The sequence below is a fragment of the Myxococcus guangdongensis genome, from assembly GCF_024198255.1.
Taxonomy (GTDB): Bacteria; Myxococcota; Myxococcia; order Myxococcales; family Myxococcaceae; genus Myxococcus; species Myxococcus guangdongensis.
The window spans coordinates 172,110-286,820 of the sequence record NZ_JAJVKW010000008.1; the positions used below are offsets into that span (position 1 = coordinate 172,110).

97 protein-coding genes (2 of these 97 running past the window's edge) are annotated in these 114,711 nt (G+C 69.7%); 48 read left to right on the forward strand and 49 right to left on the reverse strand.

Features of this window, described 5'->3' with window-relative positions; translation table 11 throughout:
- Positions 1–790, forward strand: partial view of an aldo/keto reductase gene (locus tag LXT21_RS24630; protein ID WP_254040623.1) — the 3' portion only. It extends 101 nt beyond the left edge of the window; the window shows 790 of its 891 coding nt (coding positions 102–891); the start codon falls outside the window, past its left edge; its stop codon occupies positions 788–790.
- A gap of 9 nt (positions 791–799) precedes the next feature.
- Here LXT21_RS24630 and LXT21_RS24635 read toward each other — a convergent pair whose 3' ends face one another.
- Together LXT21_RS24635 and LXT21_RS24640 are read right to left on the reverse strand one after the other, a co-directional pair.
- Positions 800–1,987 carry a hypothetical protein gene (locus LXT21_RS24635; RefSeq protein ID WP_254040624.1) on the reverse strand — a complete coding sequence of 396 codons (1,188 nt, stop codon included), beginning with the start codon at positions 1,985–1,987 and terminating at the stop codon, positions 800–802.
- A complete protein-coding gene (locus LXT21_RS24640; protein WP_254040625.1) occupies positions 1,948–2,466 on the reverse strand; it encodes a hypothetical protein in 519 nt (172 codons plus the stop codon). The genes LXT21_RS24635 and LXT21_RS24640 overlap by 40 nt, the downstream gene beginning before the upstream one ends.
- Positions 2,467–2,620: 154 nt before the next feature.
- Between LXT21_RS24640 and sitA6 the strand changes: the two genes are divergently transcribed.
- Both sitA6 and sitI6 read left to right on the forward strand, forming a co-directional pair.
- Positions 2,621–3,292 (forward strand): SitA6 family polymorphic toxin lipoprotein, encoded by a 672-nt coding sequence (gene sitA6 / locus LXT21_RS24645; protein WP_254040626.1) that lies wholly within the window; start codon positions 2,621–2,623, stop codon positions 3,290–3,292.
- A gap of 6 nt (positions 3,293–3,298) precedes the next feature.
- A complete protein-coding gene (gene sitI6 / locus LXT21_RS24650) occupies positions 3,299–4,021 on the forward strand; it encodes a SitI6 family double-CXXCG motif immunity protein (RefSeq protein ID WP_254040627.1) in 723 nt (240 codons plus the stop codon).
- Positions 4,022–4,030: 9 nt separating this feature from the next.
- Here sitI6 and LXT21_RS24655 read toward each other — a convergent pair whose 3' ends face one another.
- The 4 genes from LXT21_RS24655 to LXT21_RS24670 all read right to left on the reverse strand — a co-directional run bounded on the left by LXT21_RS24655 (position 4,031) and on the right by LXT21_RS24670 (position 8,417).
- Complete coding sequence (locus LXT21_RS24655) at positions 4,031–5,242, reverse strand: substrate-binding domain-containing protein (RefSeq protein WP_254040628.1); 1,212 nt, start codon at positions 5,240–5,242, stop codon at positions 4,031–4,033.
- A gap of 37 nt (positions 5,243–5,279) precedes the next feature.
- Positions 5,280–6,137 carry a WGR domain-containing protein gene (locus LXT21_RS24660; protein WP_254040629.1) on the reverse strand — a complete coding sequence of 286 codons (858 nt, stop codon included), beginning with the start codon at positions 6,135–6,137 and terminating at the stop codon, positions 5,280–5,282.
- A 60-nt stretch (positions 6,138–6,197) separates the two neighbouring features.
- Positions 6,198–7,193: an NAD-dependent epimerase/dehydratase family protein gene (locus LXT21_RS24665; protein ID WP_254040630.1), complete on the reverse strand. Its 996-nt coding sequence runs from the start codon at positions 7,191–7,193 to the stop codon at positions 6,198–6,200.
- Between the two features lie 90 nt (positions 7,194–7,283).
- Positions 7,284–8,417 (reverse strand): GNAT family N-acetyltransferase, encoded by a 1,134-nt coding sequence (locus LXT21_RS24670; RefSeq protein ID WP_254040866.1) that lies wholly within the window; start codon positions 8,415–8,417, stop codon positions 7,284–7,286.
- Positions 8,418–8,605: 188 nt separating this feature from the next.
- On the opposite strand from LXT21_RS24670, the gene LXT21_RS24675 reads away from it, so the two are divergent.
- Positions 8,606–9,517, forward strand: a complete 912-nt coding sequence (locus LXT21_RS24675; protein WP_254040631.1) for a DUF6310 domain-containing protein — start codon at positions 8,606–8,608, stop codon at positions 9,515–9,517.
- Positions 9,514–10,269 carry a DUF5953 family protein gene (locus LXT21_RS24680; protein ID WP_254040632.1) on the forward strand — a complete coding sequence of 252 codons (756 nt, stop codon included), beginning with the start codon at positions 9,514–9,516 and terminating at the stop codon, positions 10,267–10,269. The genes LXT21_RS24675 and LXT21_RS24680 overlap by 4 nt, the downstream gene beginning before the upstream one ends.
- A 7-nt stretch (positions 10,270–10,276) precedes the next feature.
- Here LXT21_RS24680 and LXT21_RS24685 read toward each other — a convergent pair whose 3' ends face one another.
- From LXT21_RS24685 to LXT21_RS24700, 4 genes are all read right to left on the reverse strand, one after another.
- Positions 10,277–10,804 (reverse strand): FHA domain-containing protein, encoded by a 528-nt coding sequence (locus tag LXT21_RS24685; protein WP_254040633.1) that lies wholly within the window; start codon positions 10,802–10,804, stop codon positions 10,277–10,279.
- 48 nt (positions 10,805–10,852) lie between these two features.
- Positions 10,853–11,989, reverse strand: a complete 1,137-nt coding sequence (locus tag LXT21_RS24690; RefSeq protein WP_254040634.1) for a hypothetical protein — start codon at positions 11,987–11,989, stop codon at positions 10,853–10,855.
- Positions 11,990–12,097: 108 nt separating this feature from the next.
- Positions 12,098–13,651, reverse strand: coding sequence for a GspE/PulE family protein (locus LXT21_RS24695; RefSeq protein ID WP_254040635.1), 1,554 nt, complete (start codon positions 13,649–13,651; stop codon positions 12,098–12,100).
- Positions 13,652–13,701: 50 nt separating this feature from the next.
- On the reverse strand, positions 13,702–14,796 hold the full coding sequence (locus LXT21_RS24700) for a hypothetical protein (RefSeq protein ID WP_254040636.1): 1,095 nt from the start codon (positions 14,794–14,796) through the stop codon (positions 13,702–13,704).
- Between the two features lie 122 nt (positions 14,797–14,918).
- On the opposite strand from LXT21_RS24700, the gene LXT21_RS24705 reads away from it, so the two are divergent.
- The 7 genes from LXT21_RS24705 (at position 14,919) to LXT21_RS24735 (ending at position 24,696) form a co-directional block, all read left to right on the forward strand.
- On the forward strand, positions 14,919–15,119 hold the full coding sequence (locus LXT21_RS24705; protein WP_254040637.1) for a hypothetical protein: 201 nt from the start codon (positions 14,919–14,921) through the stop codon (positions 15,117–15,119).
- On the forward strand, positions 15,109–18,090 hold the full coding sequence (locus LXT21_RS24710) for an ATP-binding protein (protein WP_254040638.1): 2,982 nt from the start codon (positions 15,109–15,111) through the stop codon (positions 18,088–18,090). The genes LXT21_RS24705 and LXT21_RS24710 overlap by 11 nt, the downstream gene beginning before the upstream one ends.
- Positions 18,087–19,445 (forward strand): sigma-54-dependent transcriptional regulator, encoded by a 1,359-nt coding sequence (locus tag LXT21_RS24715; RefSeq protein ID WP_254040639.1) that lies wholly within the window; start codon positions 18,087–18,089, stop codon positions 19,443–19,445. The genes LXT21_RS24710 and LXT21_RS24715 overlap by 4 nt, the downstream gene beginning before the upstream one ends.
- Before the next feature lie 199 nt (positions 19,446–19,644).
- The gene (locus tag LXT21_RS24720) at positions 19,645–20,754 is read left to right on the forward strand and encodes a porin (protein WP_254040640.1); all 1,110 of its coding nucleotides are present in this window, start codon (positions 19,645–19,647) and stop codon (positions 20,752–20,754) included.
- Between the two features lie 26 nt (positions 20,755–20,780).
- Positions 20,781–22,745, forward strand: a complete 1,965-nt coding sequence (gene acs, locus LXT21_RS24725) for an acetate--CoA ligase (protein WP_254040641.1) — start codon at positions 20,781–20,783, stop codon at positions 22,743–22,745.
- Positions 22,746–22,772: 27 nt separating this feature from the next.
- Positions 22,773–23,051, forward strand: coding sequence for a DUF485 domain-containing protein (locus LXT21_RS24730; RefSeq protein ID WP_046715732.1), 279 nt, complete (start codon positions 22,773–22,775; stop codon positions 23,049–23,051).
- Positions 23,052–23,064: 13 nt separating this feature from the next.
- A complete protein-coding gene (locus LXT21_RS24735; RefSeq protein WP_254040642.1) occupies positions 23,065–24,696 on the forward strand; it encodes a sodium:solute symporter family transporter in 1,632 nt (543 codons plus the stop codon).
- Between the two features lie 95 nt (positions 24,697–24,791).
- Here LXT21_RS24735 and LXT21_RS24740 read toward each other — a convergent pair whose 3' ends face one another.
- Positions 24,792–25,376, reverse strand: coding sequence for an RNA polymerase sigma factor (locus LXT21_RS24740; protein ID WP_254040643.1), 585 nt, complete (start codon positions 25,374–25,376; stop codon positions 24,792–24,794).
- A gap of 201 nt (positions 25,377–25,577) precedes the next feature.
- Here LXT21_RS24740 and LXT21_RS24745 point away from each other — a divergent pair, with 201 nt between their 5' ends.
- The 4 genes from LXT21_RS24745 (at position 25,578) to LXT21_RS24760 (ending at position 28,876) form a co-directional block, all read left to right on the forward strand.
- Entirely contained in the window at positions 25,578–26,003 is a 426-nt protein-coding gene (locus LXT21_RS24745; protein WP_254040644.1) for a YeeE/YedE family protein, read from the forward strand.
- Entirely contained in the window at positions 26,000–26,419 is a 420-nt protein-coding gene (locus LXT21_RS24750; RefSeq protein WP_254040645.1) for a DUF6691 family protein, read from the forward strand. The genes LXT21_RS24745 and LXT21_RS24750 overlap by 4 nt, the downstream gene beginning before the upstream one ends.
- Positions 26,420–26,605: 186 nt before the next feature.
- Entirely contained in the window at positions 26,606–28,189 is a 1,584-nt protein-coding gene (locus LXT21_RS24755) for an HsdM family class I SAM-dependent methyltransferase (RefSeq protein ID WP_254040646.1), read from the forward strand.
- Positions 28,190–28,294: 105 nt separating this feature from the next.
- Positions 28,295–28,876 (forward strand): superoxide dismutase family protein, encoded by a 582-nt coding sequence (locus LXT21_RS24760; protein ID WP_254040647.1) that lies wholly within the window; start codon positions 28,295–28,297, stop codon positions 28,874–28,876.
- Positions 28,877–28,948: 72 nt separating this feature from the next.
- On the opposite strand, the gene LXT21_RS24765 is transcribed toward LXT21_RS24760, so the two are convergent.
- From LXT21_RS24765 to LXT21_RS24775, 3 genes are all read right to left on the reverse strand, one after another.
- Positions 28,949–30,541, reverse strand: coding sequence for a serine hydrolase (locus LXT21_RS24765; protein ID WP_254040648.1), 1,593 nt, complete (start codon positions 30,539–30,541; stop codon positions 28,949–28,951).
- A gap of 102 nt (positions 30,542–30,643) precedes the next feature.
- A complete protein-coding gene (locus LXT21_RS24770) occupies positions 30,644–32,923 on the reverse strand; it encodes a glutamine amidotransferase (RefSeq protein ID WP_254040649.1) in 2,280 nt (759 codons plus the stop codon).
- A 28-nt stretch (positions 32,924–32,951) separates the two neighbouring features.
- Positions 32,952–33,710, reverse strand: a complete 759-nt coding sequence (locus LXT21_RS24775) for a DUF4159 domain-containing protein (RefSeq protein ID WP_254040650.1) — start codon at positions 33,708–33,710, stop codon at positions 32,952–32,954.
- Between the two features lie 57 nt (positions 33,711–33,767).
- Between LXT21_RS24775 and LXT21_RS24780 the strand changes: the two genes are divergently transcribed.
- The 4 genes from LXT21_RS24780 (at position 33,768) to LXT21_RS24795 (ending at position 37,935) form a co-directional block, all read left to right on the forward strand.
- A complete protein-coding gene (locus LXT21_RS24780; RefSeq protein ID WP_254040651.1) occupies positions 33,768–34,031 on the forward strand; it encodes a DUF2379 family protein in 264 nt (87 codons plus the stop codon).
- Between the two features lie 71 nt (positions 34,032–34,102).
- Positions 34,103–34,813 (forward strand): hypothetical protein, encoded by a 711-nt coding sequence (locus tag LXT21_RS24785; protein WP_254040652.1) that lies wholly within the window; start codon positions 34,103–34,105, stop codon positions 34,811–34,813.
- A gap of 93 nt (positions 34,814–34,906) precedes the next feature.
- Complete coding sequence (locus LXT21_RS24790; RefSeq protein WP_254040653.1) at positions 34,907–36,346, forward strand: DUF6250 domain-containing protein; 1,440 nt, start codon at positions 34,907–34,909, stop codon at positions 36,344–36,346.
- A 20-nt stretch (positions 36,347–36,366) separates the two neighbouring features.
- Positions 36,367–37,935: a beta-ketoacyl synthase N-terminal-like domain-containing protein gene (locus tag LXT21_RS24795; RefSeq protein WP_254040654.1), complete on the forward strand. Its 1,569-nt coding sequence runs from the start codon at positions 36,367–36,369 to the stop codon at positions 37,933–37,935.
- Positions 37,936–37,966: 31 nt separating this feature from the next.
- On the opposite strand, the gene LXT21_RS24800 is transcribed toward LXT21_RS24795, so the two are convergent.
- Entirely contained in the window at positions 37,967–38,512 is a 546-nt protein-coding gene (locus tag LXT21_RS24800; RefSeq protein WP_254040655.1) for a hypothetical protein, read from the reverse strand.
- Positions 38,513–38,600: 88 nt separating this feature from the next.
- Positions 38,601–39,716, reverse strand: coding sequence for an RNA polymerase factor sigma-32 (locus LXT21_RS24805; RefSeq protein ID WP_254040656.1), 1,116 nt, complete (start codon positions 39,714–39,716; stop codon positions 38,601–38,603).
- Between the two features lie 68 nt (positions 39,717–39,784).
- Here LXT21_RS24805 and LXT21_RS24810 point away from each other — a divergent pair, with 68 nt between their 5' ends.
- A complete protein-coding gene (locus tag LXT21_RS24810; protein WP_254040657.1) occupies positions 39,785–42,214 on the forward strand; it encodes a DEAD/DEAH box helicase in 2,430 nt (809 codons plus the stop codon).
- Positions 42,215–42,409: 195 nt separating this feature from the next.
- On the opposite strand, the gene LXT21_RS24815 is transcribed toward LXT21_RS24810, so the two are convergent.
- On the reverse strand, positions 42,410–42,907 hold the full coding sequence (locus tag LXT21_RS24815) for a helix-turn-helix domain-containing protein (RefSeq protein WP_254040658.1): 498 nt from the start codon (positions 42,905–42,907) through the stop codon (positions 42,410–42,412).
- 93 nt (positions 42,908–43,000) lie between these two features.
- On the opposite strand from LXT21_RS24815, the gene LXT21_RS24820 reads away from it, so the two are divergent.
- The 4 genes from LXT21_RS24820 to LXT21_RS24835 all read left to right on the forward strand — a co-directional run bounded on the left by LXT21_RS24820 (position 43,001) and on the right by LXT21_RS24835 (position 53,551).
- A complete protein-coding gene (locus LXT21_RS24820) occupies positions 43,001–44,230 on the forward strand; it encodes a Glu/Leu/Phe/Val family dehydrogenase (RefSeq protein ID WP_254040659.1) in 1,230 nt (409 codons plus the stop codon).
- 131 nt (positions 44,231–44,361) lie between these two features.
- Complete coding sequence (ilvA, locus tag LXT21_RS24825; RefSeq protein WP_254040660.1) at positions 44,362–45,579, forward strand: threonine ammonia-lyase; 1,218 nt, start codon at positions 44,362–44,364, stop codon at positions 45,577–45,579.
- 49 nt (positions 45,580–45,628) lie between these two features.
- Complete coding sequence (locus LXT21_RS24830) at positions 45,629–47,068, forward strand: peptidase MA family metallohydrolase (RefSeq protein ID WP_254040661.1); 1,440 nt, start codon at positions 45,629–45,631, stop codon at positions 47,066–47,068.
- Between the two features lie 141 nt (positions 47,069–47,209).
- Complete coding sequence (locus LXT21_RS24835) at positions 47,210–53,551, forward strand: DUF6982 domain-containing protein (protein WP_254040662.1); 6,342 nt, start codon at positions 47,210–47,212, stop codon at positions 53,549–53,551.
- A gap of 169 nt (positions 53,552–53,720) precedes the next feature.
- Here the strand turns inward: LXT21_RS24835 and LXT21_RS24840 are convergent, their stop codons facing one another.
- Together LXT21_RS24840 and LXT21_RS24845 are read right to left on the reverse strand one after the other, a co-directional pair.
- Positions 53,721–54,344, reverse strand: a complete 624-nt coding sequence (locus LXT21_RS24840) for a YceI family protein (RefSeq protein ID WP_254040663.1) — start codon at positions 54,342–54,344, stop codon at positions 53,721–53,723.
- Between the two features lie 33 nt (positions 54,345–54,377).
- The gene (locus tag LXT21_RS24845) at positions 54,378–55,253 is read right to left on the reverse strand and encodes a dioxygenase family protein (RefSeq protein ID WP_254040664.1); all 876 of its coding nucleotides are present in this window, start codon (positions 55,251–55,253) and stop codon (positions 54,378–54,380) included.
- Between the two features lie 141 nt (positions 55,254–55,394).
- Here LXT21_RS24845 and LXT21_RS24850 point away from each other — a divergent pair, with 141 nt between their 5' ends.
- On the forward strand, positions 55,395–57,032 hold the full coding sequence (locus LXT21_RS24850) for a sigma 54-interacting transcriptional regulator (RefSeq protein WP_254040665.1): 1,638 nt from the start codon (positions 55,395–55,397) through the stop codon (positions 57,030–57,032).
- Positions 57,033–57,041: 9 nt separating this feature from the next.
- Here the strand turns inward: LXT21_RS24850 and LXT21_RS24855 are convergent, their stop codons facing one another.
- The 7 genes from LXT21_RS24855 to LXT21_RS24885 form a co-directional block, all read right to left on the reverse strand.
- Complete coding sequence (locus tag LXT21_RS24855; RefSeq protein WP_254040666.1) at positions 57,042–57,779, reverse strand: DUF1751 domain-containing protein; 738 nt, start codon at positions 57,777–57,779, stop codon at positions 57,042–57,044.
- 143 nt (positions 57,780–57,922) lie between these two features.
- A complete protein-coding gene (locus LXT21_RS24860; protein WP_254040667.1) occupies positions 57,923–58,126 on the reverse strand; it encodes a hypothetical protein in 204 nt (67 codons plus the stop codon).
- A 216-nt stretch (positions 58,127–58,342) separates the two neighbouring features.
- Entirely contained in the window at positions 58,343–58,561 is a 219-nt protein-coding gene (locus tag LXT21_RS24865; RefSeq protein WP_254040867.1) for a hypothetical protein, read from the reverse strand.
- Positions 58,562–58,593: 32 nt separating this feature from the next.
- Positions 58,594–59,790, reverse strand: a complete 1,197-nt coding sequence (locus LXT21_RS24870) for an acetyl-CoA C-acetyltransferase (RefSeq protein ID WP_254040668.1) — start codon at positions 59,788–59,790, stop codon at positions 58,594–58,596.
- 66 nt (positions 59,791–59,856) lie between these two features.
- Positions 59,857–60,504 (reverse strand): hypothetical protein, encoded by a 648-nt coding sequence (locus LXT21_RS24875; RefSeq protein ID WP_254040669.1) that lies wholly within the window; start codon positions 60,502–60,504, stop codon positions 59,857–59,859.
- Between the two features lie 93 nt (positions 60,505–60,597).
- Complete coding sequence (locus LXT21_RS24880; protein ID WP_254040670.1) at positions 60,598–61,254, reverse strand: 2-hydroxychromene-2-carboxylate isomerase; 657 nt, start codon at positions 61,252–61,254, stop codon at positions 60,598–60,600.
- A gap of 664 nt (positions 61,255–61,918) precedes the next feature.
- Positions 61,919–65,494 (reverse strand): protein kinase domain-containing protein, encoded by a 3,576-nt coding sequence (locus LXT21_RS24885; RefSeq protein WP_254040868.1) that lies wholly within the window; start codon positions 65,492–65,494, stop codon positions 61,919–61,921.
- A gap of 340 nt (positions 65,495–65,834) precedes the next feature.
- Between LXT21_RS24885 and LXT21_RS24890 the strand changes: the two genes are divergently transcribed.
- Positions 65,835–66,134 carry a hypothetical protein gene (locus tag LXT21_RS24890; RefSeq protein WP_254040671.1) on the forward strand — a complete coding sequence of 100 codons (300 nt, stop codon included), beginning with the start codon at positions 65,835–65,837 and terminating at the stop codon, positions 66,132–66,134.
- A 146-nt stretch (positions 66,135–66,280) separates the two neighbouring features.
- Positions 66,281–66,697: a response regulator gene (locus tag LXT21_RS24895; protein WP_254040672.1), complete on the forward strand. Its 417-nt coding sequence runs from the start codon at positions 66,281–66,283 to the stop codon at positions 66,695–66,697.
- 2 nt (positions 66,698–66,699) lie between these two features.
- Here LXT21_RS24895 and uraH read toward each other — a convergent pair whose 3' ends face one another.
- From uraH to LXT21_RS24920, 5 genes are read right to left on the reverse strand one after another with little or no spacing between them, the layout of a single operon-like run.
- Complete coding sequence (gene uraH, locus LXT21_RS24900) at positions 66,700–67,044, reverse strand: hydroxyisourate hydrolase (RefSeq protein WP_254040673.1); 345 nt, start codon at positions 67,042–67,044, stop codon at positions 66,700–66,702.
- Positions 67,041–67,550: a 2-oxo-4-hydroxy-4-carboxy-5-ureidoimidazoline decarboxylase gene (gene uraD, locus LXT21_RS24905; RefSeq protein ID WP_254040674.1), complete on the reverse strand. Its 510-nt coding sequence runs from the start codon at positions 67,548–67,550 to the stop codon at positions 67,041–67,043. Before uraD ends, uraH begins: the two co-directional genes overlap by 4 nt.
- Complete coding sequence (alc, locus tag LXT21_RS24910) at positions 67,547–68,569, reverse strand: allantoicase (protein WP_254040675.1); 1,023 nt, start codon at positions 68,567–68,569, stop codon at positions 67,547–67,549. The genes uraD and alc overlap by 4 nt, the downstream gene beginning before the upstream one ends.
- 27 nt (positions 68,570–68,596) lie before the next feature.
- Positions 68,597–69,964: an allantoinase AllB gene (gene allB / locus LXT21_RS24915; RefSeq protein ID WP_254040676.1), complete on the reverse strand. Its 1,368-nt coding sequence runs from the start codon at positions 69,962–69,964 to the stop codon at positions 68,597–68,599.
- Complete coding sequence (locus LXT21_RS24920; RefSeq protein ID WP_254040677.1) at positions 69,961–71,406, reverse strand: FAD/NAD(P)-binding protein; 1,446 nt, start codon at positions 71,404–71,406, stop codon at positions 69,961–69,963. The genes allB and LXT21_RS24920 overlap by 4 nt, the downstream gene beginning before the upstream one ends.
- A 212-nt stretch (positions 71,407–71,618) precedes the next feature.
- Here LXT21_RS24920 and pruA point away from each other — a divergent pair, with 212 nt between their 5' ends.
- Together pruA and LXT21_RS24930 are read left to right on the forward strand one after the other, a co-directional pair.
- Positions 71,619–73,274: an L-glutamate gamma-semialdehyde dehydrogenase gene (pruA, locus tag LXT21_RS24925; RefSeq protein ID WP_254040678.1), complete on the forward strand. Its 1,656-nt coding sequence runs from the start codon at positions 71,619–71,621 to the stop codon at positions 73,272–73,274.
- Positions 73,275–73,280: 6 nt separating this feature from the next.
- A complete protein-coding gene (locus LXT21_RS24930; RefSeq protein WP_254040679.1) occupies positions 73,281–74,129 on the forward strand; it encodes an aldose epimerase family protein in 849 nt (282 codons plus the stop codon).
- A 13-nt stretch (positions 74,130–74,142) separates the two neighbouring features.
- Here LXT21_RS24930 and LXT21_RS24935 read toward each other — a convergent pair whose 3' ends face one another.
- The 3 genes from LXT21_RS24935 to LXT21_RS24945 form a co-directional block, all read right to left on the reverse strand.
- On the reverse strand, positions 74,143–75,762 hold the full coding sequence (locus tag LXT21_RS24935; RefSeq protein ID WP_254040680.1) for a hypothetical protein: 1,620 nt from the start codon (positions 75,760–75,762) through the stop codon (positions 74,143–74,145).
- Positions 75,763–75,782: 20 nt separating this feature from the next.
- On the reverse strand, positions 75,783–76,247 hold the full coding sequence (locus LXT21_RS24940; protein WP_254040681.1) for an alpha/beta fold hydrolase: 465 nt from the start codon (positions 76,245–76,247) through the stop codon (positions 75,783–75,785).
- 264 nt (positions 76,248–76,511) lie between these two features.
- Positions 76,512–76,904 (reverse strand): hypothetical protein, encoded by a 393-nt coding sequence (locus LXT21_RS24945; protein ID WP_254040682.1) that lies wholly within the window; start codon positions 76,902–76,904, stop codon positions 76,512–76,514.
- Between the two features lie 314 nt (positions 76,905–77,218).
- On the opposite strand from LXT21_RS24945, the gene LXT21_RS24950 reads away from it, so the two are divergent.
- Positions 77,219–78,403 carry a hypothetical protein gene (locus tag LXT21_RS24950; protein ID WP_254040683.1) on the forward strand — a complete coding sequence of 395 codons (1,185 nt, stop codon included), beginning with the start codon at positions 77,219–77,221 and terminating at the stop codon, positions 78,401–78,403.
- Between the two features lie 72 nt (positions 78,404–78,475).
- Positions 78,476–79,756 carry a DUF1444 family protein gene (locus LXT21_RS24955; RefSeq protein ID WP_254040684.1) on the forward strand — a complete coding sequence of 427 codons (1,281 nt, stop codon included), beginning with the start codon at positions 78,476–78,478 and terminating at the stop codon, positions 79,754–79,756.
- 12 nt (positions 79,757–79,768) lie between these two features.
- On the opposite strand, the gene LXT21_RS24960 is transcribed toward LXT21_RS24955, so the two are convergent.
- Positions 79,769–80,710 carry a LysR family transcriptional regulator gene (locus LXT21_RS24960; RefSeq protein ID WP_254040685.1) on the reverse strand — a complete coding sequence of 314 codons (942 nt, stop codon included), beginning with the start codon at positions 80,708–80,710 and terminating at the stop codon, positions 79,769–79,771.
- An 82-nt stretch (positions 80,711–80,792) separates the two neighbouring features.
- Between LXT21_RS24960 and LXT21_RS24965 the strand changes: the two genes are divergently transcribed.
- From LXT21_RS24965 to LXT21_RS24990, 6 genes are all read left to right on the forward strand, one after another.
- A complete protein-coding gene (locus LXT21_RS24965) occupies positions 80,793–82,028 on the forward strand; it encodes an acyl-CoA dehydrogenase family protein (protein ID WP_254040686.1) in 1,236 nt (411 codons plus the stop codon).
- A 6-nt stretch (positions 82,029–82,034) separates the two neighbouring features.
- Positions 82,035–83,120, forward strand: a complete 1,086-nt coding sequence (locus LXT21_RS24970) for a phosphotransferase family protein (protein WP_254040687.1) — start codon at positions 82,035–82,037, stop codon at positions 83,118–83,120.
- The gene (locus LXT21_RS24975) at positions 83,120–83,812 is read left to right on the forward strand and encodes a histidine phosphatase family protein (protein WP_254040688.1); all 693 of its coding nucleotides are present in this window, start codon (positions 83,120–83,122) and stop codon (positions 83,810–83,812) included. The genes LXT21_RS24970 and LXT21_RS24975 overlap by 1 nt, the downstream gene beginning before the upstream one ends.
- A 14-nt stretch (positions 83,813–83,826) precedes the next feature.
- Complete coding sequence (locus tag LXT21_RS24980) at positions 83,827–84,573, forward strand: SDR family oxidoreductase (RefSeq protein ID WP_254040689.1); 747 nt, start codon at positions 83,827–83,829, stop codon at positions 84,571–84,573.
- A 244-nt stretch (positions 84,574–84,817) separates the two neighbouring features.
- Positions 84,818–85,192 (forward strand): hypothetical protein, encoded by a 375-nt coding sequence (locus LXT21_RS24985; RefSeq protein ID WP_254040690.1) that lies wholly within the window; start codon positions 84,818–84,820, stop codon positions 85,190–85,192.
- A 6-nt stretch (positions 85,193–85,198) separates the two neighbouring features.
- A complete protein-coding gene (locus LXT21_RS24990; RefSeq protein WP_254040691.1) occupies positions 85,199–86,779 on the forward strand; it encodes a hypothetical protein in 1,581 nt (526 codons plus the stop codon).
- Between the two features lie 6 nt (positions 86,780–86,785).
- Here LXT21_RS24990 and LXT21_RS24995 read toward each other — a convergent pair whose 3' ends face one another.
- Positions 86,786–87,664, reverse strand: a complete 879-nt coding sequence (locus tag LXT21_RS24995; protein WP_254040692.1) for a methylated-DNA--[protein]-cysteine S-methyltransferase — start codon at positions 87,662–87,664, stop codon at positions 86,786–86,788.
- Positions 87,665–87,806: 142 nt separating this feature from the next.
- On the opposite strand from LXT21_RS24995, the gene LXT21_RS25000 reads away from it, so the two are divergent.
- The 3 genes from LXT21_RS25000 (at position 87,807) to LXT21_RS25010 (ending at position 91,838) form a co-directional block, all read left to right on the forward strand.
- Positions 87,807–88,442 carry a glutathione S-transferase family protein gene (locus LXT21_RS25000; protein ID WP_254040693.1) on the forward strand — a complete coding sequence of 212 codons (636 nt, stop codon included), beginning with the start codon at positions 87,807–87,809 and terminating at the stop codon, positions 88,440–88,442.
- A 406-nt stretch (positions 88,443–88,848) separates the two neighbouring features.
- Positions 88,849–90,159: an alpha/beta fold hydrolase gene (locus tag LXT21_RS25005; RefSeq protein WP_254040694.1), complete on the forward strand. Its 1,311-nt coding sequence runs from the start codon at positions 88,849–88,851 to the stop codon at positions 90,157–90,159.
- Between the two features lie 140 nt (positions 90,160–90,299).
- Positions 90,300–91,838 carry a hypothetical protein gene (locus tag LXT21_RS25010; RefSeq protein ID WP_254040695.1) on the forward strand — a complete coding sequence of 513 codons (1,539 nt, stop codon included), beginning with the start codon at positions 90,300–90,302 and terminating at the stop codon, positions 91,836–91,838.
- A gap of 16 nt (positions 91,839–91,854) precedes the next feature.
- On the opposite strand, the gene LXT21_RS25015 is transcribed toward LXT21_RS25010, so the two are convergent.
- The 5 genes from LXT21_RS25015 to LXT21_RS25035 form a co-directional block, all read right to left on the reverse strand.
- Positions 91,855–92,946 (reverse strand): potassium channel family protein, encoded by a 1,092-nt coding sequence (locus LXT21_RS25015; RefSeq protein WP_254040696.1) that lies wholly within the window; start codon positions 92,944–92,946, stop codon positions 91,855–91,857.
- A 16-nt stretch (positions 92,947–92,962) separates the two neighbouring features.
- Positions 92,963–94,168 (reverse strand): twin-arginine translocase subunit TatC, encoded by a 1,206-nt coding sequence (locus tag LXT21_RS25020; RefSeq protein ID WP_254040697.1) that lies wholly within the window; start codon positions 94,166–94,168, stop codon positions 92,963–92,965.
- A 39-nt stretch (positions 94,169–94,207) separates the two neighbouring features.
- Positions 94,208–94,762, reverse strand: coding sequence for a twin-arginine translocase TatA/TatE family subunit (locus LXT21_RS25025; RefSeq protein WP_254040698.1), 555 nt, complete (start codon positions 94,760–94,762; stop codon positions 94,208–94,210).
- 132 nt (positions 94,763–94,894) lie between these two features.
- Positions 94,895–96,178: an MFS transporter gene (locus LXT21_RS25030; protein WP_254040699.1), complete on the reverse strand. Its 1,284-nt coding sequence runs from the start codon at positions 96,176–96,178 to the stop codon at positions 94,895–94,897.
- A 40-nt stretch (positions 96,179–96,218) separates the two neighbouring features.
- Positions 96,219–98,273, reverse strand: a complete 2,055-nt coding sequence (locus LXT21_RS25035; RefSeq protein WP_254040700.1) for a methyl-accepting chemotaxis protein — start codon at positions 98,271–98,273, stop codon at positions 96,219–96,221.
- Between the two features lie 122 nt (positions 98,274–98,395).
- On the opposite strand from LXT21_RS25035, the gene LXT21_RS25040 reads away from it, so the two are divergent.
- Positions 98,396–99,424, forward strand: a complete 1,029-nt coding sequence (locus LXT21_RS25040) for a histone deacetylase family protein (RefSeq protein ID WP_254040701.1) — start codon at positions 98,396–98,398, stop codon at positions 99,422–99,424.
- On the opposite strand, the gene LXT21_RS25045 is transcribed toward LXT21_RS25040, so the two are convergent.
- The gene (locus tag LXT21_RS25045; RefSeq protein WP_254040702.1) at positions 99,421–100,758 is read right to left on the reverse strand and encodes a threonine/serine exporter family protein; all 1,338 of its coding nucleotides are present in this window, start codon (positions 100,756–100,758) and stop codon (positions 99,421–99,423) included. The two genes, LXT21_RS25040 and LXT21_RS25045, sit on opposite strands and share 4 nt — an antisense overlap.
- 258 nt (positions 100,759–101,016) lie before the next feature.
- Here LXT21_RS25045 and LXT21_RS25050 point away from each other — a divergent pair, with 258 nt between their 5' ends.
- A complete protein-coding gene (locus tag LXT21_RS25050) occupies positions 101,017–102,513 on the forward strand; it encodes an arylsulfatase (protein WP_254040703.1) in 1,497 nt (498 codons plus the stop codon).
- Positions 102,514–102,560: 47 nt separating this feature from the next.
- Here the strand turns inward: LXT21_RS25050 and LXT21_RS25055 are convergent, their stop codons facing one another.
- A complete protein-coding gene (locus LXT21_RS25055) occupies positions 102,561–102,950 on the reverse strand; it encodes a response regulator (protein ID WP_254040704.1) in 390 nt (129 codons plus the stop codon).
- Positions 102,951–103,207: 257 nt separating this feature from the next.
- On the opposite strand from LXT21_RS25055, the gene LXT21_RS25060 reads away from it, so the two are divergent.
- The gene (locus LXT21_RS25060; protein WP_254040705.1) at positions 103,208–103,969 is read left to right on the forward strand and encodes an SDR family NAD(P)-dependent oxidoreductase; all 762 of its coding nucleotides are present in this window, start codon (positions 103,208–103,210) and stop codon (positions 103,967–103,969) included.
- Between the two features lie 6 nt (positions 103,970–103,975).
- A complete protein-coding gene (pyrF, locus tag LXT21_RS25065; RefSeq protein ID WP_254040706.1) occupies positions 103,976–104,836 on the forward strand; it encodes an orotidine-5'-phosphate decarboxylase in 861 nt (286 codons plus the stop codon).
- Positions 104,837–104,906: 70 nt separating this feature from the next.
- Here pyrF and LXT21_RS25070 read toward each other — a convergent pair whose 3' ends face one another.
- Positions 104,907–107,477: a penicillin-binding protein 1A gene (locus LXT21_RS25070; RefSeq protein WP_254040707.1), complete on the reverse strand. Its 2,571-nt coding sequence runs from the start codon at positions 107,475–107,477 to the stop codon at positions 104,907–104,909.
- Between the two features lie 33 nt (positions 107,478–107,510).
- Positions 107,511–108,467 (reverse strand): RluA family pseudouridine synthase, encoded by a 957-nt coding sequence (locus LXT21_RS25075; RefSeq protein WP_254040708.1) that lies wholly within the window; start codon positions 108,465–108,467, stop codon positions 107,511–107,513.
- Between the two features lie 44 nt (positions 108,468–108,511).
- Between LXT21_RS25075 and LXT21_RS25080 the strand changes: the two genes are divergently transcribed.
- From LXT21_RS25080 to LXT21_RS25090, 3 genes are all read left to right on the forward strand, one after another.
- Positions 108,512–109,978, forward strand: a complete 1,467-nt coding sequence (locus LXT21_RS25080) for a pentapeptide repeat-containing protein (protein ID WP_254040709.1) — start codon at positions 108,512–108,514, stop codon at positions 109,976–109,978.
- 89 nt (positions 109,979–110,067) lie between these two features.
- Positions 110,068–110,739 (forward strand): hypothetical protein, encoded by a 672-nt coding sequence (locus tag LXT21_RS25085; RefSeq protein WP_254040710.1) that lies wholly within the window; start codon positions 110,068–110,070, stop codon positions 110,737–110,739.
- A gap of 120 nt (positions 110,740–110,859) precedes the next feature.
- On the forward strand, positions 110,860–111,759 hold the full coding sequence (locus LXT21_RS25090) for an alpha/beta fold hydrolase (RefSeq protein WP_254040711.1): 900 nt from the start codon (positions 110,860–110,862) through the stop codon (positions 111,757–111,759).
- A 6-nt stretch (positions 111,760–111,765) separates the two neighbouring features.
- On the opposite strand, the gene LXT21_RS25095 is transcribed toward LXT21_RS25090, so the two are convergent.
- The 4 genes in view from LXT21_RS25095 to LXT21_RS25110 are tightly spaced (at most 51 nt apart) and all read right to left on the reverse strand, a layout consistent with a single transcriptional unit that may run on beyond the window.
- Positions 111,766–112,344, reverse strand: a complete 579-nt coding sequence (locus tag LXT21_RS25095) for an MOSC domain-containing protein (RefSeq protein ID WP_254040712.1) — start codon at positions 112,342–112,344, stop codon at positions 111,766–111,768.
- 30 nt (positions 112,345–112,374) lie between these two features.
- The gene (locus LXT21_RS25100) at positions 112,375–113,352 is read right to left on the reverse strand and encodes an MBL fold metallo-hydrolase (protein ID WP_254040713.1); all 978 of its coding nucleotides are present in this window, start codon (positions 113,350–113,352) and stop codon (positions 112,375–112,377) included.
- Entirely contained in the window at positions 113,349–114,293 is a 945-nt protein-coding gene (locus LXT21_RS25105) for a DMT family transporter (RefSeq protein WP_254040714.1), read from the reverse strand. Before LXT21_RS25105 ends, LXT21_RS25100 begins: the two co-directional genes overlap by 4 nt.
- 51 nt (positions 114,294–114,344) lie before the next feature.
- A protein-coding gene (locus LXT21_RS25110) for a GNAT family N-acetyltransferase (protein WP_254040715.1) crosses the window boundary here: on the reverse strand, positions 114,345–114,711 show its 3' portion. Its footprint extends 617 nt past the window's final position; 367 of the gene's 984 nt are visible here — the last part of the coding sequence; its start codon lies beyond the right edge, outside the window; its stop codon occupies positions 114,345–114,347.

The following is a 114,711-nucleotide window of genomic DNA, read 5'->3' on the forward strand; positions in this document are numbered from 1 at the left end:
GGCGGTGGAGGCACTGCTGCTCGGCGCGCTGGACGCGGGGGTGAACCTCATCGACACGGCGCCGAGCTATGGCGCGTCCGAGGAGCGCATCGGCCGGTTCCTCGGTGCGCGCCGGGGCGACTTCGTCCTGTCCACCAAGTGCGGCTACGGCGTGCCGGGAGTGGAGGACTGGACGCCCGAGTGCATCACGCGGGGCGTGGACCTGGCGCTGCGCCGGCTGCGCACGGACTACCTCGACGTGATGCACCTGCACTCGTGTCCCGAGGAGGTGCTGCGACGCACGGAGCTGGTGGATGCCCTGCGGCGCGCGGTGGCGCAGGGCAAGGTGCGCGTGGCGGCGTACTCGGGGGACAACGCCGCGCTCCAGTGCGCCCTGTCCAACGGAGCCTTCGGCTGCGTGCAGACGTCCGTGAATGTGTTCGACCAGCGAGCGCTGGAGGTGGCGGTGCCGCGCGCGGCGGGGATGGGCGTGGGAGTCATCGCCAAGCGCCCCCTGGGCAACGCGGCGTGGCGCCATGACACGCGCCCCGAGGCGCACGACGTGAGCCAGTACTGGGACAGGATGCGCGCCATGAACGTGGAGCTGGGCGGGCTCGAGTGGGACGAGCTGGCGCTGCGCTTCGCGGCCCATGCGCCCGGGGTGAGTTCGTGCATCGTCGGCACCACCCAGGCGTCACGACTGCGGCGCAACCTCGACATCCTGTCCAGGGGTCCGCTTGCCGAGTCGCAGGTCGCGGGTCTGCGCGAACTGTTCCGCCGGCATGACGTGGGGTGGGACGGGGTGATTTGAGGAGGCGCGTCAGGGCGTCCCCGGCGTGAAGAGCCAGAGCTGATAGCCCTTGTCGGTGATGACGCCGCGGACGTTGGGGTAGCCCATGATCTCCTCGGTCAACGTGAAGCGGCGCACCAGGGCGACACCTTGGGTGCCGCTGGGGCTCACCGAGGCCCTCATCGGGCAGAACGTCTTGCCCGTGTTGCCTCCCTCCAGACGGAAGACCTGCCACTCCCGGGTCGCATCCACGACCGAGCAGGAGGAGCGGTAGTTGTCCGAGCTGGGGCCGTCAGTGACGATGCGAACGGCGTGGCCTCGGTACGAGGTCTCCTCGTCGCTGATGAGGGTGCCGCTCACCCCATTCGCGGGCCGGGGCACCTTCGGCCCCCACGCCTTCTTCGCGGCGTCGTAGCAGCGGAAGCTCGAACCCGCGGCGTCCTGCGCCACGCACGGACGCTCGTCGCTCCAGACGAGGTCGCTGAGGTCCCCGATGGGCGTGGCGCCAATCGACCTGGGGGCGCCGAAGTAGAGCGGCGCGCTTCGAGCCCTGAACCGATTCACCTCTTGCGTGAGGCGCGCACCGCGCGGTGTGTTCGAGAATCCGCCATCCTCTGAGGGCCGGCTCCCCGTCACCGGCCAGCCTCCGCCCTGGGACCACCAGAGCTCTCGCGTCCAGAGGTCATCCACCTCCTCCAGGAGCGGCCTGACGAAATCCCATTGGGAGTCGACGAAGGCGTGGGCCACGTCGGTGAGCGCGTGGGCACGCCTGGACAGTTCGGCGGCCTGTTTCGTGAACGAGCCGGGGGCGCGCGAGGAGCCCTTCTCCGCCTCGCGGCGAATCTCCCGGACCTCCGTGTCCAGGGAGAGTCGCTCGCCATCCTCGATGAGGGAGAAGCGGACGGGGGCGGACTCCAGCTTCAGCGTCAACCCTCCCGGCGCGCACTCCAGCTGCGTGACGGGCCAGCGAGCGCTCGCCCAGAGCTCACGCAGGCGCGGACTGAGAATCCTCACGGTGGGCTGCCGCGAATCGTAGGAGAGCGGATTCGAGATGGCGACCCGAAGGAGGTGCTTGGTGCCGCCGGTTTGCACGGGGCACTCGAAGCCCACGGGCTCCACGCCAGAGCCCGCATCCTCCGCGAGACTCGGACAGGCAAGGATGGACAGCGTCATCCCCATCACTGCGCGGACCGTGCTCTGAATCCAAGGCGGGGACATGCGGTGGCTCCTGATGGCTCGCTGAATGCCCCAGACCTCCATCCAGGGGTGCAACAACGCACCACGCCGGACTTCCAGCACCAGTCTCCAGCTGACTCAACTCCAACAGCGCCGAGGCGACTGAAGCCCAGGTCGTGCGTGCGCCGGTTGGTCTTCTGGACCTCCAGGGCCCGCGTCCAGCGGTCGGCCTTGCTCTGCCACGAGGGCTCCAGCCCCACCTGGTAGAGCTGCCACAGGCCGCCAGGGAAGAAACCCTGCGTCCACGCGACCTCGTCCGTGTTGGCCACCGTCGTCCACGTCCCATCCGCGCGTGGCGCCTTCGGAGAGCGTGTCTCGTTCGGCATGGCGGACGCGGACTTCCGAAGCTGCGTCCTCGCGAAGCCCACCACCTTCAGCGCGTCAGCGTCATTGAACGCACGGGCCCCGCTTCCGCTCAGGAGCAACACCAACCCCAACACCTTCCAAGTCCACGATGCCAACGCCCTCATGCCCCTCCAATCGCCCGCGGCCAAGGTGGTCGCGAGCGCATCCGGAAGCCAGAGCGGCCAGCGGTTCGCTGGAGGGGCTGTGAAGCGCCGTGCGAGGTCCTCCTCCTGGAGGGCATGACAGAGGAGCCTCGTACCATCCCAATCCATGCGAACCCTGCACGCCCCTCTGGTTGCGTTGGTCCTCGCGTCATTGTCTGGCTGCACCACTCTCGGCAAACAACCCATGCAGCAGGCCTGGGACGCGGCAGAGGTCGAATGCCATACACCGGAGCAAGACCAGCGCGTCACCCTCCTGTGTCTGGGTGACGCCTGCGGCTTCTATCCCTGCGAACGTGCCCCGGAAGACATCGAGCTGGCGCGCTTCCCTCCAGCGAGGCCACCAGCGGCGAGCGCGGCTCCCGGCAGAGGTCCCAGACGGAACTGGGGTGGAGCCCAACAGCTCCCACCTGGCGCCGTCATGGTCTTCCCTCACTGGAATGGCGCTCCAGCGAAAGTCATTCCGCCGTCACGCCAGCTCACTCCGGGACGATGGGAGAAGCACCACATCTTCCCCCAGGCCCGAGACCTCGCGGACTGGTTCGAGCAACAAGGCGTCAAGATTCACAGCTACACGATGCCCATTCCGCTTCACGTCCACAGACGCATCCATGACGGCACGGGCCGAGGCGGAGCCTGGAATGAAGCGTGGCGCGACTTCATCCGAACCTCTCCCAGGGCAAGTCCCGAGGAGATCTTCCGGCATGCGGGAGAGCTGATTCACCGATTCGACCTCATCGGCGGCCCCGTCCAGCCCTACTATTCCCGCCCGGGAGCCTAGGCGAGCATGAGCCGTTACTTCTTGATGGGCGAGGACAGGGCGGCCACCGCGAAGCACGGCGGGGAGGTCGATGCGACACATCGGTGGCGACTTCCCGGCGTGAAGTGCCATGTGTGCGGCGCGACATGGAGCGACGTGGGGCATGACCATCCCTCCGTCGACCTCTCGGGCCTCGCCGAGCATCGCTCGTTCGAGAGGCCGCGACCGGAACCTCTCGCCGAGCTCAACCGACTGCGCGAGCTGGTACGCCCCTTGTTACCTCCTCAAGCAGAGCTTCCGCCTGGCACGCACTTCGGCCCGCTGGTGGGTCAGGCCTTCGGTTCCTTCGGCCCTCTTGCCTGGGTCGGAGGAATCAGACTCCTCCTCCGCACAGAAGTCCTGGAACAATTTCGCTCGGCCGGAGTCCACGGCCTCATCGGCTGCCGCACCGAGCTTCGACACCGGCAGAAGAACCCGCCCGAGCTGCTGGAGCTTCAGCTTCGGCCAACGGGCCGACTGCACCCGAGCAGCTTTCCCGTGGAGACGCCTCCGGCCTGCGCGACCTGTGGACGGCAGGCCCTCCGCTGGCCCGATGCGCCCATCCTGGACGCCACCCCTCTCCCCATCGCGGAGGACCTGTTCCGGTTGGGAGACTTCGCCACGATGGTCATCTGCACGGAGCGGTTTCGCGACGCAGTGGCTCGACTCGCGCTGGACGGACTCACCTTCCGCGAGCTGCCGACGCGGTAGACGCGGCCCCTACCGACCCGACGTCAGCACACGCGACCAGAGCATCAACAGGTCCCGGACCACGGGCCCCTCGGGCACCTCCGCCACGGGGGGCACGTCCACCTGGACACCATGGGACGCAAGCCGCGTGAACGGATTCGCCGGGTCATCGGTCTTCAACGGCACCGCGGGGTCCGCCGGCCGGAAGCCGAACTGAAGCGCCCGCTCCTGCACCGGCCGGCTGTGCAGATAGCGCAGCCACTCCAGCGCCGCCTCCTTCTGCGCGGGCGTCACCCAATCCCCCTGCAGCACCGCCGCCGGATGGTCGCTCCACAGGGTGAGCGCGGGATAGGACACCTTCAGCTCACCCCAGCGGCCCTGCGCCTGCGACACCTGCGCAATCGCCAGGTTCTCGTACACCACCGCGATGTCGTAACGCGAAGGCCCGAAGCGGACCATGTCCGCCATGAAGGTCCCCGTCGACGGCTCGAAGCGCGTGACACCTCGCTCCAAGGCCTTCATCCAATCCTGATACCCCGGGTCCAGCAGGTCCTCCACCGTGAGCCCGCCGCGCTTGCCGTAGTACTCCAGCGTCGCGAGCAACAACGCCTGCAGCCCCGAGTTCGAGCGCGTCGGGTCCGTGTGGCCCAGCTTCACCAGCCCCCACTCCCCCTTGCCTCCAATCGCCGGCCAGCCCCGGGGGCTCGTCACCGCCTTCTGGAGGACCTTCCACGACACCGCGCCGCCACCACTCGCCTTGCGCAGCACCTCCGCCCGGTCCGCCCACACCACGAACACCAGCGGCGTAATCACCAGCGGACGCGGCGCCTGCTCACCGGCTTCCGCGAACAGCGGCCCGCGCGAGGCATCCGTCGCCCAGTCCGACGCGAGCATGCGCAACACCGCGCTGTCCGCCGGACTCCACACCGTGGGCTGCTCCCGGCCGTCCAGGATGGCCTGCGCGGCCTCCAGCGAGCCGCGCCCCACCAACGTCAGACGGATGGACGGATGCTCGCGCTCGAAGTCCCGCGCCGCGGCCTCCACCCAGTCCTTCTTCTCCGTGCTGTAGAGGAAGGTGACGTCCACCACCTTGCCCGGCCTCGAGGGCCGGGACACGGCGGTGGGCAGCGGCGTCCCCGCCTCAGGGACCTCCGTCGACCGGGGACCTCGCTCCGAGGTCAGGTACAGAACCCCACCCAGCGCGGCGAGGAATCCGACGACGATGAGAACCCTGGGTGTCATGTGCCGCTGCATCCCCCTTCCAACAACATGTCCAGCCTCAGGCCTCCAGCCGAGAGAGTCGTCCCGCCAGCGGCGTCTCGCTCGCCGCGTTCACGCCCTTGACCCACTCGGACAGCGAGCCGCCGGACTCGGACAGCTTCTTCTCCACGTGCGGGCGCAGCTGGCCCCAGCGCTTCGCCCAGCCATCCTCGGAGGCGCTGCCCTTGAACCCGGGACGCTCCGCCAGGAGCAGGCCCAACCGCAGCGCGAGCTCCGGCTCACCCAGCGAGTCCGCGCGGCGCACCATGCCCAATTCGCCCGACTCCGGCGCGGCCCTCCACAGCTCCACCGCGCGGCTGAAGGCGGCCACGTCCAGCTCGCTCAACAACCCCAGCGCGTGACGCAGCGGCAGACGGCCCTCCTTGGGCGCGGCCACCACGCGCTTCATCAGCGCCTCGAAGACAGGCCCCAGCTGCGCGTGCGACGCCGGGTCCACGCCGCCCAGGGCCCGCAGCGCCCTGCGCGCGCGACGGGCGCGAGAGGTGACCTCCCAGCTGCGCCAGCCCAGACGGGCCCGGAGCCCCGCGAGCGCCTCGGCGGCGACGTCCAGCGTCGCCTGCGTCGGCGTGGCGACGGGCACGCGGCGCGGCAGCGGCGTCTCCTTCGGCGCGGCGGGCGGCGCGGCCACGGCGGCGGCGGGAGCGCCCCCTTCCGTCACCTCCTTGTAGCCCTCGCGCACCTTCTCGGCGACCTTCTTGTCGTACTCCTTCTGCGCGCCCGCGGCGTCGGCGAAGGCCTTCTCCTTGCGCTGCCCGGCGGTGCCGATGCGCCCGAAGGTGACGATGAAGACGTTGCCCTGAACCTCCGGCTGCCAGAACTTGGAGCTGGTTCCCTCGACGAACTCGAACCTACGCATGGCCCAACCTCCCGGTGCACTGGCCGCCCACAAGGCTACCGCACACGCTCCCGGCGCGCCTCAGGCGGCCTGTGACGATTTCTCCTGGAACGCCGCTTCCATCTCCTTCAGTCCCATGACGCGCGGCATCCGCCCCTCGTAGCCCAGCTCCTGGCGGGCCTTCTCGTCACTCACCGTCACCTCCCGGCCGATGAGCAACACCTCGGTGCGGCTGAGCGGCGGACGGCCCGGGAGCCCGAAGGTCCCCCACGCCAGGTCCCCCACCGTGGCCACCACCGCCGCCAGGCCGTACGGAATCGTGCTCGTGCCCGGGTCCACGCCCTGCGTCTTGAGCATCGCGGTGACGAAGTCCCGGAACACCACGGGCTCCCCGTCGGTGAGGAAATACGCCTCGCCGCCCCGCCCCTTCTCCGCGGCCAGCAGCATGCCCTCCACGCAGTTGACCACGTGGCAGGTGGAGCTCAGGTAGCGCCCGTCCCCCACCCACTTGAAGCGCCGGGTGCGCACCGCGTCCACCATCTGCGGCAGCACCGACGTGTCCCCGAGCCCCCACACCAACCGGGGCCGCACCGCCACGGTGGTGAAGTCCGGCGAGTTCACGCTCAGCACCCGGCGCTCGGACTCGTTCTTGGTGGACGGGTAGTCGCCGATGGGGCGCTCGGGCAGCGGCCAGGACTCGTTGGCCTTCACCAGCGGCGTGCCGTCCGCGAGCACCGCCTCCGTGCTGACGTGCACGAAGCGCTTCACGCCCGCGGCGCGGGCGGCCTCGAGGACCCGCTCCGTGCCGCGCACGTTGGCCTCGTAGTACTCCGCGCGCGGGGCCCACGACTTCACCAACGCGGCCGAGTGGAAGACGGTGTCGCAGCCCACCATGCCGCGCTTGAGGACCTCCACGTCGGACAGGTCCCCCTCGAAGGGCTCGCCTCCGGCGGCCGTCACGGTGGACATGGCCGCGGCGGAGCGCGCCAGGGCACGCGCCGGCGCACCGCGCGACTTGAGCGCCGCCAGGAGATACCTGCCCACGAAACCGGAACCGCCGGTGACGAACGCCCGCATGGACCGCTCCTCCACGAATGAGGTCCCGGGCTCCTACCACCTCCGGCCCTCGGGGCGGTAGCCACCCGGGCCCCGGAGGGAGTCCCGGCGTCAGAACATGTCGCGAAGGGACGGTTGGGGACCGCCGAAGAGGGCCATCGCCGAGCGCACCGAGGCGTCATCCGCCTCCAGGAGCCCCACCGAGCGCAGCGCGGCGGCGGACTGGAAGCCCGTGTACAGCGTCGCGAGCTGGCGGATGTCCAGCTTCAGCCGGCCCTCGCCCCCGCGCGTCACGCGGGCCACGCCATCCCGCACGTCGAGCACGAAGCGGCCCCGGTTCTCCTCGAACAGCTCGTCGGCCACGTCGAGGTGCAGCGAGCCCGACAGCCCCGGCGTCCAGCCGCGCGACTCGAGCGCGAGCTTCACGTCGAGCACACGCGCCATCCAGTGCATGTAGACCTTCACGGTGTACGACTGCTCGCGCAGGAGCAGGAGGAACGGGTCGTCCGGGCCGCCGTACCAGACGACCTCGGTGCCCAGCGAGTGGTGGTCGCCGAGGAAGCGCAGGAGCCTGCGCGCCGCCGCCGGAGTGCTGGCGACCAGGTCGGTCAGGGCCAATTCCTGGCGCAAATCCTTGAGCGGCCTGCGCGCGAGGTAGACGTAGCCCTCGATGCCGGAGGCGCCTTCGACGAGGTAGCCGTGGACCTGCTCGGAGCGGGGGTTGCGCACGCGGTTCCACGAGAACTCACTGCGATCCAACCAGCCCGGGCGAAGGCTCGCCTCGCGCCGGTAGCAGGCGGTGATGGCGGCCTCGTCGCGCGGCTCGATGGCGCGCAGCGACAGCGTGCGCTCGCCCATCTCGAGGGCGGCCATCTGCACGCGGATTTCGTAGCGGGCTCCGGCCTGTTCGTAACCGGCGCGCCGGTAGAGCGGCTGGGTGGCGGGGTACAGGATGGACAGCGCGGCGCCGGAGGCACGGGCCTCCTGGACGAGCCGGGTCATCAGGCGGCTGGCGGTGCCCTGTCCACGGTGCACGGGCGAGACGCCCACGCCGCCCACGCCGACGACGGGCACGCTGCGGCCACCGAACCACTGTCCCTTGCGGATGGAGACGAGGGTGCCAGCGACCTTGCCACCCTCGCGCAGCAGACGGAGGTCGTTCGAGTCCAGACGCTGTCGCCACGCGGCGCATTCCGCGGGCGTCATGGCGTAGGCATGCATCAAGATGTCTGACACGGCGGAGATTTCCTGCTCGTCTCTCGGCGGTCCAAAGTCGTCCGACGTCGCTTCCACGTCCGATGTCCTCCTGCCGGGCACATCCGCGAGCCCACGCGGCACTCTACCGGCGGTCCGCTCCCTCCTCACGAAACTGGCGCGAGGCGGCGGATGCTGGCGGTAGCATGGCTTCCCCCTGCCCCCGAAAGGACGTCGCCTTGCGATTCGGCGCATCCGCCGTGGTTCTGCTGCTCCTCTCGGCCTGCGCGACGTCGGCGCCTGAGACTCGGGGAGGCACGTCCCGGAACCCACGGCTCGCCAATCTCCAGAGAGCGGCCTCGCTGCCGTGGCTGGACGAGGGCCAGTGCGCCGTTCGCGAAGCCTCCCAGCCGTGGCCCGTGCTCGCGGAGCGGTGCTATCAGGTGCTCGACCATGACCGGCTCGAGTTCCGTGACACCACGGGGAGATGCTCGGTGGCCTCCGCTGGCGCCGCGGCGGTGGGGCTCGGGCTCTGTGTCCTGGCGGCTCCCGAAATCATCGTGGGCACCGTCGTCGTCCTGGGGGTCGTGGTGGTCGCCGCGGCCATTCACGATGCACTGGAGGCGCATGAGCTACGACGCCGCCATGCCGAGGAAGCGGGCGACACCGCCGGAACGACACAGACGATTGGAGCAGCCGAAGGCCACCGGAAGCCTGAGCGGGACCCCGCTGAACAAGGCTCACAACCGCCTGTGCCACCCCTGCCCGTGGGCAGCTCGCGCCATCCCCATTGCGAGCCTGTTCCGGTGCCGCGTGCGTCCAAGGATGTGGCCCATAACGCCTGTGCCGACAGGTTCCCGCCCAATCGGTACCCCGGCATGGACGTGAGTGTTAACGGGGTTCGCTTCGATGCACTGCAGGTCGGCGCGCGCGTGCTGTGGGAAATCAAGACCCACCGCTTCGATACGTACAATGGCTTCATCCAGGAACAGGAGCTCGAGAAAGAGCTCAAGCAGTTGAGCAAGGAGCGCGACACCGCCATCGAATGTGGCTACGACTTTGTCGTAGGCGTGAGCACCGAGGCGCACCGGGACGCGCTGTTCAAACAGGAATCCACCTTCACGGTCGTCGTCACGGGATGCCAGAGATGACTCCGCCGAGCCCCCTCATCCTCAATGTCTATGCGCCACCGCTCACGGGGTCCGACTCACGCCCGCTCGCCACCATCCAGGGGCTGGAGCGCGCCTTGCCCGGCTTGCGATTGGATTGGACCGGCACCGAAAGCCGACGACTCGCCGCTCTACCACGACGCGATGAGTGGGTGAGCGAGGAGAGCACGCGCGGCGAGTTCCCGTTCGTCTGCAACGGAGACGAGCGTCATCCCGTGATGATTTCGGGGCGCCTCCGCTCGGCGTACGTGAGCCCGGGGAGGCGGCCACAACTCCAGGTCCATGCAAAGCTCCCTCTGGATGCGACGGTCGTCATTGCCGCGTCGGCCGTGCTCGAAGCCGTCGCCGAGGGCTCACAGGCGTTCTGGGGTCACGCCACGCCGGACGACGCCACGCTGGACATCGCGTTCCAGACAGCCCCCACGCGGGAGGGACCACCCGCGCCTCGCCGGGGATTGCCTGCCCTGAAGCTCTTCCAGCACATCCGTCTGCCCGAGATTCCCTATCACCTGGGATGGTTGAACTACTGGTCCGCGGACTCAGCGCGAGCCCTCGGGTTCCCAGACGCGTCACTCGACGCCGAACTGCTGTCTCGAGCGCGTCGTACGGAGTCAGGCGGGTGGCTCGTGCAACTCACCCAGACCCCACTCGACCTGGACGACCCGGCCCACCTGGAGACCCTCCTGCGAACCTACGAGCGCTTCCCGGAGATCGGCGGCCGCGCGTCGCGTTGACTCCGCCTCAGGTCCCGACGCGCTTCATCTTCGCGTAGAAGGACGGCGCGAGCAGGTAGGCGAACGTCGCGTCGCCGAACCCCAGCAGGTCTCCGTCCCGCAGGTGCAGCTCGCCTCCGGACTCCACCTCCTTGGCGTTCACGAACGTGCCGTTGCTCGACTTGAGGTCCACCAGCGTGCAGCCCGCGGACGGCCCCCACCAACACAGCTTCGCGTGACGCTTGGACACCGAGGGCTCGTTGACCACCAGGTCGCAGTCCGGCTGTCGCCCCACCGTGAGCACGTCCTGCCCGCCCACCGGCGGCAGCGTGGCCACCGTGAGCGCGTCGAAGTGCAGCCACAGCGCCACCTGCTGTCGCTCCAGGCTGGGGATGTCCCGCGCCATCGTCGTGCGCGCCGCGCCCATCTTCAGCGCCAGCTGCGCCATCACCGGACTGGGCGGCTTCTGCACCAACACGAACGGCCCCACCTGCTTGCAGAAGAAGGCCTCGGTCAGCCGCGAGCTCAACGCGCGCAACTCCTGAACCGTCATCATCGCGACTCCCCCAGCTCTTTCACGCGCGCGATTCTGCGGGCGCCCCCGTCACGCGTCGAGTCTTCTCGTCACCGAATCCTCCCACCCCTCCCCCAACGCCTTGAGCCGCAGGGGCACGTCCAGCCGATGCGCCAGCCAGTGCCCCAGATGCGCCAACGGCCTCCGGTCCACCGTGTCGCGCATCAACTCGAACGAGCCCTCGGCGGAGCGCAGCCACAGCGAGAACACCACGTCCCCACCCTCCTCGGAGTCCTGACGGCGCCGCGTCACCTCGAGCTGTTCCACCGGATAGCGCACCGCGTGAATGCGTCCCAATCCTCGCGACCTGCGGACCAGCTCCCCCGGACGCACCTCCCAGGCATTGACGCCTCGCAGCGTCCACCTCGCGAACCGCAGCATCCACGCCGCCAGCACCGCCAACACCCCCAGCAGCAACAGGGCCACCACACTCGTCCCGTCGAAGAGCTGCCGCCACGCCAGGAGCAACATCGACAGCAGCAACACCATCCCCAACACCCCCTGCACCCAGGCCCAGCGAACCCGAGTCGTCCGCGCAGGCAGGACCCAGACGCCCCCCTCCCCCGGAACCACCTCCCGCCCCATCGGCACGACGTGCTTCAGCGCCGAGACGGGCCCACCCAGCCCCGTCAGCGCGCGCATCCGCGCCCACAACGCGTGATGCTGCTCGGCCGTCCCGCCCTGGGACAGGGCCACCTCTTCCCCCGTGTGCCGCAGCCCCATCACCGCCTGGCCTTCTCGTCGGAGATACACATCCGAGAGCTCGGAGAAGTCGACCCGCGTGGACCGACCCCAGGGACCCACCTTCGAGCGGCGCGTCACCCCTCGCGGGTCGACCGTCACCTCTTCCCGAACGAACATCGCCCACAGCAGGCCCACCTGCGCGACGAGTCCCACCGGAACCCAGACGAACAACCACAGCGCCAGGAACAGCACCGCCAGCACCGCGCCCCAGCTCGACGTGAAGCCTTGCGGCGCGTGGACCGCCAGCGGGACGGAGCGCAGCAGCGCGAACACCAGCCGTCCGAGCGCCGCGCCGGGCACCACCACCCCCGCGAACCACCCCACCGTCCAGAACACCCAGCCGAGCCCCATCATCACCCGTGAGTGGGCGGAGGGCCGGAACCTCGCCCGCCAGACCTCGCCTTCCTGGGTGAGCCACGTCACGCGATGCCTCCTGCTCCTGATGAACCCCGTGTGCCCCCGAACCAAGCGCCGTGAGGCCCGGTGGAAAGCCTGTCACGACGTTGTCACGCCCGCTCCCACAAACCGCCCTCAGGCCTGCTCGTCGGAGTCGTGGCCGTAGCGCTCGTCCCGCGTGGTGAGGATGTGGCGATAGGGCACCACGCGCACCAGCTCCGCCACCGTGGTGATGCCCGCGTCCACCTTGTCCAGCGCGTCCTCCACCAGCGTGCGCAGCCCGTGGGCCCGCGCGTGCCGGCGCAGGTGCACCGTGGGCTCGCCCCGGGCGATGAGGTCCTGCAGGTCCGGGTCCACCACCAGCAGCTCGAAGATGCCCAGCCGGCCCTTGTAGCCCGTGTGGTTGCACGCGGCGCAGCCCTGCCCCATCCGCGTGCGCACGCCGTCCAGCAGGCGGCCCAGCAACTTCGCCTGCTCGTCCGTGGGCCGCGTGTCCACCGTGCACTGCTCACAGATGCGACGCACCAGCCGCTGCGTCAGCACCGCCAGCAGCGAGTCCGCCACGTCCACGTCGTCGAGCCCCAGGCCGCGCAGGCGCGCCACCGCCCCCACCGCGTCCGCGGTGTGCAGCGTGCCCAGCACCACGTGCCCCGTGGCCGCGGCCGTCAGCGCCATGCTGCCCGTCTCCAGATCGCGCACCTCCCCCACCAGCATCACGTTGGGGTCCTGGCGCAGGAGCGCGCGCAGCAACGTCGCGTACGGCATCTGCGGCGTCACCTGCTTCTGGTTCACCTTGGGGACGTAGTACTCGATGGGGTCCTCGGCGGTGACGATCTTGCGCAGCCCGTCGTTCAACTGCGCCAGCGCCGAGTACAACGTCGTGGTCTTCCCGCTGCCCGTGGGCCCGGTGACGAGCACCAGGCCCTCCGGGTTGGCCAACAGTTGCAGGAAGACGGCCTGCATCGCGGGAGACATGCCCAGCTTCGCCACGGGCACCAGCCCCACGCTGGCGTCGAGGATGCGGATGACGATGTCCTCCCCCGCGGGGCTCGGCACCACGCTGACGCGGAAGTCCACCACCTTGCGGCCCTCGGGACGCTCGATGAGCGCGCGCAGCCGACCATCCTGGGGACGCCTGCGCTCCGTGATGTCCAGGCCCGCCAGCACCTTCACCCGACTGACGACGCCCGGCAGCGAGCGAGGGTCGATGTCCGTGTACGACTGGTGGAGGATGCCGTCGATGCGATAGCGCAGGTCCACGTCGTCGAAGTAGCTCTCCACGTGGATGTCGGAGGCCTTCAACTCCACGGCGCTCACGAGCACGTGCTCCACCAGCTCCACCGTGGTGGGCGGGCTCGACATGCGCGTGCCGGGAATCAGCACCACGTCCGCGGTGACACGAGGCCCCGCGCCGAAGCCCACCTCCAGCGCCGACTCGATTTCGTACGGGTTGAGCCGCACCACGCGCAGCGGCCGGCGCAGGAACTCGGTGATGAGCTCCAGCACGGAGGGCTGGTCGGGGTTCGTCATGCCCACCGTCACCGGCGCGCCGTCGGCCTGCGGGTCCACCTTGTCCAGCACCGCGACCTGGTTGCGACGGCAGAAGGACTCAGGGAGCCGTCGGAGCGAGGCGCGGTCCAGGGTGAACTGCGCGAGCTCGGCGAACGGAGCGGGGATGTCCTCGGCCATGTCCTGTCCGGCTTAGCAGTCTCGTCCCGGGGAGCGCCATCATCCCCGCGCTAATCCGGGCGCTGGTGCTCGAACGGGACATCGAGACGCCATGCGAGCCATTCGCCCAGATGCGCCCGGCTCACGCCCCCCACCTTGCCGCCCTCCAACAACATCGCGCCTCGGGACGTGAGCATCCACAGGGAGGTCTCCGTCCACGACCCATCCTCGGAGTCGGTGTACTCCTTCTGCCTCAACTCCAACCCTCGCACCCGATGACGCTCGCGCAGGCGAGGCCCCATGCCATACCAGACCTGGTCGAGCGTGGAGGGCCGCACCTCCCACTCACATCGCGACTGGAACCTGGGCAGCGCGCTCACGCCCACCCAGACCGCCAGGCCCAAGAGCAGCGTCGCGAGCAGGGTGTCGACCACCGTGAACCCATCGAGGCCCTGGCGCCAGGCCGCCATCGCCGCCGAGCCCGCGAGCAGCAGCGCCACCCCACCCCGGACCCACGCGCGTCCCTCCAAATCCCCTCGAGGACTGCGAAGCATCGTGCCACCGCCAGGAAGGTCCACGGCTTCCTTGTCCGCGGGGACACACTTCACCGGCTCACGGGGCCTCGACCCCACGTCCGCGCGCGAGGACAACAGGTTGCACAACTCCGAGTGCTCCGCCGAGGTCCCCAGCGAGGCGATGCGCACCGTGCGCCCCGAGGACAACAACAACTCCACCCCTCCCAGCGGCCTCGGCACGGCCGCCACCTCGGAGAAGGGCTGGTACTTCAGTTCGCTGCCCGGACCGAACCACCGCCGCCACGTCACGCCCGTGGCATCCACGAACACCTGGTCCTCGGCCCAGAGCGAGGGGAAGAGGTAGCGCGCGAAGAGGAAGCCCACCACCGCCCATCCCGACAGGAAGGAGATGAGCGCCAGGGCGCCGGACACGAGCCCCGCCGCCTGGATGTTCCGCATGTCCACGCGCTCGCCCATCGGCGTGGGGTCGAACAGCACCTGGAGCACCTCGATGAGGAACTCCAGCCCCGGCATGAAGATGATGAACCCCACGGCGCACCAGATGAACAGCGTGGCCCCATCCCTGAGCCGGCGCGGGTTGCCCGCCCTCAACCTTATCTGCCAGACGGGCACTGCCCTCGCTTCAGCCATCCTGTGACGCCCCCTCGATGCGCGACGCGCACGCGCTCCCTCCCCAGGCACACGGGCCGCGTGAGGAAAGCGAGTCACCGCATTGTCACCCATCCGCCGTCGCGCTGCTATCGTTGGACTTCATGAAGCGCCCCACGGAGCCAGACGCGCCCGCGATGCCGTCGCTGCTCGTCTTCGCCATCGCGGTGCTGCTCTTCGGCTCGCCGCTCAGGCGTCTGTGGTTGGCGGAGGATGCCCCCGGCTACGCCCCCTTCATCGTGTGGTTGGCCGTCATCGCCCTCGGCGGTTGGGCTGCGTACCGGGGCGGTGGCCATGACGCTTGAGCTGGGCTCGCTCGTCGCCGCGTCCGTCGTCTACCTGCTCGTGCTGTTCCTCGTCGCCTATGCGGCGGAGCGAGGCCTCATCTCCTCGCGCATCACCCAGCACCCGCTGGTGTACGCGCTCGCGCTGGGCGTCTACGCGACGTCCTGGTCCTACTTCGGCAGCGTGGGCTACGCGGCCCGGCACGGCTACCGCTACCTGGGCATCTACCTGGGCGTCACCCTGGCGTGCCTGCTCGTGCCCGTGTTGTGGCGTCCGCTCTTGCGGCTGACACGTGAACTGCAGCTCACGTCGCTCGCGGACCTGCTCGCCTTCCGCTACCCGGGCCAGACGACGGGCACGGCGGTGACGCTGTTCATGCTGGCCGGCAGCCTCCCCTACCTCGCGCTCCAGGTGCGCGCGGTGGTGGAGTCCGCGAAGGTGCTCAGCCCGTCGGCCTCGCCCACGCTCGTCGGCATGGGCTTCTGCGCGGTGCTCGTCGTCTTCTCCGTCCTCTTCGGCGCGCGCCACCTCACCCCGCGCGAGCGACACGAGGGGCTGATGCTGGCCATCGCCTTCGAGTCGGCCGTGAAGGTGGTGGCGCTCGTCGCCGTGGGCGCGTGGGCGGTGTCGCAGGTGTTCGGCGGCGTGGACGGATTGTGGAAGTGGCTGGAGGCGCACCCCGAGGCGGTGGAGCAACTCCAGCGCCCCGCGCGCGAGGCATCGTGGGCGCCCCTGCTGGTGCTCTCGTGCGCGGCGGCGTTCCTCACTCCGCGCAGCTACCACGTTGCCTTCACCGAGGCGCCCGAGAAGGACGCGCTGTCCACCGCGACGTGGGCCTTCCCGCTGGTGTTGCTGGTGATGAACCTGGCCGTCCCCGTCGTGCTGTGGAGTGGCGAGGCGCTGGGGCTGCCCTGGCCCGCGGACTTCCACCTGCTCGCGGTGCCCGCCTCGCGCGGCGCCACGGGACTGGCGCTGGTGGCCTTCCTGGGCGGCGTGTCCGCGTCCAGCGCGATGGTCATCGTCACCACGCTGGCCCTGGCGCCCATGTGCCTGACGCACCTGGTGCTGCCCTTGGGCTACGCGCGTGGACAACCGCACCTGTACGGCTGGCTGCTCTGGGCGCGCCGGCTGCTCATCGCGCTCATCATCCTGGCGGGCTACGGCTTCTACCGCCTGCTCGACACGCGGGGGATGGGGCTGGTGGACCTGGGCCTCGTGTCCTTCGTCGCGGTGGCGCAGTTCGCGCCCGGCGTGCTCGGGCTGCTCTTCTGGAAGCGGGCCACGCGCGCGGGGCTGCTCGCGGGGCTGGGCGCGGGCGCGGCGCTGTGGCTGGTGACATTGGTGGTGCCGCTGTGGGCCTCGCCGGGAGTTGTGGCGTGGACCCACCGCGTCTCGGCGCTGCTCGGCTTCCCCAGCGACGAGCCGTGGGGCTTCTCCACCTTCGCGTCGCTGACGCTCAACACGCTCGCCTTCGTGGGTGTGTCGCTGGCCACCCGGCAATCGCAGGCGGAGACCGAGGCCGCGCGGGCGTGCACGCGTGAAGGCCCCGGGCTCGTCTCCGGCGGCGTGGAGGCCAGCTCACCGCGCGAGTTCCGCGAGCGCCTGGTGCCGCTCCTGGGCGAGGAGGCCGCGTCGGCGGAGGTGGACCGCGCGCTGGAGTCCCTCGACATGTCCCCGAACGAGCGGCGTCCGTCCGAGCTGCGCCGCCTGCGCGATGGCGTGGAGCGCAACCTCTCGGGCCTCCTGGGCCCGGTGCTCGCGAGGCTCACCGTGCAGGAGGCGCTGCGACTGGAGCCCGGCACTCGCGCGGCATTGGCCGAGCAGCTGCGCTTCGTGGAGGAGCGCCTGCGCGACGCACGCGGCATGCAGGGCCCGGTGCGCGCGGTGGAGGCGGTGCGGCGCTATCTCAATCGCATCCTCGAGGACCTGCCCCTGGGCGTGTGCACCGTGGGGCCCGACGGGGAGGTCGTCATCTGGAACGCCGCGCTGGAGCGGCTGGCCGGAGTGCGGGAACACGCCGCGCGAGGCCACCCCCTGGCGGACCTGCCCGCGCCCTGGGGCTCACTCCTGTCCGCCTTCGCGGCCGGCGCGGAGGCCGACACCGAGACGCGCGTCGTCGTGGCCGGCGCCGAGCGCACGCTGCGGCTGCACCGCTCGCGGCTGACACCCGACGAGGAGGGCGGCGGCACCTCCGAGGGTATGGCGCTGCTGGTGGAGGACCTGACGGAGAAGAAGGCCGTGGACGCGAAGCTCGCGCACCAGGACCGGCTGGCCTCGCTCGGCCGCGTGGCGGCGGGCGTGGCGCACGAGATTGGCAATCCCCTGACGGCCATCGCCAGCCTCACGCAGAACCTCAAGTACGAGCTGGACGACGCGGAGGCCGTGAAGGAGCGCACCGCGCTCATCCTCCAGCAGTGCCGACGCATCGACGCCATCGTCCGCGCGCTGGTGGGCTTCAGTCACGCCGGCACCGTGGGTGGCGAGGCCCGGCCCTTCGCGCGCGTGGAGGTGGGGCCGCTCTTGACGGAGGCGCTCCAGCTCGCGCGGATGGCGCGCTCGGCGACGCGCTCCCGAGGGGTGAGCTTCGAGCACCGCGGCGCCGAGGGGCTGGTGGTCCTGGGCGACGCGCAGCGGCTGGAGCAGGTGCTCGTCAACCTGCTCACCAACGCGGTGGATGCCTCGCCCGAAGGTGGGCGCGTGGAGCTGGAGGCGCAGGCCCAGGAGGGCCGTATCCACCTGCGCGTGCTGGACCGGGGACACGGCATCGCCTCGGAGCTCACCCAGCGCGTCTTCGAGCCGTTCTTCACGACGAAGCAGCCGGGCGAGGGCACGGGCCTCGGGCTCGCATTGGTGGCGGGCATCGTCCGTGAGCACGGCGGCACCATCCAGGTGGACAACCGGCCCGGAGGAGGGACTAGCGTGACGGTGAGCCTGCCCGACGCACGAAGCCACACGACCACCGCACGTCCCGTCCCGGGAGCCACCGCATGAGCCGCATCCTGGTCATCGAGGACGAACCCATCATCCGCACGGAGTTGCGCCGGCTGCTCGTGCGCGCCGGGCATGACGTGTCCGAGGCGGGCGCGGTGCAGGAGGCCGCGAGCGATTACGCGCTCGACTCCTTTGATTTGGTGCTGTCGGACCTGCGGCTGCCGGGCGCGCCGGGCACGGACGTCATCGCGCTGTGTCCCGGGGTGCCGGTGCTCATCATGACCAGCTACGCCACCGTGAAGTCCGCGGTGGACGCGATGAAGCTGGGCGCGGTGGACTACATCGCCAAGCCGTTCGACCACGACGAGCTGCTCCTCCAGGTGGAGCGCGTGCTGCGCGAGGGCAAGCTCACGCGCCAGAACGCGGCCCTCAAGCGAGAGGTGGAGCAGTCCTACTCCGTGAGCGGCATGGTGGGCGGCTGCGCGCCGATGCGCGACGTCTTCGAGCGCCTGCGCAAGGTGGCCCCCTCCCCCGCCACCGTGCTGGTGCTGGGCGAGTCCGGCACCGGCAAGGAGCTGGTGGCGCGCGCCCTCCATGCGCAGAGCCCTCGCGCGGACGGGCCCCTCATCTCCGTCAACTGCGCGGCCATCCCCGAGGGCCTGCTGGAGAGCGAGCTGTTCGGCCACGAGAAGGGGGCCTTCACGGGCGCGCTCACCGCGCACGCGGGCCTGGTGGAGGCCGCGCACGGCGGCACCCTCTTCCTGGACGAGGTGGGCGAATTGCCCGCGCCCGCGCAGGCGCGCCTGCTGCGCATGCTCCAGGACGGAGAGGTGCGGCGCGTGGGCTCCACGCGCCCTCGCAAGGTGGACGTGCGCATCGTCGCCGCCACGCACCGCGACTTGCCCCGCCGCGTGCAAGAGGGCGCCTTCCGCCAGGACCTCTACTTCCGGCTGCGCGTGGTGGAGATCCGCCTGCCGCCCCTGCGCGAGCGCGGCGAGGACCTGCCCGTGCTGGCGAAGTACCTCCTGGAGAAGGCCTGCCGGAGAATAGGCCGCCCTCCCGCGACGCTGTCCCCCGAGTCCCTCCAGGCCCTGCTGACACACCCATGGCCCGGCAACGTGCGCGAGCTGGAGAACGCCCTCGAGCGCGCGGTCATCCTCTCCGAGGGGCCCGTCATCACCCCGGACCTGCTCGCGCTGGAGCTGCCCGGTGGCGAGCCGCTCGACGCCGCCGAGCCCGCCGAGTCGGAGCCCGAGGAGACGGGCGGCGGCTCGATGGAGGAGTACTTCCGCCGCTTCGTGCTCGAGAACCAGGAGCACATGGGCGAGACGGAGCTGGCCAAGCGTCTGGGCATCAGCCGCAAGGCCTTGTGGGAGAAGCGCCAGAAGCTCGGCCTCCCCCGCACCCGCGCATGACGCACCGCTGCAATTCCTGACGCACCGTCCTCGACGCGACAAGTCGCTTGTGCACGATTCGTTACGACGCATTGCGCGATTCGTTACCGAGGTAACGCACACGTCACCTTCCGTAACACCCTGACGCGCCGAGCCAACCTGCAACGTCCTGAATCTTCGCGAAGGCGGGGTTGGCCGAAGTGTTGCTCAAGGAGGGCGCATGCCCCACCCCTCCATGCGCTCGTCGCCGCTCCTGGTCGCGCTCGCTGTGGTCCTCCTCCCGCTGGGCTCCGCAATCGCAGGCAAAATCGCCATCAACGACGAAGCGAACCTCAACATCAACCTGCTGCTCCAATCGCAGGCACAGGTCATCAAGGACGGGGCGCCCAGTGGGAGTGTGGGCACGGACTTCTTCCTGCGCCGGGTGCGGCTGCTCGTCTATGGCAACGTGACGAAGCGCCTGTCCTTCTTCATGGAGACGGACCAGCCCAACTTCGGCAAGGACAACAACTACAACGTCGACTTCTTCGTCCAGGACGCGTTCGTGTCCTACGAGTTCGCGGAGAAGATCTGGGTGGACGTGGGCATGCTCATCGCCCCGTTCTCGCGCCACAACCTCCAGGGCGCCATCGCGCTCAACTCGGTGGACTACCACTCGAGCGTCATCCGCTTCACCGCGGGGGTGGGCAAAATCTGGCGCGACATGGGCGTGCAGCTGCGCGGCTTCGCGGGACCGGTGGGCTTCCGCGCCGCCATCATGAACGGCGCCGAAGGCACGAAGCGCGAGGACTTGCCCACCGTCAACCCGGATGACCTGCCACGCGGCGTGGCGATGGTGCGCTGGAACTTCCTCACGCGCGAGGAGGACCTCTTCTTCCAGGGCATCTACTTCACCGACAAGCCGCACCTGTCGGTGGGCGTGGGCGCGGACTACCAGCCCTCCGCCATCGCCACCGCGTCGGGCGTGCACGACTCGTTGGGCATCTCCGCGGACACCTTCCTGGACTGGCCCATGGGCAATGACCAGGAGCTGGTGTTCCAGACGGGCGTGTTCCACTACCGCCAGGGCATGGACAACCCGCAGAGCGGCACGGGCGTCCAGGCGGAGCTGGGCTACCGCATCGCCAAGGTGGAGCCCCTGGTGTCCGTCGAGTACTTCAACTCGCGCGTCACGAACCAGGACTCGCTCATCTTCCGGCCCGGCTTCAACGTCTGGTTCCAGAAGCACACGTTCAACCTGCGGACCGAGGTCGCCATCGCGCGCGTGGGCGACCTGTCCAACGCGGACACCGGCGTCACCGGCACCGCGCAGCTCCAGTTCTTCTACTAACCCCCTGCCCCCGTCGAGGACACCCGATGACTGCCCAGAAGGATTCGTTCGTCGCGCCCAAGGAGCACTTCTCCCGCGACGCGCACGTGAAGAGCATCGACGCGTACCGCGCGCTCCATGAGAAGAGCCTGCGCGAGCCCGAGGCGTTCTGGGGCGAGCAGGCCCAGCGGCTCACCTGGTTCCACCCGCCGGAGGCCATCCGCGAGGTGGACGCGGAGCAGGTGGACTTCTCGTGGTTCAGCGGCGGCAAGCTCAATGTGGCCTACAACTGCGTGGACCGCCACGCGCGCGAGCGCCCCGGCAAGGCCGCCATCATCTGGGCGAAGAACGAGCCGGGTGAGTACGAGACCATCACCTTCCGAGACCTGCAGCACCACGTCGGACGTGTGGCCAACGTGCTCAAGGCGCACGGCGTGAAGAAGGGCGACCGTGTCTGCATCTACCTGCCGATGATTCCGGAGCTGGCGTACACCATGCTCGCGTGCGCGCGCATCGGCGCGGTGCACTCGGTGGTGTTCGCGGGCTTCTCGTCGGAGTCGCTGCGCGAGCGCATCCTCGACTCGGGTGCGCGGGTGCTCGTCACCGCGAACGAGGGGCCGCGCGGGCCCAAGAGCGTGCCCACCAAGGCCATCGCCGACGAGGCGGTGGAGGGGCTCACCCAGGTGTCCTCCGTACTGGTGGTGCGGCGCACCTCGCGCGAGGTGCCCATGGTGGAGGGCCGTGACGCGTGGTTGGACCAGGAGATGTCGCGCCACCGCGGCGTGTGTCCGGCCGAGTGGATGGACGCGGAGGACCCGCTCTTCATCCTCTACACCTCCGGCTCCACCGGGAAGCCCAAGGGCGTGCTGCACACCACGGGCGGCTACCTGGTGTACGCGGCGACGACGCACCACTACGTCTTCGACGTGCGCCCCGACGACGTGCACTTCTGCACCGCGGACCTGGGCTGGGTGACGGGCCACAGCTATCTCTTGTACGGCCCGCTCACCAACGGCACCACCACGGTGCTCTTCGAGTCCACGCCGTCCTACCCGGACTCGGGCCGACTCTGGCAGGTGGTGGACGACGTGAAGGCCACCGTCCTCTACACGGCGCCCACCGCGCTGCGCGCGCTCATCAAGGAGGGCGACGGCTTCGTGAAGAAGTCCTCGCGCAAGTCGTTGCGGTTGCTCGGCAGCGTGGGCGAGCCCATCAACCCGGAGGTGTGGCGCTGGTACCACGACGTGGTGGGCGAGGGCCGCTGCCCCATCATCGACACGTGGTGGCAGACGGAGACGGGCGGCATCCTCATCTCCCCGCTGCCGGGCGCGACGCCGTGCAAGCCGGGAAGCGCCACCCTGCCCTTCTTCGGCGTGGAGCCGGTGCTGCTGGACGACGAGGGCCGCATCATCGAAGGCAACGGCGTCAGCGGCAACCTGTGCCTGGCGCGCTCGTGGCCGGGGCAGGCGCGCACGCTGTATGGCCACCACCAGCGCTTCGTGGAGACGTACTACTCGCGCTTCCCCAACCTGTACTTCACCGGCGACGGCTGCCGGCGCGACGAGGACGGGTACTACTGGATCACGGGCCGCGTGGACGACGTGCTCAACGTGTCCGGCCACCGGCTGGGGACGGCGGAGGTGGAGAGCGCGCTGGTGGCGCACGAGGCCGTGGCCGAGGCCGCCGTGGTGGGTTTCCCGCACGACATCAAGGGCACCGGCGTGTGCGCCTTCGTCACGGTGAAGCCCGACTGGCAGGAGACCTCCAGCGAGCAGATGGTGGGCGCGCTCAAGGAGCAGGTGCGTCACGTCATCGGCCCCATCGCCACGCCGGACCGCGTCGTGGTGGTCAACGGCCTGCCCAAGACGCGCTCGGGCAAGATTCTGCGCCGCATGCTGCGCAAGATTGCGTCCGGCGAGACGGAGAACCTGGGTGACTCCACCACCCTGGCGGACCCGTCCGTGCTGGACGAGCTGCTCACCAAGGCCACGCCCGTGCAGGCCCAGCGCTGATTCCACCCCCAACCAGGAGCTCAAGCGATGTCCTCCCCATCTCAAGAAGAGGCATTGGAAAGACTCGCGGCCGCGCGCTGGCGGGTGGCCGCCGTGCTCACCGTGGCCACGCTGGTGGCCTACTTCGGCTTCATCCTGCTGGTGGCCTTCAACAAGCCGTTGATGGGCCAGCAGCTCGTCCCCGGGTTGTCGGTGGGAATCCTGCTGGGCGCGCTCGTCATCGTGACGGCGTGGGCACTGACGGGCATCTACATGATCTGGGCGAACGGGAAGTACGACCGGGCCCTGCGCGAACTGCGTCGTTGAGAGGAAACCCCGCATGAATCCCCCTTCGGCAACGGGCACGCAGCTGGGCCAGCCCAACTCCACGGCCATCCTCTTCTTCCTGCTCTTCGTGGGCGTCACCCTGGGAATCACGTACTGGGCGGCGCGCAAGACGAAGACGACCTCCGAGTTCTTCGCGGCGGGCGGCGGGGTGAGCGCGCTGCAGAACGGCTTCGCGCTGGCGGGCGACTACATGAGCGCCGCCAGCTTCCTGGGCATCGCGGGTCTGGTCGCGATGTCGGGCTTCGATGGCCTCATCTACTCGGTGGGCTGGTTGGTGGGCTGGCCGGTGGTGACGTTCCTCATCGCCGAGCCCCTGCGGAACCTGGGCAAGTACACCTTCGCGGACGTCGTCGCGTACCGGCTCAAGCAGACACCGGTGCGGCTGGCCGCGGCGCTGGGCACGCTCACCGTGGTGAGCTTCTACCTGATTGCGCAGATGGTGGGCGCCGGCAACCTCATCCACCTGCTCTTCGGACTGTCCTACGAGGTCGCCGTCGTCATCGTCGGCGCGGTGATGATTCTCTACGTGCTCTTCGGCGGCATGATTGCCACCACGTGGGTGCAGATCGTGAAGGCGGTGCTGCTGCTGGCGGGCGCGTCCGCGCTGGCACTGGCGGTGCTCTACAAGTTCGGCTTCAGCCCGCTGGCGCTCTTCAGCGAGGCCACCCGCCAGTACGGCGAGAAGACGCTGGCGCCGGGCGCGCTGGTGAGCAACCCGCTGGAGACGGTGTCGCTGGGCCTGGCGCTGATGTTCGGCACGGCGGGCCTGCCGCACATCCTGATGCGCTTCTACACGGTACCGGACGCGAAGGCTGCGCGCAGCAGCGTGTTCTACGCCACGGGGCTCATCGGGTACTTCTACCTGGTGACGTTCATCCTCGGCTTCGGCGCGTCGGTGCTGGTGGGCCGGCAGGCGATTACGAGCGTGGACAAGGGCGGCAACATGGCGGCGCCCATGCTCGCCGAAGTGGTGGGCGGCACGGGCTTTCTGGGCTTCATCTCCGCGGTGGCCTTCGCCACCATCCTCGCGGTGGTGGCCGGCCTGACGCTGTCCGGCGCGGCGGCGCTGTCGCACGACTTGTGGTCCAGCGTGGTGCGCAAGGGCCAGGCCCCCGAGCACGAGCAGCTCAAGGTGGCGCGGCTGGCGAGCCTCTTCCTGGGCGTGCTCGCCGTCATCCTGGGCGTGGCCTTCAAGGGGCAGAACGTGGCCTTCATGGTGGGGCTCGCGTTCGCGATTGCCGCGAGCGCCAACTTCCCCGCGCTGCTGCTGTCCATGGCGTGGAAGAAGTTCACCACCTATGGCGCGGTGGCCAGCATGTTGACGGGCTCGTTCAGCGCGGTGCTGCTCATCTTCCTGTCGCCCACCGTACAAGTGGACCTGCTCAAGAACACGAGCGCCCTGTTCCCGCTGAAGAATCCAGGCATCATCACCATGCCATTGGCTTTCATCGTGGGGGTGCTCGTGTCGCTGATGTTCCCGGAGCGCGAGTCCAGCGAGCGCTTCGCCGAGGTGAAGCACCGCATGCACATGGGCGCGGGCAAGCCTTCCGGGGCCCCCGTGGCCGCGGCGGCCTCGGTGGAACACACAGGTCCGACACCCACGCCCACGCCCAGCAAGGCGTAACGCCACCGCGATAGCCCTCCTCCGTCACTGCTCCTGGGGAGGAGGGCGGGGGTGGGGCCCGGGCCTCCAAGGGGCCCGGGTTCCGCCCCTCTTACTCAATCCCTGACAGCAGACACCCCGGAGAGCTTCTCCCGCAGGCGCATGCGCGCGCGGTGCAGGCGGCTCTTGTGTGCGCGCACGTCGATGCCCGTCTCGCGCGCGGCCTCCTCCGCGGACAGGCCCTCCACGTCCCTGAGGAGCAGCGCCTGCCGGTCCGACGCGGACAGCGTCCCGAGCGCGTCCCGCATCACCGCGCCCAACTCACGCGCGTGCGCCACGTCATCGAGCGAGGGCTCGGTGGCGGCCACCCGCCGCGCCACGGGGGCGTCGAGCGACACGCGAGCCCCTCCGCGCGCCTGCCTGCGGCGCTCGCGTGAGCAGTGCGAGCGCGCCACCTGGTAGAGCCACGTCGACAATCGAGCCTGCCCCCGGAACGCGTGGAGGCCCCGAAACGCCGTCACCAGGGTCTCCTGGAGCACGTCCCGGGCCTCGGCCTCGGAGCCGCACAGGCGCAGCCCGAAGCGGTACACCGGAGAGGAATACCGGGCGAGCAGCGCCTCCAGCGCCTCCCGGTCCCCCCGGCGCGCCGCCGAGACGAGCACCGCGTCGCTCCGCCCCTTCCCCTCGCGTGTCACCACCACGTGTCCCTCCTCGCTTCCTGGAGCGGCCGGAAGAGCCTGGGCTCCATGCTCCCCTGCTCGAGGACGCATACCGCCTCAACACGGGTCCCTGAATCCTTTTTCCCGTCCCAGTGCTCTCACCTCCTGACCGGGACGTGCCACGCTCGTCGGCTGGTCGCACCCCGCTTTCCTCGACTCTCTTCCTCGTCAGGTGCCGCATCGATGAACACCTTCCTCCTGCCCCTCCTGGGCGGCGTCCTGCTGGGCCTCGGCGCGGCCCTCCTGCTCCTCTTCAACGGCCGCATCGCCGGCATCAGCGGCATCACCGGTGGCCTCTGGACACCCGCGTCGGGTGACACCGGGTGGCGCGTGGCCTTCATCGGCGGGCTGATGCTGGGAGGCGTGGTGCTGGCGGCCGTGCGCCCCTCGGGGCTCGGCGCGCCGGTGCCCACGGGCGTGGGCACCACGCTCGTCGCCGGAGTGTGCGTGGGCTTCGGCACGCGGCTGGGCAGCGGCTGCACCAGCGGCCACGGGGTGTGTGGCCTGGCGCGGGGCTCCAAGCGCTCGCTGGTGGCCACGCTGACGTTCATGGCCGCGGGCGCCGCCACCGTCTTCGTCACCCGGCATCTCTTGGGAGGGCTGTCATGAAGCAGGTCCTCACGGCGGGCGTCGCGGGGCTGCTCTTCGCGCTGGGGCTGGGCATGGGAGGCATGACGGACCCGGCGAAGGTGGTGGGTTTCCTCGATGTGGCGGGCGCTTGGGACCCGAGCCTGGCCTTCGTGATGGCGGGCGCGCTGGGCTCGTACGCGCTGGCGCGCAGGGTCATCCTCCGCAGAGCGGCCCCCGTGCTGGCGGACGCCTTCCCCGGAGCGCCCTCCGCCTCGGTGGATGGACGCTTGGTGGCGGGCGCGGTGCTCTTCGGCGTGGGCTGGGGGTTGTCGGGCTACTGCCCGGGGCCGGCGCTGGTGGTGTTGCCGGTGGGAGGCCTGACGGTGGCGCTCTTCGTGGTGGGAATGGTGGCCGGAATGGGTGTGTTCCGCGCCCTGGTGAAGCAACCTGGGTGAGCAGGCTCATCACACACAACCCTCACAGGTGTACGGTGCGGGCTGAAGTCACGCATTGCGGGGCACCAAATCTCAGACTTCCGGGCATGTGAAGTGATTGGGACATCACATCCGGTCATTTGAGTGCGTTTGCAAAGCTTTGAGTGGATCACCGCGAGGGGCGGGGGTGGCTAGGATGACTCCTCAATGCCACGCGCCGCGAATAGGTTGCTGGACGTCGACGAAGAGAAGCTCGTCCACCAGTTCCCCGGAATCGACCGCAAGGCGGTGGGGGCGTTCTTCACGCCCGCGCCCCTGGTGGAACGCACGCTATCGCTCGCGATGGCGCACCTGGGAGCCGGGCCACTCACGGTGATTGACCCGGCTTGTGGAGCCGGGGCCTTCCTGTCGGCGGCCTCGAAGCTCTGGCCCGGAGCCCGCCTGTGCGGCCTGGAGCTGGACCCGGCCGTGGCCCGGCTGTGTCAGGCCCGCGTCCCCGAGGCCGACGTGAAGGAGGGCGACACGCTGCGAGGCGGGCTGGAGCCCATGCTCGCCGCCACGCCGCCCGAGCACCGCGAGCTGTGGGTGGGCAATCCGCCGTACAACGGCACCTCGCCGGTGCTGAAGGACGCGGGCGCGTACGCGAAGCTGCGCGCGCTGTTGCCGCTGGCGTTGCCGCCGGGGACCAGCCTGCGCGACGACTTCGCCTTCTTCCTGCTCGTCGCCGCGCACCGGCTGTCCACGCGGCCCGGCGTGCTCGCCTTCATCACCCCGGCGAGCCTGCTGGACGCGTTCCTCTACGCGCCCCTGCGCCAGTCGCTCCTGCGCATGCTGACGCTGCGCGAGGTGGTGGACCTGGGGCCGGGTGCCTTCGCTGGCACGCAGGTGCGCACGTGCATCACCGTGTGGTCCTCGCTGCCGGGCCACGTGGACCCGCCGCGCTTCGAGCGCCGGGGGGCGTGGCAGCACTTCACGCCCGAGGCGCCCGAGTGGCGGCTGGCGCCGACGACGCCGGAGGCCAGCGCGCTGGACGCGAGGTGGAGCGCGGAGGGCGAGCCGCTCACCACGCTCGTCCCGGTGAGCCTGCCCGGGGTGAAGACGCGCTTCGACGAGCTGTTGGTGGACGCGGACCCGGAGCGGCTGCTCGCGCGCATCCGCGCCTTCTCGGTGTCCTCGTTGGACGACCTGCCGGACTTCGCGCGGGTGCACGGGCTGTCCGAGGAGCTGTTGCCCAAGCTGCGCGCGCTGAAGGTGGGCCCCGCGCTGGAGGTGGACGCCAAGCACCTGCGGCCCTTCTTCCGGTATGGCGGCGCGCGGCACCGGGGCACCCTGCCCCCGGAGACGCGGGCGTACTGCTACCTGGACCGGCGGCTGATTCCGCGTGGAGACCACCGGCTGCGCGGGCCGTACGACCCGCACGTGGGCGCGGTGAAGCTGCTCTTCAACGTGCGGGAGCTGCCGCTGTCCGCGGCGCTGCTGCAGGAGGAGGGCTGCGTGCACGACCACCGTCACGCGCGCTTCGCGCCGCTGTACGTCCCCAAGCGGCTGCGCGACGAGGGCCTGCGCGTGACGCGCTCGTCCACGTCCGCCGAGGAGCTCGGGCCGCTGGTGCCCAACCTGTCGCCGCGAGGGTTGGAGTGGGCGGAGACGCTGGGAGGCCCCCTGCCCGCCTTCCAGGCCATCGTGCGGTTCCTCAACGGCCCCGAGGTGCAGCGCGTCTGGGCGCCGGCCTTCGGTGCTTCACGCGTGGTGCCAGTGCCGCTGGTAGTGCCGCCCATCGGACAGGAGTGAGGGAGCGGTGGGCGGCCCGCATGGTTTCCCTGCGGGCTGCGCGGACAACCGCTAGTGTCCACCTTCGCTGAGCAGCTTTTCCCCTCTGAAGGAGGACCTCACCTCATGAAGATTCGCGCGCTGCTGACCGCCACCATCCTCACCGCCGCCGCGCCCGCGCTGGCCCAGGCCCCCGCGGCGACGCCCCCCACGCCCGCCCAGGCCGCGCCCGCCGAGGCGCCAGCGAAGAAGGAAGCGCCCAAGGGCGAGACGGCGAAGGCGACGGTGAAGGACGCGCAGGGCAAGGACGTGGGTGAGATCACGTTCGAGCAGGCCAAGCAGGGCGTCGTCATCAAGGGCGCGCTGCACGACCTGCCCCCGGGCCAGCACGCCTTCCACATCCACGAGACGGGCAAGTGCGAGGCGCCGGAGTTCAAGACGGCCGGCGCGCACTTCAACCCGACGAAGAAGGCGCACGGGATGATGGCCCACAAGGGCAAGCACGTGGGTGATTTGCCCAACCTCTACGTGGGCCAGGACGGCAAGGTGCAGTTCGACACGTTCGCCCAGGGCGGGCTGACGGTGAAGTCCCTGTTCGACAAGGACGGCTCGGCCGTCGTCGTCCACGTCAAGGAGGACGACTACGCCACGGACCCGACCGGCGACGCCGGCGGCCGCATCGCGTGCGGCGTGGTGGAGAAGCAGTAGCTGTCCGCGTCATCCGGCGACGCGCCCGTCTGGCACTGCTGGCCAGGCGGGCGAATCCGGAGAAGACCCTCTTCAGTGCACGGGCTTCGCGACGGCGGCGCTGGGCGCCTGCTTCACGGGCGTGAAGCGCAGGTCCTGGAAGTCGAAGCTGAAGTCGGTGAGCGGTGAGACGGGCTGCATGCGCATCTCCCCCACCGCCCCGTCCGGCTTGAGCGAGAAGGACACGAACGCGTCCGCATTGAGCGAGCGGTCCTTCCAGCGCGCGACGAAGGTGTCGTATTGCCAGTGCTCCAGCTCGCCGACGAGGCCCGGCGTCCGGCTGAAGCGCAGCACCAGCTTCTCCGCCTCGCGCGTCAGCGTCACGTCGCCGTACCACGCGTCGCGGAACGTGCCGGCGTAGGCCTCGAGCGGGAGCGACGGCTTGCTCTCCGCGTTGCGACTGCCACGCAGGCCGGCCACCTGGGCCTCCGCCTTGGCGCGCTTCGCGTCGTCATCCGCCTTGAACGCGGCCACCCAGTCCGTCGCGGGCCCGCCCATGAAGGCGTCCAGCACCGTCCACATCGGCGCCTCGATGGCCCCGCGCTCCTCCTGGTTCGTCAGCACCGCGACGCCCAGGTTCAGCTCCGGCACCAGCATCACCCGCGAGTAGTAGCCCGGCAGCGCGCCGCCATGGCCCACCAGCTTGTGGCCCTTGTAGTCGCGCAGCGACCAGCCCAGCGCGTACGCGGCGAAGTTCGCGCGCAGCCCAGCGAGCGGCTTGGAGGGCTCGGTGACGTTCATCACCGTCTGCGCCGCCCACATCTCCTTCGACTGCGCCTCGCTGAACAGCCGCTTCTTGCCCTCCGTCCCCGGAATCACGCCCAGCGCCAGCTGCGTCATCATCCACTTGGACAAGTCATTCACGCTGGAGTTGATGGCCGCCGCGGGCGCGTTGTTCTCGAAGCCCATCGGCGAGATGGCCTTGAGCACGCCGTCCGCCTTCGCGTGCGGCGTGGCCACATTGCTGCTCACGCGCAGGGCCTTGAAGAGCGTGCTGCTGTCGCGCATGCCCACCGGCACGAAGATGCGCTCGCGCACGAAGTCGCGCCAGTGACGGCCGCTCACCTTCTCGATGACCTTGCCCGCCACGAGGTAGAGGATGTTGTCGTACGCGTACTTGCTGCGGAAGCTCGACGCCGGAGGGAGGTGGCGCAGCTTCGAGACAATCTCGTCCTCGGTGAAGGTGGACTGCGGGAAGTACAGCAGGTCTCCCGCGCCCAGCCCCAGGCCGCTGCGGTGCACGAGCAGGTCGCGAATCGTCAGCTCGCGCGTGACGTACGCATCGTGCATCTGGAACGACGGCAGGTGGTCCACCACGCGGTCGTCCCACTGCAGCTTGCCCTCCTCGACGAGCATCGCCAGCGCCACCGCCGTGAAGGCCTTGCTGTTGGAGGCGATGCCGAACAGCGTGTCCGCCGTCACCGGCGTCTTGTCCCCGAGCTTGCGCACGCCATAGCCCTTGGACAGCACCACCTTGCCGTCCTTCACCACGGCCACGGCGATGCCGGGCACGTCGAAGGTCTTCATCGCCTTCTCGAGGGTGGCGTCGAAGTCGGCGGGCAGCGACTGCGCGAAGGCCGGGGACAGCGGCAGGAAAACGAGGAGAAGCGCGAGGACGTGACGCACGAAGGGCTCCAGGCAGGGGCTCGGAGTCCCCTCTCTACCGCACCTGGCGAACGCGCCCCAGTCGCCCCTATTCCGGGTCGGCGGGCGCGCGCCCCTCGCGCCTCAGACGTAACCGAAGCGGCGCCGCGCGAACCACTCCGCGCCGAGCAGCCCGATGAGGGCCACCAGGTAGTACCAGCGGTCCCACAGGGGCTGGTCCTTGGCGCGGCCCACCTCCACCACCGGCGGGTCCAACAGCGGCACATCTGGCAGGCTCTCCTGGGGCAACTTGTACGCCTTGCCACCGGTCACCTGGGCCACCTGCTCCATCAGCTCCCGCCGCACCGACGCGTCCGACAGCTCCGGCCCCACGGCGCGCACCGCCACCGCGTCCTCGCCCTGGCCCAGTTCCGTCTCACCCTTCTTCGCCGTGGCGAGCAGCTTGTACGGCCCCGGCTCCGGCGGCGCGAACTCCAGCCGCACCACGCCGTCCGGCCCCGTCGTCCCCGTCTGCACCGCCACGGGCTTCTGCGCGGCCACGGAGAACAGCTCCACGCGCACCTGCGCGTCCTGCGCCGGCTGGTAGTCCGCGCTGCGCGCCTGCACCACCACCGCCACCGGCCGCCCCGGCTCCACCGAGGGCGGGTCCGCCGTCACCTTCAACGTCGTCAGGTCCGGGTCCCTCACCAGCCAGCGCAGCGCGTTGCCCCAGAAGCGGTCATACGCGCGGCTGGGCGAGCCATCCCGGTGCGCCGCGAAGGCCCAGTACCACGACGCATCCGTGGCCATCACCAGCGCGCGCCCCCGGCCGTAGTCCCACACGGCGACGAGCGGCGCGTTCTTCCCGTCCGAGGTGAGATGCGGATGCTCCAGCAACACGGTGGCGCCCTGCCGCGCGCGCGTCATGTTGATGCCGGGGATGGGAGGAAGCTCGCCCCACGCGGCCTCGGTGCTGGAGGCGCCGGTGCCGATGGCCGTCACCGGGTGGCGCAGGCCCTCCGGCGTCAGGCGCGCGGTGAAGGCGTCCAGGTTGGCGGGGCCCGCGGCGGCCACGGGCAGCGCGTCCATCAGCGTGGGCATGGTGGCGCGGCCCTCGCCCAGCACGCTGTCGCCGCCAATCATCACGAAGGCGCCGCCGTTGTGGATGTAGCGCTCCAGGTTGCGCTCGTACTCGGCGATGGACAGCGAGGGGTCCGAGTGCCCGAAGTTCTGGAAGATGACGACGTCGAAGGTGTCCAGCTTCGTGTCGAAGATCTCTTCCATCGGGAACGGGATGAGCGACAGCTCCCGGTCATTCGACGTCCCCGGGTCGTCCGACAGCGTGCGCAGGATGTAGAACGAGATGAGGTCCACGTTGGCGTCCTGCTTGAGCAGCCCGCGCAGGTAGCGCTCGTCCCACGAGGGGCGGCCCACCACCAGCAGCACGCGCACCCGGTCTCGAATGACCTTCAGCGTGAAGGAGCGGCTGTTGTTGTCCGCCACCGCCTCGTCCGGGAAGGTGGGCACGGACACCGTGTAGACGAAGCGGCCCGTCTGGTCCGGCGTGAAGGTGAAGGACACCGGCTTCACGTCGTCGTTGGTTTCCAGGCGCACCGTCTTGGTGGCCACCGTCTTGCCCTCCTGGCTGAGGACGACGGGGATCTCCTTGCCCCGGAAGCCGCGGCCGTGAATCTCCGCCTCCACCGTGAGCGAGTTGCGCACGAAGGCGAAGTCGTCGACCTTCAGGCCTTCAATCGCCAGGTCCTTGAGCGCCTCCTGGCCCACCGTGAAGGTGGACACCGGCACGCCCAGGTCCGCGAGCGCCGCGCGCGCCCGGCCCACCACGCCCGCCTTCAGCTCCGTGTTGTCCGCGCCGTCGCTGAACAACAACACGCCGGACAGCTTGCGCGAGCCCTGCCCCGCCCCCGCCGACGCGCGCAGCGCGGCCAGGAGGTCCGTGGTGCCCGCCCGGGGAGGCTCCTTGGCGAGCGACGCGGGCGTCACCGGCGCCAGCTCCGGGTCCACACCGTACATCTCCACCGTGAAGCGGTCCTGCAGCGCCGCGAACGCCGGGCCCGCCTTCTCCAGGAACGCGGCCACCTGCGCGTTGCGCGTGGGGCCGCCCGGCTCGGTGGGAAAGCCCATGGACGCCGAGCGGTCCACCAGCACCGCCACCCGGTTCTTCATCCGCGCCACCTGGAGATGCCGGATGCCGGGCTCCAGGAGAAAGAAGAGCGCGGCCACGCCCGCGCCCACGCGCAGGGCCCACAACAGGATGCGACGTCCCCGCGAGGGCTCGCGGCGCACGCCCCAGGCCGCCAGCGCCACGCCCAACAGCAGCCCGAGCGCGAGGAACACCAGCGCCCACGAGGGCAGCGGAGAGAGGCTGACGAGCTTCCAGGCGTTGAAGGTGGGGGAATTCATCCAGGCTCTTGAGGTGAGGCCCTTCGCGTCAGCGCCGCTTGTTGAGGATGAGCTGCAGGTGGACGGCGTCGTCCTTGTAGTCCAGGCAGAGCGCGTACATGCAGACGTTGATGCCCAGGCGCACCGCCAGCTCGCGCTGGGGCTCGCCGCCGGGGCTCACGTCGAACTCGTAGTCGCCCGTCTCGTTGCGGCTCCACGCCCCCGCCACGTCGTTCTGCGAGTACAGCACCGCGGCGCGCTTGCCCAGGTTGGCCGCCAAGAGCTGCGGCTTGTTGAGCAGCCGCCCGGGCGCCGCGTCCAGCATGAAGAAGGACTTGAACACCACGTGCGTGGAGGGCACGTCGGTGAGCGGGCTCTGCGGCAACACCCGCCGCATCTCCCGGCGGAAGCTGGCGTCGAAGCCGTCCCCGTCGCTGCCGTCGTTGGCGTCCGCCAGCATGAAGCCGCCGTACGTCAGGTAGCGGCGAAGGTTGGTCACCTCCGCCTCGCTGAGCGCGGGGAACGCGCCGTCGCCGCCGAAGTACAGGAAGGGGTACTCGAAGAGGTCGGGGCTGCTCAGCGCGAACGGGCGCGCGTCCGGCACCACCTCCACGGAGGTGCGCCGCTGCAGCTCCCAGGCAATGCGACGCAGGCCCGACTGCCGCGCGTCCCAGCGGCCGCCGTGCTTCGCCACCGCGGGGATGAAGCGGTTCTTCTCACCGAAGGCGCGCGCACGCCCAGACAGCAGCGGGACGAGCGCGGTGGTGCCGAGCAGGAGGTTTCGACGGGTCAGGCGCCGCGCGGACATAGAGCGCATCTATATACCGTCGACGGGTGCTCGCATTCCCCGGTATACAGCGGGCCCATGGCGAAAGGCGGACAGACGCCCGAGCCGCCCGGCGCCCCCGAGGTCCGCGCGGCCTGGGCCCTCAAGGAGGCCGGTGACGTCGCCGGGGCCCGTCGCCAGGCCGAGCGTCTGTTGGCGAGCAATCCAGCCCCCCAGGACCGGGCGCAGGCCGAGGAGCTGCTGCGCCGCACGTCCACGCCCCGGGGCCTCTACGGCTTCGCGGTCCTGGGCGCCGCCGTCTTCGTGGCGCTGCTGCTGTTGGCGCTGAAGCGCTACGCTTAAGCTACATCGTCGGCGCCCGCGCCCCTCGGGGGCGGCTCGAGCCGCGCCGCAATGCGAAGGAGTCGGAAGTCATGGAAGGCCTCTTCCAGGCACTCAGGGCCTATCAAGAGTTCAACCCGTCGGGCTGGGTCGCCATCTACCGGCTCCTGCCGATGTGGGCGGGCATCATCTGCTGTGTCGTCGGGGTGACGCTGCTGCTGGTCGGCGGAGGCCCCCGGGTGTTCCGGGTGCTGGCCGGGCCCATCGGCGCGCTGCTCGGCCTGGTGTGGACGGGCGCGGTGGCGGTGAAGCTGGGGCTGCCGGACCTGGACCCCAGGGCGCCGACCATCGCCGCGGGGGGGCTCCTGGTGCTGGGCTTCCTCTTCCCGCCCGCCATCACCTTCGTGGGCCTGGGCGTGCCGCTGGGGCTGGTGGCCGGGCAGATCGCCGGCCCGCAGGACTTCCTGCTCGGCTTCGCGCCGGGGTTCATCATCGGCGGGCTGGTGGGCGCGCTGCTGCACCGGGTGGTCAGCGGAATCGTCGCCTCCGCGGCGGGCGGGTGGGTGCTCGTCATCGGCGCGCTGGCGGCGCTGCACCAGTTCGGCAGCCTGGTGGAGGCGGTGGCGAGCCGCCCCTGGGGCGTCATCATCGCGGCGGGGATGTTCGCCATCGCGGGCTCCGTCTACCAGCTGGCCATGCGCCCCTCTCCCGAGGAGGCCGACAAGCAGCGCGCGGAGAAGGAGCGCGTCAAGCTGCGGCAGGCGGAGCAACGGGCGCTCGAGAAACGTTGGGGGGTCAAGTAGCCGGCCTCCCCCGGTCGTCGGCCGTGCTTTACCTCCACCCGGGTGGCGCGTAGATTCCGCCGCCTTTCCCCCCGGAAAACCCCCAAAGGATTGATGGGCCAGGCCAGGCGCAAGGAGAAGGAGAAGCAGGAGTCCCCCCCGGAGTCATCCCCCGGGCAGGAGCCCCTGGCTCAAGGAGCCTGGGTGAAGCCCGAGGGACTGTCACGCCGGGGTTGGGCCGTGCTCGTCGGCCTCATCCTCGTCATCCAGTTCCCGCTCATCCACTACGCCCTCTTCCGCGGTGACGCGGAGGTGACGGCGACAATCCCCTACACCCAGGACTTCAGCGACCCGGGCGTGGTGAAGCGCGACTTCTTCACCACCGGCGGCTACTGGCGGGTGCTTCAGGGCGAGCTCTTGGCGCCGGGCGTGAAGAACAACCCGCTGTGGCTGCAGGCGCCGCTGCCGGACGACGTGGCGGTGGAGCTGGACGTGCGCTCGGAGATTCCCGAGGGCGACATCCGGGTGGAGCTCTTCGGCAACGGCGTGGACCCGGCTTCCGGCTACGTGCTGATGCAGGGCGGCCAGAACAACTCCGTGTCGGCCATCGCCCGGTTGGACCTGAACGCGCCCACGCTGGACGCGCTCCAGCGCCGCGCGCAGCGCAAGGCGGAGTCGTCGGGTGGCAACGCGGACCTCGCCAGCGTGTTCAAGGACGACACCCGCGTGAAGGTGGAGGCGCGGGGCACGCCGGTGCAGGCGGGCCGCACGTACCACTGGCGCATCGAGCGCCGGGGCACGCTGCTTCGCTGGTCCATCGACGGGGAGCTGTTCCTGGAGCTGGATGACCCGCGTCCGCTCAAGGGCCCGGGGAACGACAGGCTGGGCCTGTCCGGCTTCGAGTCCCAAATATTCTGGGACAACCTGCGCGTGGACACGCCGGACCGGCTGCCCGCCAAGGTCGCGGCCGCGGCGCCGGCCATCCCCCCGGGTCCGTACGCGGACGACTTCGAGCGCGACACGCTCGGCGACGCGTGGAACGTCACCAACCCCGCGGCGACGAAGATCGTCGACGGCGCGCTGGTGGTGGAGCAGCTCCACAACCGTCCGGTGTGGCTCAAGCGGCCCCTGCCGCGCGACGCGGTCATCGAGTTCGACGCGTGGACGGACAGCCCGCAGGGCGACATCAAGGTGGAGGCCTGGGGCGACGGCCGCTCGTTCTACGCCGGGGACTTGCGGCTGCAGTACACCGCCACCGGCTACGTGTTCATCTTCGGCGGCTGGAAGAACACGCAGTCCGCCATCGCGCGCAAGAGCGAGCACACGCCCGACCGCGTCACGCGGGATGGCGCCGCGGTGGTGCCGGGCAAGCGCCACCACTTCAAGCTGACCCGCCGCGGCGACACCCTCGCCTGGGAGCTGGACGGCCAGCCGTTCCTGACCCTCAAAGACGCCACGCCCCTCGAGGGCTCGCGCAACCAGTACTTCGGGTTCTCGGGCTGGCAGACCCGCGTCCACTTCGACAATTTGAAGATTGAGCCGCTCGCCCCCTAGCGGCCAAGGAAAGTCACACCGTGCGCAGAGTTGGCATCTTCGGCTGGGGCGTCGTCGCCCCCCGGTCCAGGAACATCGAGGCGTTCGAGAGGAACCTCGCGTCCTCCGAGAGCTGGCTGTCTCCCTTCAACGGCTTCGGGCCGGACAACTTCCTGGTCGGTACGCCGGACTTCCAGCTGGCGGACTACAAGCCGTGGATCGACGAGCGCTTCCCCGCCAACCGCTTCTCCCAGCTGGAGCGGAAGATGGGCCAGCCGACGCAGTTCGCCATCGGCGCGTTCATCCAGTCGCTCGCGCAGAACCCGGGCCTGGAGCAGGAGCTGCAGGCCTTGGGGCCCCGCGCGCACGTCTACGTGGGCACGGGCCTGGGGGACTTGCCCACCATCCAGTCCATCTCGTTGGACCTGTACCGCGCCCAGCGCCGGTGGGACCGCTTCTGGTCCGCGCCCGAGCGCAACGCGGTGCTGCGCCAGTGGCTGGAGACGCGCGCGCCCACCGAGGGCGTGCCCCCGGAGCCGTCCACGGTGGACGAAGGCGTGCGCGACGAGGCCGAGGACGCGTGGTGGCACTACTGGACGGGCCGCTCCACGGAGCTGCGTGAGTACCTGGCGGAGCTGCGCGACATCGAGGCCATCGGCGTGCCGGACGGCGCGGACGTGGAGTCCGCGAAGCTGGCCGTCATCAAGGAGAAGCGCACGCGCAACGCCCGGCTGCAGAAGAAGTGGAGCGCGCCGGAGCCGCCCTGGAACGCCGTGTCCTCCAACGTGCTGTGGAACATCCACAACACGCCCGCCTCGCAGATTTCGATGCTCGGCCGCATCACCGGCATGACGTTCGCTCCGGTGGCCGCGTGCTCGTCGTTCGGCTACGGGCTGAAGCTGGCGATGAACGCCCTCCAGCTGGGTGAGGCGAAGGCCGTCGTCATGGGCATGACGGACGCGGCGCCCAACCCGCTCGTGGTGGGCGGCTTCTACAACGCGCGCGTCATCTCCGCGGACGCGGCCATCTCCAAGCCCCTCACCGCGCTGCGCGGCACGCACATCGCGGGCGGCTCGGTGGTCTGGGTGCTGGGCGACTACGACTACTTCACGGCGAAGGGCTTCAAGCCCCTGGGCATGGAGCCCGTCTCCGTGGGCGTCACCGCGGACGCGGACCACATCATCACCCCGTCCAAGGAAGGCCCCACGCTGGCCATCCGCGAGGCGCTGGCCCAGGCAGGCTGCGGCCCCGCCGACGTGGGCAGCTGGGACTTGCACGCCACCGCGACGCCGGGGGACTACCTGGAGGTCCAGAACCTGCGCGACGTGATGCCGGAGTCGGTGCTCATCACCGCGCGCAAGGGCACCTTCGGTCACGGCATGTCCGCGGGCGGCGGCTGGGAGCTGACGGCCCAGTACCTGGGCTACGGGCGCGGGCAGGTGTTCCCCACGCCGCTGAAGAAGACGGAGCTCAACCAGCAGATTTCGCGCGTCCACGGCCGCTTCGTCTTCGACGAGGCCCAGGCCGCGCCCGCCGGCTGCGCGGGCAAGCTGTCCATGGGCGTGGGCGGCATCAACGCCTGCGTCATCTCCCGTCCCTGGAAGAAGTGACGCGCCGGGCGGCGCTGGGAGTACCCCTGAATCAGGGGTACTCGAGCACCGCCTGCGCCTCGAGCCTGCCGGCCGCGTCGGGCTCGATGCGCCGCAGCAGTTCCAGCTCCAATTCCAGGTCCCGCGCGTAGTTCTGCTGCGTGGGCAGCACGCCGGTGGTGTTGGCGTTGGCGCGCGCCACGGCCTGCTCCTCTTGCGCGCGGGCGGAGCCCCCCTGGGCGATTCGCTGCTCCACGTTGCCCCCGCCAATGGACTGCGACATCCGGTTGCCGCGCATCACCCGGAGGATGCTGCCGCCGTTGGGCAGCGTGTGGCCTTCAATCAGGAAGCGCGAGGACGACGTGGGCCCCAGCGTGCCGCCCCCCGCGTCGCGCCACTCCGTCTCCAGCACGTAGCGGCCCTGCATCTCCTTCCAGGAGTAGCCCTCCTTCTGGAGGTGCGCCTTCACCTCCGGCCACAGGTCCGGCAGCGTGCGCTGGTAGACGTGGCTGGCCGCCTTGTCGCGCTGGTAGTTCTCCCTGAGGGAGCGGGAGCAGCCCGACAGCAGACACAGCGCGATGACGAGCAGACTGCGCATGCCGCAACCTCCAACCCGTGGGTGACGAGGGCGCCCAGCATAACGCCCCCTCCTCCCCACCTGGCAGCCCCCCACCCGGGCGGGTCCGTCAGCTCTTGGGCGTGGCCACCAGGTCGAAGTCCGGGATGTGTTCGCGCATGAACTCCCGCATGCGGCCGATGAGGGCGGCCTCAATCTGGCGGGCGCGCTCGCGGCTGACGCCGTACTTGTCGCCGATGTCCTGCAGCGTCAGCGGCTCGTCGGAGGTGAGGCGGTTCTCGAAGATGAAGCGCTCCTTGCCCTCCAGCGTCCGGGAGAACTCGGCGAGCTTCTCGCGGAACAGGGCCTTGAGCTGCTCGGCGCCCAGCCGCTCGTCGGCGGGCACCGCGCCCGACGGCAGGTAGCGGTCCGCGCGCGTGGCCCGCGAGCCCTCGTCGTCCCCCCCCAGCGGCGCGTCGATGGACACCTCGTCGTGCCCCAGCCGCTGGTCCATCTCCACCACGTCCTGCTCGGTGACGTTGAGCCGCTCCGCGAGCAGCTTGGGGCTCGCCTCGAAGCCCTGGGCGATGAGCTTCTCCTGCTCCTGGCGCAGCTTGAAGAAGAGCTTGCGCTGGGCCTCCGTGGTCCCCAGCTTCACCATCTTCCAGTTGTCCATGATGTAGCGGAGGATGTACGCCCGTATCCACCAGGCCGCGTAGCTGGAGAGCTTCACGCCCCGCTCGGGGTCGTACTTCTTCACCGCCTGCATCAGCCCGATGTTCCCCTCCTGCACCAAATCCAGCAGGGACAGGGGATTGCGGTGGTACTCGTGGGCCAGCTTCACCACCAGCCGCAGGTTGGAGGCCACCAGCCGGTACGCCGTCCTGACGTCCCCCGTCTCGCGGTAGTGCCGCGACAGGGCCAGTTCCTCCTCGCGCGTCAAAAGCGGGTGACGCGTCACCTCGGCCATGTAGGCCTGCAGCGGGTCCCGGTTGGACAGCCCGGACTCGCTCGCCCGGACCAGGGCCTGGGGGGGCGAGGGCCGGGCCGCGGCCTCCTCCTCGGGCTCCGCGTCGACCAGCTCGGCCTCGTCCGGCTCCAAGGAATCCGGGTCTGGCGAGGCCTCTACCCCTGTGTCCTCGACCTCGGCGTCGACTCCGTCCGCCCTGGCGGGGGCGCTCGCGGGCGCTCGCTTCGCCCGGCGTCCGGGCGACGTTCCTTTGGTTCTCTTCCCTCCACTCGCCATGGGCGCTCCATACCCCAAAGTGCCGCGATTGTTGCCAGAGGGTAATGCAGGGGCTATGCCCCTGCTTGATGAGCGACATCCAAGAGCCCACCGCGCCGGGCAGCCCGGCCACCGACGAAGCCCCGACGCGTCCCGCCGAATACATCGCGGACATCGGCTTCGACGACATGAATCTGTCCGAGCCCCTCCGCCGCGCGCTGGCGGAGCGCGGCTATACCCACCCCACCCCTGTCCAGGCGCGCGCCTTCCGGCCCGCCATCGAGGGAAAGGACCTGATTGTCCGCAGCAAGACGGGCACGGGGAAGACGGCCGCGTTCGGCCTGCCGCTGCTGGAGAAGATTCCCGCGGATGAGAAGCGCGTGCGCGCGCTCATCCTCTGCCCCACGCGCGAGCTCGCGCTGCAGGTGGCGGAGGAGCTGACGCTGCTGGCCAAGTACAAGGGCGTGAAGGTGGCGGCCATCTACGGCGGCGCCTCCATGAAGCAGCAGGAGGACGCGCTCGAGGAGGGCACGCCCATCATCGTCGGGACGCCCGGCCGCGTGTTCGACCACATCAACCGCGGCAACCTGAAGCTGGACGGGTGCGACCACGCGGTGCTGGACGAAGCCGACGAGATGCTCAACCAGGGCTTCTACGAGGAGGTCACCCGCATCCTCGACCGCCTTCCGAAGTCGCGCCAGGTGCTGCTCTTCAGCGCCACCGTCCCCACGGACATCCAGAACCTCATCGCCCGGTACACGACGAACGCGGAGACGCTCTTGCTCTCCGGCGACGTCTTCACCGTCGAGCACATCCACCACGTCCGCTACGACGTGTCGGACGCGTTCCCCAAGCCGCGCAACCTCATCTACATCCTGGAGAAGGAGGAGCCGCCCAACGCCATCATCTTCTGCAACACGCGGGATGACACGGCGCTGGTGACGGCGGTGCTCAACCGCAACGGCTTCGACGCGGAGCTGCTCAACGGAGACCTGCCGCAGAAGGAGCGCGAGCGGGTGATGGGCAAGGTGAAGCGCGGCGAGGTGGCCTTCATGGTCGCCACGGACATCGCGGCGCGCGGCATCGACATCTCCGGGCTGGAGTACGTCATCAACTACTCGCTGCCCGAGGACCCGGCCGTCTACCTGCACCGCGTGGGCCGCACCGGCCGCATCGGCAACAAGGGCACGGCCATCAACCTCTTCTCCGGCCGCGAGCTGGCGACGTACACCGCGCTGGAGAAGAAGTACGGCATCAAGTTCGACAAGCAGGAGATGCCCGCCCCCGAGGAGGCGATGCGCCTGTGGACCGAGCGCCACGTGCGCGAAATCCAGGAGGCCGCGAGCGGCTCGGTGTTCGAGGGCTTCCTGCCCCTGGCCGCGCAGCTGAAGAACCGACCCAACGCGGATGACCTGGTCGCGTTCCTGCTCAAGTACTTCTTCAGCCACCTGCGCATGGAGAAGGTGCAGGCGGCCCAGGAGTCCGAGCGTCAGGCGCCCGCGCCCGAGCGCAAGTCCAGCGGCGGCGAGGGACGTCGTCGGGACCGCGAGGAGCGGGGTGGCCGGGGTGAGCGTCGTGAGCGCGAGGAGCGTCGCGAGCGCGGAGAGAAGCCCATGGCGCGTCCGGAGCACCCGGACCGCGAGCGCCGTCCGCGCCGCGACGAGCCCCGGCGGGAGCGTGACGCCGGCCGGGGTGGCCCCGCCGCGCTGGAGGCGGGCCCTGGCGAGGCGAAGCTGTGGGTGAACCTGGGAACCGCGGATGGCCTGGGGCCGGGCAGCATCGCCACGGCGCTGGAGGACGCGGGCGCGCCTCTGGGGAAGATGGTGCGCGCGGAGCTGCGGCCCACGTTCGCGTACGTGTTCGTCGCGGAGGAGGACAGCGCGGCGTTCGAGACGCTCAACGGCAAGCAGCACGGCACGAAGACGCTGCGCGTGGAGAAGAGCAAGCCGCGCACCGAGCGTGAGCCCGGCACCCGTCCGCCCCCGTCCCCGGACGCGGGCCCTGGCGAGGTGAAGCTGTGGACCAACCTGGGCATGGACGACGGGATGGATGAGGCGAAGCTGCCCGCCGCCCTGGAGGCCGCGGGGGCTCCCGCCGGCAAGGTGCTCAAGGCGCTCTTGCGCCCCACGTACGGCTACGCCTACGTGGCCGAGGCGGACGCGGCGGGCTTCGAGGCGCTCAACGGCAAGCAGCACGGCGAGAAGGTGCTGAAGATTGAAAGGCACCGTCCGCGCGGCTCGCGTGAGGAGCGTCGTCCGCGTCACGAGGCGCTGCCAGACCTGCCGGGCCAGGTGCGCCTGTGGGTGGGCCTGGGCAAGCAGGACGGCCTGGACGAGGCGGGCGTCACCAGCGCGCTCGAGGCCGCCGGGGCTCCGGCGGGCAAGGTGGTGCGGATGGACCTGCGCCCCACGTACGCGTACGTGTTCGTGGCGGACGAGGACGCCGCCGGCTTCGAGGCGACGCACGGCAAGCAGCACGGTGAGCGCACGCTGAAGGTCGAGCGCGCTCGCAAGAAGTAGTCGCGCCGCGCGGGCGTCCGGCGGGCCTTCGGGCCGGGTCGGACGCCATGCGCGTGGGGTGCTTGGGACGCGGCCCCGCGTGAGGACTCCCGGCGAGCCAAGCGCCTCGCCGGAGGTCGCCCAGGGACGCGGGGCCCGCTCGCGGCCCTTCTCTCGACGACCCGGCGCGGGCCGCGCAGCCGGTGCGCCCGCCCCTCAGGACTCCTCTGACGCGGCGGCCTTCCTGCGGCGCTCTCGGTGGTAGTGCGCGGTGCACAGGCCCCGGGCCAGCACGGGCCGCTCGCAGCCGACTTGCGAGCAAGGGACGGGCTCGGGCCGCGCGGGCCGCGTCGCCGACGGACCTCCGCTGAACATCACCTCCGCCACCTCGAGCAGCCGGTCCACGTCCGGACGGGACAGGTGGCGGGTGCGCGCGAAGCCTTCCAGCCGGTGGCCCCCCGCATCGTCCACGTCCTCCACCCGGAGCAGCTCCCACAGGGGCAGCTCCAGCGCGGAGGCCACCTGGAGGAGCGTCTCGTAGCTGGGGCTGCGCTCCCCGCGCTCCAGGAGCGACGCGAAGGACACGGAGATGCCGCAGCGGACGGCGAAGTCCTCCTGGGTGAGGCCCCGGCGCTCCCGCAGCGCGCGAATCCGTCGGGCCAGGCCCTGCAGGTGTCCGTTCACCGTGGAAGCATCCGGGGGACCGGGTGACATGGCAGTTTCCTATGGTAGCGCACCCCTTCTGTTAAGGTCTCGCGCGCGGTGCGGGCCCACCCGGGCCCACCGCCACCAGGAGCACTGCGAATCATGAGCGCCGTCGAGGGTACCAACTACTACTTCCGCAAGGCCGCGCGGATCATGGACGTGGGAACCCCCATCGAAACGCTGCTCGCCACGCCGCTGCGCGAGGTGAAGGTCCAGGTCTCCATCGAGATGGACTCCGGCGAGATTCGCACCTTCCTCGGCTACCGCATCCAGCACGACAACAGCCGCGGCCCCATGAAGGGCGGCCTGCGCTACCACCCCGCGCTGAACCAGGACGAGTCCGCGTCGCTCGCGTCGCTGATGACGTGGAAGACGGCCGTGGTGAACGTGCCCTACGGCGGCGCCAAGGGCGGCATCGCGTGCGACCCGTCGCAGCTGAGCCTCAAGGAGCTGGAGCGGCTGACGCGCAAGTTCGTCGACCAGATCCAGGATGTCATCGGGCCCACGCGGGACATCCCCGCCCCCGACGTCAACACCAACCCCCAGGTGATGGCGTGGATCATGGACCAGTACTCGCGCTACCACGGCCACTCGCCCGCCGTCGTCACGGGCAAGCCGCTGGAGCTCTATGGCTCCAAGGGCCGCGAGGCGGCCACCGGGCGCGGCCTGTTGTACGTGTGCCGTGAAATACTGCGGGACCTGGGCCTGCCGGTGAAGGGCACGCGCTTCGCGGTGCAGGGCTTCGGCAACGTGGGCAGCCACACCGCGCAGCTGTTGTGGGAGGACGGCGGCGTGGTGGTGGCCGTGGCGGACGTGCTGGGCGGCATCCGCAACCCCGCGGGCCTGGACATCCCGTCGCTCTTCGAGCACGTCAAGCGCACCGGCACGGTGACGGGCTTCACGGGCGGCACGGCGTGCACCAACGAGGAGGTGCTCGCGGCGGACTGCGAGGTGCTCATCCCCGCGGCGCTGGGCCACGTGCTCACGCGGGACAACGCCAACAATGTCCGCGCGCGGCTCATCATCGAGGGCGCCAACGGCCCCACCCAGCCGGAGGCGGACGAAATCTTCGAGAAGCGCGGCATCTTCGTGGTGCCCGACGTGCTCGCCAGCTCCGGCGGCGTCACGGTGAGCTACTTCGAGTGGGTGCAGAACCTCCAGCACCTGTCCTGGGAAGAGGACCGCGTCAACGCGGAGCTGGAGAAGACGATGAAGGAGGCCTACGAGCGCGTGGCGCAGATTGCCCGCTCGCGCAAGGTCTCCATGCGGACAGCGGCCTACATCCTCGCCATCGGCCGGGTGGGCAAGGCCACCGTGCTGCGCGGCATCTGACACTTGCCGCCCCGGCCCGTCCGTCCCCCGGGCGGGCGAGCATGTCGCATCGCGGCAACGCCCGTGGGCCCCAGGTTCGGTGCAGGCTGTCCCTTCCGCCCGGGGCGCGCTTCCGCTAGACGCGCACGCTCATGGTCACCCTCCAGGACATCCTCACCGCGCGGGAGCGTCTGCGCGACGCCATCCGGCCCACGCCCTGCCCCGCCTCGGACTACTTCACCGAGCGCACCGAGTGCGGCGCGGTGTACTTCAAGCTGGAGAACCTCCAGCGCACCGGCGCCTTCAAGGAGCGCGGCGCGCTCAACAAGCTGCTGACGCTGTCGCCCGAGGAGCGCCAGCGGGGCGTCATCGCAGCGTCCGCCGGCAACCACGCGCAGGGCGTCGCGTACCACGCGCGCCGCTTGGGGGTGAAGGCCACCATCGTCATGCCGGAGCGCACGCCGCTCATCAAGGTGTCGCGCACGCGTGACGACTACGGCGCGCGCGTGGTGCTCAAGGGCTCCAACTACGACGAGGCCTACGCGGAGGCGCTGCGAATCCAGCAGGCCGAGGGGCTCGTCTTCGTGCACCCGTTCAACGACCCGCACGTCATCGCGGGACAGGGGACCATCGGCCTGGAGCTGCTCGAGCAGTGGCCGGACGTGGAGGTGGTGCTGGTGCCCATCGGCGGCGGAGGGCTCATCTCGGGCATCGCCTGCGCGCTGAAGGAGAAGAAGCCCGGCATCCAGGTCATCGGCGTGCAGACGTCCACCATCGACAGCATGAAGGCCTCCGTCGCGGCGGGGAAGCTGATGGAGTTGCCGGCGGCGGGGACCACCATCGCGGACGGAATCGCGGTGAAGCGGGTGGGCGAGCTCACCTTCGAGATGGTGCGCAAGTACGTGGACGCCATCGTATCGGTGGACGAGGAGGAGATCGCCGCCGCCATCCTCACGCTGCTCGAGCAGGAGAAGAGCGTGGTGGAGGGCGCGGGCGCGGTGGGCGTGGCCGCGGTGCTCAACGGGCACGTGCCCCAGGCGAAGGGCAAGCGCACCGCCATCATCCTGAGCGGCGGCAACATCGACATGAACGTCATCAGCCGCATCATCGAGCGGGGCCTGGTGAAGGCCGGCCGCCTGGTGCAGCTCGAGGTGCGCCTGCCGGACCGGCCCGGCATGCTCGCGCGGCTGACGACGCGCATCGCGGATTTGAGGGCCAACGTGGTGGACCTGCACCACGAGCGCGCCTTCTCCAAGGCGGGGCTGGGCGAGGCCATGGTGGAGGTGACGCTGGAGACCACGGGCCCGTCTCACATCCGCGAGCTGGAGCAGGCCTTGGAGGAACTGGGCTGGCAGGTGGCCCGCAAGTAACGGGAGGGGGCCTTGCACCCGGGCGGAGGGGGTCGGCCATACTGGGGCCATGCGTTCCCTGCTCGTCGCGCTGCTGGTCACCGCCACTCCGCAAACCCCCGCCCAGAAGGCGAAGGAGCTCTCCGGACAGAAGGCCTGGGAGGAGCTGTACCTGGCCTTCTCCTCCGGTGACGCGAAGACGGTGCCCCAGGAGCAGCGCGCCGGGGTGTCCGCCGCGCTCGCCAAGGGGTGTCAGGCCCTGCTGAAGGACGACGCGGTGATGGCGTACTCGCTGGGCGAGCGCGCCGCGGTGTTCGAGGAGTCCGCTCCGGCGCTGCGCTGCCTGGCGAGCGCCGCGAGGAAGACCGAGCAGCGCGCCGCCGCGGAGGCGACCCTGGTGAAGGGTGTGACGCTCTTCCCGAAGGACGGCGGCTTCCCGCTGGAGCTGGGCAAGCTGCTCTTGGAGGAGCAGGACTCGGCGGGCGCGCAGGCGGCGCTGGAGAAGGTGCCACCGCGCACGCGTGAGGCCGCGGAGGCGAAGAAGCTGCTCCAGCAGGCGCGGCAGCAGACGCTGCAGGAGGACTCGGCGCGGGCGGAGGCGTCTCGCATCTCGAAGAAGCTTGGAGGCGCCACCGCGCAGGGCTCGCAGACGCGGCCCGTGAGCGCGCACGCGGGCGACGAATCCTCCGTCGTGTCGCTCGCGACACGGCCGGGGATGACCGTCCGCACGCCGCGCGTGGGCTACGAGTCCGGCGTGAACTCGCTGGGAATGCGCGTGCGATCCAACAGCCGCTACGTCATCACCTACTTCAACAACAACCGGGACTTCGCGCAGCGCGCGGACTACGAAGGCCATATCGTCGAGACGCTCGATACGGCCCACCACTTCGTCCAGAAGGTCCTGGGCGAGACGCGTGAGAACCCCGTCACCGTCGTGCTCTACACAGCCGCCGAGTTCCGCACCGTGTTCGGCAACCAGGTGGCCAGGACCGTAGCGGGGCGCTACTTCAACAGCAACATCCACATCAACAACGCCGCCGAGTTGAACAACGAGACCAAGGCGACGCTCGTCCACGAGTACGTCCATGCCGCCATGGCCGACATGTGCGGCGGTGGGGACCGGGATATGAGCTTCCTGCCCGTGTGGCTCGTCGAGGGCGTGGCCATGTTCGTGGAGTGGAAGTACCGGGAAGTCCCCGGCCCTCCCCCCGAGATGCTCGACCAGATGCAGACCATCCTCGGCAATCCGGACATGCACCTCATCAGCCTCCGGATGATGACCAAGGTCGCCCCCATCAGCACCGGCCACGCCGCGATGGCCTATGACATCGCCGGACTGGCGGTCCAAGAGCTGGTTCGCCGGGAGGGAACCTACCGGCTGCTGACCCTCATCCGGGATGTGTGCAGGGGGCAGGGACGCCTCTCCTTCGAGAAGGCGCTGATGACCCACTACGGAATGACCCTGGATGACCTCGACAAGGAGGTCGAGGAATCGGTCCCGAGGAGGTAGCCGGCCGGGCAAGCTTGGTCCATTTGGTTTACCCCTCCCCGGGAGTCCCCTAGACTCGCAGCCCCCCCATTTGCGCTGCGACGGTAACCGGGCAGTCCGCCGTCCGCAGCAAGGTGACGGATGTCGGACACGCGCGCGGCAATGAGAGAATTTCGCTTCCTCGACGAGAAGCGAAAGCTGGGAAGCCTGTCTCCCGTGGAGGAGGCTCGCTGGGGCGAGCTGCGTGGTCTCCTCGGCATCCAGGATGCGCCCGCCGACGCCTCCTCCTGGCAGCAGCCAGAAGCCGCCGCGCCCCAGGGCTACTACGGCGCGGATGGCCAGTGGTACGCCTACCCCGCCGGCTACGACCCCAATCAGGCCTACGCCCAGCAGCCCCAGGGCTACTACGGCGCCGACGGCCAGTGGTACGCCTACCCCGCCGGCTACGACTCCAATCAGGCCCAGGGCTACTACGGCGCCGACGGCCAGTGGTACGCCTACCCCGCCGGCTACGACCCCAATCAGGCCTACGCCCAGCAGGGCTACGACCCGAATCAGGCCTACGCCCAGCAGCCCTACGATCCGAACCAGGCCTACGCGGGCTATCCCCAGCAGGGGTACGACCCGAATCAGGCCTACGCGCAGCAGGGGTACGACCCGAACCAGGCCTACGCCCAGCAGGGCTACGACCCGAACCAGGCCTACGCTCAGCAGGGGTATGATCCGAACCAGGCCTACGCGCAGCAGGGTTACGACCCGAATCAAGCCTACGCGCAGCAACAGGGCTGGACCGGGCAGGAACATGCGTCCGCCCAGGACCCGAGCGCCTACGCGCCGCAGCCCGCCCCCGAGTCGGAGAACCTGCACCTCAGCTCGGATGACATCGACATCCCCTCGCTGAGCGAGCCCGCACCGTGGATGGCGCCCGCCGCGACGCCCGAGGTCAGCGCCCCCGTCTCCGAGTCCGCGCCCGACACCTCCTCGTTCGAGGATGTGATGGAGGTCTCCGAGACGGAGGACGCGTCGGACTTCGAGCCGGCGCCGCCCGTGGAGGCGCTGGCGAGCGCCGAGGATGACTTCAGCGAGCTGGGTGGCGCGGAGGAGTCCGCGGCCGCCACGCACGAGCCCGAGCCTTCGCTCGAGTCGTCCTTCGCCGACCTCTCCCTGGAGGTCGAGACGACTCCAGACGTCGCCGAGACGCCGGTGTTGGAGGCGCAGCCCGTCGAGGAGGCTTCGTTCGCGTCCTCCGAGGTGGAGGTCCCCTCTTCCGAGGTCGAGCTGCTCGATGCCTCGGCGGAGAGCGAGCCGGTGCTCGCCGAGGACCTCTCTCCTGCCCCCGTGGATGAGGCGTGGGCTTCCGCTCCGCTGGCGGTGGATCCACTCGAGTCCTCGCCGACCGAGGTCGCCGACTCGAACGACATCATCGATGTCGGCGCCATGGAGTCCGCCGAGCCCATCGCGCTCGATTCGGGTGATCTGGCCGAGGAGTCGTTCGCCGATACGCAGCCCACGGTCGACACGTCCGACCTGGGTGCGGAGGAGTTGGTGCTCGATGCCTCGGAGGTGAGCGACGCGTCGCCCTCCACCGTGGAGCTGTCGGCTGGGGACGTCGATGCGGGCACGGCCGCCGAGGAGATCGCGCTCGACGCCTCCGACGTCAGCGAGGTGTCCGAGTCCACGGGTGACGCGGCTCCGGCGACGGAGCAGGTGCGCACGATGGAGGCCTCGGACTCCGAAGTGTGGACGGCCTCCACGGCCACGAGCGAGGACCGTGCGACGGAGGGCGAGTCGCCCACGTTCGACGTGGCGGAGGTCGGAGCCGAGGTGGCTCCGACGACACCGTTGCCTTTCAGCTCGAGCACGGTCCCCTCGCTGGAGCTCCGCTCCGTGCAGGTGGGACCCGATCTCCAGGCGGACACCATCGAGGTCGATACGGAGGCCGCGTCCTCCTCGCAGGATGCGTTCGACCTGAGCGGCAACCCCGAGGAGGCCGTTCCCCTCGCGACCGCGGGAGACTTCCTGGAGCCCGGGCAGTTCACCGCCTCGGCGGAGCGAGGTCTCGACCTTCCGGCTTACAGCGGCGCGGAGGAGGATTGGAGCACGCAGTCGAGCGAGTTGGAGCCGCTGGCCAGCAGCGCTGGCATGGCGTCACAGATGACGGACGGCTCGGTGCCGCGCGAGGCTCAAGCGGAGTGGTCCTCCGGTGAGGCGTCGGCCGAGGGTGGTTCCGCGGAGTGGAGCTCGGCGACGGCGCAGGGTTCGGATGTCATCGAGCTGCAGCCGGAATGGGCCTCTGCCAACGCCGAGGCCGCGCAGCCCACCTGGGACGCGACTGGTGAGCAGCCGGCGGAGGCCTCATCGACCGAGTGGTCGACTTCCGAGGCACAGCCCGAGTGGAGCGCGACGAGCGAAGTCGCCTTGACGGAAGAGCTCGCGGCGACCCCGTCTTCGGAGTGGTCGACGGGTGAAGCGGGAGTCGAGGCCACGGCGACCAGCTCGACGGAGGATGCGACCTCGGCTGCATGGGACGCATCCGAGGCGGAGCAGACGCAGAACACGTCGGAGAACACCGCCGCGCAGCCCGAGTGGTCCGCGACGGAAGAGCTTCCCGCCGATGCCGTGCAGACGGATGGGTCCACATCCTCGACGGAGACGCCTGAAGCGCAGCCCGAGTGGTCCGCGACGGAAGAGCTTCCCTCCGATGCGGTGCAGGCCGAGTGGTCCGCAGCCTCGACGGAGACACCTGCCGCTCAGCCCGAGTGGGCTGCCACTCCGGACGCAGTGCAGTCCGAGTGGTCCGCCTCGACGGAAGAGCTTCCCGCGGATGCGGTGCAGGCCGAGTGGTCCGCGTCCTCGACGGAGACGCCGGATGCGCAGCCTGAGTGGGCTGCGACGTCACCGGAGACGCCTGCCGAACAGTCTGAGTGGGCCGCTGTGGAAGAGCTTCCCGCCGATGCGGTCCAGGCTGAGTGGTCCGCGTCCTCGGCAGAGGTAACCCCTGCGCAACCTGAGTGGGCAGCCGCGGAAGAGCTTCCCGCGGACGCAGTGCAGACCGAGTGGTCTGCCACGTCGACGGAGACGCCTGCCGCGCAGGAGCAATGGGCTGCGACAGAAGAGCTTCCCGCGGACGCAGTGCAGGCCGAGTGGTCCTCGGCAGAGGCAACCGCTGCGCAGCCCGAGTGGGCTGCCACCCCGGAGATCGCTCCGGACGCCGTGCAGGCAGAGCCGTCCGCGTCTTCGACAGAGGTGACGGACGCGCAGCCCGAGTGGGCCACCACCGAAGAGCTTCCCGCCGATGCCGTGCAGGCCGAGTGGTCCGCCGCGTCGACGGAGACCCCCGCCGCGCAGGCGGAATGGGCTGCTGCTGAAGAGCTTCCCGCCGACGCAGTGCAGGCCGAGTGGTCTTCGTCCACGGCAGAGACGCAGGCTGCGCAGCCTGAGTGGGCCACCACCGAAGAGCTTCCCGCCGACGCCGTGCAAGCCGAGTGGTCGGCCACTTCGACGGAAACACCTGCCGCCCAGGCTGAGTGGACCGCCACGGCAGAGCTTCCCGCGGATGCGGTGCAGTCCGAATGGTCTGCCTCATCGGAGGAGGCGCCTGCTGCGCAGCCCGAGTGGGCCGCAACCGAAGAGCTTCCCGCGGATGCGGTGCAGGCTGAGTGGTCCGCCACGTCAACGGAGGCGCCTGCCGCTCAGCCCGAGTGGGCCGCCACCGAAGAGCTTCCCGCGGATGCGGTGCAGTCCGAGTGGTCTGCGTCCTCCACTGAGACACCTGCCGCGCAGGCGGAATGGGCTGCGACGGAAGAGCTTCCCGCGGAAGCCGTGCAGACCGAGTGGTCTGCGTCCTCCACGGAGACACCTGCCGCTCAGCCCGAGTGGACCTCGACCGGAGAACTCCCCGCCGACGCGGTGCAGTCCGAGTGGTCTGCGTCCTCGACGGAGACGCCTGCCGCGCAGGCGGAATGGGCTGCGACGGAAGAACTCCCTCCGGACGCCGTGCAAGCCGAGTGGTCCTCGACGGAGACTCCTGCGGCTCAACCCGAGTGGGCTACCACGGAAGAGCTCCCTGCGGACGCCGTGCAGGCCGAGTGGTCCTCGACGGAGACTCCTGCGGCTCAACCCGAGTGGGCTACCACGGAAGAGCTTCCTGCGGACGCAGTGCAGGCCGAGTGGTCCTCGACGGAGACTCCTGCGGCTCAACCCGAGTGGTCCGCCACGGAAGAGCTTCCCGCAGACGCCGTGCAGACCGAGTGGTCCTCGTCCTCGACGGAGACGCCTGCCGCGCAGTCTGAATGGGCAGCCACCGAAGAACTCCCGGCGGATGCCGTGCAGTCCGACTGGGCATCCTCCTCGACGGAGACGCCCGCTGCTCAGCATGCGTGGGCCGCGACCGAAGAACTCCCCGCCGACGCGGTGCAGGCCGAGTGGCCCGCCACGGCAACAGCGACGCCCGCCGCTCAGCCCGAGTGGTCCGCCACCGAAGAGCTCCCCGCCGATGCCGTGCAGACCGAGTGGTCCGCCGCGTCGCCGGAGGCCCCCACCGCGCAGACCGAGTGGTCCGCGACGCCCGAGCTCGCTCCCGACGCGGTGCAGCCTGAGTGGTCCGCGTCCTCGACGGAGACACCTGCCGCGCAGGCCGAGTGGTCCTCCGCGGAAGAACTCCCCGCCGACGCCGTGCAGGCCGAGTGGGCATCCGCGCCGGAGATTGCTCCAGATGCTGCGCAGTCCGAGGAGTCTGCCTCGTCGACCGCCGCGCAACCTGAGTGGGCAGCCACGACGGAAGAGCTTCCCGCGGACGCAGTGCAGGCCGAGTGGTCCTCCGCGGAAGAACTCCCCGCCGACGCCGTGCAGGCCGAGTGGTCTCCCCACTCGACGGAGGCGCCCTCCGCTCAGTCTCAGTGGTCCGCGACGCCGGAGCTTGCCGCGGACGCGGCGCAGACCGAGTGGTCCGCGTCGACAGCAGAGGCGCCCACCGCTCAGCCTGAATGGGCTGCCGCGGAAGAGCTCCCCGCCGACGCCGTCCAGGCCGAGTGGTCGACATCCACCGCGGAGTCACCTGCGGCTCAAGCCGAGTGGGCCGCCACGGAAGAGCTCCCCGCCGACGCGGTGCAGGCCGAGTGGGCATCGTCCTCGACGGAGACGCCGGCTGCTCAGCCTGAGTGGGCCTCAACCGAGGAGCTCCCCGCCGACGCCGTCCAGGCCGAGTGGTCCACCACCGAAGATCCCGCCGCGCAGTCCGAGTGGGCCGCCACGGAAGAGCTCCCCGCCGACGCCGTGCAGGACGAATGGTCTTCGTCGGAGACGCCCGCTGCGCAGTCCGAGTGGGCCGCGTCCTCGACGCAGCCCGCTCAGCCTGAGTGGTCCGCCACCGAAGAGCTCCCCGCCGACGCCGTCCTCGCCGAAGAGCCCACGGCTTCGACCGAGGCCCCCACGGCCCAGCCCGAGTGGTCCACCACCGAAGAGCTCCCCGCCGACGCCGTGCAGGCCGAGTGGGCCGACGACTCGCATGCGTCGGCCGCCGAGGCCCCCGGGCAGCACGCCTGGTCCGCGACGGAAGAGCTCCCCGCCGACGCCGTCCAGTCCGAGTGGTCCTCCGCTCAGGACTCGTCGACCTGGAACAACTCCGAAGCCGCGCAGCCCGAATGGTCGGCCACCGCGGAGGCGGCCAACACCCAAACCGAGTGGAGCGAGGCCCCGGTCGACGTGGAGCCGATGGTCGAGCTCTCCGCCACCGAGCAGGTCTCCGCGGAGCCCATCCAGGCCGAGGAGGTCTCCTGGGCCGAGGAGCAGCCCGCCACGCCCGCCACCTCATGGCAGGCCCAGAACGGCCACGCGTTCGGCGCCTCCGTGACGGACCTCTCCGCCGCCATCGAGGAGGAGGAAGTCCCCGTCGAGCTCGAGCAGGAACAGGAGCTCGCCGAAATCGAGCTGGTGGAAGAGGCCCCCGAGCCCACGCCGCAGCCCGCCACCGCCGTGGCCGCCGCCGCGATGAGCGCGGCCCTGCGCTCCCCCTCCTACCCCGCCCCTCCCGCGCGAGCCACGCCCTCCCTGGCCGCGAGCCCGCAGCCGCTCGCCGCCGTGAGGGAGCCGCTCTTCGCCGCCGCCGTGCCCCTGCACGCCGACTCCATCACCTCGTTCATCGAGGGCGAACACCGCGTCATCATCCACACCGTGGAAGGACAGGTGAAGCGCGGCACCATCCGCGACGCGGACCTGCTCGATGAAGTCATCTCCCTGGAGCAGCAGAGCGGCTTCGCTCCCGAGCAGATTCCCGGCAAGCGCGTGAAGGCCATCTTCTTCATGCTCCCCGCCGGCGCGCGTCAGCCCCAGGCCGAGGGCCAGAAGATTCGCGTCACCTTCAACGACGGTCGCCAGGTCGCGGGCTTCTCCCAGGACTTCAAGAGCACCACCCCGGGCTTCTTCGTCGTCCCCGCCGACCAGCGCACCAACACCGCGCGCATCTTCATCTACCGCGCCAGCGTCCAGGCCGTCGCCGAAGGCTGAAGCCCTCCACGACAATCCACACCCGAGGGGCCCCACCACCGTGGCGGCCCCTCTTTCATTTCCCCCACACACCCGCGCCAGCACGAGCCGCCCATCCGAAAAACGAAGAAGGGCCCCCACACCGTGGAGGCCCTTCATTCACTTCAGTCGCTGTCGACCGACCCGCTGACTACTTCTTCGCGGGGGCCGCGGCAGGGGCCGCGGGCGCCTTCTTCGTCAGGGACAGGTCCAGGTTCACGGTGACTTCCTCACCCACCGCCACGCCGCCCGTCTCCAGCGCCGTGTTGTAGGTCAGGCCGAAGTCCTTGCGGTTCAGCTTCGTCGTCGCGGACACGCCCGTGCGGGTGTTGCCCCAGGGGTCCTTCGACTCCGCCGACGGGCCCGTGACGTCCAGGACGACCGGCTTGGTGACGCCGTGCATGGTCAGGTTGCCGGAGACCTTCAGCTTGCCCTCGCCCGCCTTCTCCACCTTCGTCGACTTGAAGGTGATGGTGGGGAACTTCGCCGTGTCGAAGAAGTCCGGCGCGCGCAGGTGCTCGTCACGCTTGGCGTTGCCCGTGTTCACCGTCGCCGCGTCGAGCGTGGCCTCCACGGTGGACTTGGTGATGTCCTTGTCGTCCAGGTTCACCGCGCCCTGCTTGATGTTGAACGAGCCCGTCACGTTCGACACCATCATGTGCTTCACGGTGAAGCCCGCGCTGGAGTGGGCCGGGTCCACGTCCCACGTGGCGGCAAAGGCGAGGGACGGCAGGGCCACCAGCAGGGCAATCGCGCTCTTCAGGGTCGTCTTCATAGGGGTGTGCTCCTCGAATGATGAACTGCGGGTTCAGGCGCGCAGCGCGAAGCTGCGCATGGACAAAGTTCCGTGATGGAAGCCCTCGAACACGGGGGTGATGCGGTCTTCGGCGAGGGCGGCTCCGAGGACGAAGTACAGCGGCAACAAATGCTCGGCCCTTGGATGCGCGAGCGTCGCATTCGGTGCATCCAACCATGATTGAAGCCCCGTGAAGTCGCGCGCCTCCAGCTTCTGCGCGACCCACGTGTCGAACGACTGCGCCCACGGCTCCGGGGACGCGTCCTTCTGATGGAAATTCACCCGGCGCAGGTTGTGGACGATGCCACCACTGCCCATCAGCAGCACGCCTTCCTGACGCAGCGGCCGCAGCACCTCGCCCATCCGCGCGATGTCCGCCGCGCTCGCGCCCAGCGGCATCGACACCTGCACCACCGGCAACGTCGCGCGTGGAAACGTGTGAAGCAGCGGTACCCACGCGCCGTGGTCCAGCCCGCGCTCGCCATCCGCGACGGCCTTCAGGCCCGCGGACTTCAGCCGGCCCACCACCTCCGAGGCCAGCGCGGGCGCGCCCGGCACCGCGTAGCGCAGCTGGTACAGCGCGTTCGGAAAACCGTAGAAGTCATAGACGAGCGGCGGCCGCTCGCTGGCGGTGACGCGCACCTCGCCGGGCGTCTCCCAGTGCGCGGAGACGACGACGAGCGCCTTCGCCGTCGACACGCCCTCGCCGAAGCCCTTGAGCGCTCGCGGGTACGCGTCCGTGTCCAGCGCCACCATCGGCGAGCCGTGGGAGACGAAGAGCGCAGGGGCCTTCGCCTGGCCGCTCGCCGAGCCCGTGCCCAGCGCGCCCGCCACCCCGGCCGCCGCCATGCCCTGCAGCACTCCTCGCCTGTCCAAGCCGCCTCCCATGATGGCGCCTTCTACTGCAACCCCAGGACCAACGTCCCCGGGATTCCAACCCCCTGAAATGACTCCCACCCCGCAACCTGTCGTGCAGGAAACATCTCAAAACGATAGAGAGAGGCATCACTTTGGAAGGAGCGGGACACCGTGGCGGGTCAATTCGAGCTGGGGCTGGGCGAGCTCTTGTCCTTCGAACCGGGGGGCGGGCTCATCCACTTCGCGGGGCAGCGGGTGCTGCTCATGGACCCGGTGGCGTTGGGGTTGCTGCGCAAGGAGCTGGTGAACCTGATGGGGATGACGGCCGCGCGGGGCATCTTCACGCGGCTGGGCTACGCGCACGGCTGGCGCACGGCGGAGGCGATGAAGGGGGCGGTGCCCTGGACGGACGAGTCCTTGTGGCGCCGCGCGGGCGGGCGGCTGCACACGCTGCAGGGCCAGGTGCGGGTGGAGAAGGTGGAGCGCAAGCCCGAGGAGGGCCCGGAGCCCTTCGCCGAGGCGCAGTGGCGCGACTCGTACGAGGCCGAGCAGCACCTGTTGCACCTGGGCCGCGCGGACCACCCGGTGTGCTGGAGCCTCACCGGCTTCGCGTCCGGCTACATGAGCTACGTCAACGGCCGCGAAATCTACTGCACGGAGATGCGCTGCGTGGGCCAGGGGGACGCGGCGTGCCACATCGTCGGCCGCCCGTCGGAGGAGTGGAGCACCGAGTGCAAGGAGGTGCTGCGCTTCTATGAGACGCAGTGCATGGAGGGCGTGCTCGCGCAGGTGACGGACGCGCTGAAGCAGGCGGAGCGCAAGCTGCGCGCCAAGCGCCAGTCGCTCGCGCGCGCGGGCGTGACGGAGGACCCGGCCGGCATGGTGGCGCGCGCGGAGGCCATGCAGCGGGTCATCAACCTGGGGCGCCGCGCGGCGAAGGTGGACTCCACGGTGCTCGTCACCGGTGAGAGCGGCGTGGGCAAGGAGCGCATCGCCCGCCTCATCCACGACGAGTCCACGCGCGCGCACAAGGCCTTCGTCGCCGTCAACTGCGCCGCCGTCACCGAGAGCCTGCTGGAGAGCGAGCTGTTCGGCCACGTGAAGGGCGCCTTCACCGGCGCGACGCACGACAGGCCGGGCCTCTTCGAGGCCGCGCACGGTGGCACCCTCTTCCTGGATGAAGTGGGCGAGGTGCCGGCCTCCATGCAGGCCAAGCTCTTGCGCGCGCTGCAGGAGAAGGAGGTGCGGCGCGTGGGAGAGAACACCAGCCGCAAGGTGGACGTGCGCGTGGTGGCCGCCACCAACCGCGAGCTGAGCGAAGAGGTGAAGGCTGGCCGCTTCCGCCAGGACCTCTACTACCGCCTGCGCGTCATCGAGCTGCGCATCCCGCCCTTGCGCGAGCGGCGCGAGGACATCCTGCCCCTGGCCCGGCTGTTGCTCGCCGAGGCCGCGGAGCGACTGGGCCGCAAGGTGTCGGGCCTGTCACCGGACGCCGCCGACCAGCTCCTGCGCTACGAGTGGCCCGGCAACGTGCGCGAGCTGGGCAACGCCCTGGAGCGCGCGGTGGCCCTGTGCGAGGGAAGCCGCGTGGAGCGCGAGGACCTGCCGGAGGAGGTGCGGGCCGCGCCGCCGAGCCTGGTGCCCAGCGGCAACCCGCGCAGGCTCGAGGACATGGAGAAGGAGTACATCCTCGCGGTGCTGGCGCAGAACGCGGGCAACCGCTCACGCACCGCCGAGCAGCTCGACATCGGCGTGGCCACGCTCTACCGCAAGCTCAAGCAGTACGGCCACCCGGAGGCGGCCCACTGACGCCGCGGCTCAGTTCAGGTACTGGTCGCGGTCCGGCTTGTCCTTGTTCTTGCCCACCACGTGCAGGTGCTTGGAGCGGTCCTTCAGCTGACGCTGCAGCCGCCAGTGCTGCAGCTGCAGCATGAAGCGCTTGGGGCTGGCGCCCTTGACGTAGGCGAACACCAGCACCAGCGCGACGACGTGCGGCAGCTGGCTCAGGAAGCCCGCCGTCAGCACGCGCAGCACCACGAAGCCCGCGCCGATGCCGGCGAAGGCGTTGCCCGACAGGGGGATGCCCCAGAAGTTCGTCTGCCCCTTGCCGATGACCAGGCCGTAGGCGACCCACAGCACCGAGCCCATCACCCAGCCGCCCTGGTAGCCCGCGGGCAGCGGCATGAAGAGCCCCACCACGCCCAGCACGTAGCCGGCGAGCGCCGTGCAGCCCACCGCCACCATCACGAGCCGCTTCGCGCCCCAGTAGCTCTCCAGCCACCCGCCGATGGACCACAGGAGCAGCGCGCCGAAGAGGATGCTGAACGGCTCGCTCTCGATGAAGGCGTAGGTGAAGGGCTGCCAGAGGAAGAAGTTGTTGAAGACGGTGTTCGGCGACAGCAGCAGGAGCACGCTGTTGCCCGCGCCCTGGTAGCGCAGCACCAGGAAGAGCACGGAGCCCGCCACCAGGCCCACCGCCAGCTTGGACGCCGTGGTCTCCAGGCCGGGGACCCCACCACCGCCACCCCGGCCGCCGAAGCTGCGCATCGGTCGCATTCATTCCTCCACTACGGGCTCGACAAGTCGACCAAAGGTGGTGGAACCCCGCCTGCTTCGCAACCCCAAACGACGAAGGGCGCCCCACCCGGTCCCGGGAGAGCGCCCTCGTACGTCGACGTCCAGCGTCGCGAACCGCCGAATCAGGCCGACTTCGCGCGGTAGAAAATCGTGATGGTCAGACAGTGGAACTCCTTGTCCGAGGACTGGGTCACCACCTTGTCCACCACCTCGATGTTGACCAGATTCTCCTTGAGCCACTTGGTGATGTTCTCACCCATGTTCTCGCGATCACGCGCGAGCGTGGTGGAGAACACCTTGACTCCCGTGAAGCTCGTAACGCCCATTCCGACCCTCGTCTCAAGCTGAGATTCTGGACGTTTACCCCGAGACGATTCCGCTATCAAGAAACGGGCCCGATTTACCGGCCTTGAGCGGTCCTGGTGGCCCCACCCCGGCCCCTCCCTGGCGCCAAGGCGCCCACCGTCACGCAGCGGACATCCCGGGCCCTCCTGCGGGCCAGGACCTCGCGCGGGTGGACGCCCACGCGAGGCCCGCGTGCGTCACGGGCGGGCGGCGGCGGCCCGACGGTTCTGACAGGAGACCTCGTCCTTGCAGGCGGGGCCGATGCCCTCCGGGTGGGCGGTGAGGGGCGTCTTGTCGCTCTCCTCCACGCCGCACACGACACACTTGCGCTTGCGGTTGCGGCGCTCGGCCCGACGCTGCTCGGCGATGGCCTTGGCCCGCTCGCGGGCCGTCTTCGCATCCACCTCGTTCGTCATCTCGCGTCCCGGTTGGAAGTCGTGTTCGGGCATCAGAGCGCCTCGACCAACACGGCGATGCCCTGGCCGCCCCCGATGCAGGCGGAGCCGATACCATAGCGTCCACCGCGACGCTTGAGCTCATAGACGAGCGTCGTGGTGATGCGCGCGCCGGACGCGCCCAGCGGGTGGCCCACGGCGATGGCGCCGCCGTTGACGTTGGTGCGCTCGCGCGGCAGCCCCAGCTCCTTCTCCACCGCCAGGTACTGGGGCGCGAAGGCCTCGTTCACCTCGAACAGGTCCACGTCGGAAAGCTTCGCCTGCGCGCGCTCGAGCAGCTGGCGGATGGCGGGCGCCGGGCCGATGCCCATCACCTTCGGGTCACACCCGGACACGCCCCAGTTCACCAGCCGGGCGATGGGCTTCAGGCCGTGCTTCTCCACGAAGCTGCCCGTCGCCATCACCATGCTGCCGGCGCCGTCGCAGATGCCGCTGGCCGCGCCCGCGTGCACCACGCCGTCCTTCTTGAAGACCTTGGGCAGCTTGCGCAGGCCCTCCACCGTCGTCTCCGGGCGGTTGTGCTCGTCCTTGGAGACGATGACGTCGCCCTTCTTGCCCTTGAGGGTGACGGGCGCGATTTCGTCCTGGAAGCGGCCCGCCTCCTGCGCGGCGGCGAAGCGCTTCTGCGTGAGCACCGCGTACTCGTCCACCTGGTCCTGGGTGAGCGCGTAGTCCACCGCGAGCTGCTCGGCGGTGAGCGCCATGGGCTGGCCGGTGTAGCTGTCCGTCAGCGCCGTCCAGAGCATGTCCTCCAGGCTGCCCTTGCCCAAGGGCAGGCCCCAGCGGGCGCCGCGGATGACGTGGGGCGCCTGGCTCATGGACTCGGTGCCGCCGGCCAGCACGCAGCTCGCCTGCCCGGTGAGCATCAGCTCCGCCGCGGTGACGAACGCCTGGAAGCCGGAGCCGCACAGGCGGTTGACGCCCAGGGCCGGCACGGGGACGGGCACGCCCGTCTTCAGGCCCACGTGACGGGGCAGGTAGATGGCATCCGCGCTCGTCTGCACCACGTTGCCGTACACGACGTGCTGCACCAGCTCCGGAGACACCTTCGACTGGGCGAAAGCGGCCTTCGCGGACTCCACGGCCAGGTCGGTGGCGCTCAGGTCCTTCAGGCTGCCGCCATAGGTGCCGAACGGGGTGCGCTTGCCGGAAAGAAAGAAGATTTCCTCGGTCTTGGACACGCTCTTCATGGTGCTCGTCTACCTACTCCCAAGGGGCGCGCGGTGCACGCGCGCAGTGAGTGTTCTGGCGGGGTTTCAGGCCGCGCGCCGTCCCAGGAAGGCGCTGGCGACGATGGCAAGCGCCATCACCGTCCACAACAGACCTTGCAGGTTCTGCCGGCGTATCTCCTTCCGGCCGAGCCCGCGATACCAGGAACGTCCGGCCTCCACCCGACCTTCCCACGAGAAGTCCCCGGCGGGCGTCAGGCCCTCCATGCGGCGCAGGTGGGCGCGCAGCAGCCGGTCGGGCGGAGCGTCCGCCAGTGAACCGCTGCGGTAGACGCCGGGCACGTCCAGGGCGGGCCGGCGATAACCGGCGGTGATGACGAAGCCTTCCGGGGCCAGGGGGGTGAGGAAGTAGAGGCGGGGTTCCCCGTCCGCCGTCTGGTACACGGTGGCGAAGGCGCGCTCGGTGGGGTGGGCCCAGTCGTAGGAGCGCGTGGCCTTCTGGAGTGGCGGCTTCTCCTCGTGGCTGCCGAGCGCCACGAAGCCCAGGGCCTGCAGGTGGATGGAGACCTGCGCCAGCTCCAGGGGCAGGTCCATCTGGTCCGCGGGGGCCTCGGGCTCCACGCGGACGCGGTGGGGGAAGAGGAACAGCACGGCGCGCCAGAAGTTGAGCGCCAGGAGGACGATGGCGAGGACGAGACCCGCGACGACGATGCCCAGCTCGGCGAGGACGTTCATTCGGTGAGCACCTGGAGACGTGGCCCGCCCCCAGGGGCTTCGGCCAGCGGGGCACCCTAGCGCAAACTCCAGGTGCTTTCGCACCGCGGCGATTCAGCGGCGGGACGCGGTCGCCGGCAGGGAGCGCCAGCGCTCCAGGTCCACGCCCTGCAGCGGGTCCTTGCCCTCGAGGAAGCGCTCCAGGTGGCCCAGCGAGTCGACGCCGAAGAACAGCTCGTCGCCCACGAAGACGGTGGGCACGCCGAACGCGCCCGAGGCGACGGCCTCCTCGGTGTTGCGGCGCAGGCGGTCCTTGATGTCCTGACGGCCGGCGGCCTCGAGCAGCGCGGGGGCGTCGAGGCCCGCGGCGCGCAGGGCCACGGAGACCTGCTCGGGCGTCTCCACGCCCTTCCCTCCGCCCCAGGCCTCCGCGTAGAGGGCCGACACCAGCCGGGCGCGGGCCTCCAGGTCATCCACGGCGGCCGTCACGCGCAAGGAGAGCAGCGGGACGAACGGGTGCGAGGGCGGAGGGCCGAAGGGCACGCCCAGCTCATGGGCGATGCGGTAGGTGTGCTTGAAGATGTAGCCGCGCTTGGCGGGGACCTCCGCGGGGCCGATGTTGCCGGTGGCGTTGAGCACGCCCGCGAGCAGCACGGGGACGGGCTCCAGCACGCGGCCGTGGCGCGCGGCGATGGCGGGCATGCGCGTCCACGCGAGGTAGGCATAGGGAGAGAGATAGTCGAAACAGAAGCGCAGGGGCGGGGGGACCATGCCGCGCACTCTACCCTCCCCGCGCGGGCCGTTCGCGGTGACACCTGTGCGTGACGTGAGGCGGCGCACCTTTCGGTCATGCGAGGAAGGCCCCCGCGCCGCGCGGCACACGCACAGCGTCCCCTCATGGGCCGCCGCGGAGGAGCGCTGCTTACGACGGCTCCTCGCATCGCTCGCCTCACTTCGTCACGACACAGGCATGAGCCCGCAAGCGGCGCCTCGAACACTCCACTGAGCCTCCACATGTTGCCGGGGCCATACTCCGTCGGAGGAGACGCGGCACTTCACGTGGCCTGCGCGATGCGTCGAGCAATCCGAGGCTTCTCGCCTTGCCAAGGCGCGCCGTACTCCTCCGGAGGTGCGGCACGTCACGTGACCTCCGCGAGGCTTCGAGCACTCCGTCGAGGCTCCGCGCTTTGACAGGGCGCACCGTACTCAGTCGGAGGTGCGGCACGTCACGTGACCTCCGCGAGACTTCGAGCACTCCGTTGAGGCCCCGCGCTTTGATGGAGCGTTCCGTCCGTGATGCGGCCACCTCACGCAAGTCGTCTCAAGCGCTCCGTCGGGACTCCGCGCTGCGCTGGAGCGCACCTCGCAGCGACGCCGCCTGAGCCAGCAGGCAGGAGCGTTGCGTACGTGATGCGGTCACTTCACGCGAGCCGGCTCAAGCACTTCGTCGGGACTCCGCGCTGCGCTGGAGCGCACCTCGCAGCGACGTCGCCTGAGCCAGCAGATTGGAGGCACGCGCCTCGGTGAAGGCCATCTCCGCCGCCGTCAACTCCGCCACCGCCGCCTCCATCGTCATCGCCCGCTCCGCGAGCGCCAGGCGCACGTGCCCCACTTGCAGCACGTTGCCCGTCAGCTCCGCCAGCGCGAGCGCGCGCTTGAGGTGCGTCAGTCCATCCTCGCCCGGCAGCAGCGCGGCCATCGCCCTGCGCGCCAGCACCTCGTCCCAGGGATTCGCCAGCACCGGGTCCATCGACCGCGACAGCGCCGTCTGCGCCGCCTCGCGCGCCGCCTCCAGATGCCCCTGCTCGCGCTCGAAGCGCGACTGGTAGACGCGCAGCAACGTCTCCATCCGGAGGCCACTCTCGCGCGCCGCCGTCAGCGCACGGGGCAGCGACTGACGCACCGCCGCCGCATCCTCGAACAACACGTCCCGGCACGCCTGGTACGTCTGCACGTGGCACTGCAGCCAACGGTCCTCCGGCAGCACCCGCGCCAGCGCCTCGCCGCGCGCCACCACCGCCGCCACGTGCTCGTGCTCGCCACGCTCCAGGTAATAAGGCGGCGTGAAGATGGCCAGGTTGCGCTCCATCAACCGGGGATTGCCCAGCCGGCGCACCAAATCACTCTTCTCCGTGAACGCCGGCACGAAGGCCGCCGCGTCCCCCGTGAAGGCCGCGCGCGTCACCACCGTGAACAGGTGGAAGGCCCGCACATCGATGAAGCCGTGGGCCTCCGCCACCGCGTAGCCATCCCGCGTCGCCTGCGCATCCAGCGGCTCGCCGCGCAGCGCCAGGTTCATGTTCATCATGTAGCCACCCATCCCCAACGCCCACGCCAGGCGCCGAGGCAGCCGGCCCATCACCTCACGCAGCCCGCGCAGCCGCGTGAGCTGCTCGAACTGCGCCTCCACCACGCCCGCCGACCGCCCCGTGTACGCGCTGAGCACCGCCGGCGCCAACAACGTCGCGGCCCGGTACGGCGACACCTCCGGCTGCTCGCGCCGCACCCGCTCCAACAACGCGTCCAGGTCCTTCGTGCGTCCGACGATGGCCAACGCCATCGCCTGGAGGATGCGCAGCTCCGCCTGCTTCCAGAAGATGTCCGCGGGCGCCACCTGCGCGTCCGCCTCGCGCTCGCGGAACAGCTCCCTCAATCGCGCCGGCCGCTCGTCCTCGGGCGCCGAGCACGCCACGTCGAGCTGCGCGAGCGCCACCCGCCGCCCCTCCTCCAAATCCACCGTCGACGCCCAGTGCGCGAAGAGCTTCTCCGAGAAGGCCAGCGAGCTGGGCGGGTCACTCGCGTAGCCCACCTCCACCAGCGTCACCCAGATGCGCAGCAGCAACCGGTCACGGCCCGGGAAGTCCGGCGCGGACTCCAACAGCGTGGAGGCCTCCTTCAAGAGCAGCGTCGCCTCCAGCAACGCCTGCGCCTCCATGGCCGCGCGCCCCGCCTCGAGCAACGGCCCAATCGCCAGCTCCGGCTCCGACGAGCGCAGGTAATGCCACCCCACCGTGCGCGTCAGGTCCGGCCGCTGCGAGTAGAGCGTCTGCAGCGCCAGCGCCACCCGCGCATGCGCCGCGCGCCGCTCGTCCTCCGACGTGCTGTCGTAGACGGCCTGGTGCACGGTGTCGTGCGTGAAGACGTACCGACCCTCCTCCTCCTGGAGGAACTGCCGCTCCACGATTCCATCCAGCACCGCGAACAGCTCCGACTCCGGCAGGTCCGCCAGCGCCCGCACCATGGGCAGCTCCAGGCTGCGCCCCGCCGGCGCCAGACGCCTCAAGAGCGACACCTGCTCCACCGGCGCGGAGGACAGACGCTCGAGCACCGCCGCCTGGATGCTCCCGGGCAAGGGCCGCGTGTCCAGCCCCTCCTCCGCCGTCCAACGCCCACCCACGCGCGTCAGCGCGCCCTCCTCCACCAACGCGCGCAGACACTCGGTGGCGAAGAACGCGTTGCCCCCCGTCGTCTCGTGCAGCCGCGCGACGAAGCTCTCCGGCACCTCCAGTCCCGGCAGCGCCAGCCCCACCAGCGTGCCCACGTGCTCGGCCGCCAGCGGTTCCAAATCCATGCGCCAGGTGAGCTTCTCGTCCACCGTCTGGAACGCCAGGCTCAGCCGGCTCAGCTCCCCCGAGCGGAACGTGCACACCACCATGCCGCGCGTGCCGTGCAGCGCGCGGATGAGCACGTTGAGCACCTCCAGCGACGCGGTGTCCGCCCAGTGCAGGTCCTCGAAGCACAGGACGAACGTCATCCGCTTGCCCAGCCCCTGCACCCACTCCGCCAGCGCGCCGAAGAACCCCAGCTTCTCCTCGCCCGGCACCTGCGCCACGCCCGAGCCCTCCGCCGACATCGCGGGCAACAGCCTCGCGAGCCTCGGAGACAGCCGCTCCATCACCTCCGTGGGCGTGTGCGGAATCAGCGCGCGCAGCGCCTGCGCGATGGGCGTCAGCGGCGCCTGCCCCTCCGCCCGGCACTGCCCACGTCCGAACGGCAGCTCCGCCAGCTTCGCCTGCAGCTCGAACTCCTGCAGCAGCCGCGTCTTGCCCACGCCCGCCGGAGCGCCCAGCAGCACCGCGCGCGACTGGCCCCAGTCCGCCTCGGCCAGCCCGTTCATCAGCGACTCCAGCTCCGCCGCGCGCCCCACCACCTCCGGCACGTGCAGGTAGCTGGAGCGCGCCGACAGCGGCTCCTCCGGCATCGGCTCGCCGCTGGCGTGGCACAACGCCTCCATCAGCTCGCCGGCGTCCTGGAAGCGCTCGCGCGGGTCCTTCGCCAACAACAGGAGGATGATCTCCTCCAGCTGCGGGTCCACCGGCCCCAGCGAGGACGGCTTCGGCGGCGGACGCGTCAGGTGCTCGGCGAGCAGCGCCGCGGGCGTGTTGCGCTTGAAGGGCAGCTTCCCCGTCACCAGGTAGTACGCCATCACCCCCAGCGAGTAGAGGTCGGCGCGTCCGTCGATGCTCGCGCCGCGCTGCCACTCGGGGGCCAGGTACTCCAGCGTGCCCTTGAGCTTGCCGGGGCTCGGGGTGCCCAGCTGGTGCATCACCCCGAAGTCCATCAGCTTCACCGCGCCCGAGCGGGTGATGCGCACGTTGCTCGCCTTGATGTCGCAGTGCACGTACAGGCGCGAGTGGATGAACGCCAGCACCTGCGCCATCTGGATGAGCACCCGGTACAGCGTGCGCGTGTCCAGCGGGGACTCTCGCGCCAGCGTGCTCAAGTCCTGCCCGTCCACCACCTCCATGGTGATGAAGCGGTTGCCGGCCTCCGTCATCCCCCAGTCGAACACCTTCAGCGTGCCGGGGTGCTGCAGCTTCTTCATCGCGAAGAACTCGTGCCGGAACATCAGCACCAGCTCCTCCGTCTTCGCCGCCGTCAGCCCCGCGGGGACCTGCATCTCCTTGAGCGCAACCTTGCGCCGCTCGTGCAGGTCCTCCGCCAGCCAGATGCGGCCCATGCCGCCCTCGCCCAGCAGGCCCTCCACCCGGTAGCGCCCCGTCACCACCATCCCGAGCTCCAACGAGCGTCGCGCGCCCGCGGCGTCCCCCGGCAGGGTGACGGGCGTGCGGATGCGCTCCCCCCACGTGCTGCTCGGAGGACGGCTGCGCTCGTCCAGGACGGTTGTCTTCTCTTCGTCGCTCACGAAGGCGGGACCGGAAGGTCGGCAGAATCCAGAAGTCGATGGAATATCACGTTTCCATGTATCGGACACACTCCGACGACACGGAAGAAACCCCTGCCCCCCACCGCCCAGGCAGGCGGCCTGATATCCGCCAGCACTTGTCCCGCGCATCCGCACTTCGGAGGTTGAGTCGGGCAGGCGACACCCACACCCAGGCAGGTGCAACATGGCGGGCACTCCTCGTGGACCCAACGACACGCGGCCGACGCGCGGGGACTTCCCGCCGAGGAATCGCGGCCAGGTCGAGGACGCGCTGGATGAGGGCGCGCGCGCGGTGAGTCGTTGGCTCGCGGACGGGGGCGCCGAGGACGTGGACCCCACGCGCGACACGGACTGGGAGGCCCGCGTGGGGCGCGGGGAGGAGTGGACAAACGAGCAGGTACCCGAGCGCGAGGCGCGCGGCGACGAGGAGCCTGACTCGGAGGTGTCCCGTCGAGGCCTGGCGAATCCCCCGCCCGAGGAGTAGGCCTCGCCGTGCCCGCCTGGCCTTGTACCTCCGTCCAGGGGTGGGGGCAGACCCCTTGCGACGGCGGGCACGGTGCGGTGATGCTCGTGGTTTCGGACGGTCGCCGCCCCACGGCGCGCCGACGGCACTGGAGGAGCCCGAGCACCGTGAAGCCCAAGGTCCTCATCGTCGAGAACTCGTGGACGATGCGCGAGACACTGCGCCTGCTGTTGTCCGGGGACTTCGACTGCACCGTGGCGTCGAGCGGCGAGGAGGGCCTGACGAAGGCCCTGGCCCAGCCCCCGGACCTGCTCCTGTCCGACGTGAACATGGAGGGCATGGACGGGTACGAGCTGTGCCGCCGCTTCCGGCAGGAGCCCTCGCTCCAGCACATCCCCGTCGTCTTCGTCAGCGGATTCGCGCCCCGCTCGGACAGCGACGCGAGCCTGCCCGTGCCGGATGCCTATCTGGTCAAGCCCGTGAAGCCCGCCCTGCTCATCGCCGAAATCCACGCGCTGCTGCGCCGCGGGAGCGCGCCCGTGTCGACGACGGCGCCCACCGCGCAGGTCGTCACCAAGGCCTGAGGTCAGCTCCCCCGGTAGGTGGAGTAGCCGAACGGACTGAGCAACAGCGGCACGTGGTAGTGCTCGTCGGGCGCCGCCAGCTCGAAGACGACGGACACCGACGGATAGAAGCCCTTCAGCCCAAGCGAGCGGAAGTACGCGCCCGTGTCGAAGGACATCCGGTAGACGCCGGGCTCCACGCGGGCGCCCGCGGGCAGGAAGTCGCGCACGCGGCCGTCGTCGTTGGTGACGCCCTGGGCCAGTTCCTTCCAGTCGCCGTGCGCCCCCTGCATCTCCAGGGTGATGGGAACACCGGAGGCCGGGAGGCCGCGGTGGGTGTCGAGGACATGGGTGGACAGGGTGCTCATGACGCCAGCAGCTTCTCCAATCGGATGCGGGTGATCTTCGCCTGCTCACCGGCGGCGATGCGCAGCTCCTCGTCCGGGGCGTTGCCCAGGCGCGCGCGCAACAGGCCGAGCATCTCCTGAGCGCTCTTGCCCGTAGCACACACGAGGAAGATGAAGCCGAAGCGCTGCTCGTAGGCCTTGTTGCCGTCGGCCAGGCCCTGGAGCACCTCCTCGCCCGCGCTGCTCACCCCGCCCTGCTCCTGCGAGGACCAGTTCGCGGTGGCGGCGAACTTCGCGCGCAGCGAGGCCACGTCGCCGATGCGCGGGTGATGCGTGAAGGCCTCGCGCCAGTCCTCCGGGCCCGTCCGGCTCCACTGCTGGGAGGCCTCGGAGAACAGGTGCTCCGCATCACGGAAGGGCCGCGCCTTCGTCATCGCCTCCGCCCAGCGCGAGGCGCCGCAGCAGCGCGTGAGCTCCGCGCGCGCCTCGTCGGTGGACAGCGTGTTGAGTCGCTCGAGCGCGCTCACGCCGGACGTCCGTGGATGAGCAGCCGGCTGACTCCGCCGTCGGGGAAGATTTTCAGGCGCACGTGGGTGAAGGGCCCCTTCGCCTTCAGCTCGGGCTCGAAGTGGTGACGGTGGTCCGCCTGGAGCTTCGTGCGCGGCAACAGCTCCGTCCACGCCAGGTCGTGCGCGTTGGCGAAGTCCACCAGCGGCTCGCGCAGGTAGAGACCTTCGAGTGACGCGCTCTCCGGGAAGTTGCCCTTGTAGAAGGCGGTGTCCACCTCCACGCGCTCGATGGTGCCGGGCACGGCCAGCTTCACCACGATCCAGTCGAAGCCCGGCAGCAGGCGCTTGCGGCGCGTCTCCCAGCCCTCGCCCATGTTGGCCGCGCGGCCCGGCAGGATGAGGTTGTCCTTGGTGCCGAAGAACGCGTCGTTGCAGGCCACCACCGTGCCGCCGTTCTCCGCCGCCGCCAGGTCCACCGCGCCCTTCTCGCGCGTCAGCCGCGCCAGGTCCGGCCGCACCTCGCCGTGCACACGGAAGCGCGCCACGCCGCCGTCCGGGTAGATGTTCAGGCGCAGGTGCGTCCAGCGCCGCTCGTCGGGGATGGCGAAGAGGTTGCGCGTGCCGCCCTGCAGCTTGAGCTGCGGGAGGATGCGCGTCCACGCCGCGTCCACCAGCGACTCGGGCGACGGCGAGCCCTCCACCTCCAGCGCGTCCACCGAGGCGTACTCGGGGAAGTTGCCCAGGAAGTGGTTCGTGTCGATGTCCACGCCGCGAATCACGCCGGGCAAGCCGAGCTTCAGGATGCACCAGTCGTGGCCGGGCACGCGCTTGCGGCGCGACTCCCAGCCGTCCATCCACTTACCCTGCTCGGTGTACTTGTCCGGGATGAAGACGCCTCGGCCGGGCTTGAGCAGGTTCTCCTTGCCGGCGAAGAACTCATCGCTGGCCAGCAGCGCCTGTCCGCCGACCTTCTCCGCGGCCAGGTCGATGAGCTCCGTGAAGCCGACGCGCAGCTTCCCCTCTTCGGGTGCATGCATTTTCGTGTGTCTCCAGATGGAATGAGTTCAGGCGGCGATGCGCGCCGAGGACGGCCGGCGCACCCAGCTTCCCGTGGGGCGCGGGAAGGGCTGCCCGCGCTCATAGATGGTCTCTCCGCGCAGCAGCGTACGCTCCACCACGCCCGCGAGCGTCCTGCCCGCGTACGGCGTCAGCGGATGCCGGTGCTGGAGCCGCGCCGGCTCGACGGAGAAGGTGGCCTCGGGGTCGAACACCACGAGGTCCGCGTCCGCGCCCGGTACGAGCGAGCCCTTCGTGCCGCGCAGGCCCACCAGTCGGGCCGGCGCCTCGCACATCCAGCGCACGAGCGACTCCAGGCCATGACCCCGCCTGCGGGCCTCGGTCCAGACGGCGGACAGGCTGAGCTGCAGCGACGCGATGCCGCCCCACGCCGCGCCGAAGTCACCGCGCTCCAACAGCTTGAGCGCGGGCGTACAGGGCGAGTGGTCCGACACCACCAGCTCGATGTCCCCGCGCGCGAGCCCCTCCCACAGGCGCTCGCGGTTCTCCGCCTCGCGGATGGGCGGCGCGCACTTGAAGTGGGTGGCGCCGTCTTCGATCTCCTCGGCGGTGAAGCTCAGGTAGTGCGGGCACGTCTCCACCGACACGTCCAACCCATCGCGCCGAGCATCGATGAGCAGCGGCAACGCGTCCGCCGAGGACAGGTGCACGATGTGCACGCGGCAGCGGTGCTTTCGCGCCAGCTCCATCATCATTCGGATGGCGTCCTGCTCCCAGCTGCGCGGCCGGGACTCGAGATACGCGCGATAGGTGCGAGCCCCCTCGGCGCGAACCTCCGGAAGCGGTGACTCCAGCTCCGCGTGCACGATGAGCGGCACGCCGCGCCGCGCGAGAATCGGCATGGCCACATCGAGCACCGCGCGGTCGGCGGGCGGAAACTCATCCACACCGGAGGGGCACAGGAAGCACTTGAAGCCCGCGATGCCCGCGTCGATGAGCGCCTCCAACTCGCCCGCGTTGCCGGGGATCACGCCGCCCCAGAAGCCGTGGTCCACCTGACTCGCGCCCCGGGCCGCGTCCGCCTTGAGCTTCAGCGCCTCGAGCGTGGTGGTGGGCGGCAGCGAGTTGAGCGGCATGTCCACCACGGTGGTGATGCCTCCGGCCGCCGCCGCGCGCGTGGCGGTCTCGAAGCCCTCCCACTCGGTGCGGCCGGGCTCGTTGATGTGCGCGTGGCAGTCCACCACGCCGGGCATCACCACGTGGTGGCCCACGTCCGTCACCGACAGCGCGCCGAGCGCCTCGGAGGGCCCGGCCACCTTCTCCACGCGGCCGTCCTTCACCACCACCACCGCCTCGCGCAGCCCACCGCCCGCCAGCACCCGGCGACTGCGCAGCCCGAACTCACCCCTGCTCATGGCTCGAATTCCCTCTCGTCGAAGCATTCCAGGGAGCGGAAGAACGCGTCCCGGTCATCCAGGTAGAGCTGCCGCGTCACGCCCGCCGTCAGCTTGGGCAGGCTGTACTTCATGCCGGAGATGCTCGCGCCGCCGAAGCCCAGCGAGAGCAGGCACCCGAAGGTGTAGTTGAAGATGGCGCCCAGGTACGGCGCGCGCCCCGGGTGCTTCTCCTGGAGCTCGAAGCCCGGCCCCAGGTACGGGTGGCGCAGCAGGTCCGCGTGCGACTGGCCCTCGGGCGGCGTGAAGCGGTCCTTCCAGAGCGCGATGTCCGCGTGCACGTTCGCCAGCTCCGGCCGCAGCGACAGGTCCGTCACCGTGCCGCTGCCGACGATGAGCTTGTCGAAGGTGTACTGGCCCTGCGGGGTGGTGATGCGGGCCTGACCATCCACCACTTCGGCGTCCAGCCACGGGCTCTGGGCGTGCAGGTGGAACTGGGGATAAGCGCACGCGCGACGGTAGGTGTCCGCTGGGGGCAGTTGCCCCATCTCGAAGATGCGGTGGATGAAGCGCCACTTGTCCGCGTCCGGCAGGTCCGCGTGGTGCTTGAGGAAGCCGACGAACTCCGCCCAGCGGTACGGGTTGATGCACGGCAGCGACTTGCGCCGGTAGAACAGGTGCACCTCGCCCGCGCCGTGCTCCAGCGCGACGGAGGCGTTGTCGAACGCGGACGCCCCCGCGCCGAGCACGCCCACCTTGCGGCCACGCAGCGCCTCGAAGTCGATGTCCTCGCGCGTCTGCGCGTACAGCTCGCGCGGCAGGTTCGCCACGATGGCCGGGACCTCCCAGCGCCCCGAGCCGTCGATGCCAGTGGCGAGCACCACCTTGCGCACGAAGAGGACCTCGGTGGCGCCGGTGCGCAGGTCCTCCAGCGGCACGTGGAAGCAGTCGTCCTCCGCGCTCCACGTCAGCGCGCCTGCTCGCGAGCGGCAGCGCACGGGGATGTTCAGCGTGCGCCGATACCAGCCGAGGAAGTCCGCCCACAGCTCCTTGGGGATGCGCTCCAGCGACGTCCAGGCGGCCTCGCCATACTGGGCCTCGAACCAGGACTGGAAGCTGAGGTTGGGCAGGTTGTGGTCCGGCCCGGTGAGGTGCTTGGGCGTGCGCAGCGTGTGCATGCGCGCGAATGTCTTCCACGGCCCCGCGCGGTCCTGCTCGCCGTCGTCCACCACGAGCAGGTTCGTCACCTTCTCGCGCAAGAGCCCGAAGGCGGCGGTGAGGCCGCTCTGCCCTCCGCCGATGATGAGCACATCCAGCACGGCCCTGCCGTCACGGGTGTGTCGCGGGAGCACCCAGGAGCGCTTGGGGTACTCCAGCCGCTCGAGGTCCTTGCGGAGCGCGTCCTCCAGGGCGGAGAGGCCGGGAGGAGGCGGCATCGCGGGGCTCGGAGGCGGGATGCGCATGCCTCCATCGTAACCGCGCGCTATGTCGCCCGGTCAATGTGCCCCCCTCCCAGGGTATGGGTCGACCGAGGGGTGTGGAGGGAAATAGCCGGGCGCGTCAGGGGTTGACAGCGGGTGTCCGGGCGCAGACGACGGCCCGCTTCGACGCTTCCCCGGAGGAGCCGGTTGGTTATGCTCCCCCGCCCTTTTCGCGCCGTCCCGAGGTCATTCGCGTGATCAACGCCTTCCCCCGCGTCCCGGCTCCCCGCAACGAGCCCATCCTCCCCTACTCGCCCGGTTCGCCCGAGCGCCGCGAGCTCCAGACGACGCTCAAGCGCATGAGCGGCGAGCAGATTGAAATCCCGCTCATCATCGGCGGCAAGCAGGTGCGCAGCGGCAAGACGGACACGGTGCGCATGCCCCACCGGCACTCGCACGTGCTGGCCACGCTGCACGAGGCGGACGCGAGCCACGTGGAGCAGGCCATCCAGGCGGGCCTCGCGGTGAAGGAGGACTGGGCTCGGATGTCGTTCTCCTCGCGCGCGGCCATCTTCCTGCGCGCAGCCGAGCTGCTCGCCACGCGCTACCGCCCCATCATCAACGCGTCCACCATGCTGGGTCAGTCGAAGACGGCCCACCAGGCGGAGATTGACGCCGCGTGCGAGGCCATCGACTTCCTGCGCTACAACGTCCACTTCGCCGAGCAGATTCTCGCCATCCAGCCGGAGTCCTCGCCGCAGACGTGGAACATGTTGGACTACCGTCCGCTGGACGGCTTCGTGTTCGCGGTGGCGCCGTTCAACTTCACGTCCATCGCGATGAACCTGTGCACCGCGCCCGCGCTGATGGGCAACGTGGTGCTGTTCAAGCCGTCGTCCACGTCGGCGCTGAGCGCCTGGTACTTCATGGAGCTGCTGCGCGAGGCGGGCCTGCCTGACGGCGTCATCAACATGCTCAACGGGGACGGGCCCACGGTGGGCAACCCCACGCTGGCCAGCCCCCACCTGGGCGGCATCCACTTCACCGGCTCCACGCCGACGTTCAACACCATGTGGAAGACGGTGGGGGAGAACATCGGCAAGTACAAGCAGTACCCCCGGCTGGTGGGGGAGACGGGCGGCAAGGACTTCATCGTGGCGCACGCGTCCGCGGCGGACGACGTGGAGGCGCTCGCGGTGGCCATCGTGCGCGGTGGCTACGAGTACCAGGGCCAGAAGTGCTCGGCGGCCAGCCGCGTGTACGTGCCCGAGTCGCTGTGGACGAAGCTCAAGCCCCGGCTGCAGGGGCTCATCGGCGACATCCGCATGGGCGACGTGACGGACTTCCGCAACTTCATGGGCGCCGTCATCGACGAGAAGTCCTTCAAGAAGGTCTCCTCGTACATCGAGCTGGCGAAGCAGGACAAGGACGCGAGCATCGTCGCGGGTGGCGAGACGGACCGGAAGGAGGGCTGGTTCGTGAAGCCCACGCTGGTGCAGTTGCAGGACCCGCGTCACCGCATCATGCGCGAGGAGGTCTTCGCGCCGCTGGTCGGCGTGCACGTGTACCCGGATGGGAAGTACGTGGAGACGCTGCGCGAGGTGGACCAGAGCGCGACGTACGCGCTGACGGGGGCCATCTTCGGGCGGGACCGCAAGGCCATCGACACGGCGATGAGCGAGCTGCGGCACGCGGCGGGCAACATCTACATCAACGACAAGCCCACGGGCGCGGTGGTGGGACAGCAGCCCTTCGGTGGTTCGCGCGCGTCGGGGACGAACGACAAGGCGGGCTCGCTGCTCAACCTCATCCGCTGGACGAGTCCTCGGACGGTGAAGGAGAACTTCGCCCCGCCGACGAAGGTGCCGTATCCGTTCATGGACAGCGACCCCCACGATGGGGGTATCTAGGCTCGCATGAGCCGAGCATTCCCGGGCATCGCGGGGCTGGAGACGTACTCGCTGAAGGGTGACGACTGCTGCGTGGAGGTCATCCCTTCACGCGGCGCGCTCGTCACCAGCTTCATGGTGGGGGACGAGGACATCCTCTACCTCGATGAAGCCACCGTGGCGGACCCGACGAAGAACGTGCGCGGGGGCATCCCCGTGCTGTTCCCGAACGCGGGTCCGCTGCCCGGGGACACGTATCCGGCGCATGGACAGTCCTACAGCCTGTCGCAGCACGGCTTCGCCCGGAAGATGGAGTGGGCGGTGCGGCAGGCGGAGGACTCGCTGCTGGTGCTGGGGCGGAAGTCCAACGCGGAGACGATGCGTGTCTATCCGTGGGAGTTCGATGCGCAGCTCACGTTCTCGCTCGTGGGGCGGAGGCTGACCATCGACTTCGACATCCAGAATCCCGGGATGGAGGCGTTGCCCGTGCACCTGGGCTTCCATCCGTACTTCCGGGTGCCGGACGCGGTGAAGTCGGTGACAACGGTGGAGACGGACGCGACGCACGGCTGGGACAACCGGACGAAGCGCGAGGTGCCGTTCACCGGGTTGGATTTGACGGCGGACGAGGTGGACCTGCACCTGCGGGACCACTCGAAGCAGGAGACGCGGCTGTCGCGTGGGCCGGGCCTGCGCCCCATCCACCTGTCGTGGAGCCCTGAGTTCAAGGTGATGGTGGTGTGGACACTGAAGGGGAAGGACTTCGTCTGCGTGGAGCCGTGGACCGCCGCGGCGGGTGCGCTGGCCACGGGCGAAGGGCTGCTGCACGTGCAGCCCGATGAACGGCTGTCGCTCGCGTTCGATATCGAGGTGTGAGCGACAACGGACCTCAGGCCGGTGGGCCGATCCTGGGGTTCGACGGCTGTGGCTGCGGCTGCTGCTCTCGTTCCGTGGGCTGTTGCGGAGGCTGTTGTGGCTGCTGCTGCGGTTGATGCACGGGGGGCTGCTGTGGATGCATCTGCCCCTGCAACGTCCCGTCAGCGGCGCTCTGGGGATTGCCGTTCCCCCGCTCGGAGCCCATGCGCCCCGCGGTCTGCTCGCCTTTGAGGTAGGCCTCCCACCTGGCCTTCGCCTGCGGGTTGCCGTCATGCATCAGGTAGCCCTTGTCGAGCAGGTCCTTCACCGCGGCGGAGATGGACGGGTACTTCATCCGCTGCCAGTTCTGACCGAGGAACACCCCCACCTCGTTGTTGTGGACGTCTATTGGGTCCACGGGCCTGCCGGCCTCATGGTTGGCGAGCAGCGTTCGCGCGGCCTCCGGCCCCAGATAGTGGGAGAGGAGCGCGGCCCACGTGGCGTGGCGCTCGGCGTCCACCGGGTCGTCGACGCCGTGCCCCACCGTCACCAGGAGGTACGAGGCGAAGACGAAGCCCGCGATGGACTCGAAGGGGTGGTCGAGGAAGTGCTTTCGCTCCGCCTCGTTGGCGCCGACGAGCTCCCCGACGAAGTCGACGATGCTCGCCGGAAGGGACTTCTCCCCCGCCACCGACGTCGCGTCGACGAGCACCACGGACGCCGCGGGAACCACACTCAAGCTCCGCGCCTCGAAGGGCTGGTGGAACCGGAACAGGGTTCGCGGCTGCTCCACATGCCTGCCCTCGATGAACTGTCCCGTTCCGAGATCGAACGTCGCGAGCAGGGCCGAGGAGAGACGGTGTTCGTCGCCCGACTTGCTCACGTTCAACGAATGCAGACGGAGCGTGGCCTCCGAGAGCAGCCCCTGAAGCCCATCCGGCTCCGGGAGGGAGACGGGAATGGAACCCAGGCCCCCGAAGGACGGCGAGAACTCCCTCACCAGCGGGTCCTTCGTGGGCGCCTGTCGTTCCGGCCGGACCTCCAACCATGTGCGCACGCGTGGCTTGTTGAGATCGAGCCCATCGCGAACGAGCTCCAGGTCGCGAGTGCGGTGCAGATGACCTGTGGTGACGCCCTGCTCCTGGCCCGAGGCCAGCGTGAACCGCTCGACGTCGAGTTGGTCCTCGCAGCGCCGGGCCAGGTAGGCGAGGCCCAGTTCCGGCGCGACGCCCGCCGTGAAGACGTCGTGAGGGGATTGCCGTCGAAGCATGACGGGCACGGTCCGATGCGTGGTGCCCTCGACGAGGTGGAGGACGAGGCCGCTCGCGCGCTCCTCGAGCATGAGGAACTGTAGCCGCCCCGCGAAGGTCGACGACGAGAGCTGGAGGAATCGCGCCTGCGTGTCGCAAGGGAACGCCACCCGGCGGAGCTCCGCGCCTCGCCACCTCGACACCGTCAGTCGCGCGGTCGCGCCCTTCCTGGACAGCGTGGCGTGAAGGATGCGGCGCCCATCGACCGCGAAGGTCTGTCGTTCGAAGGCAGGCATCTCCTGGGGACGAGGCAGAGCGTAGACACGCTCGCGACCCGTCCAGCCCGGCACGAAGTACAGCCCGCGGCCTGACGGTGCCGAGGATTCGAAGAAGATGTTCTCCATGGTGTTCTCCCTCTCTGCGTTCAAGGACGCGGCGTCATCCGTGGAACCAGCTCTCGCATCGCGGAGGCCACGGCCTCCGGACGTTCGACCCAGGGGAAGTGCGCGGCCCCCTCCACGGTCCGATGGAGGATATGCGGTCCCTGGAAGGGGGGCTGTGTCCACGGCGTCTGCTGGACGATTCGGTCGTCAGCGCCGCTGATGATGAGCGTGGGCAAGGTGCGCGGCCACCACGTGTGGACATACGTCTCATCGAAGTTCCGGTCCGACCAGTCGACCGCCGCGCGGTTGTAGGGCATCCGTCGCAGCAGCTCGCGGCCTACCGTCACACCCTCCGGCGTGAAGTTCCACTCCGCCGACGCCACCGCGATGTCTCGCAGTCGTTCATCCGTGCGCTCGGCTTCGTACCGCCGGGTCGCGGCGTCGACCTCGGGCAGGGGATGCCGCTGGGATTGGACCCGTCTCCCGGCAGGTCCACCATCCAGCACGTCCCCGGAACGTCCAGCATGTCCGCCAGACCGAACAGACTCTCGGACCCAATTCCAGGCCCACCCGGGAGGAACAGCCAGTTGAAGGGCCCTGGACGAGCGCTCCGTCGACGGAGCCGAACACCAGATGCCGTGAAGAACACTTCCGCCGTGCTGCCTGCGTCAACCGGGATCATTCGCCCCAATCAATCATCCCGCCCTCGCGACCGGAAGGGGCCGTGGCTGGAGACCCACCTGACCTCCAGCCACCCCACTTGCACAGAATCAGGGAGGGTTGACCGGCCAGAGCACGGCCTGCGCCGACTGCGTGCTCACCACCGTGCCCGCGGCGTTGCGAATGGTCACCGATACCGTCAGTCGCGTGGTCGCCCTCGCCTGGATGGCGCAGACCGGCCCCGTCGTCGCGCAGCGCGAATCACTCCACTGATACGTGTACCCGGGACCCGCGCCGATCATCTCGTAGACCAGGTAGGTCCACCCATCGTAGTACCCGTTGCACCGGTTCGGCGTCGGCACATCCTGCGCATCCGTGTCGACGTAACACCCCAACGTCCCCACCGTGAGCGCGGCCTCGTCCGTGGCCAGCACGTTGCCCTCCTGCGGCTCCGGGCCTCCACATCCCGCGCCCAGCCAGAGCGCGACGCCCGCTGACAACATTCCAATCCGAGATGAGAAACGGACCTTCGGACTCTTCCGCATGATGCTCCTCGCGAGTGGGTGCAGCGCCGTGAGCGGCCCGCAAAACCTACTCAATTCCTCTCTCCCGCACCAATCCTCCACGCCCAACGGAAACATTCACAAAAGCCCGTGGACATTCACAGCCCTCACGCACCGCGCCGAGACGCCATCCCAACTGAGCCCCAACGTGACGAGTGCAGCCGTGCAAATCTGGCTGCGTCGTGCAGGACAGCGCGTCCAACGACAACCGTCGCTTGCGGCACACGTTGAAATGGATGAGAAGGAGTCCACGAATGTGGCCTCCTCTCCTGTTCTTGCTGCTGAGCACTTCACCTCCCGGGCAGCCTCCGCCCGAGCCGGAGCTGGGCGAGATCTCCGACTTCAACCTGCTCACGCAGGGCTGGGTGGAGGATCCAGCCCTCGACCTGACCGAAGCCATCGTCCGCGGGCACCGCGCGCCTGTCTTCGAGAACCGGGATGGCAGCGTCTGCGTCGACATCGGACGCTGGTGGGGAAAGGACGAGACAGGTGAGAGTCGGAAGCACTGGCTCTGGGCCTCGTGTCCCGCAGCGTCGGATGGAGGCTTGAGCACTGCGCCCTGCCACAAGCTCATCTCCGTCGTGACGGACCTGTCAGTGCTCGGAGAGAGATGCTCGAAGGCGGCAGTCGCCTATGCGGAGCTGGAGTTGGCCGGCTGTGCGCAGGGGGAGAAGCGCCTGGAGAGCCTCCTGCGGCGAGGCTCGTCGATGACGGTTCATGGGCCGAAGGGTGGCAAGGAGATCCAGGAGCTGCGGAAGACAATCAGGCACAGGCGGGGACCCGGCGGGGGCGACGACGTCTCGTGTGTGACCGTGGTCACCTCGCCGGATGGACGCGTCCGGGTCTGGGACGTACACATCGAACAACAGCACGGGGCGCAACCGGTGGATGAGGAGACCTACCGGGACCTGGCGTACCTTCAATGGCTCACGCCAGATGGAAAGCTCCGGCTCGAAGCCAACGGAGCGCGGGAGGACTTCTTCCTCGACGCCGTCCTGGATGAAATCGTCCCGGTCCCCGGTAAGCCTCACGAGTATCTGGTCACCGGCTTCAGGCCCTTGGGGTTCGCGTTCCATCGCTTCGCGGAGGTCCTCTCGCTGGAGGGAGAGCACCCGACGCGGGTGAAGGGCCGGTTCCTCGTGGAGGGGCAGAAGGAGGACGTGCTCATCTTCACGTCAGGGCGTCCTTACACCGGCAAGCCACGCCATGCCCTCGTCCACAATCACTGGCTCCGGTTGAAGGGACGTCGGCTGTGGGTCGAGCCCATCTCGGGGCCCGCCTGTTGCCGTGGGCCGCGAAAGCCCTTCGTGCTGGGGGAGTGGACAGGGGAGGTCTTCGACATGAAGGAGGGTGATTGGGGTTGGTTCCGGAAACTCCGCGGGACGAAGCTGCTCCCGGGCAGGACCGACGACCCTTGGTCGTCCGACCAGCCCCCATGACGGAGCCTGACATCGATAGTGATTAGCGCTCGAGGCCACAGGGCGGAGCCGGTGCGCTATAATCCTCCGCCCATGGGATTCTTCAGAAGGCTTCTGGGGCTGGGGAAGAAGGACTCCGCGAAGGCTGTCGACCGGAGCGGGGACCTGAGCCCCCGTGAAGAGCTGCTGATCGAGGTGGCGGCTGTCTTGTATTCCCTCCCCTTCGTGCTCGGCGTCTCACGAACGGCGAATGGCTATGGCGTGGATTACCGGGTGAATGGCGCGTTCACCCGGATGAACCTGGAGAGCCTCTTCCTGGCGACGAGAGAAATGACGCCAGAGGAGCGCGCCCACCATGTCCGGCAGTTCTTCACCGCTCTCACGATGCCAGCGCCACTCCCAGACCTCTGGGAGGACGTCCGGGAGAACGTGCTGCCGGTGATTCGCCCGGCCTCCTTTGGCCCACAGGTCTCGAGGGAGGAATCCAACGCCGTGGTGGCTCGACGTCCCATTCCCTGCCTGCGGGTGATGCTGCTGGTCGAGTTGCCCGAGTCCACCTTGCATGTGAGGCATGAGAACCTGGCGGAATGGAAGATTTCCGAGGAGGAGGCGTTCCAGGCAGCCTTCGCCAACCTCGCGCGCCTCGTCGACCCAGGCATCGATGCCCGGCAGACGCAGAAGTCCCCGGGCCTCCCGGTGATGTTCCCGGACGTCTACGAATCCTCGCGCCTCTTGCACCCCGGATTCCTCGCGTCTTCCGTTGCCAAGGTGCGGGGACGTCCCGTCATCAGCATTCCCGCACGCACCACGCTCCTCGTCATGGGCGACGAGAGCCATGACCTGGTCAACCAGTTGTGCGCGCATGGACAGCGGGAGTTCGAGTCCAACCCCCACTGCATCTCGCCCGCGCTCTACACCCTGGACGACGCGGGCCGCGTGGTTCCCTATCTCCGCCCAGGCACGGATGAGCTCGCGGTGCGCGTGCGCCAAGGACACGCCTTGTTCGCGTTGAGGGAGTACGAACTCCAGCAGAAGAGCCTCGAGGCCTGGCATGAGGCGGAGGGCGTGGACACACTCCTCTCCGACTTCACGCTCCACAACCGGCATACGGATGGGTACCCCCTCGCCTGGACGATGTGGGTCAAAGACAAGGACCTGCTGCTTCCCGAAGCGGACCTGGTGAGCATCCACGACGACGAGGGGGCCCCCTTCATCGTGCCCTTCCCCCTGGCGAGGCGATTGGCGCCCGAGTGCTTCGAGCTGGTGCCGGACCTGTGGCCGACACGCTATCGCACCGTCGCGTGGCCCGAGCCCCAGGTCGTCGAACAACTGCGCGCCGCGACGGTCGACCTCGCGACGTTCGAAGTGGAGTAAGCCGTCATCCACTCACGCGCCACGCCGCGCGCCCATCAACACCTTCGCCAGGGATTGAAGCTCCGAACGCAGCCACTGGCTCCGAGGCTCGCTGTCCTCGGAGCGGTGCCAGTACAGGTGCAACTCCAGTCGCGGCAGCGCGAGCGGCATGGGCAGCAGGTGCAGGTGCTCATCCAGCACCCCGTTGATCTCCTCCGCTCTGCGCCGAGGCATCGTCAGCAACAGGTCCGAGCCCGAGACGATGCGGCACGCCGTCTCGTAGTGCCGACAACGCACCGTGACCTCCCGCTGATACCCCAGCCGGCTGAGCACCAGGTCCTCCACTGCCAGCCCCGTGCGCCGCGAGGACACCGTGACGTGCTTCGCCCCCATGTACGCCGCCACGTCCAGCCGCCGCCGCTTGCGACTCACCACGCAGAACGCGTCCCGCGTGAAGGCCGTGTGCCGCAGCTCCGCGCTCGTCGGCTGCTCCACGTCGATGGCCAGGTCCAACCGCCCTGAAGCCAGGTCGCGCTCCAGCCGCGTCCGCTCCAGCCGCACGCTGCTGATGCGCGCCTCCGGACTCCGCGCCTGCAGCCGCGCCACCAAGCGGGGCACGATCGACGGCTCCAACATGTCGCTCATCGCCAGGGTGAAGGTCCCCACGTCCCGCGCCGGCTCGAAGCCGCGCGTGTGGTGCACCGCCTGCTGGAGCAGCGCCAGCGCCTCCCGAATCTCCGGCGCCACCCGCTCCGCCAACGGCGTCGGCGCCACGCCCCTCCCCTGCCGGACGAACAGGGGCGCCCCCAGTTGCTCGCGCAGCCTCGCCAGCGCGTGGCTCACCGCGGACTGACTGAGGAACAGCACGTCCGCCGCGCGCGTCAGGTTCCGCTCCCGATAGACGACGTCGAACACCCGGAAGAGGTTGAGGTCCGGGGGCCCGGGGCGTCGGGGGGAATCCTGAACTGGGCTCATGACGACACATGACCAACATTCAGTGGATTCAACAAGGGCCGGGTGCCAAGGATGGGCGCCTCTCGTGAGAGGAGGCAGCACCGTGGACTTCGAGCCGAGCGCCAGAGGCAAGGACTACCTGGAGCGCGTGAAGCAGTTCATGCGCGAGCACATCGAGCCCAACGAGGCCCGCTACTACCAGGAGGTCATGGAGGCCTCGCGCGGCGGTGACTGGAAGACCTGGCCCGTGTCCTCCGTCATGGAAGACCTCAAGGCCAAGGCTCGCGCCGCGGGGCTCTGGAACCTCTTCCTCCCCGACGAGAAGCTCTCCCCGGGCCTGTCCACGCTCGAGTACGCCCCCATCGCCGAGGAAACCGGGCGCAGCCTCATGGCCCCCGAGGTCTTCAACTGCAACGCCCCCGACACCGGCAACATGGAGGTGCTCTGGAAGTACGGCACCCCCGCCCAGCAGAAGCAGTGGCTCACCCCGCTGCTCGCCGGTGAAATCCGCTCCGTCTTCTGCATGACCGAGCCCGGCGTCGCCTCCTCCGACGCCACCAACATGGAGGCCACCGCCGTCGTCGAGAAGGACGAGGTCATCCTCAACGGCTCCAAGTGGTGGACCACCGGCCTGGGCCACCCCAAGGCGAAGATCGCCATCTTCATGGCGCGCACGCCCGACACCGGCGGCGACCGCCACCATCAGCACTCCATGGTGCTCGTGCCCCTGGACTCGCCGGGCGTGTCCATCAAGCGCATGCTCCCCGTCTTCGGCGAGTACGACGCACCCCATGGCCACGGCGAGGTGCACTTCACCAACGTCCGCGTGCCCGTCTCCAACATCATCGGCGGCCCCGGCATGGGCTTCGAGATCGCCCAGGGCCGCCTGGGCCCCGGCCGCATCCACCACTGCATGCGCTGCATCGGCGCCTCCGAGCGGGCGCTGGAGCTGATGATCGACCGCGGGATGAACCGCACCGCCTTCGGCAAGCCCCTGCTCAACCTGGGCGGCAACCGCGAGCGCGTGGCCGAGGCCCGCATCGCCATCGACCAGGCCCGCCTGCTCACGCTCTACGCGGCGTGGAAGATGGACCAGGTGGGCGCCCTCGGGGCGATGACGGAGATCTCCGCCATCAAGGTCGTGGCCCCCAGCGTGCTCCAGCGCATCGTCGACGACGCCATCCAGATTCACGGTGGCGCGGGCGTGTCCAACGACACGGTGCTCGCGGGCTTCTTCGGTCAGGCGCGCACCTTGCGGCTCGCGGACGGCCCGGACGAGGTGCACAAGGGCGTCATCGCTCGCATCGAGCTGGCCAAGCGCGGCTTCTCCAAGAGGTGAGGCACCATGGCCACCCACGCCGCCCCGAAATCCACCCTGGATTCACCCAGCTCCGTGCGCGCCGGTGAGGAGCTGAACGTCCCCGCCATCGACGCGTGGCTCAAGAAGCAGGTGCCGACGCTCGAGGGCCTGCCCATCGTGACGCAGTTCTCCGGCGGCGCGTCCAACTGGACCTACCGGCTCAAGTACCCCAAGCACGACCTCATCCTCCGCCGCCCTCCCGCGGGCACCAAGGCGAAGTCCGCGCACGACATGTCGCGCGAGTACCGCGTGCAGAAGGCCCTCCGGCCCGCCTACCCGTTCGTGCCGGAGATGGTCGCGCTGTGCCAGGACGCGTCCGTCATCGGCGCGGACTTCTACGTCATGGAGCGCATCGAGGGCATCATCCCCCGCGCCAACATGCCGCGCGGGATGAACCTGAGCGCCGGCGAGACGCGCAAGCTGTGCGTCAACGTCATCGACAAGCTGCTGGAGCTGCACGCGGTGGATGCCCAGGCCGTGGGCCTGTCGTCGCTCGGCAAGGGCGCGGGCTATCCCCGCCGACAGGTGGAGGGCTGGTCGGACCGCTACGAGAAGGCGCGGACCTGGAACGTGCCGAGCTTCAAGTACGTGCGTGACTGGCTCAAGGACCACATCCCCGACGACATCGCCACCTGCGTCATCCACAACGACTGGCGCTTCGACAACGTGGTGCTGGACCCGGGCGAGCCCACGCAGGTCATCGGCGTGCTCGACTGGGAGATGGCCACCCTGGGCGACCCGCTGATGGACCTGGGCAGCGCGCTCGCGTACTGGGTCGAGTCGGATGACGACTTCTTCATGCGCGCCACGCGGCGTCAGCCCACGCACCTGCCCGGCATGATGAGCCGCCGGGAGGTCGTCGACTACTACCTCCAGCGCTCCGGCCTGAAGCCCGCGAGCTGGACCTTCTACGAGGTCTTCGGAATCTTCAGGCTCGCCGGCATCATCCAGCAGATCTACTACCGCTATCACCACAAGCAGACGCGCAACCCGGCGTTCAAGAACTTCTGGACGCTGGTGACGTACTACGACTGGCGCTGCAAGCGGCTCATCAAGAAGGGAGGGCGGTGATGGGCGTCGTGTATCTCATCCGCCATGGACAGGCGTCCTTCGGCGCGGAGGACTACGACCAGCTCTCCGAGACGGGCTTCGTGCAGGCGCGCGTGCTCGGCGCGGCGCTCAAGACGCGGCTGCCGCGCCTCGACGCGGTGGTGGCCGGCACGCTCACCCGACACCGGCAGACGGCGGAGACGTGCCTCTCCGCCATGGGAGTGGACCTGATGCCCACGCGCAGCCCGGGCTTCAACGAGTTCGACCACGACGAGCTGGTCGTCCGCCACACGCCCCGCTACGCCAACCACGCCGCGCTGGCCGAGGACCTCGCGTCGACGCCGGAGCCGCGCCGCGCGTTCCAGGCGCTCTTCACCGAGGCGGTGGCCCGCTGGGTCGCCGGCAAGCACGACGCCGAATACACCGAGCCCTGGCCCGTGTTCCGGGAGCGGTGCCTGCGCGCGCTCGATGCGCTCATCCAGGGACTGGGGCCGTCCAAGACGGCGCTGGTGTTCACCTCGGGAGGCCCCGTCACCGCCATCTGTCAGCAGCTGCTCCAGATTCCCGACGAGCACGCCTTCCGGCTCAACTGGACGCTGTCCAACTGCGGCGTGACGAAGGTCATCTACAGTGAGCGCGGCCGCTACCTGTCCTCCCTCAACGAGCACACGCACTTCGAGGGGGCGAACCAGGCCCTCATCACCTACCGCTGAAGGAGCTTGGGGCCATGCGAAGGAACATCCTGATTACGGGCGCGAGCTCCGGCCTGGGTGAGGGCATGGCCCGCGAGTTCGCGGCGCGGGGGCGCTCGCTGGCGCTGTGCGCGCGTCGGACGGACCGGCTGGAGGCGCTGCGCGCGGAGCTGCTCTCGAAGCACCCCGGCATCCAGGTCTCCGTGCGGGAGCTGGATGTGAACCAGCACGAGCAGGTGTTCGAGGTCTTCGAGGCGTTCGCCCAGGACCTCGGCGGGCTGGACCGCGTCATCATCAACGCGGGCATCGGCGTGGGCAAGCGCATCGGCACCGGCCACTTCGCCACCAACGCGAAGACGGCCCAGACGAACTTCGTGGCCGCCGTGGCCCAGTGCGAGGCGGCCGTGGGCATCCTGCGCAAGCAGGGCCACGGACACCTGGTCACCATCTCCTCGATGAGCGCCATGCGCGGACTGCCCCGCCACCTCACCGTGTACGCGGCGACGAAGGCGGGGCTGGCCACGCTGACGGAGGGCATCCGCGCCGAGCTGCTCGGCACGCCCATCAAGGTCTCCACGATTTATCCCGGCTACATCCACACGGAGCTGAACGCGGGGGCGAAGAACCTGCCCTTCGCCATCGACTCGGAGCGGGGCTCGCGCGCGTTGGTGAAGGCCATCGAGAAGGAGCCGGTGAGCGCCTACGTCCCCGGCTGGCCATGGAGCGTCGTCGGCTTCTTCCTGCGCAACCTGCCGCTCAAGCTCGTCGCGAAGATGTCCTGAACAGAGGCGTCGCGCGGGCCCGCCCTCGGCAGTCCCCCTCCGAGAGCGATGAGCTCATCGCGACGCTCCAGCCTCGTCGAGCGGAACCGGCGCCCGGGACGACCCTACACGAAGGTCGTCGACGACCCCTGTGGGCTCCCACCTACGCACCGCCGACATTGACGCCGGCATTCGAGCCCACGCTAGACTCCCTGGCTTCCGGGCTTCGCGTGACTACGCGAGCCTTTTCGAGGGGGAACACCACATGGGACTCAAGCAAGCCATCGAGAAGCTCAACACGGCGGTCGAGGACCTCGTCACGTTGGAGGTCATCACCTACACCGGTCAGGTGAAGCACATCATCAACACCACCGGCGGCAAGCCCACCATCGACTGGGACAACCTGACGACGAGTTCCGTGGGCAGCGCGACGACCCAGGCCACCATCAAGCTCGTCGCGGCCACGCAGGTGAAGTTCGACGGCGACATGAAGCTCTTCCAGACCGACGAGCAGGACATCCCCCGGCTGCAGGAGCTGCTCGATTTGCACCGCAAGTCGGTGGAGACCAGCATCGCCGCGCGCAAGTCCGTGGTGGACTTCTTCGGCGACCTGCTCAAGGACATCGTCAAGAAGGGCTGAGCGACGATGCCGTCCTCTCCCGAGTCGGTCCGCATCGCGGCGCTGTTCGACGCGCCAACACGGCTCCCCGCGGCGCGAGGCGTGCCGCTGAAGGGCCGTGGGCTCGACCCGTTGGAGACCGCCATGAACCTGGAGGAGAACCTCCAGGTCCTGGAGCAGCATGCGGGGCTGGTGCCCCTCTCGGAGCTGACGCCCTCGTCCCAGGGCGCCAACTACGAGCGCTACAAGCTGGTGGTGCGCGCGGTCCGCCTGCGCCTCAGCCACCTGGGCTACGCAGTCGGAGACCCCACCAGCGACAAGATGGATGCGGCGCTGCTCAAGGGCCTCAACCCGTTCCGCGTGGACATCGGGCTTGGGCCCAGCGGCGCCACCATCGAGCAGGCGACGTGGGACGCGCTCCAGGAGCTCGTCACGTTGGAGGACCCGCTCGACATCGAGCGGTGGTACCCCGCCAACGGCGTGGCGAAGCCCGTGCTCCTGCGCGCCGCGCAGCTGCGGCTGACGACGCTGGGCCTGCGGGACAACGTCAAGGTCGACCCGAGTGACACGAACAACCTGCGCATCCAGCTCGCGCGCTTCCGGGCCGTGATGTTCGAGCTGGGGCTGATTGCGTCCTCGAGCATCACCGAGCGGGAGACCCTGAGACTGCTGATGTCTCACGACGAGCTGGTGGAGAAGGTGGCCGGGGGCACGCCCGAGCTGCGCGACTTCCTCCCCGAGCGGGAGCTGGAGGAGAAGAAGCTGCCCACGGCGTCGAGGCGCTTCCTGCTGCGACTCGCGCGCAACGAGCTGTGGCTGAACGGTTACCCGATGGGGGACATCCGCGAGCCCGTCATCGCGTCGAAGCTGCGCAAGGCGCTGGACCAGTACTGGCGGAACAGCCCCGCGCGACCCACGTTCGAGGCGCTGGTGCTGCTGCACACCACCCAGGTGACGCCCGCGCTCTTCGAGGACTTCGTGCGACAGCAGCACGAGGAGGACGTCTCCCGCGACGACCTCGTGAAGTTCGTCGAGAACAACCAGGCCGAGCTTCAGGATTACTGGACGAGCGAGGTCGACAACTCGGACTTCTTCCTCTGGGATGGGCTCAAGCGGACGTTCAAGTGGCTCAAGCGCCAGGTGCAGCGACTCGGCGAGACGGTGGTGAGCATCTTCCGGTCCGTCGGCGAGTTCTTCAAGACGCTGGCGCGCAACGTCTTCCGCTCGCTCTTCCAGGTCGCCAACGACGTGCTGGGCGCGATTGGCCGCGCGGCCACCGCGTTCGCGGATGGCGTGGGCATCTTCCTGAGCGGACAGATTCTGCCGCCCGCCCCGCGGTTGGACATGGGCTGCCGGCTCAACATGGACTGCGACACGGTGCTGTTCATCGACGCGCAGGCGTCGGTGGAGGACGCGCGACAGCTGCTCGGTCGCATCGAGCGGGTGTCAGCGGCCATCGGGCTCGCGGGGGCCGTGCTGTCGCTCGTCATCCGGCTCGTCGGCAGAGCCGTCTCGGGCGTGGTCGGGTGGCTCCTGCTGATTGCCACGCTGGTGCAGGCCGCCCCGGAGATCATCGCCAAGGTGTCGGCGCTCGCGGCGCTGGGCTGAGCCGCGTCACGCCAGCCCGGACCGCAGGGCCTCGCCATCCTCGTTGTCCGCCTCGCGGCGCAGCGTCTCCCACGCGAGCATCACCTGCTTGCGTGAGCTGCCCCACCGGTAGTCGCCGATGACGCCCGTCTCGCGCAGCACGCGGTGGCAGGGAATCAGCAGCGCCACCGAGTTGTCCCCCACCGCGGAGCCCACGGCACGCACCGCCTTGGGCCTGCCGATGGCCTTCGCCAGGTCCCCGTACGTCGCCACGTCGCCCGGCGCCACGCGCAGCAGCGCCTGCCACACCTGCACCTGGAACGGCGTCCCCTTCACCAGCACCGACAGCGGCGTCGGCTCACGCGGCGGCGTCTGGGGGAAGATTCGTCCAGCCCACGGCGCCGTCAGCTTCGTGGACTCGATGAAGCTCGCCTTGGGCCACTGCATGCGCAGCGCCGTCAGGGCCTCCGCTTCGGACTCGCCCGTCAGGAAGTGCAGCCCGCAGATGCCGCGCTCACAGACGGCGATGAGGCAGTCACCGAACGGCGACGCGTGCACGCCGTGGTGGACCGTCAGTCCCTCGCCGGCGAGCTTGAACTCCCCAGGCGTCATCGCCGTCAGCGTCACGAACAGCTCGTGCAGCCGCCCGCCGCCGGACAGCCCCACGGCGAAGGACGTGTCGAGCACGCTGCGCCGCTCGGCCAGCAGCCGGCGCGCCGAGCTGAGGGTGTGCACCTGGAGGAACCGCTTGGGGCTGATTCCCGCCCAGCGGGTGAACAGGCGCTGGAAGTGGAAGGGGCTCAGGCCCACATGCGCGGCGACGTCGTCCAGCGAGGGCTGCTCGCGCGCATGCGCATCGAGGTAGAGAATCGCCTGCTCGATTCGGGCGTAGTCGCTGCTGGCCATGTCCCGGCTCCCCATCAGTGTGTCCATCACCCGGTATGGCCCCGGGGCCCGCGCCCTTCAACCCGGTTCTTGCGGCCATCCCCTCCGACTCGCAGCAAGGACCGGGTCGTCCGCCCGCTGTCGCAGCGCCTACAGTGCCCCCATGCGCCTCTACGACTGCGCGGCCTCCGCCAATGGGTACAAGCTGCGCCACGTGTTGTCCTGGCTCGGCCGTCCCTATGAGCTCATCCCCGTGGACATCTTCGCGGGCGAGAGCCATACGCCCGACTTCCTGCGCCACAAGAACCCCGCCGGGCGCATCCCCGTGCTGGAGCCCGAGCCCGGACGCTTCCTCGCCGAGTCCAACGCCATCCTCCTGTTCCTCACCGAGGACACGCCCCTCTTGCCTCGCGACGCCTTCGAGCGCGCCCAGGTCCACCAGTGGCTCTTCTTCGAGCAAAACTGCGTCGAGCCCAACATCGGCACCGCGCGCTTCTGGATGCTCACCGGGCGCGCGCGCCTGCATCATCCCGAGGTCCTTCGCGTGCGCGTCGAGGCTGGCCGCGCCGCGCTCTCCACGCTGGAGCGGCACCTGCGACATGCGGACTTCCTCGTCGGCGGGCGCCCCACCGTCGCGGACATCGGGCTGTATGCCTATGCGCATGTCGCGCCCGATGCGGACCTGTCGCTGGAGGACTTCCCCGCGGTGTCGCGTTGGCTCGCGCGGGTGAAGGACCAGCCCGGGCACATCGGCGCACTCGCCCCGTATCCGGCGAATGCGATGGTCGCCGCGACGTGACGTGCGTTGGCCCGCACGGAGAATCACGCGTCATCGAGGAATCCCATGTCGGAGGTGTGCCACATGGGGCACTCGTCCGTGGGTCGACTTGACTCGCGTGGGGTGAGCGTTTATCCGTGGGAGCCATGACGTCCTTCTTCGCCATGCGTCGAATGTCGATGACCGGTGGGCTCGCGCCCGCCTGTGTCGGCTGACGTCGCGTCCGACCCTGGCGAGCCACCGAGCCCACCCACCCGCGAGGGTCGGTGGGCTTCGTCGTTCCTGGCCCTCCCGTAGCGCCCTCGCATCACCCGCAGGAGCGCAGCGAAGCCAGCCCCGCCGTCCGTTCACTTCACACCCCACTTCCACTTCCCTCACGGGCGCACGCACGCGCCCGCGCAGCCACCCGTCTGTCCGGAGACATCCCTTGGCTCCCCTCACTCGCGCGACCTCGCCGCGCCTCTTCGAAGTCACCGCGCCAGAGCTGACGTTGGAAGCCGGCGCTCGCATCACTCCGCACCTGGTGCGCGGCTGGTGGTGGGGCCCGGAGGACGACCTGCCCTGGCTCCAGTCCCGCGCGCACGTCCTCTCGGAAGAAGAAGCCCGGGCCACCACGCCGCGACTCGTGCGCCGCACGCGCGAGGAGCTGCTCCACGCCGCAGGGCGTGCGCGTCGACATGGCGGCGCTCGGCCCTCGTCGCGCGTCCCCACCGTGCTGCTGGTGCATGCGCTCACCGGCGACATGCGCGCGGGGGGCGAGGGCGGTTGGTGGGAGCCGCTCATCGGCGCGGGCCGCGTGCTGGACCCGACGCGCATGCGGCTGCTGTGCTTCAACAACCTGGGCTCGTGCTACGGCACCACCGGTCCCGCGGACGAGGGCTTCCCGCGACGCACCGACGACTCGCGCTTCGGCCCCGCGCCAGTGGTGGCCAAGGGTGATTTGCGACAGGACGAGCAGCACCTGCCCGCCACGCTCACGCCGTGGGACCAGGCGCGCAGCATCCTCCTCGCGCTCGACGCGCTGGGCATCCAGGAGGTGGAGCTCGTCACCGGGGGGTCGCTGGGAGGAATGATTGTGCTTTGCCTCGCGGCGCTCGCGCCCGAGCGCTTCGCGCGAATGGCTCCCATCGCCGCCGCGGAGTCCGCCTCCGCGTGGGTGGTGGGCCTCAACCACGTGGCCCGACAGGCGCTGCTGTTGGACCCGGGCTTCCCCGATTCGTCACACCGGGGTCTGGAGCTGGCGCGACAGCTCGCCATGCTCACGTACCGCGCGGAGCCGGGACTGGACACGAACCAGCCGCGTCCCGCGACGTGGTCCTCGCGCGCGCTGCACCCGGTGCAGAGCTACCTGGAGCACCAAGGCCGCAAGCTGGAGGCGCGGTTCGACGGGCGCGCGTACCTGGCGCAGCTGGGGGCCATGGACCATCACGATTTGGCGCGCGCGCCGCACGGAGGACTGGAGCGCATCCGCGCGAGCGCCCTGTGCGTGGGCATCGACAAGGACCTGCTCTTCTTCCCCCAGCACATGGAGACGCTGGCCGAGCGACTGCGTGCCCAGGGCGTCCACGCCGAGCACGCGGAGCTGTCCAGCCCGCACGGGCACGATGGCTTCCTCATCGAGTGGGCGCCCCTGGCGACACTGCTCGCGAGGGCGCTCGCCCTGCCCTCGGGCCTCGCCCGCCCCGCGCTCATGGCCCGCGTCGCGGATGAGGACACGCGATGTACCCGCGCGTCATGAATCGAGTGGCCTCGCGCGCCGTGTCAGGGAAGCCGCTCGCACCCAGGTGATTCGCGGGACGCACGAAACGTTTCCCCGAATGCCCCCGATACTCTCTTGGACTCTCGGAAAGAATCCGAGCGCATCGCGGGGGGTGAGTCATGAGTTGGGATTCCAGAATCAACAAGGGCATCCGGCGTCCACCTCCCCCACCGAGTCCCGAGCGTGACTCGACAGCGCGGACCGCGGCGAAACCCGCCCCCCACCGGGACTCATCCCAATCCGTCGATGGCTTCGCGTCCGCGAAGACGAAGAGCGGCCCGAACCTCCTCGGGACCTCCGTGCCCATCGGCTTCGGGTGGGAGATTCCGCAGAGCTCGAGCTCGAGCGGCTCGGTGAACGTGGGCTCCGACGGTGTCACTGTGAGCACGAACAGCTCCGTCGAGCTCAAGGGCCTGAAGATCTCCTTCGGCACGAAGGTCAGTCAGACGTCGAGCGTGGAGAGCGAGGACGGCGTCACGACGCTCACCGCCGAGGGAAGCATGTCGGTCAACCTCGGGGGCGAGGTGGACCTGGGCACCGTCGGCTTCAGCGCCGAGCGCACCGAGGGCGTCAAGACGAAGTTCCAGGTGCGGATGTCGGACGCGGACTACGCCCAGGTCCAGTCGGGCCAGGCGCCCATGCCGGACCCCTACAACCCGGACACGATGCCGGAGGGCAGCTCGGTCCTGCTCAACAGCACCGACTTCCAGGGCACGGGCTTCGAGGCGAGCTACCGCAACCTCGCGGTGTCGACGAACGTCACCCAGGAGCAGGGGGTCTCCGTCCTGGTGGAGAAGACCGGCGAGAACACGGTGCGCGTGACAGCGGGCCCCACCGAGGCCGTGGAGAACAGCTTCCAGCTCGGGCTGAGCCTGGGCCCCGCCAGCGCCCATGTCGGCAACACGACGCGGCTGGACCAGTTCACGCTCAAGACGGCGGAGTTCGACCTCTCCACCGACGCGGGCCGCGCCGCCTACAACACCTTCCTCGCCACCGGCGAACTGCCCACCGAGAACGGGACCGGAATCTCCGACGTCGCCACGGTGGAGAAGCTCCAGTACGACTCGACGAGCAGCGCCGGGTTCGACCTGGGGCCGCTGAGTGGCTCGGTCGACTTCGGCAACAGCACCGGGGGCGTCGTGAGGACCACCTACCCGGATGGCTCGGTCGACCAGGTCATTCACGCGAAGCTCCACGTGGGCACGCCTGTCCAGCTCGCGCAGCACTTCAACCTGGATGGCACCGAGGACCTGTCCCGGCAGGAGATCTCCATGTTCATGGTCGGCGCGGACGGCGGCGCCGAGTCGCTGTTCGCCTCCGCGTATGACGTCGACCAGCACGACTTCGACGGGGACAGCGACATCCACCTGTCCTTCAACGCGGAGCAGGCCATGGACCTGTCCCAGCGGGCCCGCGACTACATCGCCGCGTGGGAGCGGGACACCGGCCAGAAGTGGGAGGACGCCTCCCACCTCCAGGATGAGAAGTTGATCGCCGCCCTCGCCAACGCACAGAACCCGGCGGACGTGGCCAAGGCCCTCACCGACGCCTACGGCGGCCCGGCCTGGATGGGCCAGGCGTTCGCGAGCCTGTCCTTCGTCGATGGCGAATTCGTACCGCTGCCAGGAACCATCGAGGCGCGCGACCGCGACGATTGACGCGGGCCTCGAGGACTCAGCCTGCCTTGCGAGGCCACACCGGACCAATCTGGTCCTGGTGCGCGAAGATGGGCGGGTCCACCTCGTTGGTGAAGGCGCGCAGGCGGCAGTACTCCGGATACGACGCCTGCACCGTCAGCACGTCCCCCGCACGCATGACCTCGTCCCCCACCGGGTGGAGCTGCTCGTGGCCGTCGCGCATCAGCGACAACGCCAGCCCGCCGAAGCGGTCTCGGATGGCGGAGATGTTCAGCCCCGGCAGGCCCTCACGCGCCTCGAAGAGCGACACCACCATCAGGTGTTTACCCAGATGGAACGAGTGGATGATGCGCGGGTCCATCGCCGCCAGCGCCATGGCGGGCGCGGCGAGCGATGAGCTGGACAGGGCCTCCGCCTTGAACGTGTCGCGCACCTTGCCGCTCAGGTCCTCGTCGAACAGGCGGATGACCACGCGGATGTTCGGATTCAACTTCCGCGCGTCCAGCGCGATGTTGAGGTTCGCCAGGTCGTCGTCCGTGGCGCACACAATCGCGGAGGCGTGCTTCACGTTGGTGCGCGGCAGGCACAACGGGCTGCGCGTGTCGTCGATGAGCAGCGGCACGTTCTCGTCCCGCAGCGCGGAGACGAACGCCGCGTCCTCGCGCTTCTCGACCACCACCACGTCCTTGTCCATCTCCTTCAACTGCGTCACCACGCGGTAGCCCACCCGCCCCGCCCCGCACACCACGACGTGGCCCTTCATCGTCTCGGTGACCACTTCGATCCACTCCTTGTCGTTCTTGTGTCGGGCGAAGTAGAGGTAGGCGAAGCGCACCACGCCGTCCGCCACCAGGGCGATGCCCACCGGCGGAATCACCACGTTGAGCGCCTCGATGGCCCAGTCGTGCACGTACGGCAGCGACGGCTGCCCGTAGAGCAGGAAGTAGACGTGGTGCAGCGCCTCACCGAAGGAGATGGGCACTCCGTCCGGGCCGATGTAGCGCCAGTGGAACAAGAGCGGCCCCAGCACGAACAGCCCCGCCGCCAGCACCATCGTGGTGCGGAAGCGACGCAGCAACGCGCGCAGGTAGCGCAGATTGGCTCTCAGGTGTCTTCGGGAGCCGAACATGGCCGACCGCCCCTCCTCAGGACACCGGGGTGATGCCGGTCTCCGCCGCGTTGCGCGCCCGGCGCCGCTCCACCAGCCACACCAGGAAGACACCCAGCTCGTAGCACATCAGCATGGGGCCAGCCATCAGCGACAGGTTCACCACGTCGCCCGTGGGCGTGATGATGGCCGCGGCGATGAGACAGAAGACGAAGGCGTGCCGCTGGTACTTGAACAGCCAGCGCGACTGCACCACGCCCACGATGCCCAACAGCGCCATCACCAGCGGCAGCTCGAAGATGATGCCGAAGGCCAGGATGAGCAGCAGCACCAGCGACAGCTGCTCGTGCATCGTCAGCATGGGCCGCGTCCACCGCTCCGCCTCGTGCCGCGCCTCGCCCGCCGACAGCTCCTTCTCCAGCTTCCACAGCCCCGACAGCTCCTCGCTGCGCGTGGGCGCCACGCCCGCCAGCAGGCTCGCCGCCTCGTCCATCGCCACCGACGCCGCCGCGTAGTCCTGCTTGCCGTAGGCCGTCACCGCCGCGACCTTCTTCTCCACCGCCTGCCGCAGCACCGCGCGCGACTGGACGCCATAGCCATCCGCCGCCGCGTCCAACAGCTTGCCCAGGCCGTCCAGCCGAGACTTCAGCTCCACCGACTGCGAGGGCGCGCGCTCGGGCTCGGCGAGCTGCCCCTCGCCCTCGGCGCGCAGCGACGCGCTGGTCTCCTTCGCGAGCACCCCCGCCCGCTCCGCGTCACCCACACGCAGGAAGCGCAGGGCGTCATCCGCGCGCAGCCGCGCCGTGTCCAGCCGCTGCTCCAGCGCGAGCGTCTCCTCCTCGTTGAGGAGGAACTTGAACATCGAGGGCAGCACCGCGAAGTAGCAGAAGCACGCGCCCAGGATGAAGGCGAGCGAGCCGAACATGACGAACGGCGCCGCGTACTTGCGCTCCTCCGGGAACAACCCCGGCGAGACGAAGCCCCAGATCTGCCAGAGGATGACGGGCGTGGTGAGGAACACGCCGCAGTACACGCCCACCTTCATGAGGACGTTCAGCTCCTCGATGCCGGACGTGTAGATGAGGGCGCGGTTGCCCTCCGGGAGCGCGTCCAGCACGGGCCGCATCAGCACGCCGAAGATGGGCTTGGCGAACAGCAGCGACACCATGCCCAGCCCGAGCACGGCCAGGGTGCACTTGAGCAGGCGCGAGCGGAGCTCCGACAGGTGCTCCATCAAGCTCATCCGAAGCTCGGAGTCGGCGAGAGGCTGGGGACTCAGGGGTCAGCTCCGTTTCGGCGCGTTGCGCGCCACCGTTCCAGGCAGCGGCGCGAGGCGAGGCAGGCCATCCGCGCCCACGCTCTCGGTGGCGGCGGAGGAAGAGGGAGAAGAAGTCGGCTCGGCGGGCGGGGGCTCGGGCGACCGCGGGCCCGGCTGCGCCTCCGCGACGGGCTCGGGCAGCGCGGGGTGCTCGTCGCCATCCAGCCCCAGCGGGGCGCGGGAGCGCGGCGCCTCCACGGCGGGCTCGGAAGCAGGCTCGGCGCCCGGCTCCACGGGCGTGGCGACCTGCGCCATCCCCTCGGGCGGCAGCGCCTGGGGCGCGGGCGAGGGAGGGAAGGTGGGCGTGGGCCGCACCGGAGGCGGAGGCTCGCGGTTGAGGTCGTGGTCCATCGTGTAGAACTCGCGCTCCACCACGTTGCGGACCTCGTCCGTCTGGCGACGGAACTCCCGCATGAACTTGCCGATGGCACGCGCCAGTTCGGGCAACCGCTGCGGCCCGAGGATGAGCAGCGCGGCCACCGCGATGAGCACCATTTCGCCTGCGCCGATGTTGAACATGTCCTGACGGCTCTCCCCGAAGCTGCCCGGTTTATCGCGCCCCAGGCCCTCTGGCGCAACCGCTCGACGCTTCCGGACGTCCGCCCGACACCGTGGCCGGGGGACGGCCGGGCCCCTTCCCGGGTTCCAATACTATTGGTGTGGGTGCGCCTGGGGGGACAGGGGGACGGCCAGCCCCTGGGACGCGGGCACCGCCAGGGCGCGCGCCTGCTCCCGGGAGCGCACCTGCCGCTCCACCACCCACAACGTCGGGGGCAGCGCCACCGTCAGGCCCATGCACACCCAGGCCACCCGGGTCATCCCGCCCAGCGTCCCGTCCGGCAGGTCCGTCAGCAGCTGCGCGCTGAGGAAGGCCCCCACCGCGGAGGCCATGTGCTGGATGGCGGACTGGAGCGACATGAAGCGAGCGCGGACCGGGTTGTCCGGCACGCGCGAGGTCAGCGTGTTGTACGACACGTTGCGCACGCCCATGGCCGTCATGAAGAGCACGAAGAGCAGCGGAATCGGCAGCCAGCGCGGGAAGTCCACGAAGCCCACGTAGGTCGCGACCAGCAGCAACGCCGAGCCCGCGGTCCCCAGCTTGAAGGCGCCATAGCGGTCCACCAGCGGCCCCGCCAGCCGCAGCGTGATGAAGCTGACGATGCCGCCGACGAAGTACGGGAACCAGAGCAGGTCCCGCGGGTAGCCCAGGTTCTGCTGCAGGTAGGCGGAGATGTTGGGGATGAGCACGAAGCCCGCCATCATCACCACCGCCGTCATGAGGTACGACAGCTGCACCTCGCGGCGGCCGAGCAGCTCCAGCACGCCCACGCTCCGCGCCGCCCCGCGCTCGGCCGTCAGGTGGCCTCGCATCGGCGGCAGGAAGAAGATGGCGCCCACCACCACGAGCAGCCCCAGGGCCGCGACGACGAAGAACGGCAGGCGCCAGCCGCCGTGCTCCGCCAGCTTCAGCGCCATGGGCACGCCCGCGACGCTGGCCACGGAGAACGCGCCCATCACCGCGCCCAGCGCGCGTCCGCGCCGCTCCACCGGAATCAGGTCCGCGATGATGGACAGCGACAGCGACGTGGCGGGCCCACCGAAGATGCCCGCGGCCACCCGGGCGAGCATCAGCGTGGACAACCCCGTGGCCAGCCCTCCCGCCGCCGTGGCCACCACCAGCCCCAGCATGGACACCGCGAGCGCCCGGCGCCGGTCGTACCGGTCCAGGAAGTAGCCGCCCAACAGGCCCGCGACGCTGGCCGCCGCCGTGTACGCGCCGCCGATGGTGCCGATGTGCGAGGAGGCGATGCCCAGGCCCCTGGCGAAGTCGGGCCCCAGCGGCATCACCATCACGAAGTCCAGGATGTTGACGAACTGAACCGCGCCAATCAGGAAGACCACCCAGCGCTCGGACACCTGTCGCTCTGTCGGCATGTCCTCCTGTCCTTAAGCCATTCGCGGGCCGCGCGCACGGCTAGACACGGAAACGGCGCACCTCGCCCCGGAGGATCTCCGCCTGGCGCTGGAGGTTGTCGATGGCCTCCTCCAACTGCTTCACGGAGCGCGTCTGGTGCTCGGAGACCCCCTTGATGGTCTCCACCGCCTTGAGCACCTGCTCGCTGCCCTTGGTCTGCTCCTTCTGGGCGCGGTTCAGGTGCGTCACCATCTCGTTGATGCTCTCGATGGAGCGGGTGATCTGCTTGCTGCCGTGCGCCTGCTCCTGGCTGCTGCGCTGCACGTGGGCGGTGAGCGCCTTCATCTTCTCCGCGCTCTTCATGATCTGCTCGCCGCCCTTGGCCTGCTCGTTGGAGGCCTTGGAGATCTGCTGCACCGTCTCGCTGATGCGGTGGATGGAGGCGGTCACCTGCTTGCTGCCGCGGGCCTGCTCGACGGTGGCGCGGGCGATGGCCTTGACCATCTGCGTGGACTTCTGGGTGCTGTCGTTGATTTTTCGCAGCGCCCCTTCCGCCTCGCGGCCCAGCTGCACGCCCTCCTCCACGTTGCGCGCGCCCTGGTTCATCACCACCACGGCGTTGCGGCTCTCGTCCTGGATGCTGCGGATGAGCTCGGCGATCTCCTTGGTGGACGCGCCGGTGCGCTCGGCCAGGTCCTTGATCTCCTCCGCCACCACCGCGAAGCCCTTGCCGTGGTCGCCGGCCTGCGCGGCGATGATGGCCGCGTTGAGGGCGAGCAGGTTGGTCTGCTCGGCCACGTCGTCGATGACGTTGAGGATGTTGCCAATCTCGGAGATGCGTCGGCCCAGGCTGTCGATGACGTCCGCGGCGGCGCGGCTGGAGTCCTTGATGCGGTCGATGCCGGTGAGCGTCTTGCGCAGCGCCTCCACGCCCGTCTGCGCGTCGTCGAAGACCTGCTCGGACAGGCGCGCGGTCTCCTTGGCGTTGGCCTCCACCTGCCCGATGGCCGCGTCCATCTGGCTGATGGCCGAGGACGTCTCCTCCGTGGAGGCGGACAGCTCCTGGATGTTCTTGGCGACCTCCTTGATGGAGAAGGTCATCTCCTCAATCGCGCTGGTGGTCTCCTCCACGCTGGCGGCCATGGCGGTGACGTTCTCCGCCACCTCGTCGTTGGTGGCGGCCATCTCCATGATGGAGGAGCTGCTCTCCTCGGCGCTCTGGTAGAGGACCTCCACGTTCTCCGCGATGCCGCGCAGCGAGGCCATCATCTCCACCATGGAGGAGGACGTCTCCTCCACGCGGGCCTGGACGGTGCTGGCACCCGACGACACGGTGGTGCCGGTGCGGTGAATCTGTTCGATGACGCCGGCCACCACGTCCGACACGCCGCGCACCCGGCCCAGCGTGTCGCGCCAGCTCTGGGCGATGCGGTTGAGCGCCTCGGCGAGCAGGCCCAGCTCGTCGCGCGAGCCCACGTCCACGCGGCCCGTCAGGTCCGCCTCCGCCAGCCGGCGCGCCATGGTCATCATCGCGTCCAGCGGCACCAGGATGAACGTGCGCGAGATGAAGAACGCCACCACGAGGAACAGCGCCAGGCCGATGCCGAACGCCAGCAGCACCACGTGCCGGAGCGAGGTGACGACCTCCTCCAGCGAGCTGAAGTTCACCGCCACCAGCACGTGGGCGGGCCCCTCGTGCAGCGACACCGGGCGGACGATGGCCTTGTTGCCGTTCTCGAAGAGGGCGCCATCCAGCGTGGCGGGGTCCTTCGACGGCTGCTCGCGCAGGTTGTTGAGCAGCCACCCCTCCGCGCTGGGCGGGTGCACGGACTGCACGCGGCCATCCGGGGTGATGAGGGCGATGAGGGCGAAGTCGTCGTCGCCGCCGTGGAGCGACTCCAGCAGGGGCGGCAGGATGGTGAGGGAGAGGTTGGCCAGGTCGCGCGACGCCTGGAGCGCCTTGTCGTCGCCGTGCTTCGTCAGGCGCGTCTCCAGGAAGTCCTCCACCCGGGACGGGACGACGAAGTAGAGCGTCCCGAGGATGAGGGCGAGCACCACGGCGAAGGAGCCGAGCAGGATGCTGCGCAGGCCGGGTTTCTTGAAGCGCGGAGCCAAGGCGGGCCACTGTAGGAATGGAAACACCGGCAGGGCAAGAACCGGGGCCAGGCTCCTCGGCCGCCCCTCCGCCCGGCGGGAGCCTGACATCCCCGCGCCCGGATGCGTAAGGTCATGCCCTGATGAAGCCCACCCTGCTGCTGACCGACCCCCTCTTCCTCAAGCATGACCCCGGAGAGGGCCACCCGGAGTCCCCCGCGCGCCTGCAGCGCATCCTCGGGGTGCTGGCGAGCACCCCCGTGCGGGGCACGGTGATGGGCTCGCCCCGCTCCGCGACGAACGAGGAGCTGCTGGCCGTGCACACCCCCGCCCTGCTCGAGCGGATGCGTCAGCTCAACGGCCACGCGGCGCGCATCGACGCCGACACCGTCGTGTCCCCGGACAGCGTGGACGCGGCGAGGCTGGCGGCGGGCGCGGCGGTGCAGTCGGTGGAGGCGGTGATGGCGGGACAGGCGCGCAACGCCTTCGCGCTGGTGCGTCCGCCCGGACACCACGCGGAGCCGGACCGCGCCATGGGCTTCTGCCTCTTCAACAACGCGGCCATCGCCGCGGAGGCCGGGCGTCGGTTGGGCGCCGAGCGGGTGCTGGTGCTCGACTGGGACGTGCACCACGGCAACGGCACCCAGGCGGCGTTCTGGGGCCGGCGCGACGTGATGTACCAGTCGGTGCACCAGTTCCCCTACTACCCGGGCACCGGCGCCTCGCCCGAGGTGGGCCAGGGCGCGGGAGAGGGCTACACCGTCAACGTGGGCCTGCCCGGCGGCAACTCGGACGCGGACTACGGGATGCTCTTCGAGGAGCTGCTCCTCCCGGTGGCCGAGGCCTTCCGCCCCCAGCTGGTGGTGGTGTCCGCGGGGTTCGACCCCCATCAGCACGACCCGATTGGCGGCATGGACGTCACCGAGCGCGGCTTCGCGGCCATGTGCTCCTCGCTGCGCTCGCTCGCCGAGCGGGTCTGCGACGGCAAGCTCGTGCTGCTGCTCGAGGGCGGCTACTCGCTGGAGGGCCTGTCGCAGTCCGTGCACGCCTGCGTCGAGGTGCTCGCGGGCCGCACCGACAGCTTCCCCACCGGCGACACGCACACCGACGCCCGGGATGCGCTGCGCGAGAGTCGACAGGCGCTCAAGCCCTACTGGAGCGCGCTGTCCTAGTGGGCCTCGGCGGGCCGGCGGAGTCTTCCGCCCCGCGGCCCCGAGCGCTCCGGCGGTTTGGGCCGCGTCGCGCGCTCACCGCGCTCCTCGGCCGATGCGCGGGCGTCGTGTGACAGGCCGAGCATGAAGGCGAACATCAGCCCCAGCACCAGCTGCAGCGCCACCAGGAGGATGTCGAACACGCGCGCGTCCGTGCCCTGCCCCGGGACACCGAGCAGCGCGAGGATGGCCCGTGTCCCGATGAACCCGGGCGCCAGCTGCAACAGGCCGGGCATGATGAGCGTGGACGGGAGCCGCTCGGGCATCCGTCCGTAGAGCTGCCCCGCGACGCCCAGGACGAACGCGGAGACGAGCGGGCTGCCCCGGTCCCCCAGCACGCCCTTGGTGAGTTCCTGGATGCCCCACGCGAGCAGCACCGCGCCGACAATCCACGGCGTGTCGCGACGGCGCGCGGACATGCACACCGTGAGGGCCAGGCCGCCCAGCGCGATGATGGGCACCACCACCGTGTGCGGCAGCGACTGCGCCCGTATCTGGAGGGGCAGCGGCCCGAAGAAGCGCCACAGCGTGGCCGCGGCCATGATGCCCACCGCCAGCATCAGGAAGCGCAACAGGCCATAGGTGAGCCGGGACAGGCCCGCCTCCACGGACTCCCCCACCAGCTCCGCCGAGCCCAGCGTCACCACCATCGCGGGCACCAGCAGGGTGATTCCTCCGAAGAGCGCCCGCGCCGCGTCGAACGACGGCAGCACGAAGGTCAGCCCGAAGGCGAGCAGCGTGCCGAGCAACGCGCCGAGGAAGCTCTTCTGCAGGTCCACGCTCATGGAGCGCAGCGTGCCGACGTGGATGCCCCCCGCGAGCACGCCCACGAAGAACCCCGCCACCAGCTCCCAGGCGCCGCCGCCGACGCGCACGGACACGGCGCCGCCGTACACGCCATAGGCGAGCAGCACGAGCCACTCGGGGTGGGCGGGATGCGACGTCATGACGCGCTCCAGCTCGGCGCGAGCGCGTGGCACGTCGAGCCGACCGCGGGCAATCGACTCCGACAGGAGCAAGAGCCCGGCGGCCCGGCGCAGGTTCCAGTGGGGGTTGAAGGGCAGCCGCCGGATGTCCACACGGCGGGCCGCGCCCGAGCGCACCTCCGTCACCGCGAGCGTCTGCAGCGTGAAGACCTCCACCTCCAGGCCCCACGCCCGCGCCGCCCGACGCACGCGCTGCTCCACGCCGAAGGCCGGCACGTATGACAGGTGCAGCGCCCGCGCGAGGTCGAGCAGCAGCGTCACCGTGGCGTCCTCGCCCGAAGACACGTCATCGGTTCGAGCATCCGTCATGCGAGCACGGCCTCCTCCTGGCATCGAATTCATCGCGGCGGAGCGCGCCCGCGATGAGAAGCCCGACAGCCGACATTCGAGGTGGGTGCCCTCGCGCTGGACGCACACCCCGCCCTCCGGGGTGACTCGAAGGCTCGGACGCCACGACGCCCTCGGGCGAGCGGTGCGCACCACGGGCCCGCTCCGCCGTCCGCCTCGTCTTGCCCCCGCGCGCGAGCGCCCCCACCCCTACTTCACATTCACGCCTGGAGGACACGCATGGCGACCAAGAAGGCAGCGGCGAAGCAACCCAACATCCTCGTCATCTTCGGTGACGACATCGGCTACTGGAACACGAGCTGTTACAACCTGGGCGTCATGGGCTACCGCACGCCCAACATCGACCGGCTCGCGAAGGAAGGCGCGCTGCTCACCGACTACTACGCGCAGCAGAGCTGCACCGCGGGACGCGCGGCCTTCATCACCGGCCAGTGTCCCTTCCGCACCGGCCTCACCAAGGTCGGCATGCCGGGCGCCAAGGTCGGCCTTCAGGCCGAGGACCCCACCATCGCGGACCTGCTCAAGGAGCGCGGCTACCGCACCGCCCAGTTCGGGAAGAACCACCTGGGAGACCGCGACGAGTTCCTGCCCACCGTGCACGGCTTCGACGAGTTCTTCGGCAACCTCTACCACCTCAACGCGGAGGAGGAGCCGGAGAACCCGGACTATCCCAAGGACCCCGCCTTCAAGAAGCGCTTCGGTCCGCGCGGCGTGCTGCGCTGCAAGTCGGACGGGCAGGGCGGACAGAGCATCGAGGACACGGGCGCGCTGACGAAGAAGCGGATGGAGACGGTGGACGAGGAGTTCCTCGCCTCCGCGGTCGACTTCCTGGAGCGCTCGAAGAAGTCCAAGGAGCCCTTCTTCCTGTGGTTCAACACCACGCGCATGCACGTGCACACGCACCTGAAACCCGAGTCCCGGGGCAAGACGGGGCTGGGCCTCTACCCGGACGGCATGGTGGAGCACGACGCCATCGTGGGGCAGCTGCTCGACAAGCTCGACGCGCTGGGCCTGTCGGAGGACACGCTCGTCATCTACACCACGGACAACGGGGCGATGACGTGCATGTGGCCGGACGGCGGCATGACGCCCTTCCGCGGCGAGAAGGACACCAACTGGGAGGGCGCCTTCCGCGCGCCCTGCGTGGTGCGCTGGCCCGGCGTCATCGAGCCCGGCACGCAGCTCAACGAGCTGTTCTCCTCCGAGGACTGGCTGCCCACCTTCCTGGCCGCCGCTGGAGACGCGGACATCGTCGACAAGCTCAAGCAGGGCCACGAGGCCAACGGCCGGCGCTTCAAGGTCCACCTGGACGGGTATGACCAGACGCGGCTCTTGTCCGGACAGGGGCCGTCGCAGCGCTCGGAGTTCTTCTACTTCGGTGACGACGGGGAGCTGGTCGCCGTGCGCCACGGCCGGATGAAGCTCGTCTTCGCCGAGCAGAACGCCAAGGGCATCGAGGCCTGGGGCGAGCCCTTCACGATTCGCCGCGCCCCGTTGGCGTTCGACCTGCGCGCCGACCCGCTCGAGCGCTCCCAGGACGCGGTGGGCTACCAGCGCTGGCTCATCGACCACTCGTTCTACTTCGTGCCCGCGCAGCAGGCCGTGGCCCGCTTCCTCTCGACGTTCCGCGAGTTCCCCCCGCGCCAGCGCCCGTCGAGCTTCTCCGTGGACCAGGTGATGGAAAAGCTGGAGCAGGCCCCCTCGGGCATGCACTGAGAGGGCCTCGGGGGCCCGCGCGCTCGCCCCGGCGCGGGCCCTGCCCGTCAGACGTGCGGCGAGTCCCCTTCGCGCGAGACCGCGAAGCGGGACACGGCCCCGAGCAGGCGCTCCACGTCCACGGGCTTGCGCAGGAAGTCGTCCACGCCGAGCGCAATCACCTCGCGCGCGCTCACGCCCTGGCCGGAGATGACCACCACGGGGATGGAGGCGAGCGAGGCGTCGGCGAGCTGCCGGTCCCTGAACTCCCAGCCGTTCACGTCCGGCATCATCAGGTCCAACAGAATCACGTCCGGCCGCTCGCCCTGGCCGAGCAGCTCCAGCGCCTCGCGGCCTCCTCGGGCCAGGAGCACGCGGTGCCCCTCCAGCTCGAGCACGTCCTTGAAGGCCATCAGGATGTCCGGGTCGTCGTCGACCGCCAGCACGCAGTTGAGCATGGTCGAGCCCCTCCTCCTGATTCAAGGTGAGGACGCGCGGCGCACACGTCATCACCCCCGCGCCCGGGCCTCCCCTGAAGGCCGCCGCGCGTCGACGCGACGACACCTGACGCGGGCCATTCCCACCGGCCGGGCGAGGCGCCGCTCCAGCGTCCGTGGACTTCTGGCGGTTCCAGCCAGCGGCATGGATTTGTGTCCCCCCTTCCTCTTCAACCATGCGAGAAGCACCCTCGCGACCACCACCACGAGGAGACACCATGGCGGAGATGAGTTACCGGACGGCGCTGGTGACGGGCGCCTCGAGCGGACTGGGACGCGGACTGGCGCTCTGGCTGGCCCGGCGGGGCCTGCGCGTCTTCGCGGCGGGCCGGCGCGTTCCCCAACTGCAGGCCCTGGCCGCCGAGGCCCAGGCCGCGGGCGCCACCGTGGAGCCGGTGGAGCTGGACGTCTCGCGCGCGGAGCCGCTGATGGAGAAGCTGCGCGAGCTCGACTCGGAGTGTGGTGGGCTGGACCTGGTCGTCGCCAACGCGGGCGTCGGCGGCGTCACGCATGGCAAGCGGCTGGAGTGGGACAAGGTCCGCTCCATCATCGACACCAACGTCACGGGCGCGGTCGCCACGCTGACGGCCGTGTTGCCGAGCATGGTGGAGCGTCGCCGAGGCCACGTGGTGGGCATCTCCAGCCTCGCGGCGCACCGGGGGCTGGCGGGACACGCGGCCTACTCGGCGTCGAAGGCGTTCCTCGGCACGTTCATGGAGAGCCTGCGCGTGGACCTGGCGGGCACCGGCGTGTGCGTCACCTGCATCTTCCCCGGCTTCGTGAAGAGCGAGATGACCGCCGCCAACCATTTCCCCATGCCCTTCTTGATGGAGACGAACGCGGCCGTGGAGCTGATGGGCTCGGCCATCCTCCGTGGCGAGACGGAGGTCTCCTTCCCGTGGCAGCTGGCCATCCCCTCCCGGCTGGCGAAGGTGCTGCCCAACCCCCTCTTCGACGCGGCCGCCCGCCGGCTGCGCTGAGGTCCCATGTCCTCGACGACGCCCCCGTCCTTCGCCCAGCGCTTCGCCCGGCTCGCCGACGAGCGCTCCCCGTTCTGCCTCGGGGTCGACCCGTCGCGGGACCTGCTCACCCGCTGGGGACTGCCCGACACCGCGCAGGGACTGTCCGACTTCTGCGAGCGCATCGCGGAGGCCGCCGGTGACAGCGTCGCGGTGGTGAAGCCGCAGAGCGCCTTCTTCGAGCGCCACGGCCCCGCGGGCCTCCAGGTGCTCCAGAAGCTGATGAAGCGCTTCCAGGCCGCGGGCTCGCTCGCGTTGCTGGACGTGAAGCGCGGCGACATCGGCTCCACGATGGACGCGTATGCCGAGTCGGTGTTCGGCCCGGACAGCGCCTACCAGGCGGACGCGGCGACGTTCACCGCGTACCTGGGGCTGGGCGCGCTGGTGAAGACGATGGAGCGCGCGCGGGTGTCCGGAGCGTGCGCGTTCCTGGTCGTGCGCTCGTCGAATCCGGAGGGCACCTCACTCCAGAAGTCGAAGGGCGAGGATGGCCGCACGGTGGCCGAGGCGCTGGCGGACGGCCTGCGCGAGCTCAACGAGAAGGCGGGCCCGGGCGTGTTGCCCGCGGGCGCGGTGATGGGCGCCACCCTGCCCGACTCGGACCGGGGCGTCATCGAGCGGCTGGGCGGCGCGCTGCTCTTGACGCCGGGTATCGGCGCGCAGGGCGCTGGCTTCGACGACCTGAAGCGGCTGTTCGTGGGGCGAGAGGCACAGGTCATCCCCACCGCCACGCGCTCGGTGCTCGAGGCCGGGCCGGAGGTCGCCTCGCTGCGCGCCGCGATTCTCCGCCACGTCGAGCCCGCGCGCCGCTTTCGCGCTGGAGCCTGAAACGACTCGGGCCCCGCGTCCTCCCGAAGGAGGCGCACGGGGCCCGGAGATTCAGCGGCCGTGACGGGCGCTACTGCGCGCCCATCATGAACTGGTCCACGTCGACGGTGTTCTTGTCGGGCACGGCGTCCTTCGGCTCGGTGCCCTTCTTGAAGAACATCAGCTCGGAGTTCTTCGAGCCGGCGGGGGCGATCTTCCCCGTCTTCTTGTCGATGTGCAGCCGGACCAGGTCCATGGACTGCCAGGGGAAGAACTCCGACTGCGGCCGGCCCTCCAGCGCGCGCTTCATGTAGTTGAGCCAGATGGGCAGCGCCGCGCGGCCACCCGTCTCGTAGCGGCCCAGCGGATGCGGGTTCAAGTCGTAGCCCACCCACGCCACCGTCACGAGGTCGCGGGTGTACGCCGCGAACCACGCGTCGAACGAGTCGTTCGTCGTGCCCGTCTTGCCGGCCGCGGGCTTGCCCAGGCGCGTCGCCGGCCCCCCCGTGCCCTGCAGCACCACGCCGCGAAGCAGGTGCGTCAGGATGAAGCCCACCTCGGCGCTCATCACCTGCTCACCGGGCTCGAACAGGCGCGCGTAGCCGGCGGCCACGCGGTCCTGCAGGGGCGCCCACGCGTCGTCGAACGCGGTGTGGTCCTCCAGCGTGCGGCCCCAGCGGTCCTCCACCTTGCGCACGAAGTACGTGGGCTTCTTGCGGCCGTAGCGGTTGAACGTCGCGTACGCGTTGGCCAGGTCCACCGGGTACACGCACGACGAGCCGAGCGCCGCGGAGAAGTCCATGTTCATGGGCGTGGTGATGCCGAGCTTCGTGCTCCACGCCGCCATGTTCTTCACGCCCACCGCGCCGAAGGTCTTCACCGCGGGGATGTTCATCGAGTTCACCAGCGCCGTGCGCAAGAGCACGTCCCCCACGAACTCCTCGCTGTAGTTGGCCGGCTTCCAGGACACCTTGTTGTCCGGGTCGTGCTCGACGATCGGCGAGTCGACGATGACGGTGGCCTCCGTCCAGTTGAGCTGCTCGAGCGCCGCCGAGTACACGAACGGCTTGAACGAGGAGCCCGGCTGACGGCACGCCTGGAAGGCGCGGTTGAACTCGTTGTCGTCGAAGTCGTAACCGCCCACCATCGCCGTGAGGTACTGGCGGTGGGGGTCCACGGACACGAGCGCGCTCTGGGCCTCGGGCGTCTGCTCCAGCCGGAAGAGCTTTACGCCCTCCGCGGGGATGTCCTCGGCCAGCTTCTTGTCCCACTGCTCCTTGTCGTCCGTGAGGTCCTTCTTCGTCACGTGGCGCACCACCACCAGGTCGCCCACCGCGATGGCCTTCTTCACCGACGAAATCATCATCGCCGGGTAGTAGCCCTCCGGGTTCACCTTGCGCGCCCAGCGCATGCCCAAGAGCGGCAGCCGCGCCGCGTGCGGGCCCACCTGGATGTCCGCGCCCTTGCCGTCGTCATCAATCTTGGTGACGGCCGCCACGTACAGCCGCCCCTCGACGAGCTCGTCCTGGCCCATGGCCTTGCGCGACTTGTCGAGGAAGACCTTCAGCTCCTCGGCCGTCAGCTGCTTCACCGGCCCGCGCCAGCCCTGGCGCTTGTCCACCGACAACAAGCCGTCCATCACCGCGTCCTGGGCGGCGCGCTGACGCTCGCTGTCCATGGTGGTGAAGATCTTCAGGCCCTCCTTGAGGAGCACCGGGTTGCCGTAGCGGTCCACCACGTCCTTGCGGACCTGCTCGACGAAGTACGGGGCGAACTCGTGGAAGACGTCCTCCACGGGGAACACCTTCACCGCCTCCGCGTTGGCCGTGTCGTGCTCGGCCTGGGAGATCATGCCCTCGTTCAGCATGCGGCGCAGCACGTAGGCGCGGCGCTTGCGAGCCGCGTCCGGACGCAGGAACGGCGAGTAGCGGCTGGGCGCCTGGGGCAGGCCCGCGACGAGCGTCATCTCCCCGAGCGTCAAATCCCGCACGTCCTTGCGGTAGTAGTTCTCCGCCGCGCTCTGCACGCCGTAGCTGTGGTGCCCGAGGAAGACGTTGTTCAGGTAGAGGTAGAGGATCTCCTCCTTGGTCAGCGCCTGCTCCAGCCGCAGCGCGAGGATGGCCTCGCGAATCTTGCGGGTGAGCGTCTTGGCCGTCGCGGACTTGTAGCCCTCGGCGGAGATGAGCACCGCCTTCGCCGTCTGCTGCGTCAGCGTGGAGCCACCCTGGATGCCGCCGGAGCGCAGGCCCAGCTTGGAGCCGATGGTCTTGAACGCCGCGCGCGCGGTGCCCAGCACGTCCACGCCGAAGTGGTCGAAGAAGCTGGAGTCCTCGCTGGCGATGAAGGCCTGCACCAGGCGCTTCGGGATGCGCTCGTAGGGCACCACCTTGCGCCGCTCGTTGTAGAACTCGCCGGCCAGCACCGCGTCGTCGGTGTAGACCTCCGTGACGATGGGCGGCCAGTACTCGTCCACCTTGGGGATGGCGGGCAGCCCGTCCGCGTACACGTAGTAGATGGCGACCAGGCCCACCGCGCCCGCCGTGGCGCCCGTCAGCGCGAGCCACCCACCCAGCTTCAGCAACACCTTCCACCAGCGGCCCGGGGGAACCCCCTTCAGCACCAGCTTCGAGCGGCTGCGGTCAGTCGTCTTGGAGTCGGACATACGTGTTTCGAAACCTCGCGGGCTTCCAATGCCTCAGGGCAGCAACGCGGCCCGCTTGAGCACGTCTCGGAGCTCGGGTGGGAGGGGGGCCTCCACGGCCACCTTGCCACCGCCCTCCGGGTGGGGAAATTCGATGCGCTCGGCATGCAGGAACAACCGCTTGAGCCCCCAGCGCGCCTGCACGTCGCGGTTGAAGGCGAAGTCACCGTATTTCTTGTCGCCGACCACCGGGTGTCCGATGGCCGTCAGGTGCCTTCTTATCTGATGGGTGCGCCCGGTCTCGATGGCGCAGGACAGGAGCGCCACCTCGCCAGACTGCTTGACGACCTTCCACCGGGTGAGGGCCTCCTGCATGTTCACCCCTCGGCGGGCCTTGGACTCGGCCGTCTGCTGGTGCTCCGACAGGGGCAGGTCGATGACGCCGGACTCCTTGGGCATCTTCCCCTTCACCAGGGTGAGGTAGCGCTTCTTGGAGAGCCCGTGGGTGAAGACCTCCGTGAAGTGCACCATCGCCGGGCGCCGCTTGGCGACGAGGATGACGCCGGAGGTCTCCCGGTCCAGCCGGTGGGCGGGAGAGGCGGTGAAGTCGTTGCGGACGGCCTTGGGACCCAGGTAGGCGCGCACGTAGTCCACCAGCGTGCCCCCGGTGATGCCGGAGCCGGTATGGACGGCCATCCCGCTGGGCTTGTCCACCGCCATCAGCCAATCATCCTCTCTGAGAATCACGAGCCGGCTGGGGTCCACCGGCGGGGGCGGACGGTCCACTTTCGGACGGTCCTCTCCCTTGAGCGTCTGCTCGTCTCCCCGGATGGTGAGCACGTCTCCTTCGGCGAGCAACTGCTCGGGCTGGGCGCGCTTCCCGTTCACCCGCACCTTCTTGGTGCGAATCATCTTGAACAGGTGGCTGACGGGAACGGTGGGAAGGCGCTTGCGCAGGTGCTTGTCCAGGCGCATCCCGGCGGTGTCGGTCTCGATTCGGTACTCGATCATTTGTGCTGGCGCGCGGACCAGACCATACGAATAATCCCCGGTCCATGCCGAAAGCCCCCAGTATCGAGAAGCTCCTCCAGAACGGGTCGGCCGAGTGGAACCGACTGCGCAAGGGCGGTCAGGTCCCGACCGAGCACACTGGCGCCACCTTCACGCAACTTTTCTCCGCGAACGCGGACCTGTCGGGCCTCGGGCTCGTGGGCTCCGAGTGGGAGCGGTGCGATCTGTCCAAAATCAACTTCCGGGACTCGGACCTGTCCAACGCCTATTTCCACGGCGGACGGCTGCAGGACTGTGACTTCCGGGGTGCGAACCTCGAGGGCGCGACCTTCGAGAAGCTGAAGCTGTTGCGCTGTGATTTCACGGGCGCCAAGGGTCTGGACGACCTGGAGATGGACGACGTGGACATGGACCGCGTCGTCGGTCTGGACGGTGAGGAGGCCCCGCCTCCGCCGCCTCCGCCCGCCCAGGGAATCACGGCGTTCACCCGCGAACAGCGCGAGAAGGCGCTCGGGGTGCAGGCCTCGGCGCTGCTACAGGGTGAGCCCACGCAGGAGGAGCTGCCGCCGTTCAAGCCGCAGGACCCGCCCGGCTCGTTGTTCTTCCGGGGCCTGAAGCGCCTGGCGATGCCGCCGTTGTGGGTGTTGGACGTGCCGGGGCTGAGGCCGCTGGTGCCGCAGCGGATGCCGCCGGGCAGCTCGCTGGAGACGCTCTACCGCGAGGCGGTGAAGACGCGGCTGGAGAACAAGAAGCCGTTGGCGGACAGCTCGGTGGTGGAGAAGGCGCAGAAGGCGCTGCACCTGGGCGCGAAGGACGCGGCGGTGTCGGCCATGTACCTGCGCGAGGTGGGCGTGGTGCCGCTGTTCCGCTTCTCCGCGGCGCAGGTGTTGAAGAAGGCGCTGCGCGAGGAGGTGGAGGTGGATGACCTGACGGGCTCCATCGACCCGCGGACGACGGGCGCGCTCCTGGAGCTGCGGCTGACGCACGAGGTGGTGGAGCACCTGCCGGTGGCGCGGCAGCGGCTGGCGGCGACGCAGCTGTACACGGCGCTGTTGGAGGCGGGCTTCAACCCGGAGAACAACTGGGACGAGGCGCTGGAGTCGAGCGAGTTCTCGATGCAGCTGGCGCGTGAGGCGACGGGCGAGGACCGTGACGCGCTGTTCGAGGGCTTCCAGGTCTTCTCGGCGCTGCCCGAGGAGGCGCGGCTGCGCCGGCTGGCGTACCTGGCCGAGTCGGTGACCAACCTGGAGCTGGTGAGCCGGCTGCCGGAGGGGATGGAGCCGTCGTGGCTGAACGGCCCGGAGACGCGCGAGTGCGACAACCGGGAGATGACGTACGTGCAGTCGCTGAAGGCGGAGGAGATCCCGACCAAGGTGGCGGCGCTGGCGAAGGCGGAGCTCGGCGTTCCCGAGGGCGAGGTGCCCGAGGAGAGCGACGGGGACTTGTTCATCCACCTGCGCTGTGACGTGTGTGGCAAGGAGAAGCTCATCGTCCAATCGCCGGAGGAGTGACGGCGAGGCAGGACGGTTGAGGCCCACGGGGCCGCTGGGGTTCCACTTCGGAACCCGGCGGCCCCGTGGTGTTTGTGGAGTGCGGTGGATTGACGGTGCGCGCGGTGCTCGCGCACGCTCGAGACATGGTCGACGACGCTCGGGTGTCGGCGGTGCCCTTGGATGGCTGGTCCAAGTGGGGATTGATGACGCAGTTGCTGCTCGCCGTCGTCCTGTTCGCGGCGGTTCCGTATGCGTCGTCGATGGTGCCCTTCGAGCGCATCTACATCGACGGGCCCTACAAGGCCCCGCACATGGAAGACCCGATGTTCCCCATGCGGTGGCGGCTCATCGCGCTCGGGGCCTGGGTTCCATTCCTCTCGATGCCGTTCGCAATCCTCGCGTGGAGAAGACGGCACACGCACCTGGGACTCGCGCTGCTGCAAGTGAGCCTGCTGCTGTGTATCTGCGTCATCGGGTGGAGGAACTTCCCGTACTACGCGCTGGGCATCTACCGGGCTTACATCGGTGAGGCGCGCAGCTGGGACTTCGACCCCGTAGGGCTGCTGCAACCGTATGGCTCGGTCGGGTACGTCCCCGATTGGGAGATACTGCTGCTCTACCCCATCGCATTCGTGGCGGTGCCTCGCATCGGTTATCGCCTGTTCCAGGAGCGCAAGCAGATGTCGCGCGCGGTCCTCTTGGGCACAGCGCTGTGCCTCGCCACGACGGTGTTCGCGTTCCTCAGTACGCCGCGCTTCCTCTACTGGTTCATGGACTGAGTGAGCCGCCTCCGCCAGTCCGCAGGGCCCCCAGGCGACCAGGCGGAAGCGCTCCGCCAGTTGCTCACGAGCGCCGCGATGGATGCCCAGCTTGTCCGTGACACCCGGGGAGGAGCCAGCATGCCGGCGGTCCAGCACCAGACGGTGGACGTGGATGGCCTCGAGATTTTCTATCGCGAGGCGGGACCCGAGGACGCGCCGGTGGTGCTGCTTCCCCACGGATATCCGTGCTCGTCCTTCCAGTTCCGCAACCTGCTGCCCGCGCTCTCGGACTCGTGGCGGCTGATTGCGCCGGATGCTCCAGGCTTCGGCTACAGCGCGACGCCGTCTCCCCGCCGGTTCAGCTACACGTTCGATGGGTACGCGCGCTTCCTCGAGCGCTTCGCGGAGACACTGGGGCTCACGCGCTACGCGCTGTACCTCCATGACTACGGCTCACAGTTCGGCTTCCGGCTCGCGCTGCATGCACCCGAGCGAGTCGCCGCATTGGTCATCCAGAACGGTGACATCTACGAGGACCAGTTCGGGCCCAAGTACCGGATGCTGAAGGAACAATGGTCGAACCCGACGCCAGAGGGCCGCAGGAAGCTGCTGGCCGCGGTGAGCGAAGAGGGTTTCAAGGACGAGTTCATCGGTGAGCTACCCGAGCACCTCGTCGACCGCATCAGCCCGGACCTGTGGACGCTCCATTGGGCGCTGGTGCAGCGCTTTGACCGGCGCATGAACCTGTTCCACCTGCTGGAGGACCAACGCACGACGCTCGCGTGGATGCCGCGTTATCAGGCGTACCTGCGCGAGCACCGTCCCCCCACGCTGATTCTGTGGGGCCCTCACGACGGCTACATGCCCGAGGGCGCGGGCCGCGCGTACCTGCGCGATGTGCCGGACGCGGAGCTGCACATGCTCGACGCGGGACACTGGGCGCTGGAGACACACCTGGACGACATCGTCTTCCACATGCGGCGCTTCCTCCAACGCGTGCATCTGTCCCACGCGGCGAGCACGACCTGGATGACCTGAGCGGCCCTACGGCAGCACGTACGTCACCGGCTTCGGCAACATCACACGGACTTCATCCCCCGCGCGGATGACACCGGGGCGGTCCACCCAGGCCACGAGCCCCCGCTTCTCCCACGCGGCCTTCACGAAGCGGCTCGCGAGCTTCTCCTTGTCTGGATAGTGCTCGCCAATCACCTTGCCCGGCCCGATGCAGGGCTCGTTCTCCCCCTCCACCGCCAGCACCGCGTCCTCGGGGAAGAAGATGCGCGAGCCGGGTGGCAGGAACGTCAGCCGGGGGATGCCCACCAGCTCTAGATTGGCCCCCAGCCATGACGCCAGGACCTTGGGGATTCCGAGCGTCTGGGCCACCACCGCCAGCTCCTCCGTCGACACCAGCGACAGCTGCCGCGTGTTCCGGATGGGCGTGCCCTTCGGATACCAGGGCGTGCGCACGTCCGCCGGCCGCGTGTGTCCCGCGTGCCTGTCGCCGTCGATGCCCTCGAACGTCACGCGCACCTCCGCCAGCTCGCGCGTGACGAAGGTCTTCTTCTCGGTGCACACCAGGATGCGGACCGCGCGGCCGAAGAGCTGCGGAGACGGGGGCATGTCCCTCTTCTTACTCCGCTCCCCGCCGCTTCACAGCAAGGCGAGCTGCTGCGGTTTGCCCCCGAGCGGACGGGCATCCACCCCGTCGTCCCGCAGCGCCTGCGCCAGCTCCTCCGCGAAGCCGAAGCACGTAATCACCTCGCTCGCCCCCGTCGCCTTCACGTACGCCTTCAACGATGGGAAGTCCGCGTGGTCCGACACCGGGAACGCCACGTCCGCGCTGTAGCGCCGCGCCGCCCCCGGGTCCATCGCCCACCCCGTCAACACCGCCGTCCCCCGAGGCCACAGGTGCGCCAGCGCCCCACCGCGCGCCTGATGCGGCGGGAAGAACAGCACCTCGCCCGGCTCCACGGTCCCCGTGTAGCAACGCAGGTTCTCGATCGGCACTCCCAGCTCGCCATAGAGCTGGGCCACTTCGTAGATGGAAGGGTGCGCCACCAGCGAGAACCCTCGGCCCGCGAGGAACTTCATCGACTCCTGGCTCTTGCCCAGCGGATATCCGAGCACCACCGGCACCGCGCCCCGCTCGAGCTGCCGACGCACCCACGCCTCCACCTGCCCCAACACCTCGTCACGCGGCGGGAAGCGGTAGCGCGGATGGCCGAAGGTCGACTCGATGACCAGCGTGTCGCACTCGGCCACCTCCGTCGCCTCGGCCGTCAACGACGGCACCACGTTCAAGTCGCCCGTGTAGACGACACGCCGACCATCCGAGCGGATGACGCGCAGCTGCGCGCTGCCCAGGATGTGCCCCGCCGGCAGCAGCTCCAACACCAACGGCCCCAACTCGAACGGCCGACGGTACGGCGCGGCCAAAGGAGCGCTCAACGGCCCCAGCCGATGCTCCATGAAGCGCAGCGTCGCCGCCGTGGCGATGGTGCGCTCATGCCGGGCGATGTGGTCCGAATGCCCATGGCTCACGAAGCACAGCGGCGACTTGCGCTTCGCGTCCAGCGACAGGAGGGTGCCCGTCAGGTGCATCCCGTTTCGACGCAGCTCCACACTCATGGGAGTGAGGGGGACCGTGACTTCCACCACGCCCAGGCCGGTGAGCCCAGCTCCGCCACCAGCACACCCAGGAGGATGAGCCCGCCGCCCATCGCCTCCGGCGCGCCCAGCCGCTCGTAGCCCAGCACCACCGAGTAGATGGACGCGAACACCGGCTCCAGCGCGTAGATGACCGCCGCGCGCACCGCGGACGTGCGCGCCTGCGCCCACGTCTGCACGCTGATGGCGAAGGCGCTGGGCAACAACCCACACACCAGCACCGCCATCACCAGCGAGGGCTGCCACTCCACCCTGCGCGTCACGAAGGGCAGGCACGCCGCGGACATCAGCGCCACACCCCACAGCTGCACCGCCACCATCCCCAGCACGCCCTCCTTCGACGCGTATCGCTCCGTGAAGGTGATGTGCGCCGCGTAAGCCACCGCGCAGCCGAGCGACAGCATCTCCCCCAGGTTCAGCCACCCGCCGCCCTCCCCCGGCGCCGGCCGCGTGAGCAGGTAGAGCCCCGCCGCCGACATCGCCACCCCCACCAGCGCCGCGGGCTTCGGCGCGCGCCGGAACACCAGCAGCGTCAGCAGCGGGACGAACAGCACGCACATCCCGGTGATGAACGCCGAGCGCGACGGCGTGGTGAACGTCAGCCCCCACGTCTGGAGCGCGAAGCCCAGGAACAGGAACGTCGCCAGCAGCGCGCCGTGGCGCAGGTTCGTCGGGTTCAACACCTGCCGGCCCGCGAGCGCGCTCAGCGCCACCGCGCCCACCCCGAAGCGCAGCGACAGGAAGGTGAACGGGTCCGCGTAGCTCAGCGCGTCCTTCACCACCACGAAGGTGACACCCCAGATGAGGGTGATGAAGACCAGCGCGCCGTCCGCCTGGAGACCGCGCAGTCTCCCCAGGAAGGATGGCTCACGGCCCAGGCTGTCGGGAGTCGAGGTGCTCACGGAGGGCACGACGTTTCGCCTACCCCGGGGTGCCGCGCAACCCCCGTCGCTTCAGGGCGCGGAGGCCCGCTCCAGGACGACCAGGCGCTTGGAGCGACCCGCCGCGTCCCACGCCTCGTTCGTGCGCCGGGTCAGCGCCTCCGTGGCGAGGTGGAAGCCGACGCCCTCGAAGGTCCTCAGCGACGCGGCGTTGTCCTCGTCCACGTCTGCCTGCACGCTGGGCTCGCCCTGTCGGTGGGACTCCTCCAACAGGCACTCCAACAGCTGCGTGGCCACGCCCATCCGCCGGGCCTGCGGCGCCACCACCAGCGAGCGCACCCAGACGCCGTCCAGCGGCAGCCCCTCCTGGCGATACGAGTCCACCCACGCGAAGCCGTGCAGCCGCCCCTTCGAGTCCAGCGCGCCCGCCGCCGCGCCC

Bases quoted from the DNA above. Each gene is read 5' to 3' on its own strand.
- LXT21_RS24635 (WP_254040624.1), bottom strand. From the start codon at position 1,987: ATGTCCCCGCCTTGGATTCAGAGCACGGTCCGCGCAGTGATGGGGATG.
- sitA6 (WP_254040626.1), top strand. From the start codon at position 2,621: ATGCGAACCCTGCACGCCCCTCTGGTTGCGTTGGTCCTCGCGTCATTG.
- sitI6 (WP_254040627.1), top strand. From the start codon at position 3,299: ATGAGCCGTTACTTCTTGATGGGCGAGGACAGGGCGGCCACCGCGAAG.
- LXT21_RS24655 (WP_254040628.1), bottom strand. From the start codon at position 5,242: ATGACACCCAGGGTTCTCATCGTCGTCGGATTCCTCGCCGCGCTGGGT.
- LXT21_RS24660 (WP_254040629.1), bottom strand. From the start codon at position 6,137: ATGCGTAGGTTCGAGTTCGTCGAGGGAACCAGCTCCAAGTTCTGGCAG.
- LXT21_RS24665 (WP_254040630.1), bottom strand. From the start codon at position 7,193: ATGCGGGCGTTCGTCACCGGCGGTTCCGGTTTCGTGGGCAGGTATCTC.
- LXT21_RS24680 (WP_254040632.1), top strand. From the start codon at position 9,514: ATGACTCCGCCGAGCCCCCTCATCCTCAATGTCTATGCGCCACCGCTC.
- LXT21_RS24685 (WP_254040633.1), bottom strand. From the start codon at position 10,804: ATGATGACGGTTCAGGAGTTGCGCGCGTTGAGCTCGCGGCTGACCGAG.
- LXT21_RS24695 (WP_254040635.1), bottom strand. From the start codon at position 13,651: ATGGCCGAGGACATCCCCGCTCCGTTCGCCGAGCTCGCGCAGTTCACC.
- LXT21_RS24700 (WP_254040636.1), bottom strand. From the start codon at position 14,796: ATGGCTGAAGCGAGGGCAGTGCCCGTCTGGCAGATAAGGTTGAGGGCG.
- LXT21_RS24705 (WP_254040637.1), top strand. From the start codon at position 14,919: ATGAAGCGCCCCACGGAGCCAGACGCGCCCGCGATGCCGTCGCTGCTC.
- LXT21_RS24710 (WP_254040638.1), top strand. From the start codon at position 15,109: ATGACGCTTGAGCTGGGCTCGCTCGTCGCCGCGTCCGTCGTCTACCTG.
- LXT21_RS24715 (WP_254040639.1), top strand. From the start codon at position 18,087: ATGAGCCGCATCCTGGTCATCGAGGACGAACCCATCATCCGCACGGAG.
- LXT21_RS24720 (WP_254040640.1), top strand. From the start codon at position 19,645: ATGCCCCACCCCTCCATGCGCTCGTCGCCGCTCCTGGTCGCGCTCGCT.
- acs (WP_254040641.1), top strand. From the start codon at position 20,781: ATGACTGCCCAGAAGGATTCGTTCGTCGCGCCCAAGGAGCACTTCTCC.
- LXT21_RS24730 (WP_046715732.1), top strand. From the start codon at position 22,773: ATGTCCTCCCCATCTCAAGAAGAGGCATTGGAAAGACTCGCGGCCGCG.
- LXT21_RS24735 (WP_254040642.1), top strand. From the start codon at position 23,065: ATGAATCCCCCTTCGGCAACGGGCACGCAGCTGGGCCAGCCCAACTCC.
- LXT21_RS24745 (WP_254040644.1), top strand. From the start codon at position 25,578: ATGAACACCTTCCTCCTGCCCCTCCTGGGCGGCGTCCTGCTGGGCCTC.
- LXT21_RS24750 (WP_254040645.1), top strand. From the start codon at position 26,000: ATGAAGCAGGTCCTCACGGCGGGCGTCGCGGGGCTGCTCTTCGCGCTG.
- LXT21_RS24755 (WP_254040646.1), top strand. From the start codon at position 26,606: ATGCCACGCGCCGCGAATAGGTTGCTGGACGTCGACGAAGAGAAGCTC.
- LXT21_RS24760 (WP_254040647.1), top strand. From the start codon at position 28,295: ATGAAGATTCGCGCGCTGCTGACCGCCACCATCCTCACCGCCGCCGCG.
- LXT21_RS24770 (WP_254040649.1), bottom strand. From the start codon at position 32,923: ATGAATTCCCCCACCTTCAACGCCTGGAAGCTCGTCAGCCTCTCTCCG.
- LXT21_RS24775 (WP_254040650.1), bottom strand. From the start codon at position 33,710: ATGTCCGCGCGGCGCCTGACCCGTCGAAACCTCCTGCTCGGCACCACC.
- LXT21_RS24780 (WP_254040651.1), top strand. From the start codon at position 33,768: ATGGCGAAAGGCGGACAGACGCCCGAGCCGCCCGGCGCCCCCGAGGTC.
- LXT21_RS24785 (WP_254040652.1), top strand. From the start codon at position 34,103: ATGGAAGGCCTCTTCCAGGCACTCAGGGCCTATCAAGAGTTCAACCCG.
- LXT21_RS24790 (WP_254040653.1), top strand. From the start codon at position 34,907: ATGGGCCAGGCCAGGCGCAAGGAGAAGGAGAAGCAGGAGTCCCCCCCG.
- LXT21_RS24800 (WP_254040655.1), bottom strand. From the start codon at position 38,512: ATGCGCAGTCTGCTCGTCATCGCGCTGTGTCTGCTGTCGGGCTGCTCC.
- LXT21_RS24805 (WP_254040656.1), bottom strand. From the start codon at position 39,716: ATGGCGAGTGGAGGGAAGAGAACCAAAGGAACGTCGCCCGGACGCCGG.
- LXT21_RS24810 (WP_254040657.1), top strand. From the start codon at position 39,785: ATGAGCGACATCCAAGAGCCCACCGCGCCGGGCAGCCCGGCCACCGAC.
- LXT21_RS24815 (WP_254040658.1), bottom strand. From the start codon at position 42,907: ATGTCACCCGGTCCCCCGGATGCTTCCACGGTGAACGGACACCTGCAG.
- LXT21_RS24820 (WP_254040659.1), top strand. From the start codon at position 43,001: ATGAGCGCCGTCGAGGGTACCAACTACTACTTCCGCAAGGCCGCGCGG.
- ilvA (WP_254040660.1), top strand. From the start codon at position 44,362: ATGGTCACCCTCCAGGACATCCTCACCGCGCGGGAGCGTCTGCGCGAC.
- LXT21_RS24830 (WP_254040661.1), top strand. From the start codon at position 45,629: ATGCGTTCCCTGCTCGTCGCGCTGCTGGTCACCGCCACTCCGCAAACC.
- LXT21_RS24835 (WP_254040662.1), top strand. From the start codon at position 47,210: ATGAGAGAATTTCGCTTCCTCGACGAGAAGCGAAAGCTGGGAAGCCTG.
- LXT21_RS24840 (WP_254040663.1), bottom strand. From the start codon at position 54,344: ATGAAGACGACCCTGAAGAGCGCGATTGCCCTGCTGGTGGCCCTGCCG.
- LXT21_RS24845 (WP_254040664.1), bottom strand. From the start codon at position 55,253: ATGGGAGGCGGCTTGGACAGGCGAGGAGTGCTGCAGGGCATGGCGGCG.
- LXT21_RS24855 (WP_254040666.1), bottom strand. From the start codon at position 57,779: ATGCGACCGATGCGCAGCTTCGGCGGCCGGGGTGGCGGTGGTGGGGTC.
- LXT21_RS24860 (WP_254040667.1), bottom strand. From the start codon at position 58,126: ATGGGCGTTACGAGCTTCACGGGAGTCAAGGTGTTCTCCACCACGCTC.
- LXT21_RS24865 (WP_254040867.1), bottom strand. From the start codon at position 58,561: ATGACGAACGAGGTGGATGCGAAGACGGCCCGCGAGCGGGCCAAGGCC.
- LXT21_RS24870 (WP_254040668.1), bottom strand. From the start codon at position 59,790: ATGAAGAGCGTGTCCAAGACCGAGGAAATCTTCTTTCTTTCCGGCAAG.
- LXT21_RS24875 (WP_254040669.1), bottom strand. From the start codon at position 60,504: ATGAACGTCCTCGCCGAGCTGGGCATCGTCGTCGCGGGTCTCGTCCTC.
- LXT21_RS24880 (WP_254040670.1), bottom strand. From the start codon at position 61,254: ATGGTCCCCCCGCCCCTGCGCTTCTGTTTCGACTATCTCTCTCCCTAT.
- LXT21_RS24885 (WP_254040868.1), bottom strand. From the start codon at position 65,494: ATGGTGGTGACGGGGCGCTACCGGGTGGAGGGCCTGCTGGGCGAGGGC.
- LXT21_RS24890 (WP_254040671.1), top strand. From the start codon at position 65,835: ATGGCGGGCACTCCTCGTGGACCCAACGACACGCGGCCGACGCGCGGG.
- uraH (WP_254040673.1), bottom strand. From the start codon at position 67,044: ATGAGCACCCTGTCCACCCATGTCCTCGACACCCACCGCGGCCTCCCG.
- alc (WP_254040675.1), bottom strand. From the start codon at position 68,569: ATGCATGCACCCGAAGAGGGGAAGCTGCGCGTCGGCTTCACGGAGCTC.
- allB (WP_254040676.1), bottom strand. From the start codon at position 69,964: ATGAGCAGGGGTGAGTTCGGGCTGCGCAGTCGCCGGGTGCTGGCGGGC.
- LXT21_RS24920 (WP_254040677.1), bottom strand. From the start codon at position 71,406: ATGCGCATCCCGCCTCCGAGCCCCGCGATGCCGCCTCCTCCCGGCCTC.
- LXT21_RS24930 (WP_254040679.1), top strand. From the start codon at position 73,281: ATGAGCCGAGCATTCCCGGGCATCGCGGGGCTGGAGACGTACTCGCTG.
- LXT21_RS24935 (WP_254040680.1), bottom strand. From the start codon at position 75,762: ATGGAGAACATCTTCTTCGAATCCTCGGCACCGTCAGGCCGCGGGCTG.
- LXT21_RS24945 (WP_254040682.1), bottom strand. From the start codon at position 76,904: ATGTTGTCAGCGGGCGTCGCGCTCTGGCTGGGCGCGGGATGTGGAGGC.
- LXT21_RS24950 (WP_254040683.1), top strand. From the start codon at position 77,219: ATGTGGCCTCCTCTCCTGTTCTTGCTGCTGAGCACTTCACCTCCCGGG.
- LXT21_RS24955 (WP_254040684.1), top strand. From the start codon at position 78,476: ATGGGATTCTTCAGAAGGCTTCTGGGGCTGGGGAAGAAGGACTCCGCG.
- LXT21_RS24960 (WP_254040685.1), bottom strand. From the start codon at position 80,710: ATGAGCCCAGTTCAGGATTCCCCCCGACGCCCCGGGCCCCCGGACCTC.
- LXT21_RS24970 (WP_254040687.1), top strand. From the start codon at position 82,035: ATGGCCACCCACGCCGCCCCGAAATCCACCCTGGATTCACCCAGCTCC.
- LXT21_RS24975 (WP_254040688.1), top strand. From the start codon at position 83,120: ATGGGCGTCGTGTATCTCATCCGCCATGGACAGGCGTCCTTCGGCGCG.
- LXT21_RS24980 (WP_254040689.1), top strand. From the start codon at position 83,827: ATGCGAAGGAACATCCTGATTACGGGCGCGAGCTCCGGCCTGGGTGAG.
- LXT21_RS24985 (WP_254040690.1), top strand. From the start codon at position 84,818: ATGGGACTCAAGCAAGCCATCGAGAAGCTCAACACGGCGGTCGAGGAC.
- LXT21_RS24990 (WP_254040691.1), top strand. From the start codon at position 85,199: ATGCCGTCCTCTCCCGAGTCGGTCCGCATCGCGGCGCTGTTCGACGCG.
- LXT21_RS24995 (WP_254040692.1), bottom strand. From the start codon at position 87,664: ATGGCCAGCAGCGACTACGCCCGAATCGAGCAGGCGATTCTCTACCTC.
- LXT21_RS25000 (WP_254040693.1), top strand. From the start codon at position 87,807: ATGCGCCTCTACGACTGCGCGGCCTCCGCCAATGGGTACAAGCTGCGC.
- LXT21_RS25010 (WP_254040695.1), top strand. From the start codon at position 90,300: ATGAGTTGGGATTCCAGAATCAACAAGGGCATCCGGCGTCCACCTCCC.
- LXT21_RS25015 (WP_254040696.1), bottom strand. From the start codon at position 92,946: ATGTTCGGCTCCCGAAGACACCTGAGAGCCAATCTGCGCTACCTGCGC.
- LXT21_RS25020 (WP_254040697.1), bottom strand. From the start codon at position 94,168: ATGAGCTTGATGGAGCACCTGTCGGAGCTCCGCTCGCGCCTGCTCAAG.
- LXT21_RS25025 (WP_254040698.1), bottom strand. From the start codon at position 94,762: ATGTTCAACATCGGCGCAGGCGAAATGGTGCTCATCGCGGTGGCCGCG.
- LXT21_RS25030 (WP_254040699.1), bottom strand. From the start codon at position 96,178: ATGCCGACAGAGCGACAGGTGTCCGAGCGCTGGGTGGTCTTCCTGATT.
- LXT21_RS25040 (WP_254040701.1), top strand. From the start codon at position 98,396: ATGAAGCCCACCCTGCTGCTGACCGACCCCCTCTTCCTCAAGCATGAC.
- LXT21_RS25045 (WP_254040702.1), bottom strand. From the start codon at position 100,758: ATGACGGATGCTCGAACCGATGACGTGTCTTCGGGCGAGGACGCCACG.
- LXT21_RS25050 (WP_254040703.1), top strand. From the start codon at position 101,017: ATGGCGACCAAGAAGGCAGCGGCGAAGCAACCCAACATCCTCGTCATC.
- LXT21_RS25055 (WP_254040704.1), bottom strand. From the start codon at position 102,950: ATGCTCAACTGCGTGCTGGCGGTCGACGACGACCCGGACATCCTGATG.
- LXT21_RS25060 (WP_254040705.1), top strand. From the start codon at position 103,208: ATGGCGGAGATGAGTTACCGGACGGCGCTGGTGACGGGCGCCTCGAGC.
- pyrF (WP_254040706.1), top strand. From the start codon at position 103,976: ATGTCCTCGACGACGCCCCCGTCCTTCGCCCAGCGCTTCGCCCGGCTC.
- LXT21_RS25070 (WP_254040707.1), bottom strand. From the start codon at position 107,477: ATGTCCGACTCCAAGACGACTGACCGCAGCCGCTCGAAGCTGGTGCTG.
- LXT21_RS25075 (WP_254040708.1), bottom strand. From the start codon at position 108,467: ATGATCGAGTACCGAATCGAGACCGACACCGCCGGGATGCGCCTGGAC.
- LXT21_RS25080 (WP_254040709.1), top strand. From the start codon at position 108,512: ATGCCGAAAGCCCCCAGTATCGAGAAGCTCCTCCAGAACGGGTCGGCC.
- LXT21_RS25090 (WP_254040711.1), top strand. From the start codon at position 110,860: ATGCCGGCGGTCCAGCACCAGACGGTGGACGTGGATGGCCTCGAGATT.
- LXT21_RS25095 (WP_254040712.1), bottom strand. From the start codon at position 112,344: ATGCCCCCGTCTCCGCAGCTCTTCGGCCGCGCGGTCCGCATCCTGGTG.
- LXT21_RS25100 (WP_254040713.1), bottom strand. From the start codon at position 113,352: ATGAGTGTGGAGCTGCGTCGAAACGGGATGCACCTGACGGGCACCCTC.